Annotated in this window: 80 protein-coding genes and 1 pseudogene; 38 read left to right on the top strand and 43 right to left on the bottom strand. The window is 63.8% G+C overall.

What is annotated here, in order from left to right; translation table 11 throughout:
• Positions 1-246 precede the first annotated feature (246 nt).
• The 6 genes from ASE28_RS18260 to ASE28_RS18280 all read right to left on the bottom strand — a co-directional run bounded on the left by ASE28_RS18260 (position 247) and on the right by ASE28_RS18280 (position 7,661).
• On the bottom strand, positions 247-2,994 hold the full coding sequence (locus tag ASE28_RS18260) for a hypothetical protein (protein WP_082608132.1): 2,748 nt from the start codon (positions 2,992-2,994) through the stop codon (positions 247-249).
• Between the two features lie 108 nt (positions 2,995-3,102).
• The gene (locus ASE28_RS31485; RefSeq protein WP_200963968.1) at positions 3,103-4,398 is read right to left on the bottom strand and encodes a hypothetical protein; all 1,296 of its coding nucleotides are present in this window, start codon (positions 4,396-4,398) and stop codon (positions 3,103-3,105) included.
• A 251-nt stretch (positions 4,399-4,649) separates the two neighbouring features.
• The gene (locus ASE28_RS18265) at positions 4,650-5,837 is read right to left on the bottom strand and encodes a VWA domain-containing protein (protein WP_057267916.1); all 1,188 of its coding nucleotides are present in this window, start codon (positions 5,835-5,837) and stop codon (positions 4,650-4,652) included.
• A 45-nt stretch (positions 5,838-5,882) separates the two neighbouring features.
• Positions 5,883-6,497 (bottom strand): GNAT family N-acetyltransferase, encoded by a 615-nt coding sequence (locus ASE28_RS18270; protein WP_057267917.1) that lies wholly within the window; start codon positions 6,495-6,497, stop codon positions 5,883-5,885.
• Entirely contained in the window at positions 6,494-6,796 is a 303-nt protein-coding gene (locus tag ASE28_RS18275) for a hypothetical protein (RefSeq protein ID WP_235514419.1), read from the bottom strand. The genes ASE28_RS18270 and ASE28_RS18275 overlap by 4 nt, the downstream gene beginning before the upstream one ends.
• Positions 6,797-6,806: 10 nt before the next feature.
• A complete protein-coding gene (locus ASE28_RS18280) occupies positions 6,807-7,661 on the bottom strand; it encodes a MoxR family ATPase (RefSeq protein ID WP_057201805.1) in 855 nt (284 codons plus the stop codon).
• A 109-nt stretch (positions 7,662-7,770) separates the two neighbouring features.
• Between ASE28_RS18280 and ASE28_RS18285 the strand changes: the two genes are divergently transcribed.
• Positions 7,771-8,436: a cytochrome c gene (locus tag ASE28_RS18285; RefSeq protein WP_057267918.1), complete on the top strand. Its 666-nt coding sequence runs from the start codon at positions 7,771-7,773 to the stop codon at positions 8,434-8,436.
• A gap of 145 nt (positions 8,437-8,581) precedes the next feature.
• Here ASE28_RS18285 and ASE28_RS18290 read toward each other — a convergent pair whose 3' ends face one another.
• Positions 8,582-9,016, bottom strand: a complete 435-nt coding sequence (locus ASE28_RS18290) for a DUF1841 family protein (RefSeq protein ID WP_057201807.1) — start codon at positions 9,014-9,016, stop codon at positions 8,582-8,584.
• Between the two features lie 79 nt (positions 9,017-9,095).
• Positions 9,096-9,389: a hypothetical protein gene (locus ASE28_RS18295; protein ID WP_057267919.1), complete on the bottom strand. Its 294-nt coding sequence runs from the start codon at positions 9,387-9,389 to the stop codon at positions 9,096-9,098.
• 278 nt (positions 9,390-9,667) lie between these two features.
• Here ASE28_RS18295 and ASE28_RS18300 point away from each other — a divergent pair, with 278 nt between their 5' ends.
• Entirely contained in the window at positions 9,668-9,898 is a 231-nt protein-coding gene (locus ASE28_RS18300; protein ID WP_057201809.1) for a hypothetical protein, read from the top strand.
• A gap of 12 nt (positions 9,899-9,910) precedes the next feature.
• On the opposite strand, the gene ASE28_RS18305 is transcribed toward ASE28_RS18300, so the two are convergent.
• The 3 genes from ASE28_RS18305 to ASE28_RS18315 form a co-directional block, all read right to left on the bottom strand.
• The gene (locus ASE28_RS18305) at positions 9,911-12,994 is read right to left on the bottom strand and encodes a VIT domain-containing protein (RefSeq protein ID WP_057267920.1); all 3,084 of its coding nucleotides are present in this window, start codon (positions 12,992-12,994) and stop codon (positions 9,911-9,913) included.
• A 124-nt stretch (positions 12,995-13,118) separates the two neighbouring features.
• A complete protein-coding gene (locus tag ASE28_RS18310; RefSeq protein WP_057267921.1) occupies positions 13,119-14,180 on the bottom strand; it encodes a DMT family transporter in 1,062 nt (353 codons plus the stop codon).
• Positions 14,181-14,322: 142 nt separating this feature from the next.
• A complete protein-coding gene (locus ASE28_RS18315) occupies positions 14,323-15,123 on the bottom strand; it encodes an IclR family transcriptional regulator (RefSeq protein WP_057267922.1) in 801 nt (266 codons plus the stop codon).
• A gap of 152 nt (positions 15,124-15,275) precedes the next feature.
• Between ASE28_RS18315 and ASE28_RS18320 the strand changes: the two genes are divergently transcribed.
• The 6 genes from ASE28_RS18320 to ASE28_RS18345 all read left to right on the top strand — a co-directional run bounded on the left by ASE28_RS18320 (position 15,276) and on the right by ASE28_RS18345 (position 20,812).
• Positions 15,276-15,971 (top strand): 3-oxoacid CoA-transferase subunit A, encoded by a 696-nt coding sequence (locus ASE28_RS18320; protein WP_057201812.1) that lies wholly within the window; start codon positions 15,276-15,278, stop codon positions 15,969-15,971.
• A gap of 192 nt (positions 15,972-16,163) precedes the next feature.
• Positions 16,164-16,817: a 3-oxoacid CoA-transferase subunit B gene (locus ASE28_RS18325; RefSeq protein WP_057267923.1), complete on the top strand. Its 654-nt coding sequence runs from the start codon at positions 16,164-16,166 to the stop codon at positions 16,815-16,817.
• A gap of 46 nt (positions 16,818-16,863) precedes the next feature.
• Entirely contained in the window at positions 16,864-18,069 is a 1,206-nt protein-coding gene (gene pcaF, locus ASE28_RS18330) for a 3-oxoadipyl-CoA thiolase (protein WP_057267924.1), read from the top strand.
• 28 nt (positions 18,070-18,097) lie between these two features.
• Complete coding sequence (gene pcaD, locus ASE28_RS18335; protein ID WP_057267925.1) at positions 18,098-18,889, top strand: 3-oxoadipate enol-lactonase; 792 nt, start codon at positions 18,098-18,100, stop codon at positions 18,887-18,889.
• A 105-nt stretch (positions 18,890-18,994) separates the two neighbouring features.
• Positions 18,995-19,723: an SDR family oxidoreductase gene (locus tag ASE28_RS18340; RefSeq protein WP_057267926.1), complete on the top strand. Its 729-nt coding sequence runs from the start codon at positions 18,995-18,997 to the stop codon at positions 19,721-19,723.
• An 87-nt stretch (positions 19,724-19,810) separates the two neighbouring features.
• Positions 19,811-20,812: a tripartite tricarboxylate transporter substrate binding protein gene (locus ASE28_RS18345; protein ID WP_057267927.1), complete on the top strand. Its 1,002-nt coding sequence runs from the start codon at positions 19,811-19,813 to the stop codon at positions 20,810-20,812.
• Positions 20,813-20,880: 68 nt separating this feature from the next.
• On the opposite strand, the gene ASE28_RS18350 is transcribed toward ASE28_RS18345, so the two are convergent.
• Positions 20,881-21,492, bottom strand: a complete 612-nt coding sequence (locus ASE28_RS18350) for a short chain dehydrogenase (RefSeq protein ID WP_057267928.1) — start codon at positions 21,490-21,492, stop codon at positions 20,881-20,883.
• A 123-nt stretch (positions 21,493-21,615) separates the two neighbouring features.
• Here ASE28_RS18350 and ASE28_RS18355 point away from each other — a divergent pair, with 123 nt between their 5' ends.
• Complete coding sequence (locus tag ASE28_RS18355; RefSeq protein ID WP_057267929.1) at positions 21,616-22,509, top strand: LysR family transcriptional regulator; 894 nt, start codon at positions 21,616-21,618, stop codon at positions 22,507-22,509.
• On the opposite strand, the gene ASE28_RS18360 is transcribed toward ASE28_RS18355, so the two are convergent.
• The 8 genes from ASE28_RS18360 to kefC form a co-directional block, all read right to left on the bottom strand.
• Entirely contained in the window at positions 22,506-22,955 is a 450-nt protein-coding gene (locus tag ASE28_RS18360; protein ID WP_057267930.1) for a surface-adhesin E family protein, read from the bottom strand. The genes ASE28_RS18355 and ASE28_RS18360 overlap by 4 nt on opposite strands.
• 389 nt (positions 22,956-23,344) lie before the next feature.
• Entirely contained in the window at positions 23,345-23,965 is a 621-nt protein-coding gene (locus tag ASE28_RS18365) for a Pr6Pr family membrane protein (protein WP_057201821.1), read from the bottom strand.
• A 46-nt stretch (positions 23,966-24,011) separates the two neighbouring features.
• The gene (locus tag ASE28_RS18370) at positions 24,012-24,653 is read right to left on the bottom strand and encodes a trimeric intracellular cation channel family protein (RefSeq protein WP_057267931.1); all 642 of its coding nucleotides are present in this window, start codon (positions 24,651-24,653) and stop codon (positions 24,012-24,014) included.
• Between the two features lie 25 nt (positions 24,654-24,678).
• Positions 24,679-25,041: a hypothetical protein gene (locus ASE28_RS18375; protein WP_235516162.1), complete on the bottom strand. Its 363-nt coding sequence runs from the start codon at positions 25,039-25,041 to the stop codon at positions 24,679-24,681.
• Positions 25,038-25,871 (bottom strand): hypothetical protein, encoded by an 834-nt coding sequence (locus tag ASE28_RS18380; protein WP_057267932.1) that lies wholly within the window; start codon positions 25,869-25,871, stop codon positions 25,038-25,040. Before ASE28_RS18380 ends, ASE28_RS18375 begins: the two co-directional genes overlap by 4 nt.
• Positions 25,868-27,013, bottom strand: a complete 1,146-nt coding sequence (locus ASE28_RS18385) for a PepSY domain-containing protein (protein WP_057267933.1) — start codon at positions 27,011-27,013, stop codon at positions 25,868-25,870. The genes ASE28_RS18380 and ASE28_RS18385 overlap by 4 nt, the downstream gene beginning before the upstream one ends.
• Positions 27,014-27,025: 12 nt before the next feature.
• Positions 27,026-29,212 (bottom strand): TonB-dependent siderophore receptor, encoded by a 2,187-nt coding sequence (locus tag ASE28_RS18390; RefSeq protein WP_082608134.1) that lies wholly within the window; start codon positions 29,210-29,212, stop codon positions 27,026-27,028.
• Between the two features lie 254 nt (positions 29,213-29,466).
• On the bottom strand, positions 29,467-31,341 hold the full coding sequence (gene kefC, locus ASE28_RS18395) for a glutathione-regulated potassium-efflux system protein KefC (RefSeq protein ID WP_057267934.1): 1,875 nt from the start codon (positions 31,339-31,341) through the stop codon (positions 29,467-29,469).
• A 177-nt stretch (positions 31,342-31,518) separates the two neighbouring features.
• Between kefC and ASE28_RS18400 the strand changes: the two genes are divergently transcribed.
• The 4 genes from ASE28_RS18400 to ASE28_RS18415 all read left to right on the top strand — a co-directional run bounded on the left by ASE28_RS18400 (position 31,519) and on the right by ASE28_RS18415 (position 34,432).
• Positions 31,519-32,157 carry a LysE family transporter gene (locus ASE28_RS18400; protein WP_057267935.1) on the top strand — a complete coding sequence of 213 codons (639 nt, stop codon included), beginning with the start codon at positions 31,519-31,521 and terminating at the stop codon, positions 32,155-32,157.
• 113 nt (positions 32,158-32,270) lie between these two features.
• Positions 32,271-32,888 carry a ParA family protein gene (locus ASE28_RS18405; RefSeq protein ID WP_057267936.1) on the top strand — a complete coding sequence of 206 codons (618 nt, stop codon included), beginning with the start codon at positions 32,271-32,273 and terminating at the stop codon, positions 32,886-32,888.
• 75 nt (positions 32,889-32,963) lie between these two features.
• Positions 32,964-33,428: a MaoC family dehydratase gene (locus ASE28_RS18410; RefSeq protein WP_057202490.1), complete on the top strand. Its 465-nt coding sequence runs from the start codon at positions 32,964-32,966 to the stop codon at positions 33,426-33,428.
• Positions 33,429-33,490: 62 nt separating this feature from the next.
• Positions 33,491-34,432, top strand: coding sequence for a LysR family transcriptional regulator (locus tag ASE28_RS18415; protein ID WP_057201830.1), 942 nt, complete (start codon positions 33,491-33,493; stop codon positions 34,430-34,432).
• Here ASE28_RS18415 and ASE28_RS18420 read toward each other — a convergent pair.
• Both ASE28_RS18420 and ASE28_RS18425 read right to left on the bottom strand, forming a co-directional pair.
• Complete coding sequence (locus tag ASE28_RS18420) at positions 34,420-34,938, bottom strand: tRNA (cytidine(34)-2'-O)-methyltransferase (RefSeq protein ID WP_057201831.1); 519 nt, start codon at positions 34,936-34,938, stop codon at positions 34,420-34,422. The two genes, ASE28_RS18415 and ASE28_RS18420, sit on opposite strands and share 13 nt — an antisense overlap.
• 52 nt (positions 34,939-34,990) lie before the next feature.
• Positions 34,991-35,785, bottom strand: a complete 795-nt coding sequence (locus ASE28_RS18425) for a ComF family protein (RefSeq protein WP_057267937.1) — start codon at positions 35,783-35,785, stop codon at positions 34,991-34,993.
• 55 nt (positions 35,786-35,840) lie between these two features.
• On the opposite strand from ASE28_RS18425, the gene ASE28_RS18430 reads away from it, so the two are divergent.
• The 8 genes from ASE28_RS18430 (at position 35,841) to ASE28_RS18460 (ending at position 42,229) form a co-directional block, all read left to right on the top strand.
• A complete protein-coding gene (locus tag ASE28_RS18430; RefSeq protein WP_057268017.1) occupies positions 35,841-36,749 on the top strand; it encodes a hypothetical protein in 909 nt (302 codons plus the stop codon).
• A gap of 89 nt (positions 36,750-36,838) precedes the next feature.
• Positions 36,839-37,375, top strand: a complete 537-nt coding sequence (locus tag ASE28_RS18435) for a DUF2244 domain-containing protein (RefSeq protein WP_235516163.1) — start codon at positions 36,839-36,841, stop codon at positions 37,373-37,375.
• 60 nt (positions 37,376-37,435) lie between these two features.
• The gene (gene coxB, locus ASE28_RS18440; RefSeq protein ID WP_057201834.1) at positions 37,436-38,605 is read left to right on the top strand and encodes a cytochrome c oxidase subunit II; all 1,170 of its coding nucleotides are present in this window, start codon (positions 37,436-37,438) and stop codon (positions 38,603-38,605) included.
• A 30-nt stretch (positions 38,606-38,635) separates the two neighbouring features.
• A complete protein-coding gene (ctaD, locus tag ASE28_RS18445; protein ID WP_057201835.1) occupies positions 38,636-40,270 on the top strand; it encodes a cytochrome c oxidase subunit I in 1,635 nt (544 codons plus the stop codon).
• 11 nt (positions 40,271-40,281) lie between these two features.
• Positions 40,282-40,395: a cytochrome oxidase small assembly protein gene (locus tag ASE28_RS33125; RefSeq protein ID WP_218885856.1), complete on the top strand. Its 114-nt coding sequence runs from the start codon at positions 40,282-40,284 to the stop codon at positions 40,393-40,395.
• 24 nt (positions 40,396-40,419) lie between these two features.
• Entirely contained in the window at positions 40,420-41,049 is a 630-nt protein-coding gene (locus tag ASE28_RS18450) for a cytochrome c oxidase assembly protein (protein ID WP_057201836.1), read from the top strand.
• Positions 41,046-41,285 carry a DUF2970 domain-containing protein gene (locus ASE28_RS18455; RefSeq protein ID WP_057201837.1) on the top strand — a complete coding sequence of 80 codons (240 nt, stop codon included), beginning with the start codon at positions 41,046-41,048 and terminating at the stop codon, positions 41,283-41,285. Before ASE28_RS18450 ends, ASE28_RS18455 begins: the two co-directional genes overlap by 4 nt.
• A gap of 62 nt (positions 41,286-41,347) precedes the next feature.
• A complete protein-coding gene (locus ASE28_RS18460; RefSeq protein WP_057201838.1) occupies positions 41,348-42,229 on the top strand; it encodes a cytochrome c oxidase subunit 3 in 882 nt (293 codons plus the stop codon).
• 88 nt (positions 42,230-42,317) lie between these two features.
• Here ASE28_RS18460 and ASE28_RS18465 read toward each other — a convergent pair whose 3' ends face one another.
• Positions 42,318-42,551, bottom strand: a complete 234-nt coding sequence (locus tag ASE28_RS18465) for a twin transmembrane helix small protein (protein WP_057201839.1) — start codon at positions 42,549-42,551, stop codon at positions 42,318-42,320.
• Positions 42,552-42,566: 15 nt separating this feature from the next.
• On the opposite strand from ASE28_RS18465, the gene ASE28_RS18470 reads away from it, so the two are divergent.
• Genes ASE28_RS18470 through ASE28_RS18490 form a run of 5 tightly spaced genes read left to right on the top strand, consistent with a single transcriptional unit; the run spans position 42,567 to position 46,731 of the window.
• A complete protein-coding gene (locus ASE28_RS18470; RefSeq protein WP_057267939.1) occupies positions 42,567-43,334 on the top strand; it encodes an SURF1 family protein in 768 nt (255 codons plus the stop codon).
• Positions 43,276-44,028 (top strand): hypothetical protein, encoded by a 753-nt coding sequence (locus ASE28_RS18475; RefSeq protein WP_057201841.1) that lies wholly within the window; start codon positions 43,276-43,278, stop codon positions 44,026-44,028. Before ASE28_RS18470 ends, ASE28_RS18475 begins: the two co-directional genes overlap by 59 nt.
• Positions 44,025-45,215: a heme A synthase gene (locus ASE28_RS18480; RefSeq protein ID WP_057267940.1), complete on the top strand. Its 1,191-nt coding sequence runs from the start codon at positions 44,025-44,027 to the stop codon at positions 45,213-45,215. The genes ASE28_RS18475 and ASE28_RS18480 overlap by 4 nt, the downstream gene beginning before the upstream one ends.
• Positions 45,212-46,111 (top strand): heme o synthase, encoded by a 900-nt coding sequence (cyoE, locus tag ASE28_RS18485; protein ID WP_057267941.1) that lies wholly within the window; start codon positions 45,212-45,214, stop codon positions 46,109-46,111. The genes ASE28_RS18480 and cyoE overlap by 4 nt, the downstream gene beginning before the upstream one ends.
• Before the next feature lie 11 nt (positions 46,112-46,122).
• Positions 46,123-46,731 carry an SCO family protein gene (locus ASE28_RS18490; RefSeq protein WP_057201844.1) on the top strand — a complete coding sequence of 203 codons (609 nt, stop codon included), beginning with the start codon at positions 46,123-46,125 and terminating at the stop codon, positions 46,729-46,731.
• A gap of 66 nt (positions 46,732-46,797) precedes the next feature.
• Here the strand turns inward: ASE28_RS18490 and ASE28_RS18495 are convergent, their stop codons facing one another.
• From ASE28_RS18495 to ASE28_RS18515, 7 genes are all read right to left on the bottom strand, one after another.
• On the bottom strand, positions 46,798-47,862 hold the full coding sequence (locus ASE28_RS18495) for a tripartite tricarboxylate transporter substrate binding protein (RefSeq protein ID WP_057267942.1): 1,065 nt from the start codon (positions 47,860-47,862) through the stop codon (positions 46,798-46,800).
• Between the two features lie 129 nt (positions 47,863-47,991).
• Complete coding sequence (rpoH, locus tag ASE28_RS18500) at positions 47,992-48,933, bottom strand: RNA polymerase sigma factor RpoH (RefSeq protein ID WP_057201846.1); 942 nt, start codon at positions 48,931-48,933, stop codon at positions 47,992-47,994.
• A 705-nt stretch (positions 48,934-49,638) separates the two neighbouring features.
• On the bottom strand, positions 49,639-50,127 hold the full coding sequence (locus tag ASE28_RS31490; protein WP_082608135.1) for a Mov34/MPN/PAD-1 family protein: 489 nt from the start codon (positions 50,125-50,127) through the stop codon (positions 49,639-49,641).
• On the bottom strand, positions 50,108-51,427 hold the full coding sequence (locus tag ASE28_RS31495; RefSeq protein WP_082608136.1) for a ThiF family adenylyltransferase: 1,320 nt from the start codon (positions 51,425-51,427) through the stop codon (positions 50,108-50,110). The genes ASE28_RS31490 and ASE28_RS31495 overlap by 20 nt, the downstream gene beginning before the upstream one ends.
• A 424-nt stretch (positions 51,428-51,851) precedes the next feature.
• Entirely contained in the window at positions 51,852-53,075 is a 1,224-nt protein-coding gene (locus ASE28_RS31500; protein WP_082608137.1) for a nucleotidyltransferase, read from the bottom strand.
• 48 nt (positions 53,076-53,123) lie between these two features.
• A complete protein-coding gene (locus ASE28_RS32130; protein WP_157422029.1) occupies positions 53,124-54,827 on the bottom strand; it encodes an SAVED domain-containing protein in 1,704 nt (567 codons plus the stop codon).
• Positions 54,828-54,927: 100 nt separating this feature from the next.
• Positions 54,928-56,094, bottom strand: a complete 1,167-nt coding sequence (locus tag ASE28_RS18515) for a hypothetical protein (RefSeq protein WP_057267945.1) — start codon at positions 56,092-56,094, stop codon at positions 54,928-54,930.
• Positions 56,095-56,323: 229 nt separating this feature from the next.
• On the opposite strand from ASE28_RS18515, the gene ASE28_RS18520 reads away from it, so the two are divergent.
• The 4 genes from ASE28_RS18520 to ASE28_RS18535 all read left to right on the top strand — a co-directional run bounded on the left by ASE28_RS18520 (position 56,324) and on the right by ASE28_RS18535 (position 61,793).
• Positions 56,324-56,596 (top strand): hypothetical protein, encoded by a 273-nt coding sequence (locus ASE28_RS18520; protein ID WP_057268018.1) that lies wholly within the window; start codon positions 56,324-56,326, stop codon positions 56,594-56,596.
• A 46-nt stretch (positions 56,597-56,642) separates the two neighbouring features.
• Complete coding sequence (locus ASE28_RS18525; protein WP_057267946.1) at positions 56,643-57,923, top strand: DNA repair exonuclease; 1,281 nt, start codon at positions 56,643-56,645, stop codon at positions 57,921-57,923.
• A gap of 23 nt (positions 57,924-57,946) precedes the next feature.
• Positions 57,947-61,429 carry a YhaN family protein gene (locus tag ASE28_RS18530; protein ID WP_057267947.1) on the top strand — a complete coding sequence of 1,161 codons (3,483 nt, stop codon included), beginning with the start codon at positions 57,947-57,949 and terminating at the stop codon, positions 61,427-61,429.
• A 70-nt stretch (positions 61,430-61,499) separates the two neighbouring features.
• The gene (locus ASE28_RS18535; RefSeq protein ID WP_057267948.1) at positions 61,500-61,793 is read left to right on the top strand and encodes a hypothetical protein; all 294 of its coding nucleotides are present in this window, start codon (positions 61,500-61,502) and stop codon (positions 61,791-61,793) included.
• A gap of 25 nt (positions 61,794-61,818) precedes the next feature.
• On the opposite strand, the gene ASE28_RS18540 is transcribed toward ASE28_RS18535, so the two are convergent.
• The 5 genes from ASE28_RS18540 to imuA form a co-directional block, all read right to left on the bottom strand.
• Entirely contained in the window at positions 61,819-62,268 is a 450-nt protein-coding gene (locus tag ASE28_RS18540) for a transcriptional regulator (RefSeq protein ID WP_057267949.1), read from the bottom strand.
• 118 nt (positions 62,269-62,386) lie between these two features.
• On the bottom strand, positions 62,387-62,698 hold the full coding sequence (locus ASE28_RS18545) for an HU family DNA-binding protein (RefSeq protein ID WP_057267950.1): 312 nt from the start codon (positions 62,696-62,698) through the stop codon (positions 62,387-62,389).
• A gap of 117 nt (positions 62,699-62,815) precedes the next feature.
• The gene (locus ASE28_RS18550) at positions 62,816-65,914 is read right to left on the bottom strand and encodes an error-prone DNA polymerase (protein WP_057267951.1); all 3,099 of its coding nucleotides are present in this window, start codon (positions 65,912-65,914) and stop codon (positions 62,816-62,818) included.
• A 28-nt stretch (positions 65,915-65,942) separates the two neighbouring features.
• Positions 65,943-67,268 carry a DNA polymerase Y family protein gene (locus ASE28_RS18555; RefSeq protein ID WP_057267952.1) on the bottom strand — a complete coding sequence of 442 codons (1,326 nt, stop codon included), beginning with the start codon at positions 67,266-67,268 and terminating at the stop codon, positions 65,943-65,945.
• The gene (imuA, locus tag ASE28_RS18560; protein WP_057267953.1) at positions 67,204-68,001 is read right to left on the bottom strand and encodes a translesion DNA synthesis-associated protein ImuA; all 798 of its coding nucleotides are present in this window, start codon (positions 67,999-68,001) and stop codon (positions 67,204-67,206) included. The genes ASE28_RS18555 and imuA overlap by 65 nt, the downstream gene beginning before the upstream one ends.
• Before the next feature lie 444 nt (positions 68,002-68,445).
• On the opposite strand from imuA, the gene ASE28_RS18565 reads away from it, so the two are divergent.
• The 5 genes from ASE28_RS18565 to ASE28_RS31505 all read left to right on the top strand — a co-directional run bounded on the left by ASE28_RS18565 (position 68,446) and on the right by ASE28_RS31505 (position 73,934).
• Positions 68,446-69,354, top strand: coding sequence for an alpha/beta fold hydrolase (locus ASE28_RS18565; protein WP_057267954.1), 909 nt, complete (start codon positions 68,446-68,448; stop codon positions 69,352-69,354).
• Positions 69,355-69,865: 511 nt separating this feature from the next.
• Positions 69,866-72,286: a catalase gene (locus ASE28_RS18570; protein ID WP_057267955.1), complete on the top strand. Its 2,421-nt coding sequence runs from the start codon at positions 69,866-69,868 to the stop codon at positions 72,284-72,286.
• Between the two features lie 51 nt (positions 72,287-72,337).
• Entirely contained in the window at positions 72,338-72,838 is a 501-nt protein-coding gene (locus ASE28_RS18575) for a DUF4142 domain-containing protein (protein ID WP_057267956.1), read from the top strand.
• Between the two features lie 48 nt (positions 72,839-72,886).
• On the top strand, positions 72,887-73,210 hold the full coding sequence (locus ASE28_RS18580; RefSeq protein WP_157422030.1) for a hypothetical protein: 324 nt from the start codon (positions 72,887-72,889) through the stop codon (positions 73,208-73,210).
• A 514-nt stretch (positions 73,211-73,724) separates the two neighbouring features.
• Entirely contained in the window at positions 73,725-73,934 is a 210-nt protein-coding gene (locus tag ASE28_RS31505; protein WP_082608138.1) for a DUF3606 domain-containing protein, read from the top strand.
• A 64-nt stretch (positions 73,935-73,998) separates the two neighbouring features.
• Here the strand turns inward: ASE28_RS31505 and ASE28_RS18585 are convergent, their stop codons facing one another.
• Positions 73,999-74,673 (bottom strand): response regulator transcription factor, encoded by a 675-nt coding sequence (locus tag ASE28_RS18585; RefSeq protein WP_057267958.1) that lies wholly within the window; start codon positions 74,671-74,673, stop codon positions 73,999-74,001.
• A gap of 263 nt (positions 74,674-74,936) precedes the next feature.
• Between ASE28_RS18585 and ASE28_RS18590 the strand changes: the two genes are divergently transcribed.
• A complete protein-coding gene (locus ASE28_RS18590) occupies positions 74,937-75,797 on the top strand; it encodes an NAD(P)H-binding protein (RefSeq protein ID WP_057268019.1) in 861 nt (286 codons plus the stop codon).
• A 220-nt stretch (positions 75,798-76,017) separates the two neighbouring features.
• On the opposite strand, the gene ASE28_RS18595 is transcribed toward ASE28_RS18590, so the two are convergent.
• The 7 genes from ASE28_RS18595 to ASE28_RS18625 all read right to left on the bottom strand — a co-directional run bounded on the left by ASE28_RS18595 (position 76,018) and on the right by ASE28_RS18625 (position 86,124).
• The gene (locus ASE28_RS18595) at positions 76,018-76,368 is read right to left on the bottom strand and encodes a hypothetical protein (RefSeq protein ID WP_057267959.1); all 351 of its coding nucleotides are present in this window, start codon (positions 76,366-76,368) and stop codon (positions 76,018-76,020) included.
• Positions 76,369-76,519: 151 nt separating this feature from the next.
• Positions 76,520-77,656 (bottom strand): PAS domain-containing sensor histidine kinase, encoded by a 1,137-nt coding sequence (locus tag ASE28_RS18600; protein WP_057267960.1) that lies wholly within the window; start codon positions 77,654-77,656, stop codon positions 76,520-76,522.
• Complete coding sequence (locus ASE28_RS18605; RefSeq protein ID WP_082608139.1) at positions 77,656-78,459, bottom strand: alpha/beta fold hydrolase; 804 nt, start codon at positions 78,457-78,459, stop codon at positions 77,656-77,658. The genes ASE28_RS18600 and ASE28_RS18605 overlap by 1 nt, the downstream gene beginning before the upstream one ends.
• A 748-nt stretch (positions 78,460-79,207) precedes the next feature.
• Complete coding sequence (locus tag ASE28_RS18610; RefSeq protein ID WP_057267962.1) at positions 79,208-81,862, bottom strand: EAL domain-containing protein; 2,655 nt, start codon at positions 81,860-81,862, stop codon at positions 79,208-79,210.
• Positions 81,862-82,431, bottom strand: coding sequence for a heme NO-binding domain-containing protein (locus ASE28_RS18615; RefSeq protein ID WP_057267963.1), 570 nt, complete (start codon positions 82,429-82,431; stop codon positions 81,862-81,864). The genes ASE28_RS18610 and ASE28_RS18615 overlap by 1 nt, the downstream gene beginning before the upstream one ends.
• Positions 82,432-83,024: 593 nt before the next feature.
• On the bottom strand, positions 83,025-85,202 hold the full coding sequence (locus ASE28_RS18620) for an ATP-binding protein (protein ID WP_157422031.1): 2,178 nt from the start codon (positions 85,200-85,202) through the stop codon (positions 83,025-83,027).
• A 517-nt stretch (positions 85,203-85,719) separates the two neighbouring features.
• Positions 85,720-86,124, bottom strand: coding sequence for a two-component system response regulator (locus ASE28_RS18625; RefSeq protein WP_057267965.1), 405 nt, complete (start codon positions 86,122-86,124; stop codon positions 85,720-85,722).
• A 255-nt stretch (positions 86,125-86,379) separates the two neighbouring features.
• On the opposite strand from ASE28_RS18625, the gene ASE28_RS18630 reads away from it, so the two are divergent.
• Together ASE28_RS18630 and ASE28_RS33130 are read left to right on the top strand one after the other, a co-directional pair.
• A partial coding sequence (locus tag ASE28_RS18630; protein ID WP_369818224.1) for an MCP four helix bundle domain-containing protein occupies positions 86,380-87,178 on the top strand: 799 nt, incomplete at its 3' end.
• A 1-nt stretch (position 87,179) separates the two neighbouring features.
• Positions 87,180-87,456, top strand: a pseudogene (locus ASE28_RS33130) (methyl-accepting chemotaxis protein); the annotation flags it as partial.

Below are 87,456 nucleotides of genomic sequence, written 5' to 3' on the forward strand. Positions count from 1 at the left end.
GAACCCCAAGGTGATCGAGTTGCTGCGCCAGCACGGCGCCGACGACAGCGCCACCAACGTGGCGGGCAGAACGCCGGCCGACCTGTATGCAAGCCGGCGCGAGTAGGCGCCTTCAATCAGTCAATCAATCAGCTTGCATATCGGCTTGGCATATCGGCTTGCACCGGTGCGGTCGCAGACCCCTGCGCCGGCTGCCGGGCCGCGGCGCAAGCCGCTGCACAGTGAGATGGCCCGTGGTGCACGAGATCAATAAACCGGCCATGGCACCCCCAAGTCCGGCCCCAGCTCCAGCACCTCGCGAAAGCGCTGAGCACGCAGCATCTCGTCCACGTCGCTGCCATAGCCGATGAACAGGCGCAGGCCCTCCAGGCCCGGGCCGTCCAGGCGCGGCAGCAGGGTGAGGGGCACGGACTGTGCATCGCTCGTGAGCTGCACGTTGTTGGCCAGGGCCGGCACGGGCCAGCGCAGCGGACCCCAGTGGCCTTGCGCGTCGAGCTGCACCCACGTGCCGCCCTGGCCGGGGGTGCCCATGGTGGCCAGGGCGTACACGTTGGCACCGGCTGGCGTGCCGGCGCTGCCGAACACCTCGCCCTTGAAGGCCAGGCTGCGCGGGTTGCCCACCAGTTCCATGTTCACGCGGAACGGCGGGCGCTGGGGAGTGCCGGCCGTGGTGGGTACATTGGGCGTGGCGGGGTCCAGATCCAGGTCGCCCCGGCCGGCCTCGCCTGCTACGGGCGTGGGCTCGGCCGCGCTGGCGTAGGCGCCCGTGCCCAGTTGCCCGTAGCGGCCCTGACCAAGGGCCCACACCGTGCCGTCGGCCAAGCGCAGGTGCACCGAGCCGCCGCGCTGGTTGAAGATGCTGGTGAGCTGCTTGTCCTCGTCCATGCCCATGGACACCGCCACGATGGGTGCGTGCATGCGCAGGCGCCGCCCCAGGTGGTTGTTGAACAGCTTGCCGTAGCACTGGGCCGTGCCGTCTTGCAGCACCGCGCAGGCGTTGAACTCGCCGCCGTGGATGGACACCGCCTTGCCCGGCATGGGCAGCACGATAGGCTCCATCACCAGCCAGTCGGCCACAGGCAGAGCGCCGCCATCCACCCCGGCAATGCCGCTGTTCATGCGCTGTCCCCAGAACCACACCTGGCCCGCTGCATCCAGCGCATAGGACGCGCCATACGCGTCATCCACCGTGGCCACCTGCACGATGGTGGCGGGCAGGCCCAGCACCTTGCGCGGCGTGCGCAGCCATGCGCTGGCCGCGTACAGGTCGGTGCCCGCCGGCAGGTAGCCCGCGCCGCCGCTGCTGCCAATGCGCCACACCGACCCATCCACCCCCAGGATGAGCCCGAAGCCACTGCCGCCCACCGCCACATCGCGCGCCAGCGGCATGCCCGGCGACGATTCGCCCAGCATCACCGGGCGGTTGTGGGTTGCGGTGGACACGCCCCAGCCGCCCGAACTCCACACCTTGCCATCGGCATCCACCGCCAGCCACTGGCCCAGCGCCGTGGCCAGCTTCTTGACAGGCGCCGCCAGCGCGAGCTGAGTGGGCACCTGCGCGGGAATGCTCGCCACGTAGTTGGCGCTGGGCACATACAGCGCCGCCCCGGTGCCCCAGGCAAAAATGCGCCCGTCCTGCAGCAGCGCATGGCTGCCCTTGCCGCTGGCATGCACGCTGATGGCAGGCGCGGGCAGTGCCACCCGGCGCGGGCTGGCCGACGACTCCAGCTCGCCCGCCGCCGGCATGGCCAGGTGCAGGCCTGAGTTGGAGCCCTGGGCATACAGCTTGCCGTCGCTCGTGATGTACATGACCACCGAGGCCAAGCCCAGCGACTCCGTGCCGGAGCCACTGGCATCCACCACGTTGGTGGCCAGCTTCTCCAGCGAAACCTGCCAGCCCGGTGTTTCGTTCGGGTTCACATAGCGCCAGCGCCACAGGTCGCCCTCGGCCGTCAGGCCCAGGTAGCCATCGCCGCCGCTCACAGTCGTCTTGATCTGCACGCCGTTGCGCACCAGCTCCGGGTGCATCGAGTAGCGGTAGGGGTCGAGCGGGTCGTACCCAGGGGTGGCACTGGCGGCCTGCCGCACGGGCGGGCAATCGGTCTTTTGCGGAGGCGGCAGCGACGTCTGGCTGCGGTACACCGGGTCGGTGCCCCAGGTCCACCGCGTGCCGTCGGCCGCCTTGCCCGTGATGCGCGAGGCGGGCACCTCCCGCGGCACATAGCCGTTGCGGTCCGCCACCGGTGCCGACGCAGCCACCGACAAATCCACCAGCGGCGGCACATCGCGCATCGCCACCGGCTGCGCCGTGTACGCGGCCGATGCGCCGCACGCCACCCCCTCGCCCCACGACCATACCACCCCCTGCTCGTCCAGCGCCACCGTGGTGCGCGCACTGTGCAGAATGCGCACCAGCCGCGCCGGCACCCGCGCAGAAGCCCGCTCGGGCACGGTCGCATCCACCCCCGTGGGCAACGGCCCCCACCACCAGGGCTGGCCGTCCTTGTCGATCAGGAACGAAGGCGCCCACTCCCCACCATTGGCGATGAAGGTCGCCCCGCGAAAAATGATTTGCGGCGTGGGCCGGTCCGCCCGCGTGCCATCGCCCAGCTCGCCCCGCAGGTTGGTGCCCCAGCTCCACACATTTCCTTGCTCATCCAGTACCAAGGCGGTCGTGCGGCTGGTGCGCACCATGGTCGCCTTGGCCGGCAGCGCAATCTCGCGCGCCGTGGCGGCATACACCGTGCGCCCCTGGCCCAGCTGCGCCTGCCGGTTGTCGCCCCAGGCGAGCACGCTGCCATCAGCCTGCAACGCCAAGCCGTGGCGGGCGCCGGTGGCGATGGTCTGGGCGTGGGCGGTGGTAAGGAGGAGCAGGGCGGCTGCGCAAAGCAGGAGGGAGGGGGTGAGCGGGTGTGGCCGCCACGCACATGCCCGGGCGGGGGCGGAAGAGTTCTGATGTGCGGGCGGTACTGATCGCCCTCTGGTCGCTGTCATGGCCTCGCCTCTCGGTCTGTGTTGTTGCGCCTATTGTGGGGGCGCTGGCAGAGGTGAGGCGGTGATAGCCGTCACTTGTGGATCGGCTTTGGCATGCGTGGTCTTTGACTACTGCCCCGTTGCTAACGAGCCCGCGGTCCCGGCTCTTTGAAGCGGGTCACGGTAGCTGGTGTGCCAAAAAGGACTCTCTTCCTTCAAAAAAAAGTTCATTGTGCCGCCCGAATCCGTATTGCCATCGACAGCAGGAAAAAGCGCACTTCTACTACTAAAAACAATACCAATAATGTGGTCCGGTGCTCGATGCAGGAAGTCACTAACTCTAATTTTCAGCGCCGTTGGTTGCTCTCCAGGTGCACTGTCTTGTTCGTGGAGAGACAACAACTGGTCTGCGTCAATGTCTTGCAATGCAACCCAGAACAAGGCGCCTCGCTTGAGTGTGAACTGCCGCGCCGCAGAGTCGCCGAGTGTGGCAAGCACCTGATTTAGCACATCGTCTTCAATAGCACTCTGCATCACGAACACCAGCACCCCACCAGCAGGCGTCCCGTACACCGCTGCTTCACGATTGACGGTACCTGTTGCTAAGTCAATGGCTTTTTTCAGCTCGTAACGGCTAGTGTCCTTGGCCGCTTTGATCATGGCCGGATCGAAGGTGTTGATGCGCACTTCTGCGCCTCCGCCAATTGTCGCGCTGCTACCCGCCAAGATCTGAGTGATGATGCCTTTTCCGAGCGCGCTTCTCTCCCCTGGTTCCCCCGGTAGGCGATTGGGAAGGGTGAGTACAACCGCAAGCCCTGAACTCAGGTTCTTTGAAATGCGAGCCACGTCCTGCCATAGTTCGCCCCAGAACTCTAGCGCATCGCGGCGATGAATACGGCGCCCTTTGTTTTTTGAGATGAACTTGCACTCGACTTCGAGTCCAGTTGGACCAAGATCATCAATCAGCAGATCAAAAGATCCCTCGTTTTTCACTCGGTGCAGAACTACGTGGTGTCCGCGACGAGTGAAATGGGTCGCTGCTTGCAGTTCCAATAGCAGGCCGTGCATCTCAGTGGAATTGCTGAAGGCAGTTCGTACACGTCTGACGAACGATTTAGCTTGCTTTGCCGAACTAAGCTCCAAGACTTTGAGTACTTGCGCAGCGAACGCCAGAGACGGGAGTATTCGTGGTTCGTCGCAGACCTCGTGCGGTACTGTTCCAAACCTTGCTACTAACATTCGCAATTGGTCCAGCTGGTATGCGATGGCGTACTCAGTGCGCAGGTAGTCATCGAGAAAGGGATTCGCCTGAATTGCAACTTGCTGACGCGCTACAGCCCCCTGCCAATGTTCAGCACCAATTGCGGTTGCAAGGCGCCGGTACATGCTAGGCATTTCCGCGGTGGTCATCTGGGTAGCGGGCACGCTGACTTCCTTTTGCTTTTCGGTCGAAAGGCAGGGCTAAAAAACCAAAGAAATGCGGAAGCGCAGTAAGGCGCACGCCGCGTCCTCGGTTACCTTGGACTGATGCTAAAACAGGACTGGCTATCGTCTACTACCGTTCGCAGAGCCTCCAGCCTCGACGGTCTCGATTTGCTTGCCCCGTAGCAAGAAGTCGGGGATGCCAAGCGTATCTGCAGCGCGCCATGCGCGTCGGCTTTGAGCCTCCTCCCCCTTCACTTCGACAACAACCGCATCGTCTCTTCCAGCCCCTTCAGCGACAGCGGAAACATCCGATTCCCGATCAGTTGCTGCACGATGCTGATGCTCTGCCGGTACTGCCATACGCCCTGGGGCTCGGGGTTGATCCACGCGAACTTGGGGAAGGCGTGGGTCAGGCGCTGGATCCACTCGGCGCCGGGTTCTTCGTTGTTGTATTCCACGCTGCCACCGGGCTGCAAAATCTCGTAAGGGCTCATGGTGGCGTCGCCCACGAAGATGAGTTTGTAGTCCTTGTTGTACTTGCGGATGATGTCCCAGGTGGGGAACTTCTCGGCAAAGCGGCGGCGGTTGTTCTTCCACATGAAGTCGTACACGCAGTTGTGGAAGTAATAAAACTCCAGGTGCTTGAACTCGGTCTTCACGGCACTGAACAGTTCTTCCACGCGCTGGATGTGTTCGTCCATGGTGCCGCCCACGTCCATCAGCAGCAGCACCTTCACGTTGTTGTGGCGCTCGGGCACCATCTTGATGTCGAGGTAGCCGGCGTTGGCGGCGGTGCTGCGAATGGTGTCGGGCAGGTCCAGCTCCAGGTCGTTGCCTTCGCGCGCAAACTTGCGCAGGCGGCGCAGGGCGACCTTGATGTTGCGGGTGCCCAGCTCCTGCTGGTCGTCGTAGTCCTTGTAGGCGCGCTGCTCCCACACCTTCACGGCGCTCTTGTTCTTGCCGGCGCCGCCAATGCGCACGCCCTGGGGGTTGTAGCCGCCGTGGCCAAAGGGGCTGGTGCCGCCGGTGCCGATCCACTTGCTGCCGCCCTCGTGGCGCTCTTTCTGCTCTTCGAGGCGCTTTTTAAGCGTCTCCATCAGCTCGTCCCAGCCCATCTTTTCGATGGCGGCCTTTTGCTCGGGCGTCAGTTCGTTCTCGAGGATCTTGCGCAGCCAGTCGGCCGGGATCTCCTTGGTGAAGTCGGCCAGCATCTCCACGCCCTTGAAGTAGGCGCCGAAGGCCCGGTCGAACTTGTCGTAGTGCTTCTCGTCCTTGACCAGGGTCAGGCGCGAGAGGTTGTAAAAATCGTCCAGGCTCCACGAGTCGTCGGAGCGCGGGCCCACCACGCCGGCCTCCAGCGCCTCCAGCAGGGTGAGGTATTCCTTGACCGACACGGGCAGCTTGGCCGCGCGCAGGGTGTAGAAAAAGTCGATGAGCATGGTGGGGTGCCTCCTCGGTCAGGCAGGGGTCTTCGTCATGCGGTGTCAGGCCGCGGTTTCGCGGCGCGCGCGCAGGTAGATGAGCTGGGCGCGGGCCTCGGGCCATTCGCCGGCGCGCATGCTGTACATCACCGTGTCGCGGATGGTTCCGTCGCGGCGCAGCGCGTGGCCGCGCAGCACGCCGTCCTTGTGCGCGCCCAGGCGCTCGATGGCGCGCTGCGATGCGAAGTTGTAGTTGTCGGTGCGCCAGCCCACCACGTTGCAGCCCAGGGTGTCGAAGGCGTGGCCCAGCATCAACAGCTTGCAGGTGGTGTTGACGTGGCTGCGCTGCACGCTCTGGCGGTACCAGGTGTAGCCGATCTCCACGCGCTTCACGGCGGGCAGTATGTCGTGGTAGCTGGTGCTGCCCAGCACGGTGCCGCTGGCCTCGTCGACCACGGCAAACGCAAAGCGGTCGCGCGTGGCCAGGGCCGTCTCGATGTAGGCGCGCGTGTCCTGCGGCTCGGGCACCGAGGTCACGCGCAGCGTCCACAACTGGCCGTCGGCCGCAGCGGCCTGCAGGCCGGCTTCATGGTGCGGGGCCAGGGGCTCCAGGCGCAGGCCCTGGTCGCGCAGGGTGACGGGTTGCACGAATGCGGCGGGCGGGGTGGGGGCGCTCATTTCTTGTTCTTCTTCGTGCTTTTGGCGGGCGCCTGAGGTTGCGGTGCCTGTGCGGTCACTGCTTCCTGCAGTCTTTGGCGCCGCTGCTGCTGCCAGCGCCGTGCGGCATGCAGGCCCAGGCCGCCGCCCAGGCCCACCAGGCCGATGCCGGCCAGCGTGCCCATGCCGTAGCCCGGCGCAAAGATGTCGAAGCCCGCGAGCTGGCCCAGCCAGAAGCCGGCCAGCGCGCCGCCCAGGAAGCCGATGGCGTCGGCAACGCCGTCGAGCAGTGAAGGGGTGGGCGGGGTGGGCTGCGTCATGGCGGTCCGATCAACGGTTGCGTTGATTCATGAACACCAGCTTTTCGAACAGGCTCACGTCCTGCTCGTTCTTGAGCAGCGCGCCCACCAGCGGGGGCACGGCCACCTTGTTGTCGGCGCTTTGCAGGGCGCTCAGCGGGATGTCTTCGGCCACCAGCAGCTTGAGCCAGTCGAGCAGTTCACTGGTGGAGGGCTTCTTTTTCAGGCCGGGCAGGTTGCGCACGTCGTAGAAGGTCTTCATCGCCACGCTGAGCAGGTCGGCCTTGAGCGTGGGGAAGTGCACCGCCACGATCTGGCGCATGGTGTCGGCTTCAGGGAACTTGATGAAGTGAAAGAAGCAGCGGCGCAAAAACGCGTCAGGCAGCTCTTTTTCGTTGTTGGAGGTGATGAACACCAGCGGGCGGTGCTTGGCCTTGATGAGCTCGCGCGTCTCGTAGCAGTAGAACTCCATGCGGTCGATTTCGCGCAGCAGGTCGTTCGGGAACTCGATGTCGGCCTTGTCGATCTCGTCGATCAAGAGCGCCACGGGCCGGTCGGCCGTGAAGGCCTGCCACAGCACGCCCTGGATGATGTAGTTGCGGATGTCCTTCACGCGCTGGCTGCTGTCGCCATCGTTGAGCTGGCTGTCGCGCAGGCGGCTCACGGCGTCGTACTCGTACAGGCCCTGCTGCGCCTTGGTGGTGGACTTGATGTGCCATTGCAGCAGCGGCATGCCCAGCGCCTGGGCCACTTCCTCGGCCAGCATGGTCTTGCCGGTGCCCGGCTCGCCCTTGATGAGCAGCGGGCGTTGCAGGGTGATGGCGGCGTTCACGGCCAGCATCAGGTCTTGGGTCGCAACGTAGTTCTGGGAACCTTGGAATTTCATGGCAGGGAAAACACCGGATCGTTGATGAATGGGCTTGACAGGCGCTGGCTATAATTGCCCGGTTAAGCAGAGCCCTCAGGCTGAACTTCCACGAGATTGTGCGCGCAAAATGAACAAGACGTTGACCACGATATTTGCCCTGGCTGTCGCTTCCGTGACCGCCTTCTCCCACGCTCAGGAAGTCAAGGGCGATGTGAAAGCGGGGGAAAAGAAGATCGCCATGTGCATCGGCTGCCATGGCATTGTGGGCTACCAGGCCAGCTTTCCTGAAATCCACAAGGTGCCCATGATCTCGGGCCAGAGCGGTGCCTATATCTCCTCGGCGCTCGACGCCTACCGCAAGGGCGACCGCAAGCACCCCACCATGCGCGGCATTGCCGACTCGCTGACAGACCAGGACATCGCCGACGTGTCGGCCTACTACGCGCAGCACGGCAAGGCCGGCGCCGCCGAGCTGCCCGCCAAGCCCAAGCGCGAACCCAGCGTGCAGGTGGCCGAGCTGCTCAAGAAGGGCGCCTGCGTCTCTTGCCACGGCGACAACTTTGCCAAGCCCATCGACCCCTCGTACCCGCACATCGCCGGCCAGCACGCCGACTACCTGTTCGTGGCGCTCAAGTCGTACAAGGCCGAGAAGAACCCCAACCTGGGCCGCAGCAACGCCATCATGGCCGGCGTGGCCAGGCAGTTCACCAACTCCGAACTCAAGGCCCTGGCCAATTACCTGGGCAGCCTGGAAGGGGACATGCACACGGTGCCCCAGTCGCGCTTCCGCTGAGAGCGGCTAAAAAAACTCTTCTGGCGTCGTTGCTGCGTCTTGTCGTACTACTCGTACTGCCTGCGACGCAGCGCNGAGTAAGTCACGGATTCCAGAAATGCAAAAGCCCGCAGCTGCGGGCTTTTTCTTTTTGCGCTGGACGGGCTCAGTCCCTGGTCGCGCGCCTCTGCACGGCGGCAATATAGGCGTCGCCATCGGGCGGGCGGCCCGAGCGCTGGCTTTCCCACAGCATCTGGCCCAGGCATTCCATGGTGGCGTGGTGGGCGTCGTGCAGCGAGTCGAGGCGCTTGGCCAGCAGCTCCACCGCCTGGCGGATGCCGCGCGGCTGGTCGATGCTGCACTGCTCGCTGATCGACAGGTGCATCGACAGGTGCAGGAACGGGTTTGTGCGGTCCGGCGTCTCGTCGTAGTTGCGGGCCACCGCGGCATCGGCATCGGCGAAGTCGGCGTGGTATTCGGGGTGCTCGGCGATCCACAGGCTGGCCAGCGTCTCGATAGCCTCCATGGGTGCGCCGGTCTGGGACTTGGCGTGTACGCCGCAGATAAAGCGGCGCACGTCGGCTTGGGACGGGTTGAACATATTGGGGCAGCAGCGTAGCACGCAGCGCGTGCCGGGGTAGGGTGCGGGGGTATGTGCGCGTCGCTGCCAAGGGGGCTGACTACCGCTGCCTGAAGCGGCCCGGCTCGCACCAGAAACGGGTTTTGACGCCCGGCTGGCCTTCGAACAGGTCGGCCGCATGGTCGCAGTTGGCCAGGTTGTAGGCCTTGCCATCGGCCGCATCGAAGGTGGCGACATGCATCCTCAGCGTGCCGTTGACGGCGCTGTTGCGGTACAGGGTGAACACCACACCGGAGTTGTCGTCCGGGGCGGCGGTGGTGGTTGCCGAAATGGCCGCGCAGCACGCGAACAGTACCGCGAGGCCCAGCCAGCGGGAGCCTGGAGGGAGCGTCATGCTTTCAATCTAGCAGCCTGCCGTGACAAGCGGTAGTGCCAAATTACCAGCCCGCTGCGCTCGGGCTTTTGCGCCAGCTTGGTGCCAATGCGGCGGAACGTCTTCAGCGCACCCGGCCAGGTGGCTGGTGGGTGGCTGGCGATTTTGCTGCACAGGGCGGGGCGAATCCGTCCTACGCAATCGCCCCAGGCCCGCCCCTACATTGGAGCCGCGGGGGACACAGCTTGTCACCGCCCGATACAACCCAAGACAAACAACCACCATCCAAGGAAACTGCCATGAACAACAACGCAACGCGCATCATCGGGGCCCTGCTGCTCATCGTCGGCCTGGCCGGCTTCTTCACCGGCGGCTTCAGCTTCACCAAGGAAACCACCCAGGCCAAGCTCGGCCCGCTGGAACTCAAGGTGCAGGAGAAAGAGTCCGTCAACGTGCCCCAGTGGCTGAGCGTGGGCGCCATGGCGCTGGGCGCGGTGGTGCTGGTGCTGGGCTTTCGGCGCCGTAGCTGAGGCGTGTGTGGGTCACGGCCTTGGGCCAATGGTGAAGCGGCCCACGGTGACGGTGTCTCCCTGGCCCGTCAGGCGCAGCACCACGTCCTCGTCCTTCTGCGCGGGCGTGCCGAAGCCGGTGCTCAAGCGCAGCATCAGCGTCGTCGCCGGGGCCACCACCTGCTGGCGGTGGCCGTAGAAGCGGGCGCGCACGGTGTAGGTGCCGGGCTTTGCGTTCTTGAGTGAAAACTCCTCGGGGCCATAGCCGCCCGTGAAGTCGGCCGACATGCGCCCGCCCTGGTAGGTGAGGCGGTTGCCGAAGTAGGCTTCTTCGCCATTGGGGTCCAACACGTACAGGTCGATGTCGGTGTTGTCCGCATCCCATGAGAGCACGGCGCGCAGGTCGAGCGGCAGGTTGCGCAGCATGCGCGGGTCCACGGCGCTGGTGTTCACTGTCTGTCCATTGGCCTGGGCCTGGGCCACGATGGCGTTGAGCTCGGCCAGCGCGATCAGCTCCACGCCGGGGAATCGCCCGGCCCAGGGTTTGGCCACCACCTGCCACAGCTGGTCCGCCGCCGCCTGGGGCTGGCCCGCCTTGGCCAACGCCAGGCCCAGGTCGCGCCATGATTGGGGTTCGTCGGGGCTCAGCGCCAGCACCGTGCGCAGCACGGGCAGGGCCACGGCGGTGTCGCCGGCCTGCAGCAGCCGGTAGGCCAGGATGCGCAGCACATGGCGGTTTTCCAGCTCCATCTCGGCCAGGTTCGACAGCACTCGGCGCGCGAGGGCACCATGGCCACGCTCGTACAGCAGGTCGGCCACGTCGAGGAAGAACGCCGTGCTGTTGGTGTGCGAGGGGCGCTCGTCGAGGTAGATGGCCTCCAGGTCTTGCACCGAGCCTGCCGAGCGCAGGCGGCGCAGGTAGGGCGCGTCGGGCTGCCAAGCGCGCAGCTGGATGGAGGCGGAGGGTGGTGCTGCGGCCCGCCCAGGCGCTGCAGCCATGGCATCGGCACCTGGTGCGAAGGGTGCTTCCCGCGTGAGGCCCCTGGTGCCCGTGGATGCGGTCGAGCGATTGGTGCTGCCGTCCATCTTGGGGAGCACGGCGGGCGATGGCGTAGGCGGTGGCGGCGCTGCCGACATGCCCACCGCACCTCCGCGCGCCTGCTCCTTCAGCCTGGGCGGCGCCTCGTCCTTGGGGAAGTCCTTGTCCCACCAGGCCAGCTTCTCGTCGAACTGGCGCGCGATGCGGTCCAGGTGCTGGGCGCGGGTGGCCGCCTCGCGGCTGGCAGTGTCGGTGCGCAGCTGGGCCCAGCGGGCACGCAGCGCAGGCGGTGGTTCGATTTGGTGGCGTGCATAGTCCTGCACGGTGTCCAGCACGATCAGCGAGGTCTCGCGGCCGGCGATGCGAAACGCCTGCCCCAGGCGGCGCACGGCGGCGCGCTGGCGCTCGCCCTCGGACTCGAGCCGCGCCATGCGCAGTGCGGCCCAGCGGTGGGCGGCCACGCCGGGGGCCGGGACGGTGGTGCTGTCCGCTGCGGGCGCTGCGATGCGCAGCGTGCGGGTTTCGCTCTTGCCGCCGGGCTGCGGCCATTGCAGGGTGACCACCGCCTCGGGCCCGGTGAAGCGCCCGGCCAGCGCGATGCGGCCTTGCTCAGGCAGTGCCGAGGCCAGCTCCACATCCTCGGCCCCCTCGCTGGTGGCCACTTCCCCGCGCGGCGCCTGCTGGGCCAGTGCGTCGAGCGCTTGGGTGGTGGACACGGCCAGCAGGTCCAGGTAGCCGCCGCCACTGGCATCGGCCATGCGGCGCAGCCCGGCTGCGTTGCTGCCGGCGCTAGCGGTCACGGCATACGTCGGCACGGGTTGCGCGGGTAGGGCAGCGGCGTCGGGTCCGCTGCCCCAGTTGCCCAGCCCGTCGCTGAACACCAGCGCCATCTGCACGTCTTCGGGGGCGCGCAGCGCGGCTGCCTGGGTGGCGCCGTCGTAGGCCATGCCCTTGAGTCGGTCGCGTAGGGCCGACCAGTTGCCGCCCTGCACGGCAAAGCGCTCGATGGGCCCGGCCACGTCGCGCACGGGTTGCAGCAGCACCTCCACCGTGCCCAGGCGGCGCAGCCAGCCGTCCAGCAGCGCAAGCTCGCGCGCATGGTCGCGGGCTGCGCCCGAGCCCGAGGCGTCCCACACCAGGCCCACGCGCTCGGGCCGTGCGCGCTCGGCGCTGCGCGCGGCTACCGGCACCTCGGCATAGAAGTAGCTGGCGCCGTCAAAGCGCTGCGTGGCCACCAGGGGCTGGGGCTTGGAGAACCAGGTGGATGCCTGCGCCGGCAGCTCCACGCGCAGCTCCTCGCCCCGGCTGTGCTGCGCGCCCACCAGTGCGATATGCGTGTCGGCTCCCTCGGCGCGGGCCGCCATGCCCAGCGTGCCCAACTGGGCTTTCACGTCACCTGGCGCCACGCCCGCCACGCGCACCGACACATCGAGCCGGGTGGCCGGCGCCTGCAGGCCCAGGGGCAGACGCCACACCGGTGCAGCGGCATTGGGCAGCACCTCGCTCAGCTCCAGCACCACGCGCCGGCTGCCGTTGGCGGGCAGGGGATAGACGCGCAGGCGATGGTGGTTGCCGCCCACCGATTCGAGCAGGGCCGGGTCCACGCGGGCGCGCGTAATGTCCTCGAAGACCTGGCGGCCCTTGGCTTTTTCGACCGGCACGGCCGGGCGCAGCTCGCCGTCGATGTCGAGCGCAAAGCCGGTCACGCTCTGCCCCTCGGCCAGGGGGAACTGCAGCTGCGCCTCCAGTTGGCGCCCATTGGGGTTGAACAGCTCCAGCTCGATGCGCGTGGCCGCCGTGCGCCCGACGATGGTGGCCTGCACGTCGAGGCGGCGTAGCTCGATGGGTGTGGCTGCTGCGGGCACCTGCCAGGTGAGCACGCGCGGGGGCTGCACCGGGCCCTGGGGCGTGGGCATCACGCGCAGGGAGCGCAGCAATGGCGATTCTTGCGGGGCCTGGGCGCCGACCGGTGCCGCCAGGGGCAGCAGGGCCAGGGCGCAGAGCAGGCCGATCAGGGTGCTGCGCGGCCAGGTTCGGCGCGGCTGCTGCAGGGGGGCGGGGGCCAGGGGCTTGGTCATGGTCGTCGCTCGCTCAGGGTGGTGCTGGCGGGACGATACGCGGGGCTGGCGGCGCGCGGTCGGCCGCGCGGCGAGGCGGGCCGCGCTTTCGTGACATAGTGGGCGAAACGCCGCCAGGCCTCGCTCAGTGCCGGTGCCCGTGCCGGTGGTGGGCGTCCGGCACGTGGGCATGGGCATGGCGCAGCGGCGCATGCACATGGGGGTGGCTGTGCGGGCCCTGCGGCATCACCGCGTGGCTGTGGTCGTGGTGCCCGTCGTCGTGGCGATGGGCATGCTCGTGCTCCAGGGCTTCGTGCTGGTGTTCGTGGCTGTGAGACTCCATCAGGTGCAGCAGCACGCCCAGCACCATCAGCACGCCGCCCACCACCATGGCCCAGCTGCCGCTGCGGTCGCCCAGGCCCATGGCCAGGGCCGCGCCGATGAATGGCGCAAACGCGAACACCGAGCCCGTGCGCGCAGCGCCAAAGGCCCGCTGCGCCAGCAGGTAAAAGCGCAGGCTCAGCCCGTAGCCCGTGGCGCCCACGGCCAGCAGCGCCGCCGCCGCGCCCAGGGTGGGCAGCGGGTCGCCGAAGGCCACGGCCAGCAGGGCGGTGGCAGCCGCCCCCAGCAGCGCCTTGCCCAGCACCACCTGGCCCGGGTCGCGCTCGGCCAGTGCGCGCGAGAGCGTGTTGTCCACGCCCCAGGCCGCCGTGGCCAGCAGCACGGCCAGCAGGCCCAGCAGCTGGCTGCCGCCCGCCTGGCCCTGGTCCAGCACCAGCGCGACGCCCCCGGCCAGCAGCAGGAGCATGGCCGCCCACACGCGGCGGTCCATGCTCTCCTGGTACAGCAGGCGCGCGAGCAGGGCGGTGAACAGCGCCTCCAGCGTCAACATCAGCGAGGCGCCGGTGCCGCTGGTGTGCTGCAACCCCCAGGCCATGGCCACGGGGCCGAGCACCGCGCCGAAGGCGGCCATGGACAGCAGCCGCGGCAGGTCGCTGCGCTGCAGGCGCGCCTCGCGTTCGACCCGCTGGCGCGACACCGCGCCCACCGCCGCAGCGCCCGCATACAGCAGAGCCGCGGTGGTGAACGCGCCCAGCCCGGCGCCGAAATGCTGCACCAGTGGCATGCTCACGCCGAACAGCGCAGCCGCCAGCAGCGCCAGCAGGCCGCCGCGCAGCGAAGGCCAGTGCAGGTGGGCGCTTTTCATCGGCAGCCCATTGCGCCGTGGAGCGCGCGGCAGCGGTCGATCGCAGAGGCCACCGGCACGGCGGCAACGGCGACGGTCTGGGCGTGTTGCCGGTGATGGTTCTGTCCATTCACGGGACGGTCCTTGGGTGGGGCCAGGCAGATCAGCCGCGCGGCGAGCCCATCATCCGCGAGATGGTGCGCGCCGCCTTGAGCAGCGCCGGCAGCATCGCCTCCTGCATCACCTCGGCACTGGTGCGGTTGGCCTGGCCGCTGATGTTGAGCGCGGCCACGGTCTGGCCGGTGCGGTTGGTGAGCGGCGCGGCAATCGAGATCAAGCCCTCCTCCAGCTCCTGGTTCACCAGGCACCAGCCCTGCTGGCGCGCCTGGCGGATGCGGGTGAGCAGGGTGGGCACATCGGTGGCGGTGTGCTCGGTCCAGCGCTGCAGGGGGTGGGCTTCGAGGCGCGCCTGCAGTTCGTCGTCGGGCAGGGCGGCCAGCAGCATGCGGCCCATCGATGTCCAGCACGCGGGCAGGCGCGAGCCCACGCCCAGGTTGGTGCGCATGATCTTGTGCGTGGGCACGCGCAGCACGTAGACGATGTCGAGGCCGTCGAGCACGGCGGCCGATGACGACTCGCGCACCTCTTCGACCAGGTCTTCCATCACCGGCTCGGCCAGGTTCCAGATGGGCAGCGATGACAGGTAGGCAAACCCCAGATCGAGGATGCGCGGCGTGAGGCGGAACTGCCGGCCATCGGTCTCCACATAACCCAGTGTCTGCAGCGTGAGCAAGATGCGGCGCGCCCCGGCGCGCGTGAGGCCCGTTTGCGCGGCCACCTCGCTCAGCGTCTGCTGCGGCGCGCTGGCGCTGAACGAGCAAATCACCTCCAGCCCGCGCGCAAAGGATTGCACGTAGCTGTCGCTGGGCTTGGGGTCTTTGGCGGGCGCAATTTGGGTGTTCATGGGCTGTGTGACTATAATTCTTTTGGCGAACATTTGTTCTTTAGGCGAACATATGTCTGTGGATTTTTACGGCGAAGTTGCGGGCACGAGACAACACGGCGACACACAGGCCCCCGCACGCAGCTTGCCTCCATTCTCAGGAAAGCAGATCGATGATCAACAAGATTGCAGAGTCGGTGGCTCAGGCGCTGGCTGGCGTGAAGGACGGCGCCACGGTGCTGATCGGTGGCTTCGGCACGGCCGGCATCCCTGGCGAGCTGATCGATGGGCTCATCGCCCAGGGCGCGCGCGACCTCACCGTGGTCAACAACAACGCCGGCAATGCCGACCACGGCCTGGCGGCGCTGCTCAAGGCCGGCCAGGTACGCAAGATCATCTGCAGCTTTCCGCGCCAGGTGGACAGCTACGTTTTTGACGAGCTGTACCGCAGCGGCAAGCTCGAACTCGAACTGGTGCCCCAGGGCAACCTGGCCGAGCGTCTGCGCGCCGCAGGGGCCGGCATCGGCGCCTTCTTCTGCCCCACGGCCCATGGCACCGAGCTGGCCGCAGGCAAGGAGACGCGCGAGATCAACGGCAAGCACTACGTGCTGGAGTACCCCATCCACGGCGACGTGGCGCTGATCAAGGCCGAGAAGGGCGACCGCTGGGGCAACCTGACCTACCGCATGTCGGCACGCAACTTCGGGCCCGTGATGGCAACGGCGGCCAAGACCACCATCGCCACCGTGCACGAGGTGGTGGAGCTGGGCGCGCTGGACCCCGAGGCCATCGTCACGCCCGGAATCCACGTCACGCACGTGGTGCGCATCGACCGGGTTGCCACGCAAGCCGGCGGTATCAAAAAATGAGAAGCCCCCCTGAGTCGCTTCGCGCCATCCCCCCAGGGGGACGCCCCCAGCGCAAGGGCTGGATATGCCGCCTTCGCGGCGGGGCGGCCCTTGCACGGGGGCGCTGGCATGGAGCGCGCCAGTTTCAACGTGCGGCAGGTGCCGCACACGCCTCGGACAACTGCAACGACAACCGCGGATGAAGTGCCCAATATGACCACCACCAGCTACCAAAAACGAAGCAAGGACGACCTGGCCCGCCGCGTGGCGCAGGACATCCACGACGGCGCCTACGTGAACCTGGGCATCGGCCAGCCGACCCTGGTTGCCAACCACATTCCCGCGGGCCGCGAGGTCATCCTGCAAAGCGAAAACGGCATCCTGGGCATGGGCCCGGCGCCGGCTGCGGGCGCGGAAGACTATGACCTCATCAACGCCGGCAAGCAGCCCGTGACCTTGCTGCCCGGCGGCGCGTATTTTCACCATGCCGACAGCTTTGCCATGATGCGCGGCGGCCACCTCGACATCTGTGTGCTGGGCGCCTTCCAGGTCTCGGCCACGGGCGACCTGGCCAACTGGAGCACGGGCGAGCCCGGCGCCATACCCGCTGTGGGCGGCGCCATGGACCTGGCCATTGGCGCCAAGCAGACCTGGGTGATGATGGACCTGCTGACCAAGCAGGGCGCCAGCAAGGTGGTGGCGCAGTGCAGCTACCCGCTCACCGGTGTCGCCTGCGTCAAGCGCATCTACACCGATCTGTGCACACTGGCCTGCACGCCAGCGGGCCTGCAGGTCATCGACACGGTGGACGGGCTCTCGCACGCCGAGCTCGAACGCCTGGTGGGCCTGCCCTTGCTCGCAGCCTGACCCCTTTTCAATAGACGCTTCACAACCATCCTCAGGAGACAAGACCATGAGCCAGCAAGCCTTCATCTGCGACGCGATTCGCACCCCCTTCGGCCGCTACGGCGGCGCGCTGTCCAGCGTGCGCACCGATGACCTGGGCGCCATCCCCCTCAAGGCGCTGATGGCGCGCAACCCCGGCGTGGACTGGGCGGCGGTGACCGATGTGCTGTACGGCTGCGCCAACCAGGCCGGCGAAGACAACCGCAACGTGGCGCACATGGCGAGCCTGCTGGCGGGCCTGCCCATCGAGGTGCCCGGCGCCACCATCAACCGCCTGTGCGGTTCGGGGCTGGACGCCGTGGGCTCGGCCGCGCGCGCCATCAAGGCCGGCGAGGCGGGCCTGATGATCGCCGGCGGCGTGGAGAGCATGAGCCGCGCCCCTTTCGTGATGCCCAAGGCAGAGACCGCCTTCAGCCGCAACAACGCGGTGTACGACACCACCATCGGCTGGCGCTTCATCAACAAGCTGATGAAGGAAAAGTACGGCGTGGACTCGATGCCCGAGACGGCCGAGAACGTGGCCACCGAGTTCGGTATCGAGCGCGAGGCGCAGGACCGCATGGCCCTGGCCAGCCAGCTCAACGCCGTGGCCGCGCAAAAGGCCGGCCACCTGGCGCGCGAGATCACGCCCGTGACCATTCCCCAGAAAAAGGGCGATGCCATCGTGGTCGACACGGACGAGCACCCGCGCGAAACCAGCCTGGAAGCGCTGGCCAAGCTCAAGGGCGTGGTGCGGCCTGACGGTACCGTGACCGCCGGCAACGCCAGCGGCGTGAACGACGGCGCCTGCGCCCTGCTGCTGGCGGACGCGGCCAGCGCCGGCAAATATGGCCTCAAGCCCCGCGCCCGCGTGGTGGGCATGGCCACGGCCGGCGTGGCGCCGCGCATCATGGGCTTTGGCCCCACACCCGCTACGCTCAAGGTGCTGGCGCAGACCGGCCTGACCATCGACCACATGGACGTGATCGAACTCAACGAAGCCTTTGCCGCACAGGGCCTGGCCGTGCTGCGCGCCCTGGGTTTAAAGGACAACGATGCCCGCGTGAACGCCTGGGGCGGCGCTATTGCCCTGGGCCACCCGCTGGGTGCCAGCGGTGCGCGCCTGGTGACCACCGCCGTCAACCGCCTGCACGAGCACGCCGGCCAGTACGCGCTGTGCACCATGTGCATCGGCGTGGGCCAGGGCATTGCCATCATCCTCGAACGCGTCTGACCCGCAGCTTGTCTACAGGAGCCAGGCCGTGCCCACTACCTTGTTGCAGACCCCCGCCGGGGCCTTTCGCGTCGCCATCGACGGCCCCGAGGGCGCGCCCGTGCTGGTGCTCTCCAACTCCCTGGGCACCACCCTGGAGATGTGGGACGCGCAGGCCGCGCGCCTGGCCACCAGCCACCGCGTGGTGCGGTACGACACGCGCGGCCACGGCGGCAGCGTGGTGCCGCCTGGCCCCTACAGCTTCGAGCAACTGGGCGGTGATGTGCTGGCCCTGCTCGACGCCCTGCAGGTCGAGCGCGCCAGCTTCTGCGGCATCTCCATGGGCGGCTTCACCGGCCTGTGGCTGGGCGTGCACGCCGGCCACCGGCTGAACCACCTGGTGGTGGCCAACAGCGCCGCCAAGATCGGCACCGAAGAGGGCTGGCGCACCCGCGCCGCCCTGGTGCGCGAGAAGGGCGCTGCTGCCATGGCCGAGCTGGCCGCATCGTCGCCCGGCCGCTGGTTCACCGAGGCCTTCGTGGCAGCGCAGCCCGCGCTGGTGCGCCAGGCGCAGGGCTGGATCGCCGGCATCGCCCCCGAAGGCTATGCCGCCTGCTGCGAGGCCCTGGCCCAGGCTGACCTGCGCAGCAGCATCGCGCGCATCGCCGTGCCCACCCTGCTGATCGCCGGCGCGGCCGACCCGGTGACCACGGTGGCCGACGCCCAGGCCATGCAGGCCGTGATCCCCGGCGCGCAATTGGTGCAGTTGCCGGCATCGCACCTGTCCAACCTGGAAGCCCCGGCCGAATTCGACGCCGCGCTGGCCGCCTTCGTGGCCTGAGCACCGGAACACGCCGCCCCCGCCACCGCGCCGAATGGCGCATGTGGCGCCCGCTGGCTGGGCGCAACCCTGGCCGCCCCTTGAATCTGTGAAGGAAGAATCCCCATGACCCACCCCAGCACCCAGCGCGAGCGCGTCCTCATCACCGGCGGTGGTGCCGGCATCGGCGCGGCCACGGCCGAGCGCTGCCGGGCCGACGGCTATGAGCCCGTGGTCATCGACCGCGTGGTCGACCACGTGCCCGGCGGCATACAGGCCGACCTGTCGAACACGGCCGACACGGCGCGCGCGCTGCAGCAGGCGCTGGCCGGCGGCCCCATCACGCGGCTGGTGAACAACGTGGGCGTGGTGGTGCCGGCCGATGCCGAGCACCAGACGCTGGACGAGTTCGATCTGGCCGTGGCGCTGAACCTGCGCTGCAGCCTGCAGTGCATGCAGGCCCTGCTGCCCGGCATGAAAGAGGCGGGCTTCGGGCGCATCGTCAACATGTCCTCGCGCGCCGCGCTGGGCAAGGAGCTGCGCACCGCGTATTCGGCCACCAAGGCCGGCCTGATCGGCATGACGCGCGTGTGGGCGCTGGAGCTGGGGCGCCACGGCGTCACGGCCAACGCCATCGGCCCCGGCCCCATCCGCACCGAGCTGTTCGACCGCGCCAACCCGCCCGACGCACCGCGCACGCGCGCCATCATCGAATCCGTGCCCGTCAAGCGCGTGGGCACGCCGGACGACGTGGCGCATGCCGTGTCCTACCTGCTCGATGCGCGCAGCGGTTTTGTCACGGGCCAGGTGCTCTATGTCTGCGGCGGCATGACGGTTGGCGTCGCCGGCCTCTGACGCCACATCTTCTCCCCCGGGGTCCCTGCAGTGCCAGTGGCCTCGCCTTTCTCGCTTCCCCATTTCTAACCGTGTTCAGGAGATGACATGAACCCCATCCGTTTTCCCTCCACCCGCCGCACCCTGCTGGCTGCATTGGCCACCGCCGCTGTCGGCGCTGCGATCCCTGCCGGCGCGCTGGCACAAGCCGCCTACCCCAGCAAGCCCGTGACCATCGTCGTGCCGTTCGCGGCGGGCGGCACCACCGACATCCTGGCGCGCATCATCGGTCAGGCCCTGACCAGCGAGCTGGGCCAGCCGGTCGTCGTGGACAACCGCGCAGGCGCGGGCGGTAACATCGGCGGCGCGCTGGCTGCCAAGGCCCCGGCCGACGGCTACACCCTGTTCATGGGCACGGTGGGCACGCACGCCATCAACGCCAGCCTGTACAAGAAGATGCCCTTCGACCCGGTCAAGGACTTTGCGCCCCTCACGCGCGTGGCCAACGTGCCCAACCTGCTGGTGGCCAACCCGGCCCAGCCCTACAAGAGCGTGAAGGAGCTGATTGCCTACGCCAAGGCCAACCCCGGCAAGGTCAACTTCGGCTCGTCGGGCAACGGCAGCTCCATCCACCTGTCGGGCGAGCTGTTCAAGTCGCTGGCCAAGGTCGACATGGTGCACGTGCCCTACAAGGGCAGCGCCCCCGCTGTGACCGACCTGCTGGGCAACCAGATCGGCATCATGTTCGACAACATGCCCTCAGCCATCCAGCACGTGCGCTCAGGCAAGCTCGTGCCCATCGCCGTGACCACCGCCAAGCGCTCGCCCGAGCTGCCCAACGTGCCCACCATCGCCGAAGCCGGCGTGCCCGGCTACGAGGCCACCTCGTGGTTCGGAATGTTCGCCCCGGCCGGCACGCCCGCGCCGGTGCTCGCCAAGCTCAACACCGCCCTGGTCAAGGTGCTCAACCAGGCCGAGGTGAAGAAGAAGATCAACGAGCAAGGCGCCGAGACGACCAGCGAAATGCCCGAGCAGTTCGCCGCCTTCATCAAGGCGGAAAGCGTGAAGTGGGGCAAGGTCGTGCAGGAGTCGGGCGCTAGCCTGGACTGAGAGAGAAAAAAGCCCTCGCTGGCAGGCGCCGGCCAGCGGGGCTTTGCACACGCTGCGTGCTCAGCCTCTCACTGCACGCGGTACACCCGCCCGGTCTGCCCGCCTTCCACGCTGCGCTGGTAGGCCAGTGCAGCACGCGCGGCGGGCACGGTTTCGAAGCCTGGGAAGAAGGGGCCGTAGCTGCCCACCGATTCGGTCAGGATGGTGGGGCTCACGGCGTTGATGCGCAGGCCGCGCGGCAGCTCGATGGCGGCAGCCGCCACGAAGCCGTCGATGGCGGCGTTCACCGCCGTGGCGTTGGCCCCGTTGCGGATGGGCTCGATGCCCACGATGCCGCTGGTCAGCGTGATCGACCCTCCATCGTTCAGATAGTGCTGGCCCAGCAGCGCCAGCTGCACCTGGCCCAGCAGCTTGTCCTGCAGGCCCAGGTTGAACTGCTCGGCCGTCATCTCGGCCAGCGGGCCGAAGTGCAGGTTGCCAGCGGTGCTGACGATGGCATCCACCTTGCCGACCGCCTTGAACAAGGCCGCCACCGATCCTGGTTGCGAGAAGTCCGCACGGTGCGTGCCGCTGGTGCGGCCCACGGTGATGACCTCGTGGCGTGCCGAAAGATTGGCCAGAACGGCCTGGCCGATGGTGCCGCTGGCGCCGATGAGAAGAATCTTGCTGGTGGTGGACATGGCTTGTTCCTTTTTGCGGGTGTTGCCCGAAAGCGTTGAAGAAGCCTGGATTGTTTTGTGAATCAATCGGCGCATAAAGTACAGTGAAGTTATTCTTGAACTAATCTGGGGTTCGTAATCGCCATGGACAAGCTGCGCAACATGGAGGTCATGGTGGCGGTGGTCGAGGCCGGCAGCTTTGCCGCTGCGGCGCGCCAGCAGGACATTTCGGCCGTGATGGTGGGCAAGCACATCCGCCAGCTGGAGGAGCACCTGGGTGCGCGCCTGTTTCAGCGCAGCACGCGCCAGAACAGCCTGACCGAGGTGGGCGCGGCCTTTTACGAGGACTGCCGGCGCGTGCTCGAACAGGTGCGCTGGGCAGAATCAGCCGTGGAGCGCAACCGCGCCGTGCCCCAGGGCCTGCTGCGCGTGAGCGCACCCTTCACGCTGGGCAACCAGGTGATCGCGCCGCTGGTGGCTGATTTTCTGCTCGCCCACCCGCAGGTGCGTGTGGAGCTGCAACTGACCGACAGCGTGGTCGACATGGCGGGCGAGGGCTTCGACGCCGCCGTGCGCATCGGCGCCATTGCCGACGAGGGCCTGGTGGCCCGGCCACTCAAGCCCTACCGCATGGTGATCGCCGCCACGCCCGGTTATCTGGCGCGCCACGGCCACCCCGAGCGCGTGGCCGACCTGGCGCAGCACCAGTGCCTGAGCCATTCGGTCTGGCAGCGGCGCGTGGAGTGGACGCTGTACGACGATGGCGGCAAGGCCTTCCAGTGGCCGGAACTGGCGCGCTTCACCTGCAACCAGGGCGACGGCCTGCGCCAGGCCGCGCTGCGCGGCCTGGGCCTCATCATGCAGCCCGAGGTGCTGCTGGCCGAAGAGATCCGCGAGGGGCGGCTGGTGCCCGTGCTCACCCGCTGCGTGCCGGCAGCGCGCCCGGTGCATCTCGTCTATGCGCCAGACCGGCGCCAGTTACCCAAGCTGGCGCGCTTCATCGAGTTCATGGTGCGGGCGATGGGGGAGCCTGGCTAGAGATTGCGCACCTTGCACGCCGCCGAAATCATGCGCCGCGACCATTCGCCCGACATGTCCTTGAACAGCACCGGCGCCTCGCCTTCCTTGTACTCCTCGCGGCCGACTATGGCACCGGCCCACTCGGGCTGCGCGTAGTACGAGAGCCACAGGTACCAGGCCTTGCGCGAGGGGCAGTCGACCACGACCTTGGCGTAGTAGGAGCGGTATTTCTGGCCCCGGAACGAGGTGCGCTGCTGGTCGCGCGATACGCGCAGGTCAAGCACCACGCGCTGGTCCACCCCGATGGGCTCGGGCAGGATCTCGATCAGGTTCTTGCCCGCCTCGGCGCGGTCACCGCTCAGCGTGAACCAGCCATCCGATGAAACGGGCCGTTGCTGCGGTTGCGCTGGTGGTTGCTGGCCCCCAACCAGGGCTGCGATACATAGAACAACGGCGCAGAGCATGGGAGGCTTGGGGGTGTCCAGGGACGGGTGGTGGCAATCGGAAAATCATTATCACTGAGGCTGGTGCTCAGTTTCTACCTGTTACAACAGGGCGCGCGCCGGGCCGTGGCGGGCCCACCCGTTCAGGTGATGCGCCAATCCGATGTTTCTGCCAACAGCCAATCAACTGTAGTTGTTGGGCACGTCCGAGGCAAAGGGTTTGATCAAACGCCCTACCGTAATGTCCGCCGAGACCACCATCCGGCTGCAGGGGCTGGCGTTCGGGGCGTGCATCCTGGTGGTGCCGGGGATGATGGCAGTGTCGTGACGAGCCATTGCGGATTTTGATCGCTGTCGGGCACTCAACTTCGCAGAGATGGGGTTTTGGACAGGATTCGACCTGTCCCACACTACGTTTGTACTCTTTCACGCCGGCGTGCCCAGGCCAGCAGCGCCCACCCTGCGACCACGACGACGACCGCGATTCCCACTGCATACACCGCCACGCCGCCGTACCCGCCCACCTTTGCTGGATTCAGGAAGGGGTAGGGATACCACCCAACGGCAGCGCCGCGCACCATTGAATACGCGAGATACAGGCCCGCAAACGCCACCACCCAGCGCAGCGGCCGTACGCCCACGGCCGGGCGCGGCGGCCACAGCAGCCAGTCAAGCAGCACCACGACGGGCATCACATGGTGCAGCACCGAGTTCACCCAAGGCCTCAGCGCGCCCAGATCCACGTCGCGCAGCAGCAGCGCGAACACCACGCCGACCACCAGCATGCAGGTTGCGGCCACGGCGCGCAGCGATTCGAAAGCCGCCGAGGGCCGCGCGTGTGTCCATTGGCGGCATGCACCAGCGATCAAGACGCCAGCGGCCAACAGGTTCGACAGGTTGGTGAAGTAGCTGAAGAAGTTGAGCGCGCTGTAGCCCAGTCCCACATGCAGCCAAAGTTGCCAGCCGATGGCGGCGAGTGCGAGCAGGGCGAAGGCCAGGCGGAGGACGGCAGTGAGGGGCGTTGGGGTCATGGTGGATCGTCGTTGATGGCGATGAAGCTGCTGCGTGGCCGGAGCATCACACCCGCCACGCCGGCAACTCCCAGTTGCGCCACAGCGCCAGCCCGCGCAGCCCGGCCGTGGCCACCACGCAGGCCAGCAGCGGCGCCCAGCCCGGCGCATCCAGCTGGCGCAGGGCCACGTCGATCCAGCCGCCGGCAAACGCGCACAGGGCGTACGGACGGTGGTCGCTGAAGGCCTGGGGCACCTCGTTGCACAGCACGTCGCGCAGCACACCGCCGAAGACGCCGGTGGTCACGCCCATCATCACGGCGATGATGGGCGGCATGCCGATGGCCTTGGCGATGTCCACCCCCACGGCGGCGAACAGGCCCAGGCCGATGGCGTCGGGCAGCAGCATGGCGCGCTCGGTGGGCTGAAAATGCCGCTGGCGCATGAACAGCATGGCGCACACGCACAGCGCGATGAGCCCCCAGATGAAGCCGGTGTGGCGCACCCAGAAGAAGGGCCGCTGGTCCAGCAGCAGGTCGCGCAGCGTGCCGCCGCCAAACGCTGCCACGAAGGCCACCACGCACACGCCCACCACGTCCATGCGCTTGCGCGCCGCGGCGATGATGCCCGATAGCGCGAAGGCGATGGTGGCCGCGACTTCGAGAAAAAAGCGCAGCGTCTGAATCCAGGGGGCGTCGAGCAGGTCCATGGCGGCGATTGTGCCGCGCGACCTGTCACCAGGCCAGTGCGTGAATAAGCAGGCCCAGTACGCAGCCAGCCCAGCCCACCGCGCCAATGCGGCGCGCCCAGCGCAGGCTGCCCTTTGGCCACTGGTTCATGGCCAGCACCAGGCCCCAGCCCAGCACCATCCACGATGCGAGCGCGATGGCGATGCCCGCAGCCGGGCCGGCGGCCATCGTGGCGGCACTGGCCTGCAGCGCCAGCGTGGCCAGCGCCAGGCCCCAGGCCTTGCGCTGCGTTGGCGGGCCGGCGAGGACATCGCCCCAGGCGCGCGTAGCAGTGGCCTGGGCCCAGTGCACCAGGGCCAGCAGGCAGGCGGCGGCCGTGCAGGCCAGGGCGAGCGTGTCGCCCATCATGCGGCAGACTCCGCGCGCTGCCCAGGCCGTGTGGCGTGCACGGAGGAGGCTGCGCGGTGCTTCCATTGGCGGTGCAGCACCGCGATGCCCATGGCCAGGCACAGGGCCGCAGCCCCGCCCCACACTGCCATGCCCGATCGCCAGGCCAGCCCCGCCAGGGCCGCTGCGGCCAGCGCTGCCAGCACGGCGGCGGCGCGTGGCCACCAGGCCTGCAGCATGGCGGCCGGCAGCACCAGGAAGAAGGCCACCAGCAGACCCAGCATGCCGGCCGAGCGCGCCGGCTCGGCCGCCACGATGTGCGCGATGCGAAACGACTCGATGGCCAGCAGGCCCGCCAGCCAGAAAGAAAGGGCCTGCGTGGAGGGCATGGCGGGCCAGTGCCATCCCCCGCGCGCGGCGCGGCGCGGTGGGTGGCTGCCGTTGTCGCGGCGGCGGTTCGCCTGCACCCGCGCCGGGCCAATGAAGGCGGCCAGGCCCGACAGCACGGCGCCCAGTGCCACCAGGCTGGCCAACATGGGCCACTGCAGCGGCGCGCCCAGCACCATGCCCGCCGCGCCGGCCAGCCCCAGCAGCCCGCCGGCCGCGCAGAGCGACACGCGCCACAGCGCCAGGTGGCGTAGCGCCCAGGCCGCGAGCAGCGAGGTGATGAGCCAGGTGGCAATCAGCGTCCACACGGCCCACACCGGCCGCTGCGCCAGCGGCGGCAGGCCGGCGGGTGGCCACAGGTGCATGAGCACGGCCACCAGCACGGCGGCGGGCACGGTGGCGTGCAGCGCGAGGAAGCAGCGCACCACGAAGGAGGCGCAAGGGGCTGCGGCCTGTTTCGTCATGCCTGCAGCCCTGGCGGCCCGCTGGCCTGCTGCCCTGCCGGTTGCGATTCACGCCGCCGCTGCTGGCGCGAGTCCAGCCAGATCAGCGTGCCCGAGATGGACAAAAACGCCGGCGTCATGCCCAGGATGAAGTAGAGCCACTTCAATGCCAGCCCACCGAAGTCGCCGAAGTGCAGCGGCTCCATGAGCCCGTTGACCAGCGACCAGAAGCCCGCCGTGCGCGGGTCCAACGTCTTCTTTGGCGCACCTGTGGCGGCGTTCATGTCCACCCGCGCCGTGCTGGCCAGGTGGCCGGCCAGGGCGCCGGTGAAGCTGGCCTCGGCCGCGCTGGTACCCCAGCGGCGCAGCGACACATAGCGTGCCTCCAGCCCCGGCACGGCCTGCTGCGCGCTGCGGTACAGGGCGTCGAGGGACTGCATTGCCGCGGGCTCGGCGGCCGGTGGTGGCTTGCGCGCGGCGCTGGCGGCTGGCGCGCCCGCCATCACGTATTTGTATCCCTGCTCGAACAGCGGCGCCAACCCCAGCCAGGCCCCCGTGGCCGCGATCAGGACGTGAAAGCCCAGCCCCCAGATGCCGGCGGACTTGTGCAGGTCCGACATCACCACGCGAAAGCTGCGGCCCCAGCGCTGGGTGAACAGCTCAGCCAATATCTTGCGGTGGATCACGATGCCCGTGCCGATCAGCACCAGCATGGCCGCGCCGAGAAAGCCCACGATCCAGCGCGGCCCGAAGAACAAGAACACGTGCAGCATGCGCAGGTACTGGCCGAGCTGGCTGTCCACCGGGCCCATCACGGCGCCCGTGTCCGAGCGCAGGGCCACCTTGGTGCGCTGGCTGGCGGGGGCGCCGCGCTCGCGCACATGGGCGAAGTAGCTGGGGTTGGTGGCGTCGGGCAACGCGATGGTCTCCACCGTGGCGCCCGGGTAGTGCGCCTGCAACTGCGCCAGCACGGTGGCCAGCGGCGCGGGCGGCTCGGTGCGCGGCAACCCCGCCAGCGACGGGTTGGCCCACAGGTCGATCTCGTTCTTGAACACCACCACCGCGCCCGAGAAGCAGACGATGAACATCAACAGCCCCGTGACGATGCCCGCCCACGAGTGCAGGACGAACAGGCGGTTCAGCGTGCGCTGGCTGGTGGGCATGGTGGCGCCGGGTCAGAAGAAGTACGTCAGCCCCAGGCTGAAGTTGCGCGGCAGCGCGGGCGAGACCACGTTGGCGTTGATTGCGCCGTCGTAATACGCCTTGTTGAACAGGTTCTTCACCCCGGCCGTCAGGCGGTAGTTCTCGCCCGCGTAGCTGATGGAGGCATCGGCCACCACGTACGAGGGCAGCGTGAACGGGTACGAGCCGATCTGCTCGCTCACATAGCGCCCGCCCAGGCCCAGCGTGACGCGCTGGTACTGCGGCAGCTTGTAGGTGGCCCAGGCCGTGAGCGTGTGGCGCGGCGTGAGGTTGAGCGGCAGGCCCACGATGGCGGCGTTGTTGTCGCGCGTGACCTTGGTCTGCGTGTAGGTGTAGGCGCTGGTAAGCTTCCAGCCGTTCTTCATATCGGCCCCCAGCTCCACCTCCAGGCCGCGCGCACGCTGCTGGCCGGTCTGCACGCTGAAGCCGGTATTCACCGGGTCGGCCGTGGTCACGTTCTCGCGCACCAGGTCAAAGAGGGCCAGCGCACCCGTGAGCTGGCCGCCCGGGGCCTCGTACTTCAAGCCGGCTTCCCACTGCTTGCCGGTCTCGGGCACAAAGGGCGTGCCGTTGAACGCCAGGCCCGAGGTCGGCAAAAAGGACTCGCCGTAGCTCCCATAGGCGGCCCAGCCGGGCTTGAACTCGTACACCAGGCCGGCCGACAGCGTGGTGGCACTGTCCTTTTGCTGCGTCTGCACGCGCGTGACGCGGTTGTCGATGTCGTTGGTGGACCAGTCGCGGCGCAGGCCCACCAGGGCCGTCCAGCCCTGGCCGAACTTGATCTGGTCCTGCGCATACAGGCCCGCCACCGTGAGCTTGCCGGGCGCGTCGCTGGTCCGCGCCGCAGGGCAGTTGGCCTGCACGCCGTAGGCCGGCGCGAACAGGTCCAGCGCGGCAATGGAGCAGGTGCGGCTGGCCAGCAGGCTGTGGCCGCTGCGCACATCCAGGCCCGTGACCAGTTGGTGCTTTGCGCCCAGCGCCTCGAAGCGCGTGAGCAGCGAGGTGTCGGTGGCCAGCAGGTCGTAGTCCATGGTCTGGCGCGAGGCGCTGCGGTTCTGCAGCCGCTGGTTGGCCTGCAGCGCCTGGTTGGAGACAAAATTGCCCGTGCCCTTCTCGGTCTCGTAGCGCACGTTCTGGCGGAAAGTCATCGCAGGCGAGACCTGGTGCTCCAGCGCGTAGCCCAGCGTGGTGCTCTCCACGTCGTACACACCAAACGCGGGATCACCGGTGAACAGCGTGCGGGACAGCGTGCCGTTGCGGTTGGGCAGCAGCGTGCCATAGGGCGTGATGCCCTGCTGGCGCATCCACTCGCTGCGGCTGTAGGTGGCGAACAGCACCAGATCGGTCTGCGCCCCCAGGTCGATGGAGAGGGACGGCGCGAACCAGCGGTCCTTGCGGTAGACGAACTGCGTCGGGTCGTCGGCATCCGTCACCTGCGCATTGATGCGCAGCGCTGTCTTGCCCGATTCGGACAGCGGCCGGTTCACGTCGGCCTGCAGCGTGCGCTGGCCGAAGCTGCCCACCTCCACCCCCACCTCGCTCAAAGGCTCCTTGCGCGGGCGCTTGCTCACCGCGTTGACGATGCCGCCCGGCTGCACTTGGCCATACAGCACCGAGGCCGAGCCCTTGAGCACCTCGAAGCGCTCATACCCATAAGGCTGCAGCTTGGCCCACATGCCCGGGCTCTGCACCAGGCCATCGACAAGGATGGATTCGGTGGCGCGAAAGCCCCGGATGTTGAGGTCGTCAAAGCCCCGGCGCCCGAAGTTGACAGGGCTCACCCCCGCCACCGTCTGCAGCGCCTGCTGCACATTGGTGATCTGGCGCGACTCCATCTGCTCGCGCGTCACCACGCTGACGGACTGCGGGGTTTCCAACCGCCGCATGGGCGCCTTGCCGGCCGTCTGGGCCTCCACAGGCGCAAAGCCCATGTCCTTTTCGGTGCTGGCGTTGATGCGCACTTCCTGCAGCTGGGGCGCAGTGGTGGCCGGGGCATCGGCGGCAGCTTGTGCAAAGGCGGACTGCGCCAGGCACAGGGCCAGCGGGGTCAGGGCGAACAGGCCGGCGGCACGCGATGGAGAGCGGGTGGGCGAAAGGGCAGGGCGGTGCGTGGCGGTTGCACGCAGGCGCAGCGCTGCGCGTTGGGGCAGGGTGTGCATGGAAAGGGTCCGGGACAGGAGGAGCGGCGGGAGCTGGCGGGCATCCTGACGGGACACTTGGCTTGCTTGAAGATAAGAATTGTAATGCGAATGAATCGCGTTTGCGAAGAATTGTAAAGAGGGGTGGAATCGTCCTCTCGCGTACCACCTTCCGTGGGTCGGTCAGGGCCGCCCGGATTTCATCGGCACTTCAGGCGGGGCCCATTCCATCCCTGCAAGTGCCGATCCATCGCGATGTCTTTGGCCGGCTTGTCTCAGCGCTCTTCACCGCCGACAGGAGGATTGCTGTCTGGCCCTGCATACCCAGGATAGCCGCCGTCGCCGCCCGCCGCCGCAGCCTCCTGCCGCTCCCTGGCCATCTGCTCCGCCAGTTGGCTGCGCCCCTCGCGCGCTACGGCGATCATCTTGGCGCGGTCGCGGTGGTGCGGGTACATGCGGTCGGACAGGGCGATGTTGTGCTCGCGAAAGCGCCGGGTCATCTCACTGGCCTCTTCAGGCGGCAGGCCCATGAGCTCGAGCACCGTGCGGGCGCTGTGCATGCTCGACTCGAACAGCTCGCGCTGCACCAGTGTCACGCCGGCGTCGCGCAGATTGTTCCAGTGCGTGAGGTCGCGCGCGCGGGCCACCACCTGCAGGTGCGGGAAGTGCTTGCGCGCCAGCACGGCGATCTTGACGGACTGCTCGGGGTCGTCCACGGCGATCACCAGGATGCGCGCCTGCCCGGCACCCGCGATGCGCAGCAGGTCGAGCCGGGTGGCGTCGCCGTAGTGCACCCGGTAGCCGAAGGTGCGCGCCACCTCCAGCATTTCCACGCTGTGGTCGAGCACGGTGGTGCGTATGCCCTGCATCAGCATCACGCGCGCCACGATCTGGCCGTAGCGGCCGAAGCCTGCGATCACGATGGGCGCCTCCTGCGGCTCCGAGATCTCGTCGGCCTCGGGCGCCTTGACGTGCGCATAGCGGCGCAGCAGCACGCGGTCCAGCACCACCAGCAGCAAGGGGCTCAGCAGCATCGACAGCGCCACCGCACCGATGAGCAGCGAGGCGGTTTCGGCGGGGAACACCTGGGCGCCGGCGGCGGCCTGGAACACCACGAAGGCGAACTCGCCGCCCTGTGCCAGCAGCAACGTGAACACGGGGCGCTCCTGGTAGGGGATGTTCACCGCGCGCGCCAGCGCATAGATCACCACCGCCTTGCAGGCCAGAAAGCCGAAGAGGATGCCCGCCATGAGCCAGGGTGAGCGCATGAGCACGCCGAAGTCGATGCTCATGCCCACGGCAATGAAGAACAGGCCCAGCAGCAGGCCCTTGAAGGGCTCGATGTCGGCCTCCAGCTCGCGCCGGTACTCGCTGTCGGCCAGCAGCACGCCGGCCAGAAAGGCGCCGAGCGCCATCGACAGCCCGACCATCACCATCAGCATGGCGATGCCCACCACCAGCAGCAGCGCGGCGGCGGTGAAGACCTCGGGCGTCTTGCTCTTGGCGATCCAGCGCAGCACGGGCCGCAGCAGCAGGCGCCCGCCGAGGATGATGGCGGCGATCACGCCGACGATCTTGGCCACCTCCAGCGCCACCTCGCCCGGCGAGTGGCTGGTGCCCGCGCCGGCTGCGGCGCCCAGCAGCGGCAGCAGCGCCAGAATGGGGATGGCCGCCACGTCCTGGAACAGCAAAATCGAAAAGCCTGCCTGCCCGCTGCTGGTGCGCATCAGGTTGCGCTCGGCCAGGCTTTGCAGGGCGATGGCCGTGGACGACAGTGCCAGCCCCAGCGCCCCGACCAGGCCCACGCGCCAGGGCAGGCCCACCAGGCTGGCCAGCACGAAGAGCACCGCCGCGCAGCCCAGCACCTGGGCGCTGCCCATGCCGAAGATGGGGCGGCGCAGCGCCCACAGCCGGCTGGGCTGCAACTCCAGCCCGACGAGAAAGAGCATCAGCACCACGCCGAACTCGGCGAAATGCAATATGTCCTGCACATTGCTCACCAAGGCCAGGCCCCAGGGCCCGATGGCGATGCCGGCCGCCAGGTAGCCGATGATGGCGCCCAGGCCCAGGGCCTTGGCGATGGGCACGGCCAATACGGCGGCCGTGAGGTACAGAAAGCCGTAGGTGAGCCAGGTGGGTGCGTGTTCCATGGGGGCAGGTCGGGCCGGGGGTGGTCTGTTGTGTTGGGGATGTGTGTTCCCTCGGCGTGTACATTTTGGCATCGCTGCGCTTTGCTCTGTTTTTGGTAGCGCAATAGGCCGACATGCTGTGCGGGCCGACCATGGTTGATAAGATACGCGCCCTTGCTTTTGTGTGGTGGTTGCTCCATGGATTTCCAGACTTGGTTGGCTTTTTTCGCGGCCTCGTGCCTGATTGCGGTGTCCCCCGGTTCGGGCGCGGTGCTGTCGATGAGCCATGGCCTGTCGTTCGGCGTGCGCAAGACGGGCGCCACCATCCTCGGGCTGCAACTGGGCCTGCTGCTGATCCTGCTGGTGGCGGGGGCGGGCGTGGGCTCGCTGCTGCTTGCGTCCGAGCTGGCCTTCAGCGTGGTCAAGGTGCTGGGCGCCGGCTACCTGATCTATGTGGGCTTTTGCCAGTGGCGCTCGGGCGATGCCTCGCCGCTGCAAGGCGACGAAGAGGTGCCCGCAGGCACTTGGCAAAAGCGCTGCCTCACCGGCTTTCTGACCAATGCCACCAACCCCAAGGGCATCATTTTCATGGTGGCCGTGCTGCCGCAGTTCATGACCGATAGCCGCCCGCTGTGGACGCAGCTGCTGGTGATGGCTGCCACCACGGTGGCCGTGGACGTGACCGTGATGCACGGCTACGCCGCCGGCGCCAGCGCCATGCGCCGCCTGATGCGCAGCGCCCGGGCCCTGCGTGTGCAGAATCGGGTCTTCGGCGGGCTGTTGATGGCCGTGGGCGCCGGGCTCTTCTTCGTCAAGCGCGGCGGCCAGCACGCATGACGGGCTTGGGTCTTGCTATCGATTGGGTAGCATGACCGGGCGAGTCGGAGTCAGCGCCTGCCTTTGTCTTTCCAGCCGATTTCATTGCCAGACCCAACGCAAGGAGTTTCGTGATGCCAGTGATCGTCGTTGCCAACCCGAAGGGGGGCGTGGGCAAGTCCACGCTGTCGACCAATGTGGCGGGCTACTACGCCAGCCACGGCCACCCCGTGCTGTTGGGCGACACCGACCGCCAGCAATCTGCGCGCCTGTGGCTGGGCCTGCGCCCGCCCGCAGCGCGGCCCATCGGCGTGTGGGACGTCAACTCCGACGTGATCAGCAAGCCGCCCAAGGGCACGACGCATGCGGTGCTCGACACCTCGGCCGGCCTGCACGGCTGGCGCCTGAACGACGTGCTCAAGGTGGCCGACAAGATCATCGTGCCGCTGCAGCCCAGCGTGTTCGACATCTTCGCCACGCGCGAATTTCTGGACCAGTTGGCCGAGCACAAGCGCTCCGCCGGGGTACAGGTGGGCATTGTGGGCATGCGCGTGGATGCGCGCACGCGTGCTGCCGACCAACTGCACCAGTTCGTGGACAACCTCGGGTTTCCGGTGCTGGGCTACCTGCGCGACACGCAGAACTACATTCACCTGGCGGCGCACGGGCTCACGCTGTTCGACGTGGCACCGGGCCGCGTGGCGCGCGACCTGGAGCAGTGGCAGGGCATCTGCGAGTGGCTCGACGCATGAGCGCTGCTCGCCTGAGGGTTATTACCTGTCACCCGGCCGACAAGGCGGGCTGTGGCGCAGCGCTACATTGGTGCCATGAAAATCTTCCGCTCCTACTCCGAAGTCAGCGCCTGCGTGGGCCAGGAGGTCGCCGTGACCGACTGGATCACCATCACGCAGGAACAGGTCAACCTGTTTGCCGAAGCCACGGGCGACCACCAGTGGATCCATGTGGATCCCGAGCGTGCCAAGGCTGGGCCCTTCGGCGCGCCGATTGCGCATGGCTTTCTCACGCTGTCGCTGATTCCGCGCTTCTTCGAGTCGGGCATTGCCATCGAGGGCGCGCGCATGGGCGTCAACTATGGCCTGAACAAGGTGCGCTTCACCTCGCCGGTGCCGGTGGGCAGCCGCGTGCGGGCACGCCTGACCCTGCAGGCCGCAGAGCCGCTGGCGCCGGACGGCATGCAGATGACCTGGCTGGTGACCGTGGAGCGCGAGGGTGGCGACAAGCCCGTGTGCGTGGCCGAGTCGCTGGCCCGCAACTACGGCGCCAAGCCTTGAGGGCAGGGCGCCCGGCGCCCTTTCACCCGGCGCTCTTTCACATTTGGCAGGAGGGCTGAACGATGGACCGCCTGCAAGCCATGAAAGTCTTCGACCGCGTGGTCGACGAGGGCGGCTTTGCCGCCGCCGCCCGCGCGCTCGACATGTCGCCCCCCGTGGTCACGCGCATGGTGGCCGAGCTGGAGCAGCACCTGGGCACGCGGCTGCTGCAGCGCACCACGCGCAAGGTGGCGCTCACCGATGCCGGCGAGGTCTACCTGCAGCGGGTGCGCAGCATCCTCAACGAGATCGACGATGCCGAAGCCGAGGCCGTGGCCAGCACGCGCGACCTGCGCGGCACCATCCGCATCGTGGCGCCGCCGGTGCTCACCACCAACTTCCTCGCGCCGCTGACGGCGCTGTGGCATGCGCGCTACCCCAAGCTGATGCTGGACATCAGCGTGGATTCGCTGGCCCTGCGCCGCATCGACGAGTTCGACGTGACCATCATGGTGGCGGGCGAGGACTTCGACGCCAACATCGTGGCCCGCGCCCTCCTGCATGGCGAGGCCATCGTCGTGGCGTCGCCCGAGTACCTGGCGCGCAAGGGCGTGCCCCAGGTGCCGATGGACCTGCTGCAGCACGAGTACCTGCGCGATACGGGCGCACCCGCACGCTCGGAAATGGGCGGCGGGCGCAAGCTGCGCCTGTACCCGGCCACGGGCGATGCGCCCTCGCAGGAGGTGGATGCGCCGCCGGTGCTGCAGTCGGACAGCAATGGCGTGCTGCTGCGCGCGGCCATCGATGGCGCGGGCGTGGCGGTCACCGCGCGCCTGTTGATCGAGGAGCAATTGGCCAGCGGCGAGCTGGTGCATGTGCTGCCCGAGTGGATCGTTTCGCGCTACACGGTGTATGCCGCGCTGCCCTCGGGTCGCATGCTGCCCGCGCGCACCAAGGTGTTCCTGGACTTCATGTCCGAGCAAGGGCCCCAGGCCATTGCGGACCAAAGGTATCACCCCGGCTGAAGCTGCGCCAGTTCGCTTGGAGAGGGGGCGGCTACAGCGCCAGCGGCGCCGAAGCTGTTCTGGCGCCAGGCCTCGAATACCGACACCGCCACCGCGTTCGACAGGTTCAGGCTGCGCTGCCCGGCGATCATGGGCAGGCGCAGCCGCTGGGCGGGAGGGAAGGTCTCGCGCAGTTCGGGCGGCAGGCCGCGCGTCTCGGCGCCGAACACCAGCCAGTCGCCTGGCAGAAAGCAGTTGTCGAACAGGTCCTGCGATCCATGCGTGGTCATGGCGAACATGCGCGCCGGGTCGGGCTGCGCATCGCGCAGGAAGGCCGTCCAGCCCGCATGGCGCAGCACGGCCGTGTACTCGTGGTAGTCCAGCCCGGCGCGGCGCATCAGCCGGTCTTCCATGGAAAAGCCCAGCGGCTCGATGAGGTGCAGGGTGCACCCCGTGTTGGCCGCCAGCCGGATCACATTGCCGGTGTTGGGCGGAATCTCGGGCTCGACCAGGACGATATGGAACATGGGCGGTATTTTGCTGCGAACCTGGTCCTTTGCGGCCGGGCTTTGTAACAAATCATGGGAGGCTTGCGGTGTGGTCCCGGTGCGGTTCCGTGCGGGCCAACACCAGGGCGCTGATGGATGCCACGCCCGCCTCGCGCAACGTGGTGGCGGCGGCATGCAAGGTGGCGCCGGTGGTCATCACATCGTCGATGAGCACGATGCGCTGGCCCCGCAGGCCGGCGGCCCGGGCGGGCTCCACGGCAAAGGCGCCGCGCAGGTTGCGCAGCCGCTCGGCGCGCGTCAGTTGCGCCTGGTGTACCTTGGTATCGCCCGCCTGCAGCCGCAGCAGCATGGCGGGGTGTGCCTTGTGGGGTGACAACTGCCGGGCCAGCAGCAGGGCCTGGTTGAAGCCCCGCTCCCGCAACCGCTCGGGCGACAAGGGAATGGGCAGCACCAGGTCGGCCGCGTCGAGTGCCTGCGCCAGCCCAGGGCTGCCGCGCATCAGCGCTGCCAGTGTGGCGGCCCAGCCGGGGTCGGCGCGGAACTTGAAATCGGCCAGCACGCCGGACCAGGGGTAGGCGTAGTCCACGGCGGCGAGGCAGCGCTCGAAGACCGGTGGCGCGCGCAGGCAGGCGCCGCACACCGTGACACCCTCGGGCACACGCAGGGCACAGTGGGTGCAGCGCGACACCGGCTGGGCGAAGCGGGCCGTACAGGCCTTGCACACGCGCGTGGCGGGCCAGGCATGACAGACGGCGCACTGGCTGGGCAGGGCGCCGGCCAGCGCAAACCGGTTGGGCAGGGCGCCGGCCAGCGCCCTGAGCCTGCGCCCCACCCCCGATAGCCCTGTGAACGCCTTGAACTGCATGAGTCAATATACTCGTTGGGCCCCCGGTTCCTGCGTGGGGCCCGGTTCCTACGACATGCCCACAGAGCGCCCCCCCACGATCGATCCCCTTGCTGCTGCCCGCTGGCATGCCGCCGCGCCTGCCATGGCCCCCTGGCTCCACGAAGAGGTGGCCCGCCGCATGGAGGACCGCCTGCAGTGGATACGCCAGGCCCCCGCGTCCTGGTGCCACTGGGATCCTGTGCGCGGCGGCCTGCAGGGCCATGCGCTGGTGAGTGCCCGCTATCCCAAGGCCGCCTGCCAGGTGGCCGAGACCGCCGCTCACTGCGTGCCGGTGGCCGAGCAGGCGCTGGCCCGGCCCTGGTGGAGCCCGGCACGCTGGAGCGGCCCGGCGCCGCAGTTCGGCCTGCCGCCCGATGCCAGCGTGCAGATGCTCTGGGCCAACATGGCGCTGCACACGGCGGCCGACCCGCAGGCCCTCATCGGCCAGTGGCACCGCGCGCTGGCGACCGACGGATACCTGATGTTCTCCTGCCTGGGGCCCGACACCGCGCGCGAGCTGCACGGCGTGTATGCCGCGATGGGCTGGCCGCCGGCCGGCCATGCCTTCACCGACATGCACGACTGGGGCGACATGCTGGTGCACGCCGGCTTTGCCGAGCCGGTGATGGACATGGAGCGCATCACGCTCACCTTCGCCACGCCCGAGCGCCTGCTGCAGGAGCTGCGTGAGCTCGGCTGCAACCTGCACCCCGGCCGCTTTGGCGCCTTGCGCGGGCGCGGCTGGCGCAAGCGCATGCACGCGGCCCTGGTGGAGCACCTGGCCGACCCTGCGCAAGACGGGCAGTTGGCACTGACTTTCGAGATCATCTACGGCCATGCCTTCAAGCCTGCGCCGCGCCTGAAAATGAGCGCCAGCAGTGCGGTTTCGCTGCAGGACATGCGGGCCATGCTGGCCACCGGTACAGGTAGAAGTACCGGGTAGGCTCGTGTCAATGACATGGAACAAGGCACGCTACAATTCAGGGTTATTGGGATTTCGGGCATCTTCCCGCGCAACGTAGCGGGCTGCGCATGCCGCGCCAGTGGCTTTTCTGGTGTGGTCTGCAGCCGGCAGTCTTGTGGGCACCTCCGGTGACAGGCTTGGTTTTTCGTTTTGCCACTGTCTCGGGTCAGCGCATCGATTGGCGCCTGGCCCGCAACTGCTCGGTCACCCCCGCGCAGATGGGCTGGATGTACCTGTCGCTGTGTTCGGTTTCGCTGGGCATTGCAACGTTCTTCTGGATGCTCGGAGCCCGTCTGGTCATGCCCTTCGCGTGGCTGGAGATGGTGGTTGTTGGATTGGCATTCGCCATGTACGGACGTCATGCGGCCGATGGCGAGAGGATTTCACTGCAGGGCTCGCGCCTGGTGGTGGAGTTGGAGACAGCAGGCAAGCTCGAGCGTGCCGAATTCGACCGGAACTGGGTTCGCGTGGAACCCAAGACCGGCGACCGGTCGCTGATCACCTTGTCTGCACAGGGCCGATCGGTGGAAGTGGGGCGCTACGTGCGCCCCGAACTTCGGCCGGCCCTGGCATCGGAGATACGCATGGCCTTGCGCGCAGCCTGACCCCACGCAGGCGCGCCAGCAGGGATTGGTTAATTTGAGGCTTAGAAGTAAATGAGAACTATGAAGAGCATTTCCAACAAGCTGGCTTCTCTGCTCCTGATCGCCGGTGCATGGGTGGGCGGCGTGGCCCATGCCGTTCAAGACCTGCCTGGCGGTCCCGCAGTCAACCAGCTCAATCTGCACCCCCCTGTCACCAGGATTGCAGAGGAGCAGCATTTCCTGCACTGGATGATGCTGGTCATCTGCACGGTGATCTTCGTAGCCGTCTTCGCCGTGATGTTCTATTCCATCTGGAAGCATCGCAAGTCCAAAGGCGCCAAGGCGGCCAATTTCCATGAGTCCGTGACCGTGGAAGTGGTCTGGACCATCATCCCCTTCATCATCGTGATCCTCATGGCCCTGCCCGCCACCAAGGTGCTGGTGGCCCAGAAGGACACGACCAATGCCGACCTGACCATCAAGACCACGGGCTACCAGTGGAAGTGGGGCTACGACTACATCACCGGCGAGGGTGAGGGCCTGGCCTTCATCTCCACGCTGGACAGCAGCCACCGCGTGATGTCCGACAGCGGCAACGTCAAGGACGCGCCCGCCGACTACCTGCTCAAGGTGGACAACCCGATGGTGGTGCCAGTCAACAAGAAGATCCGCATCATCACCACCGCCAACGATGTGATCCACGCCTTCATGGTGCCCGCCTTCGGCATCAAGCAGGATGCGATCCCCGGCTTCGTGCGTGACACCTGGTTCCGCGCCGAGAAGATCGGCGACTACTACGGCCAGTGCGCCGAGCTGTGCGGCAAGGAGCACGCCTACATGCCCATCCATGTGAAGGTCGTGTCCGCCGAGGACTACACCACCTGGGTGGCTGCCCAGAAGAAGAAGGCCGCCGCCAAGCTTGACGACCCGACCAAGGTCTGGACGCTGGAAGATATCACCAAGCGTGGCGAGAAGGTCTACGCGGCCAACTGCGCCGCCTGCCACCAGGCCAACGGCAAGGGTGCCGGCCCGATCAAGCCCCTGGACGGCTCGGCCATCGTGCTCGACACCGACCATGCCAAGCAGATCCAGATCCTGCTCAAGGGCGCGGCCAACGGCGCCATGCCTTCGTGGGCGCAACTGAGCGACACGGACATCGCCGCCGTGGTCAGCTACACCAAGAACAACTGGTCCAACAAGACCGGTCAGCTGGTGCAGCCTGCTGAAGTCCTGGCCCAGCGTGGCAAGTAATCACCGCCCCATCGCATTGAGGAATACAAAATGAGCGCAGTTCTCGACGACAAGCATGGGCACGCAGGCGACCACGCACACGACGACCATGGCCACCACGGCCCCACCGGCTGGCGCCGCTGGGTGTACGCCACCAACCACAAGGACATCGGTACCCTGTACCTGCTGTTCGCCTTCACCATGCTCATGGTCGGCGGCGTCCTGGCCCTCTTGATCCGCGCCGAGCTGTTCCAGCCCGGCCTGCAGCTGGTGAACCCCGAGCTGTTCAACCAGCTGACCACCATGCACGGCCTGATCATGGTGTTCGGCGCCATCATGCCGGCCTTCGTGGGCTTCGCGAACTGGATGATCCCGCTGCAGATCGGCGCATCCGACATGGCCTTCGCGCGCATGAACAACTTCAGCTTCTGGCTGATGATCCCGGCAGCGCTGATGCTGGTGAGTTCGTTCTTCATGCCCGGCGGCGCCCCTGCTGCCGGCTGGACGCTGTACGCACCGCTGACCCTGCAGATGGGCCCCTCCATGGATGCCGGCATCTTCGCCATGCACATCCTGGGCGCCTCGTCCATCATGGGCTCGATCAACATCATCGTCACCATCCTGAACATGCGCGCCCCCGGCATGACGCTGATGAAGATGCCCATGTTCGCCTGGACCTGGCTGATCACCGCCTACCTGCTGATCGCCGTGATGCCCGTGCTGGCCGGCGCCATCACCATGACGCTGACGGACCGCCACTTCGGCACCAGCTTCTTCAACCCCGCCGGCGGCGGCGACCCGGTGATGTACCAGCACATCTTCTGGTTCTTCGGCCACCCCGAGGTGTACATCATGATCTTGCCGGCCTTCGGCATCGTCAGCCAGATCGTGCCCGCCTTCGCGCGCAAGAAGCTGTTCGGCTACGCCTCCATGGTGTATGCCACCTCGTCCATCGCCATCCTGTCGTTCATCGTGTGGGCCCACCACATGTTCACGACCGGCATGCCCGTGACCGGCCAGTTGTTCTTCATGTACGCCACCATGCTGATCTCGGTGCCCACGGCCGTGAAGATCTTCAACTGGATCGCCACCATGTGGCGCGGCTCCATGACGTTCGAGACCCCCATGCTGTTCGCCGTGGGTTTCATCTTCGTGTTCACCATGGGTGGTTTCACCGGCCTGATCCTGGCCATGGCGCCCATCGACATCCAGCTGCAGGACACCTACTACGTGGTGGCCCACTTCCACTACGTGCTGGTGGCCGGCTCGCTGTTCTCGATGTTCGCAGGCGTGTACTACTGGCTGCCCAAGTGGACCGGCCACATGTACTCCGAAACGCGCGGCCAGATCCACTTCTGGGGCTCGCTGATCACCTTCAACGTGACCTTCTTCCCGATGCACTTCCTGGGCCTGGCCGGTATGCCCCGCCGCTATGCCGACTACCCCATGCAGTTTGCCGACTTCAACGCCATCGCTTCGGTGGGCGCCTTCGGCTTCGGGCTGATGCAGGTGTACTTCTTCCTGGCCGTGGTGCTGCCTGCCATGATGGGCAAGGGCCCTGCTGCCCCCGCCAAGCCATGGGACGGCGCCGAGGGCCTGGAATGGGAAGTGCCATCGCCCGCACCGTTCCACACCTTCGAGACCCCACCCAAGCTGGACGCCACGGCAACCCGCGTGATCGGCTGAACACCATGCCCATGACCCCCGAACAAAAGAAGAGCAACCTGCGCCTGGGCCTGATCCTGGCCTCCGTGGCTGCGGTGTTCTTCATCGGGTTCATGGTCAAGATGGTCCTCCTGTCCTCGCGCTGAAGAGAAGACACAGGGCTCCATGCCATGAACCTGCGCCACGAAAACGCCAAGATGGTGGGCAAGCTGCTGGTGATTGCGGCCGGCATGTTCGCCTTTGGCTACGTGCTGATCCCCATCTACAAGCACATCTGCGAGATGACGGGGATCAACATCCTGTCGCTGTCCGAGCGCCAGGTGCCCGGCAACGGCGTGGCCGGCAAGGATGTGAAGGTGCCCGCCAACACGCAAGTGGACAAGAGCCGCACCATCACCGTCGAGTTCGACGCCAATTCGCGCGGGCCGTGGGACTTCAAGCCCGCGCAGCGCTCGGTGCAGGTGCACCCCGGCGAGCTGACGACGGTGATGTACGAGTTCCAGAACGTGCAGAACCGCCGCATGGCCGCCCAGGCCATCCCCAGCTACGCACCGCGCCAGGCGGCAGCGCACTTCAACAAGCTGGAGTGCTTCTGCTTCAACCAGTATGTGCTGGAGCCCGGCGAGAAGAAGGAATGGCCCGTCGCCTTCGTGATCGACCCGCGCCTGTCCAAGGACGTCACGACGATCACGCTGTCCTACACCTTCTTCGAGGTGGGTGGCAAGACGCCTGCGGCGCCCGAATCCACGGCTGCAGCGCCCGCGCTGCAGCACCCTGCCGTCGAAGGAGCCGGATCATGACCGACAAGCCTCTACCGCACCCCGCTGAGCCCGTGGCACCCTCGCCGGTGCAGCGCAAGGGTTCGCTGCTGCGCACCATCCGTGCGGTGGCCTGGTCGTTCATCGGGCTGCGCAAGGGCAGCGAATATGCGCAGGACGTCGAGAAGCTCAACCCGGTGCACATCATCGTGGTCGGGCTGGTGGCGGTGTTCCTGCTGGTGATTTCATTGATCACGCTGGTGAACGTCATTGTCTGACGCTGCCAGCCAAGTGTTCCCGCGATTACGATAACAAAAGATTTTGAGATTCAGGAGCTGAAATGAGTGCATCGACCCACGGAACGACCCCGTACTACTACGTGCCCGCCGAGTCGCGCCACCCGGTGATGGCGGCCATCGGCCTGTTCTTCGTGATCTTGGGCGCTGGCCAGTGGATCAACGGCCACGACTGGGGCAAGTACTCCCTGCTGCTGGGCATGGTCTGGTGGCTGTTCGTGCTGTACCAGTGGTTCGGCGACGCCATCCGCGAAAGCCAGGGCGGCCTGTACGGCCACAAGATCGACCTGTCGTACCGCTGGAGCATGAGCTGGTTCATCTTCTCCGAAGTGATGTTCTTCGGCGCCTTCTTCTCGGCCCTGTGGTGGGCGCGCGCGCACTCGGTGCCGGCCCTGGGCAGCCTGGACAACGCGCTGCTGTGGCCCGACTTCAAGGCCGTGTGGCCCAGCCTTGCCGCCGGCGTCACGGCATCGCCCGCCGGCATCGTCGAGCCCTTCCAGACCGTGGGCCCCTTCTGGCTACCCACCATCAACACCGCGCTGCTGCTGACCTCGGGCGTGACGCTGACCATCGCCCACCACGCCCTGCGTGAGAACCACCGCGGCAAGACCATCGCCTTCATGTGGGCCACCGTGCTGCTGGGCTTCGTCTTCCTGTGCGTGCAGGGCTATGAGTATTACCACCTGTACACCGACCTGAACCTCAAGCTCAGCTCCGGCGTGTTCGGCTCCACCTTCTTCATGCTGACCGGGTTCCACGGCTTCCACGTGTTCCTGGGCATGCTGATGCTGCTGTTCATCACCCTGCGCCTGCAAAAGGGCCATTTCACCCCCGAAAAGCACTTCGGCTTCGAAGGCGCCGCCTGGTACTGGCACTTCGTGGACGTGGTCTGGCTCGGCCTGTACGTTCTGGTCTACTGGATGTAATCCGGCGCGGCCTCCAAAGAAAAAAGCGCCGCGAGGCGCTTTTTTTGTGCCGGCCGAAGCCCGCGAAGGCGTTCCGTTCCGTCGGCCTTCAGCGCGAGGCGGCAGGCAGCCCGGTGGGCTGGATGTAGCCCAGCTGCCATGCGACGAGAATACACAGGAACAGCGCGATGGACAACCCCACCCTTATGGCCAGCGCCCACGCCATGCGGTGGCCCTTGGCCTTGTCGGCGCCGGCATCCTTGCCGCCACGCATCATGAAGAACAGGGCCGAGGCCAGGCTGGCCAGAATGGCGATGAAGGCCAGCACAACGAGGTATTTCATGGAGCACATTATCCTGTGACAAGCACGCGACGCGCCCTGGGCCCGCTTTTCTGGCTGATTCTGATCGCGGCCCTGGCCTCCGTGCTGGCCACGGCCTCGCTCGGGCGCTGGCAACTGGCGCGCGCCGCCGAGAAGGAGGCGCTGCAGGCCCGCATTGACGAGCGCACGCGCCAGCCGGCCATCGACGGCCGCTCGCTGCTGGCCCCGGCCGGGCCCGAGGCGCAGCAAGCGCTGGTACACCGCTCCGTCGCGCTGCAAGGCCGCTGGCTGCCCCAGCACACGGTGTACCTGGACAACCGGCAGATGCAGGGCCGCCCCGGCTTCTTCGTGCTCACCCCCTTGCAACTGGTCGATTCCAATGCGGTGGTGCTGGTGCAGCGCGGCTGGGCGCCACGCAATTTCCAGGACCGCATGCAGCTGCCGCCAGTGCAGACACCGGATGGCACGGTGCAGGTCGCGGGCCGCGTAGCGCTGCCGCCTTCGCGCCTGTACGAGTTCGAGGGCGGCGATAGCGCCAAGGGGTCTTCCCGCATCCGGCAAAATCTCGACCTGGCTGCCTTTCGGGCAGAGACGGGCCTGGCGCTGGCGCCCCTCACGGTCTTGCAGACCGGGGATGCTGCGGAAGGGCTGTCGCGCGACTGGCCCGTCATCGGCGCGGGCGTCGACAAACACTACGGTTACGCATTTCAATGGTTCGGGCTCTGCGGCCTGATTGCACTTCTCTATGTCTGGTTCCAAATCGTCCGACGCTTCATTCGCCCACGCAGCCAGCCAGGCACCTGAGCAGCACAGCAACGGCGGGGCCCACCCGCTGGGCCTTACCGTGCACAGCTTGCCCGAGGCGCGCGATGCCGTGGCCGGCACGCAGCGCACCCGCCATGGCCGGCTGAAGATGCTGGGCGTGCTGCTGATCTGCGCGGCGCCCGTGGTCGCCTCGTACTTCACCTACTACGTCATCCGCCCCGAGGGCCGCCGCGTCTACGGCGAACTGGTCAACCCCCAGCGCCCCATGCCCGAGCTGGTGGGCACCGCGCTGGACGGCAAGCCCGCGCTCCTGGCCTCGCTCAAGGGCCAGTGGCTGCTGGTGAGCGTGGCCGGCGGCGACTGCAACGACGCCTGCCAGAAGCACCTGTACCTGCAGCGCCAGCTGCGCGAAACCCTGGGCAAGGAAAAGGACCGCGTGGAATGGGTCTGGCTCGTCAACGATGCCGCCCTGCCGCCCCCGCTGCTGGCCCCGGCCCTGCAGCAGGCCACCGTGCTGCGCCTGCCCCCCGAGGGCGTAGCCGCCTGGCTGGCCCCCGCTGAAGGCCATGCGCTGCAGGACCACCTCTACGTGGTCGACCCCATGGGCAACTGGATGATGCGCTTTCCCGCTGCGATGGACAGCAGCGGCGCGGCCAAGGCCAAGCGCGACCTGGATCGCCTGCTGCGCGCTTCTTCGTCGTGGGATGAGGCCGGCCGGCCCGCCAAGCCATGACCGACGCACAGCCCCTGTACGACCTGGCGCCGCTGGCCCGGCTCATGCTGCTGGGCGTGCTCATCGCGCTCGGCCCGCTGGTCTGGGTCTGGCTGCGCAACCGCAACAGCACGCCGCTCAAGCGCCTGCAGGCGCTCACCGTGCTCACGCTGTTCCTCACCTTCGACCTGGTGCTGTTCGGCGCCTTCACCCGGCTCACCGATTCGGGCCTGGGCTGCCCCGACTGGCCGGGCTGCTACGGCAACGCCAGCCCGGTGGGCGCGCACGCCGACATCGCGGCCGCGCAGGACGCCATGCCCACGGGCCCGGTCACCCACGGCAAGGCCTGGGTGGAGATGGTGCACCGCTACCTGGCCACGGGCGTGGGCGTGCTCATCATCGTGATCACCGTGTCGTCCTGGGTGCAGCGCCGCCAGGCAAGGCGGCAAGGTGTTGCCGAGCCACCCATCAGCCCCTGGTGGCCCACCTTCACGCTGTTCTGGGTGTGCCTGCAGGGCGCCTTTGGCGCGCTCACGGTCACCATGAAGCTCTTCCCCGCCATCGTCACCCTGCACCTCATCGGTGGCCTGGTGCTGCTGGCGCTGCTGTGCGTGCAGGCCGTGCGCCATGCCCACTGGGCGCAGGGCAGGGTGGCCGAGCGCATCGCGCCCGCGCTGCGCCAGGGCCTGGTGTGGGCCACCGTGCTGGTCACCGTGCAGATCGTGCTGGGCGGCTGGGTGAGCACCAACTACGCCGTGCTGGCATGCACCAGCTTCCCTACCTGCCAGGAGAGCTGGTGGCCGGCCATGGACTTTGCCCAGGGCTTCCAGGTCTGGCGCAAATTGGGCCTGCTGCAGGACGGCAGCCACATCAGCTTTGCCGGCCTCACGGCCATCCATTACGTGCACCGGCTGATGGCCTATGTGGTGCTGGCCGCGCTGCTGGCGTTGGTCTGGCGCCTCTACAAGGCAGCCGTGCTACCGGTGCAGGCGCGCTGGCTGCTGGTGCTGGCGCTGGCACAGCTGGCCACCGGCTTGTCGAACGTGGTGCTCGGCTGGCCGCTGCTGGCCGCCGTGCTGCACACCGGCGGTGCGGCCGCCATGGTGGTGGTGCTGACCTGGGCGCTGGCAGCCAGCCGCGCGGCCACCGCACCACAACGAGACGAAACCCCAGCGCCTTCGCGCGCATCGAGAAGAGTGTCCGCATGAGTGTCGCCCCCGCCCTTTCCTCTCCGCCCTCGCGCGTGGCCCAGTTCTATGCCCTCACCAAGCCGCGCGTGGTGCAGCTCATCGTGTTCTGCGCGCTCATCGGCATGGTGCTGGCCGTGCCCGGCATGCCCACCGCGCCGCAGTTCGGCCTGATGGTGATCGCCTGCGTGGGCGTGTGGCTGGTGGCCGGTGCCGCTGCCGCGTTCAACTGCATCGTCGAGCAAGGCATCGACGCCAAGATGAAGCGCACGGCCTGGCGCCCCACCGCCAAGGGCGAGCTGTCTAACTCGCAGACCCTGCTGTTCTCGGCCGTGCTGTGCGGCGCCGGCTCGGCCTTGCTGTACTTTGCCGTCAACCCGCTGACCATGTGGCTCACCTTCGCCACCTTCGTCGGCTACGCCGTGGTCTACACCGTCATCCTCAAACCGCTCACGCCGCAGAACATCGTGATCGGCGGGGCCTCGGGCGCCATGCCGCCGGTGCTGGGCTGGTCGTCGATGACGGGCGACGTGGGCCCCGAGGCGCTGATCCTGTTTCTCATCATCTTTTTGTGGACGCCGCCGCACTTCTGGGCCCTGGCGCTGTACCGGGTCGAGGATTACCGCAAGTCCGGCCTGCCCATGCTGCCCGTGACGCACGGCAACGAGTTCACGCGGCTGCAGGTCTTCCTGTACACGCTGATCCTCTTCGCCGGCTGCCTGATGCCTTTTGTCTACGGCATGAGCTCGTGGATCTATTTGATCGCTGCCGTGCTGCTCTCTGCAGGCTTCTGCGGCTATGGCTTCGCGCTGTGGCGCAACTACTCGGACGCGCTCGCGCGCAAGACCTTCCGCTTTTCCCTCATCCACCTGAGCGTGCTTTTCGCCGCGTTGCTGGTGGACCACTACGTGCTTTGAACGGCCACACCATGCACAAACGACATGCTCTCCGAATGATCGCCATGGGCGCAACCGCGCTCGCCGGCAGTGCGCTGCTGGGTGCCTGCTCCGAAAAGAAGCTGGAGTTCCGTGGCGTGGACGTCACCGGCGCCGACTACGCCCGCGACCTGCCGCTGACCGACCACAACGGCCAGGCGCGCAGCCTCAAGGACTTTGCGGGCAAGGTGGTGGTGGTGTTCTTCGGTTTCACCCAGTGCCCCGACGTCTGTCCGACCTCCATGCAAGAGCTGGCCGAGGTCAAGAAAGCCCTGGGCAAGGACGGCGAGCGCCTGCAGGGCATTTTCGTCACCGTGGACCCGGACCGCGACACCCCCGAGGTGCTCAAGGCCTACATGGCCAACTTCGACCCCACCTTCCTCGCGCTGCGCGGCACGCCCGAACAACTGGCCGCCGTGGCCAAGGACTTCAAGATCTACTACAAGAAGGTCGAGGGCAAGACCCCCACCAGCTACAGCATGGACCATTCGGCCGGCAGTTACATCTACGACCCGGCCGGGCGCCTGCGCATCTACAGCCGCTATGGCAGCGGCGCCCAGGCCCTGACCGAGGATGTGCGCGCGCTGCTGAGCGCCGCCTGAACGCACCCACAAAAAAGCCCTCCGTCGCCGTTGCAGGCGTGGGGAGGGCCGTTGGGGCCGGTGGGCTTATTCCGCCTTGATCCCGCGCATGGCGATCACGCCGCCCAGCAGGTTGGTGTCCGCCTTGATGCGGTTGGCCAGGCCCTCGGGTGAAGTGCCCACCACCTGCCAGCCCTGCTGGAACAGCTTGCTGCGCACGTCGGGGCTGCGCGCGATCTCGCTGATCAGTGCCGCCACCTTGGCCTGGATGGGCTTGGGCATGGTGGCGGGAGCCGCGAAGGCGTTCCAGATCTCCAGGTTGTAGTTGGTGATGCCGGCCTCTGCCAGGCTCGGCACGTCGGGCACCAGCGGGCTGCGGCCGGCGGAGGTGACGCCAATGGCGCGCAGCTTGCCCGCCTTGATCTGGGCCTGGGCCAGGGCCGGCGGCAGCAGCGCCATCTGCAGCTGGCCACCCAGCATGGCCGTGGCCACCTGGGGGTAGCCAGGGTAGGGCACGTGCACGGGGTTGATGTTGCTGCGCGACTTGAGCAGTTCGGTGCCGATGTGGCCCACGGTGCCCACGCCGGGGGTGCCATAGCTCCACTTGTCGCCGCCGTTGCGCGCGGCCACGAAGAACTCGCGCGCATCGGCCGTGGCCGATACGCCTGGCTGGCTCACGGGCGCGGTCAGCACCAGGGGCGAGGTGCCGATCAGGCTCAACGGTGCCAGGTCCTTGATGGGGTCGTAGGGGACGGCGGGGTTGAGCATCTTGGCGATGGTCATGTTGCCGTTGATCATCAGGCCGATGGTGTGGTCGTCACGCGCCTTGGCCACGGCGTCGGCGCCGATGTTGCCACCCGCACCCACCTTGTTCTCGACGATCACCGGTTGGCCCAGCGCCTTGGACAGGGGCTCGGCGATGGTGCGCGCCGTGAGGTCGGGCGACGAGCCGGCCGGGAAGCCGACGATGATGCGCACCGGCTTGGTCGGCCAGGCCAGGGGGGCTGCCGCTGCTGCTGGCGCGGCGCCGACAGGTTTGGCTGCCGGGGCTTTTTGCGGGGTCTGTTGGGCAATGGCCCAGGGCGACGACAGGGCAGCGAGCGCGAGCGCAAGCGCGGCACGGCGGGGAACAACAGGGCGTGACAAGAGCATCTCCTTGGAATTTATCGTCCGGAGGCGGAAGGGCAAAAGAAAAGGGCCCCGACGGGGCCCTTTCTCGAAGGTACTTCAGCCGCGAAGCAGCGATGTTAACGCGGCCTCTGTGCCAAAGCGTGGCGCTGCTTATGCGTATTCGGCCAGCGTCTTCTTCATCTTCTTCATCGCGGCGACCTCGATCTGGCGGATGCGCTCGGCGCTTACGCCGTACACGGCTGCCAGTTCGTGCAGCGTCATGCCGCCCGAACCATCGTCGTTCACCTTGAGCCAGCGCTCTTCCACGATGCGGCGGCTGCGCTCGTCCAGGCTGGACAGGGCGGTGGCGATGCCATCGGTGGCCAGGGAATCGCGCTGGCGCGACTCGATCATGGCCGTGGGTTCGTGCGCGGCATCGGCCAGGTAGGCGATGGGGCCGAAGGCCTGCTCGCCGTCATCCGAAGGGGCCGGGTCGAGCAGCACGTCGCCGCCCGACATGCGGGTTTCCATCTCGATGACTTCCTCGCGCTTGACGTTCAGCTGCTGCGCCACCGAGTCGATTTCGCTCTCGGAGAGGGTGTCGCGGTGCGTCGCAGCGTCGGCGGCTGCCGCGTCGGCCTTGAAACCCTGCTTCATGGACCGCAGATTGAAGAACAGCTTGCGCTGGGCCTTGGTGGTCGCCACCTTGACCATGCGCCAGTTCTTGAGGATGTACTCGTGAATCTCGGCCTTGATCCAGTGCATGGCGTAGCTCACCAGCCGCACGCCCTGGTCGGGATCGAAGCGCTTGACGGCTTTCATCAGGCCCACGTTGCCTTCCTGGATCAGGTCGCCGTGCGGCAGGCCATAGCCCAGATACTGGCGCGAGATGGAAACCACCAGGCGCAGGTGCGACATCACCAGCCGGCCGGCGGCGTCCAGATCGTTGTTGTCCTTGAGCGCGCGTGCATAGGACTGCTCTTCCTCGTGGGTGAGCAGGGGCAGGCGGTTGACGGCCGAAATATAGGCGTCCAGGTTGCCCAGCGGGGGCACCAGCGCCCACGGGTTTGCGGGCGCCAAAGTCGTCGTAGCGGTTCCAGATTGAATGTTCATTCCGGGAATCCTTTCCTCTAAGGCATGATATTAGCACTCTCTTGGAGTGAGTGCTAAGGCCGAAGTTCCCCCTGCTTTTTCTGGGTGCTTTGGCAGGGATTTCGATTGTCGATTCCTGTCGATTCCCGGTGAGTTTTGTACTTTTCTCACTGAGTTTTGTACCGTTTTCCCTCTGTAGGTCACTTCGGCTGCTTAAAAAATAGTCTAAACAGCGTACTTTTTGTCGAATGTAGGAGCCACGCTTGGCTTGCTGTCATGCAATGCGACTGTTGCTTAAATTTGAGGCGCATGGGCGCACTTCTGTGTGGTCACCTGCCGGTACGGACGTCGAACGGAGGCTTGCGCAAGCGCTTGGGGACCGCAGGTCCCGCATGGAAGCTCTTGGAGGTCTGAGGAGAACGTGGACAACATCCGCAATCTGGCTATGAGTGATAGCGATAGCGGTGCCTTGCGAAACTGAGTACTGTGACTACAACAAATAAAGTCCGTCGGATGAAATCAAGGTTCGTCGGGCGTTTCCTGCATTGTGGAATTTAAATGCATGGCTGATTCAGTCAGTGCGTAGGCACTACGCTTGCGTCAGCGGGGCTTCGAATTGGCTCCGCAGATGGGCTAGTGGACTTTCGTCATGCTGAGTGAAGCGACTTAGGCTACGCAGCGGTGAGGGTTAAGCGGTTTGGGTTCGCCAGCCACTCTCTCGCAGATTTAGCATTCCCATATGGCTGGCAAAAACTGGGAGCCATCGTGAAACCACACAGACAGCCCTTCGGGGACTGGACGCGTGCCCACTATAGCGAACAGTAGAGCTTTCAAATGGGTGGAAGCCGCACGCGCATAGTCCGCAGCGAGAAGCGCATCAGTGGGGGACGGACGCGGGCTGGGTTCAGGATGAGAGTGCCAAAGACCTACGCAATGCAAACCCCGCTCGAACAACTGTGTGCGCTCTTTGGCTGCAACGTCGGGGTTGAAATCAACGCTCGTGAACCCGGCTCGTGATTTTGGAAGGACTGTTGCATGCTCGATGACGATGTTGGTCAATGTCAAGTCTCTGCAGTACAACTGACCTACCGACTCTTTGCTCGAGTGATGCGTTTGAGCATGAGAGCCGATCAATTGCAGTGATGCTTCACTAAACGTGAGCACCCACCCGGCCCCGGCAAGGCGACAGCTTGCGTCAAGCTTGGGGCTGACCACCAATCAACTCCGAATATATACGTTCGACTGAGACGCTCTCGAATTTGTTCTTTGTGGGAGGCACTAGTGGGCCTGGCTGAGCAGCCACATGCAGTGAATCGAAATACGCAGTACCCCGCATCCAACTCCACACTGTTGACACATCGATCTCACCGTCAAGATGCGCAAGTAGCCGTTCGGCACAGAATCCTGCTGCCTGCCAAACGTCGGACATGCCGTACGGATGGAAGCCGGCGCCGCATGCGGGGAGCCGTACGCGCACGTCGTCTGGCCAATGAGCGACATTCACTAGCGTGTCTGCAGGATCGTCGGCCGGCCATTGATCGCCAGTCATCAAATAGACCAAGTGCGCGGCCGCACAGAAGGGCTCCATCCAAGCGTGAGCGATATCTACGCCAGCCAATTGCTGGCGAACTAGAAGCGAAAGCAAACAGCGCACTGCACTCTCGCCAGTGCAATCAATGATCAGGTCAAAATCCTGGGGGCGGAAGCGGTGTGCAAGCCATGACGATGCCAATGCGTGATGCCCTTTGACGTCGATATTTGGAAGTTCTTGCCGAAGGCGATTGGCCAACTCGATCGCTTTGCTGCTGTTTACCGATGAGTATCCCAAGATATGCCTTGCGGCATTCTCAGGCTCAAAGTTTTCCATATCCACAAGCGAAAGGTGGCCCACGCCTGCCCTGGCAAGGAGTTCCGCAATGGGCGCTCCGAGCGAGCCGCAACCCAAGAGTAAGGCGCGTTGTTCGCGACGTGAATGAAGAATTGAAAGCTCGTGGTCGCGAGCCAATGCCCAGTTCGCGTCAACCCGCTCGATGATGACTGGAACTAAACCCAGTGCTGTAAGGCCTGGGACGATTGGAGGTGCCAAACAGAAACCAAAGGCTACGGTTGATTGAACCAGAATGACGAGGAATGGCTGCGGCTTGTCTTTTCTTCTGCTCTCGATCCAAGACGAGACAGAAAGCGTGTTGTCCGTCCATTCAGTCACCTGTTGATCTAGACTGTCGAAGGTCGTTGGCCAATCGGCCGGGGTCCATTTCGCGGCCTCTGGCATCTCAACGAATAGAACCTGGCCTAACTGCAAGCTGCCTTTTGCCCAACGGTGCCGGTGCGCCAGTTTGTTCCCGTCAACGCCATCCATCGTCGCGAGCCAAAGCAAGCTGCGTTCACTTTTTTTACCCTGCGTATAGCCTGCAAGACTACCTTCAGCATAGCTGCTGAAAGGCTGCAAGTCGGCTTGAACTACCTTCGGCACCGGGAAGCTTCGCCTGCGCTTGTGTGCTTCGCAGTAACGCATCCAGTACGAGAGCCTTTCGCGTTGGAACTCTTCACTGATCCACGAACCGTCAGAGCATCTAGTGAGAAAGGCGTCAAAGTCTCGGATAGTATCCGCTACTGCATGTGCGGGACTCTCATAGTCTCCGGGCTTTGATGGTGACCCAAGACAAACCTTTCCGTTCTCTTCAACGTGCGGTAGGACTAGACAGAGTTCTCTGTGCACGTAGACCTCCGCCGGTCGAGCCGGGAAATCTAATGGCAAGACAAGTTTCGCAGGCGACCCACCTAGTTGAGCAGCAGTGCTCAAGAGTTCCCACGCATACGGCTTCCGGCCAGACTCCGGCGCTCTCAGGCGTTGGACGTAGGCCGATCCGTGCCCGTCAAGCCATTCAGCGACGGCCTGCGCTGGGCTGGCGAACGGACCTCGTTGATTTCCTGGAGGCTCAGGCAAGCTGATTCCTCGAGCCAGTAGGTACTGGGTTTTGTGGATTGGAGCGAGGCTCGGCCGGGAGAGTATTCAGCAAGCCCTCCATCAGGCCACCCGCTGCGAGTCCATCCTTCCAAGCTTGCACTCCGTGTTCACCGAAGATGCGTTTCACGCGACCTTCGTCCTTCTTCGTGTGCTGGTCAGCAAACAGCGCTTCCAGATCTGTCACAAGCTGGGCGTGCCAAGTCGAAAATTCGTGGCTCCGAACCCCTCCATCCCCATTCCAGCGGTCAGCGAAATTTTCCCCCACAGGACCTGACAAAGCCGGGTTCATAACCTGTACTTTTGAGCGAGAGCGATCAATATATTTCGGCAACCGATCAACTATTTCTACGGCAACCTCAATCGCGCTGCCAAAGGAGGTGGCTTCACGAGCCAGCATGTCGCGGAATGCAGAAGACGCCAGAGTTACAAGGATGACCGAAATCGGCATCCCATCGCGCCGATGCTCCGAAAGACCGCGATAGTAATTGTCACGGTGCAATTTGACGAGCTGAACAGTGCGGCGAAGTATGTCGTCGATTCCCACCCGACCTGTAGGTACTGGATCGACTTGCGTTCGCGCATCGGCTGCCTTTATGACCTGTTGCCGCTGGAATGGGAATCGACCTTCAGCAATCTTGCAGAACCAGGAAGCAAACTCTTCCGGATTTGAGGGGCTCCATATCGTCTTTGGATCGCGCACTCGGAGGTCAGTTCCGACAATGCCTGCACTGAGCGGAATCGCTGGTGTCACGTCAAAGTAGAAGGGCTCGCCGGGATACTGAAGCCTCCAGCACCGATTTTTCGCTACCGGTTCGCCAGCTTCCGGAACGCCCCTGAGAGCAAGTCCAAACTCCTGAAAGAATCCCTCTGATTCTTTCAGGCCCGAGAACCTGGAGGACGACAGCTTCACCACGATATCCAAGTCAAACTTGGTGTTTCCCCACATTGCAGTAGTGGTCTGTGTCCGCATTGAACCCTGTACAACCACGTGCACGTCCACATCGCTGACGCTTAGCTTTCTTGCGATGTGACGAGCTAGTTCGTCGTAGCGCTTCACAGCCTTTGCGCGCTCCGAGGGAGACAACTCGAGTTTCTGCAACATTGAGACAATGAAGGACTCCCACTGTGCCCCTTCTTTGCGAGCTGCGAGAGCATCAGAAATTCTCTTCGAAAGAACCGGCGGATTTGTTGTCATGAAACTTCCCTCATTGGTTGTGACTGTGACGTCAAAAGGTAGGCTTACTCATGCTTGCAATTCAACGGATTGACCGTTGCCGGATACAAGCTCGCGAACATGGGTTGAGGTTAATTCAATTGTGGGGGCATATGCCGAATTTGGGCCACCGACCGCCTCATAGCAGACATATTCCGCGTGATGTCGTGCCTGCATCTTCTGCCCCATTAGGAGCGTCGCTGTAGTAGGAGCACTCACAAACAAGTGGACTCGCTTGATATGCCACTCATCCTGCAGTCGCCGCACCGCCGAATCTATCGAGACAGCCAGATGCTCCAAGTCTGATGGATGTTGGATGCAGTCTTTTCCCAACTCAGGACCGATCTGCAACGTTGGCAGTGTAAAAGCACCTCCGCTTGAGAAGCTATCCGGCATCCTCGATGAAGGAATCGATGAGGTTAGTGAGAGGATCAAGCAAGCCTCTTCAGCGCCTAGTGCGTACGGATGCAACTCGTTGAGTGTGAACTTTGCCGCCCTCGCCGGACGGGGTGAAGTGTTCAGTGCTGCAGGTACCATCGGCTGTGCGTCATCCGGCCAAGCCCAACGGTTTCTCCGACCTTGCACGTCACGATGAGGTTGAAATAAGTGAGTTCCGGCCATGTCGCCCAGCACCCGACCGGCAAGAATCAATACGGAAGTGCAGTGCAGTGGGAAGACCGCCAATCGAGGCCGAGGTGCGCCGCCCTCGCTGGTGCCATTGAGAAAGGCCTGTAGCCGAGGCAGATCCAGCTTCAAGGTACGAAACAGTGATGGCCAGTAATCCGGCTGATGTGGACTATGGTGCTGACCGCCTGGGTAGAAAAACCATCTTGCGCTATTGCTCTGAGAGCGAAGTTTTTGACCCCACAGGGCTTCATGCGCATCTTGAATACCGAATTGGGGTGGCTGTCCGGCGATGTTTCCCACGATGGCAATCACCTCGGCTGACTGATGTTTCAGGGCTCCTAGCAGCCGATCTACCTCAGCGATGCTTTCTTCGCGCATGCGTCGTAGCACAGGTGCGGTGTAGATGGCTGGCGCGACTTTGTCGATTAGTCGATGACATTCGTCGCACAACAGCAAGTAGTTGGAGGGTTTGTCGGCCAGCAATCTAGACTCGACCGCGTTTCCTCTTGGACCAGTGGGTGAGGCCGCAACGATGTGCGCGAAGTAACTGGACCGCATCCTTACTTTGGCCGTTCCATGAGTCTTCAGGTCCTTGCCGCAGCCAGAGAACTGGCATCGCCAAGCGGACATCGACGTTACCTCCTCATACAGGGAGTCCGAGACGCTGCTGCTTTCCCTTCCAGTCTCTTTATCAGCTGCTTTCAGCCAGCGTGTAATAAGCGCTTTGGTTGCCTTCTCAGGTTGGAGATTGCCCGTCTTCAGCGACCACGGCGCTTTGTCCACGCTGGCCCACCACAGTCGCTTTGGCGCAAAGGGTTTCAACGCCGCCCCCGTCTCATCCCCAAGTTCACCAATGCACAGTGGCGACCAATCATCGGAGGTGGCGGCACGTACATACAGCGCTACGGTAAAAGTATTTGCCACGACTAGTAGTTCGGCTCTTGCTCCTTGGGACTGAACAATCGCTGCGATTTCCGAATCCTTGTGAGCGGGAAGACTGTCTGGCGGCGGCACGAGCGAGCCATGATTTGAGTTGTCTGCCTCACCCGCAATATCCGGATCGGATGGTGCGGATCTGTTATCTCTTGGCGGTACGGTAGTTGGCATTTTTTGCTATGGAGAAATTTGAGAATTCAGCGCCGAGGGCCCACTCCTAGACCCTGGTACCTAGGTTCTGCATAGCACCCATTTTTTCGCTGCTGGGGAACTACTGGCGACTCGGATCAAGTGACCCGGCAGCTTTTGGCGTTGTGTGGTACGGTCCCGAATCCGCTTCTGCTGTGCGATCCCTTGGCTCAAAAATGCAGTCAAAAAACACACTGGCTTCAGCCCAGCTCTTCCTGTCTTTCCACATCGAGAGGAACGACCGGCTCACATCCACTGCACTCGGGCTGATCTGCGTGGTGTGAAGCCCCAGGGCCTTCGGCGTATCTGCCTCGTCGTGCGATGTGCTGGACTGGTTAGCGTAGCTGTGAAATTTCTGGATCTGACCAGGCTTGGCAAATCCGGTTGTGCCGCACATAGCACCGGTGTCCACACCACGCTCGGCATGCGCGTTGGAAAAGCTGTCCTGCACCATGTGCAGCAGGGCACCGATGGCCACCTTGTCCAGGTCCTTGCGCACTTCCACGATTCCGGTGGCAAACAGATTCGTCGCCGTGATGTCTCCGGGGAAGTAGGTTGCCAACTGGCTGTTCCCCAGATCTCGGATGAAGGTGCCCGTCGACGTAGTTCCAGCGGCCACGCCCCAAAGGAACTCCGCCCACATCTTCATGCGGTCCACGGTCTCACCGGCCGTCTCACCGTCGTACGCGCCCATGGAATGCACGAACTGCAGATCGCCGTAGTGGGAGCGGTACAGCATGTAGTCGCCAGGGCCGAAGGCCGGTGCCTTGACGTGGGACTTCTTCTTCGCCTGGGCTCCCGCATCCGAAAACATGCCCCACCAGCACAGAGGTTGCGAGGTGGAGCGCAGGGTCACGCTGACATCGCAGCCTTTGATGCGCGGAGGAGACTTGCTGTTGAGCTGAAACGGCGGGTCATCAGGCCACCGCACGCCGTAGAGAACTACCCGGTGCTCCCTGACCGCTTCGATGGTGACGCAATCGCTCTCGGAGCCCAGGCTGGCATTGCACCCGATCGCAGCAAGCGTGATGGACTCGTGCACAGGCGACTTCATGATGGGAATGGTGGAGCCCACAAACCATTGCCCCAGATAGTCCAGCACCGGATTTCGGCCGAAGGTCGAGATCTTGCGATCCACGTCGCTGACCTTGGGCAAAACCTGAAACGCCGCTGCGCCAGATGCAGTGAACAGTGCCGCTAAAAACATGGCTCCCGCGCGAGCACGCGCCCTGACGTTGGTCTGCTGCATGTCTCTCCCTCCAATTGTTTTCTTGTAGCGGCCCGTAGGGCCTGCGCAGAAACTATTGCGGCATTTGCAAGAAATTGCAACATTGTTTTGGCATGCCGGATCCGCGCTTGATCGAGGTCAAGTTTTCGTTCGTGTATAGGGAAAACACCCCACACGAACCCAGCAAATCTCGTTCAAGGAACGCAGAATTCCAGTGCTGTAATTCCATCCAGTCATGCACAATCACCGCATGGAACTGGACCAGATCGCCATCGCCCTGTTCGGCGCCCTCGCAGCCTGGCTGTCCCAGGCCCGCAGCGAGAAGCTGCGGCGCTGGGCCTGCATCTTCGGCATGCTGGGCCAGCCCGCCTGGTTCTATGCCGCGTGGAAGGCGGACCAGTGGGGTATCTTTCTCGTTAGCGTGATCTACCTGGGCGCCTGGATGCGTGGTGTTTGGGTCCACTGGATCGCTCCACCGCCCGCGTCTGGTGTGGGCACCATCCAGATCGTCCCCCGCAAATGACGTTGCCGCGAAGTCCGGCCGTGGGCAATCAACAGGAAACAGCCGCGTGAAATTCATCCACACCGCAGACCTGCACCTGGACAGCCCCCTGCGAGGCCTCTCCTCTTACCCCGATGCCCCCGCGGAGCGCCTGCGCACCGCCACTCGAGATGCCTTCGAGCGCCTGGTCACGGTGGCCATCGACGAGAAGGTGGACTTCATGGTCATCGCCGGCGATGTCTATGACGGCGACTGGAAGGACTTCAACACCGGGCTCTTCTTCGTGCGCCAGATGGGTCGCCTGCGCCAGGCAGGCATCCCGGTGTACCTTCTCTACGGCAACCACGATGCCGACAGCGAGATGACCAAAGGCCTGGAGCTCCCGGACAACGTCCACGCCTTCGCATCGCGCAAGGCCGAAACCTTCCGCATCGAACCGCTCAAGGTTGCCCTGCATGGGCGCAGCTTTAAGGTGGCAGCCACCACCGAGAACCTGCTACCTGGCTACCCCATGCCTGTTGCCGGCTGGCTCAACATCGGCGTGCTGCACACCGCGCTCGAAGGCAACCACGAACACGCCAAGTACGCCCCGTGCTCCGTGGCCGAGCTCCAGGCCAAGGGTTACCAGTACTGGGCCCTGGGCCACGTGCATGAGCACTGGATCGAGCGCGGGGACACCACCATCGCGTACCCAGGTAACCTGCAGGGCCGCCACATCCGCGAGACCGGCCCACGCGGAGCGCTGCTGGTTAGCGCTGAAGAAGGCGAGATCACCGAGGTAGAGCGGATCGAAGTCGACGTGCTGCGCTGGCATGCGCTGGCTGTCGATGTCAGTGCCTGCGATGACCTGCGCATCGCCGTCCGGTTGGCGGGCCAGGCCATGGAGGACCTGCTCACCAACTCACCCGCGGGCCTGCCCTTGGCGGTCCGCGTGAGCTTCACGGGCCAATCCGGGGCCCACGCGGCGCTGGCCAGCGACGAGGGGCAACTGCGCCAAGAGATGATCGCACAGGCCGTGGCGCTGGATCCGGACCGCATCTGGATCGAGAAGGTGCGCGTCGCCACTACGGCGCCAGCGACGCAAGCCGCCGGCCTGGAGGGCGAAGCCCAGGACGCGCTCAACGCATTGCAGGAACTGGCCGCGTCTGCCCATGCCGACCCGGAGTTCCTGCAGTCGCTCCAAGCCGACTGGCAGGCCATGCTGGAAAAGCTCCCGCACGACGTGCTGCAGGCATCTCTCGAACTCGCAGAGCTTCGCCAGGCGGAGCCAGCGCTCATTGCCGATAGGGTCCGCCAGGCCACCCCCGTACTCATGGCACGGGTAGCTGGCGCCAGTGCCGCTGCCTGACGCACCTACCCAGCTCGACACCCATGCGCATCCGCGAACTCAAGCTGATCCGGTACGGCAAATTCACCGACCGTCACCTGTCGCTGCCCCAGCAGCCCAGAGACATCCATCTGATCGTGGGCCCCAACGAAGCCGGCAAGTCCACCGTCCGCTCGGCCATCGGAGACTGGTTGTTCGGCATTCCTGTCCGAACGTCGTTAGGGTTCCTGCACCCGATGTCCGAGCTGCGGATCGGCGGCGTGCTGGAACGCATGGCAACGGGCACGGCAGTGCAACAGCAACTGGCCTACGACCGCACCAAGGGCAACAAGAACACCGTGCGCTCGCCCGACGACGCGGCACTGTCGGAGGCGGTGCTGCAGCCCTGGCTGGGAGGGATGCAGCTCAACGCCTTCCAGCGTATGTATGCGCTGGACCACTCCACGCTCGTCGAAGGCGGTGCTGGCATCCTGTCGGCATCGGATGACGTCGGGCGGCTGCTGTTTCAGTCGGCCGCTGGCATTGAAGGACTCGCCAATGTCCTGCAGAAGCTAGAAGCGGAAGCGGATGCCTTGTGGGGACCGAAGAAAGCCGGCTCTCGGCTCTACTACCAAGCACTCCAGAGCCACGAAGCTGCGAGCGCAGAGCTGAAGCAGGCCGTTCTCAAAACCAAGGATTGGAAAACCCAGCACGACGCCTTGCTAGCAATCGAGCAGGCCCTCGCCGACACCCGCCAGCGCGACAGGGACACCCGCCAGCAGCTGAACCAACTGGAACGCATTCGCCGCGTGCGGCCCATGCTGCAAGCGCTGGATGCTGCCCAGGCCCAAAGGGAAGCACTGGGCCTCACTGACGACGTTCCGCTACTGCCAGAGAGCGCATCCTCCACCATTCGAGATGCGGCCCAGGCGATGGCCCTGGCGCACGTAGAGATCCAGCGCCTCGCACAGGAGAGCTCTGCGCTGCGCACCCAACTCGAGGGCATCCAAGTTGACCAGGCTCTGCTGACTCTGGCCGCGGATATCACCGACCTCAACGAACGCAGGCTGCAGTACCGCAGCCACCGAACGGACATCGTCAAGCGCACCGAAGAGATCCAGACCCACTGGACTCGGGTGAAAGAGCTCGCCGGCGGTTTGGGTTGGACGACCGACACCGAAGACGCGGTGCGCAGGCGCCTGCCGGCGGTGACCACGCGCAGCCGACTGGTGAGCCTGCTCAAAGAGCGAGGCACATTGAACCAGCAACTGCGCAGCGCCCAATCCGCGCTGACCGATCGCGAGCAGCAGATGGAGCAGGCGCAGCAAGCGCTGGAGCGCCTGGTTGCGCGCGAGGTACATCCAGGGCTGGCAGGCTCTGTCGAGAAGGCGCTGAAACTCGGCGACCATGCCGGAGCAGTCTCCCAGCTGGCTCAGAAGGCGAATGCACAGAGGGCATCCCTTGCGACTGCCCTGGCCGGCCTTGGCAAGTGGCGAGCCGAACCGGACGCTCTCGCAGGTATGCTCGTGCCCGACGACGCCGTGGTGCAGGGCCTGCTGGATGAGAGCCGCACTGGAGTCGCCGAGGCCCAGGCGCTGCAGGACGCGGCAGCGACGAAAGCACAGGAGTTGCAACGGCTGGAGTTGGAGCTGCAGCAGTTCGTCCAGGACTTTCAGCCGGTGACCCGAGAACAGGTCGACGAGGCCCGCCGGTCACGAGACCAGGAGTGGCGGGCGATCAAGGCCGCGCCAAGCGAACTGACCGCCAAGGCCAATGCCTATGAGCAATGGGTGGGCAAGGCCGATGGGCTCGCTGACACCAGGCTTGATCGCGTCCAACATGAAGCGACCCACCGGTCCAGGGCCGAACGCATCGAGCATGTGCGTCTGGAGCTGCAGGGACAGCAGACACGGCTGCAGGCCGCAAATGACCGGATCGAGGCCCGAACGCGCCAATGGCAAACCTTGGCGGAGGCGAGTGGACTGCCACAGTTGCCGCTTGAGATGGCGCCGGTGTGGCTGCGCCAACGCAGGACAATTCTGGAGATTGGTGCCGACCTGGGCCAACTCGACCAGCAGCACAAGGATCTGCTGACCGCCGGTGTCGAACTCGCAACTGCCCTCTGGTCGATGCTGAGCGGTGCCGCGGAAGAGACTGAGATGCCCACCCTCCACGACGGCCTGCAGCGAGCACGCAAGCTGCTGGCTGCAGTCGACCAGGCGCAAGGCCAGCGCAGCGCGCTGGAGCAGCAGGTGGCCGACGCCCAGAACAGCGTTCCCAGACTGCAGAGCTTGGTGCAGCAAGCGCAGTCAGCGTGGAGCGAGTGGGAGACCGCTTGGCAGGCTGCCGTGAAAGCCGCAGGCTACGAGAGTGCGGCGACGGCTGGCCAGATCGAAGCGGAGTTCGAAGCAATCCAAGAGGTTGAACGGTTGCTGACCCTGATCCGCAGTATCCGCAGTGAGCGCATTGAACCCATGCAGATGGATCTCTCCGACCTGAAAGCGTCCGCAGAGGCCCTTGCTCAGCGTGTCGCCCTGGACTTGGTCGAGCAAGATGCCGACGTAATCGCCCAGGAACTCTTCGCGCGCCTCACGACCGCCAAGCAGTCCGAGAAGACGCAACGCGAACTGCGGACCAGGCAAGCCCAGGTCGAGGCCGAGCTCGCCGAGGTCCAGCAGCGCCAAGCAACTCAGAACGCGCGCTTGGCGCCATTGATGGCCACGGCAGGTGTGGACGATATCAACGCGCTCGCCGCGGCAGCCGAGCAGTCCGAACAGCGCCGAGCCTTTGAAGCCAAAGTAGATGCAGCCCAGTCCGACCTGGTGCACGGCGGGGATGGACTGGGCCTGGAGCAACTCCGCCAAGAGGCGCAAGGCGTCGCTCCCGACGAGCTGATGGCAGAGATCGAGCGACTGGGCGCACAGTCCGCGCAACTGGTCGAAGAGATCGCCCAGCTAAGCAGCCAGCACGGAACCCAGCGCAAAGCTTTCGAGGCTTTGGACGGCACAGACGCCGCGGCGAGGGCCGATGCACGCCGCCAGGAGGCGGTCGCTTCAATGGCGGATGCGGCCGAGCGTTACCTCAAGCTGCACACGGCAGCGCGCCTGCTGAAATGGTCGATGGAGAAATTCCGCGAGACGAGACAGGGTCCGATGCTTGCCAAGGCCTCGGCAACGTTCAACACCCTGACCCTGGGTTCGTTCGAGCGCCTGCTCGTTGACTCCGCTGACGAGAAACCCAAGCTCTTCGGGATTCGTCCCAATGGTGCACAGGTTGAGGTATCGGGGATGAGCGAAGGGTCCCGGGACCAGCTGTATCTGGCACTGCGTCTCTCGGCCCTGGAGCTGCAGATCGAGCAAGGCCTGAACATGCCGCTGATCGCGGATGACCTGTTTATCAACTTCGATGACCGGCGCACTGCGGCTGGGCTTCAAGTTCTGGGTGAGCTGTCGAGGAAGATGCAGGTGATCTTCCTGACCCACCATGATCACTTGGTTCCCCTGGCCAAAGAGGTACTTGGTGAAGAGCTCAATGTGGTGACGCTCTGACGGAACAAGCTGAGTTGCAAAGTCTGCCTGCTATGCTTTCTTCATCAGAATTTTGAAGCGGAGTGAAAGAATGGATGCCAATGAACGCCTGGTGGCTTTGAGCCGCATGCAGGAAACGTCGGATGCGTTCTATCGCAGTGCGGTGTCGATCGGCAACCATCCATTTATCGAGTTTGCAGGGCTCATGAATGAGTACATCTCGGCCTGCCGCGCCGCGCACGCCAAGGGCATTGATTTCACGCAGTGCAATGTCCATAACGGGCAGGTCCTGCCCCTTCATCCCGTGATGTCGGACTACATCAATGAGAAGCTGGAGTGCATCTTCTCTGGGGCGAAGGTGCTTGAGGCCAGCGAGACGGCCTGAGGCCGCTGAAGCCGCGCAAAAACTGCTACTGGGCCTCGGCCAGCAAGGCCAGAGCCTTGCGCTTTCCCAGGTCGAGAACCTCGCGGATCCGCAGCAGTTGCGCTGCGCGAGGATATGCCTTGCCGGTCTCCCAACGGTAAACCGATAGGTGGCCTGCCTGAAGCAACTTGCCCATTTCCTTGGCCGTGAGGCCCAACTCGGTGCGCTTGGCTGCCAACCCCTCTGGTTTGAAAACCCATTTGCGGCCGCTTTTGCGCGCGGGTGCCTCTTCTTCCACGGCTGCCTTCGCAGGAGCCTTGACCTGTCGCTGTGCGGCTTTGAGCTGCGACGTCAGCGCCTTCACATCACGCTTCAGCGCGGCTATCTCGGAGCGATGGGATGTGATTGCCTTGCGCATGCCCTGGATCTCTGGCTTGAGTTCCTTGCGGGCCATGCGCACAACTTCTGCGCGGAATGCATTCGAGAAAGTATTCATGGACGCATTGTGTATGAATCTGCTGCGACACTTGAAAGTAGCACTTGTAATGAAAAACCGCCAAAGGCCTTAAGCCTTGGCGGTCTCTTGAATTATTTGGCTTTGGGAGCCAGAGAGATTACTTGCCGGCCTTGTCTGCCTTGCGCTTCGCAGCCTTGGGATCGACTACAGCCTTGAACTTTGCACCAGCCACGAATTTCGGCACGGTCGATGCCGGAATCTTCAATGCAGCTCCGGTGGACGGGTTCTTGCCCGTGCGTGCCGCACGCTTTGCCGACTTGAAACTACCGAAGCCGACCAGCTGGACGGTATCGCCCTTCTTGACGGCGGTCTGGATGGTGTCGATCAGGGTTTCGAGGATGGCACCAGCGGCGCCCTTGGACAGGTCGTGTTTGGCGGCCAGGACTTCAACGAGATCAGCGCGGTTCATAGGCTTTTAAGAATGAGTTGGAAGGCAGTTTATAGCGCATTTGCCACGCTCGAAGGGTGGTTGCTGACATGGGTAGCGTCAGCCCGCGCGTGTCGAAAGTGATGGCGAAATTTCAGGCTATTTGAAATCGCGGCTCTCCAACCGCCCCAGCCTCCCCAACCATGGCGTCAGATCGACCAACCGATCCGCGATCAGATTGGTCACCTGCCCCCGCCGCTGCCACACCCCTTTGACTGCGAGCAGCCGAGACTCCAGCAGCACCTGCCGCTGTTCATCTCGCACCGACGACCAGACGATCACCTGCACAGTCCCAAACTCATCTTCCAAAGATACGAAGATGGTGCCTTTGGCCGTGGACGGCTGCTGTCGCAAGGTCACGATGCCTGCCGTGCGGATCACCCGCCCATCTGGGATATGGCGCAAGTCACGCGATGTCAGCAGTTTCTTCGCGGCCATCCGTGGCCTCAGCAGCGCCAACGGATGCCGGCGCAAGGTCAGCCCGGTGGATGCGTAGTCCCATACGATTTCCTCGCCCTCCGGGGCCTCCTGCAGCTCCAGATACTCCTCGTTGATCGGTGCGTCCTGCAGCAGCTCCGGCGTCGAGTGCAGGCCTGCCGCGTCCCACACTTGCTGGCGGCGGTGGCCCGACAGGCTGAGCAGCGCATCTGCTGCTGCCAACAGCTTCATCTCGTGCTGTTCCAGTCGCGCGCGCATGGCCAAGTCTTCCGCACTGTCAAATGGGCCGTTTTCACGGGCCTCGACAATGCGCGCGGCCGAAGTGGCGTGCAGGCCTGCAACCATGTGCAATCCAAGCCGCACGGCAGGGATTGTGGGCAAGTCCTCCAGCGTCGATTCGACTGCGCTGTGCATCACGTCAATCCTCCGCACTTCCACGCGGTGTCGTTTAGCGTCCTGCACAAGCTGGCTTGGCGTGTAAAAGCCCATCGGCTGAGAGTTGAGCAGTGCCGTTAGAAAGGCTGCTGGCTCGTGCCGCTTGAGCCAGCAGCTGGCATAGACCAGTAACGCAAAGCTGGCCGCATGACTTTCCGGAAACCCGTACCCACTGAAGCCCTTGATCTGTTGGTAGATCGACTGGGCAAAGGGCTCGTCATATCCCCGCGCCCTCATGCCCTCGATGAGCTTGGTCTGGTACTTCTCCAGTCCTCCGCGCTTCTTCCAAGCCGCCATGGCCCGCCGAAGGTCGTCGGCCTCGCCTGCTGTAAAGCCGGCAGCGACCATCGCCACCTGCATGACCTGTTCCTGGAACAGCGTTACGCCCAGGGTGCGGCTGAGCACCTGCTTCAAATCCTCACTTGGATAGATCACAGGTTCTAGGCCCTGTCGGCGGTTGAGGTATGGATGCACCATACCGCCCTGGATCGGGCCGGGGCGCACGATGGACACGGAGATCACGAGGTCGTAGAAGCACCGTGGCTTAAGCTTTGGCAGCATCGACATCTGCGCACGACTCTCCACCTGGAAAACGCCCACCGTGTCCGCACGAGAAATCATCTTGTACGTTTCGCGGTCCTCCACTGGAATGTCCTGCATTCCAAAGTCGTACCCCTTGCGCCTGCCCACCAGGTTCAGGGCCTTGCGGATGGCAGTGAGCATGCCCAGGGCCAGAACATCGACCTTGAGCAAACCCACTGCATCCAGGTCGTCCTTGTCCCATTCGATGACCGTGCGGTCTTCCATGCTCGCGTTCTGGATCGGAACCATGCGGCTGAGCAGACCGCGTGTGAGCACGAAGCCACCGGGGTGCTGTGACAGATGTCGAGGAAACCCGATGAGCTGGCTCGTCAGCAAGATGAGCTGCTTCACCGCCAAGTCGTTCTCGGACAACCCCAGCTCCTCGAAGCGCTCCAGCCGTACACCCTCGCCATCCCACCACTGGTGTCCCTTGGCCAGTGCATCTACCGTCTCCAGGCTGAAGCCCAGGGCCTTGCCCACATCGCGGATAGCTGACTTGGGTCCGTAGGTAACCGCAATCGCGGCCAGTGCAGCGCGGTCACGTCCGTATTTGGTGTACAGGTACTGGATCACCTCTTCGCGCCGCTGGTGCTCAAAGTCAATGTCAATGTCCGGCGGCTCGTTGCGCTCCCTGCTGATGAAGCGTTCAAACAGCGTCGACATGCGATCAGGGTCCACCTCGGTCACGCCCAAGCAGTAGCAGACCACGCTATTCGCAGCGGACCCACGGCCTTGGCAAAGGATGTGCTGCGAGCGCGCGAAGCTGACGATGTCGAATACGGTGAGGAAGTAGTGCTCGTAGTGCAGGTCGCAGATCAACTCGAGCTCGTGCTCTATCTGCGCTTGCACCTTGGCGGTGATGCCGTGTGGCCAGCGGCGGCCTGCGCCTTCGTAGGTGGCCTGGCGCAGGTAGCTGGCAGGGGTGTGGCCCTCGGGAACGACTTCGTCCGGGTACTGGTACCTCAGCTCGTCGAGACTGAAGGTGCATCGCTCGGCCACGCGAATCGTTTCAGCCAGCAATTCATCGGGGTAGGTCTGTGCCAATCGGAGGCGGCTTCGCAGATGGCGCTCGGCGCTGCGCTGCAGTTCGTAGCCGCACTCGGTTAGAGGCAGTCCTACCCTCGTGGCGGTCATCACGTCCTGTAGTGGTTTGCGGCTGCGCCGGTGCATGTGCACGTCACCCATAGCCACCAGCGGTATGGCAGTCAGCGCAGACAGCTCCCGCATGCGGTGCAGCCACAGCTCGTCATCGATGCGGCGGTTCAGGTCCACGCCAATCCAGGTTCGCCCGATGAAGTGCGTCAAGGCCCAGCGCCCCAGCTCTTCCAGCTGCTCGTCGGTCCCTGTCCGGTCGGGTGTCACCATCACCAGGCAGTCGGCCAGCGCGTCGCCTTCGATGGTGGAGCGTTCGAGAAGGTATGTGCCTTTCTCCGCGGTGCGTCGCAACCGTGTGATGAACTGGCATAGGTTGCCGTAACCATCGAGGTTCTGCGCAAGGACCACCATCGTGAAGGGCAGGGCTGCTTCAACCCTGAACTGCGAGCCCACCAGCAACTGCAGCCCCTCCTTCTTGGCGGCAACATGCGCGCGCACGACACCGGCCAGGGTGCATTCGTCGGTGATGGCGATGGCGCTGTAGCCCAGTTCCTTGGCGCGCTCGACCAGTTCGTCAGGCCAACTGGCCCCGACAAGGAACGTGAAATTGGAAACGCAGCGCAGCTCTGCGTAGAAGGGTAGCGCCATGACAGTTGCCTGAAGGTCGATGCATCGTTCAGGCGTACAGGCCGTGAAGGAACCAGCCTGTCTCGTCCTCGGCCAGGCGGCGTTGGAAGATCCACAGCACGCCGGCGTGCCGGCTCAAGGCGATCCAGTAGTCGCGCTGCACGTTGAGCTGGCCGGCAGTTGCGCTGGTAGCCACCGAAGGCTCTCGGTGCCACCAGCCGCCTTCCACGCGGTCCGGGCCCAGCAGCAACTGCAGTTGGCCTTGGTATATCGGGCGGTGCTCCCGCTCGGCCAGACGCAGCGGTTCGGGCAGCACCCATGCGGGCAGCGGCAGCTCGTGGCAGGGGAGCGAAGCGCGGGGGCGCGCCATCTCCGCACCCTGCCAACACTGCATCCATTCGGGGCGGTGGTCGGCATTCAGGACGGGGCGTACCACGCGATCCTTGCCCAGGCGGGCCTGCACGCGCTCCAGCACCAGGGACGTGGCTTCACCCTGGCGGATGGTCTCAGGCAGGAGCGACTTGCTCTCCTGCTTGATGGGGATGGTCTCGGAAGCAAGCAGCTCAATGTCACCGGCGGGTGCCAGCAGCTCGACCTTGGACAGGTGCTCGCTGAGCAAGCGGCCCAGGTGGTCCACGTTCTGCGTGGGCTCTGCCGTGCGCACGGTGATCTCGCCGCCAGTGCCTGCGGTCTTGGCGCGCATCGCGTCATGGGCCCAGCGAAGCGTGAACGAGGTGACGCCCATGTGCCTGGCCGCTAGCCAGCCGGACATCTGGAGTAACAAGCGGCGGGCGCCGAACATCAGTGCCATCGCGTTTTCGACACGGAACATGAACTCCAGGCGGGCACTGAAGGTTTCGGGAAGTTGCTGCCACTCGCAGACCTCGGGACGCAGTCCGTAGGCCTGGTCCAGGCTGTGAAGCAGGTCCTTGTCGAAGCGCCGACCCAGGCCACCCCGGGGCAGCTTGCGCACATCACCCAGCGTGCGTGATCCGAGGCGGTGCAGCGTGCCTTGATGGCGCGCCACGGCGGTGATCATCTCCAGCGGTAGTTTGTCGAGGATGGATGGCAGCGGGCCGGCAAAGCCATCCACCACGCGCGAGCGCACCAGAGCCAGCGCGGCGGTGCCCGTCGGGGCCCAAGCGAAGGCTTCAACGCCCAACTCACTGGCTTCCGATTCGATGCGCCCTCGCAAGTGCGACAGGCCGCCAAACAGGCGTGCGCTGGCCCCGACCTCAACCAGGACCACTTCTTCGCGCACTGCCACCCTTGGAGAGAACTGCAGCGCCCAAACAGCCAGGGAAGGCAGGTCAATGGCGGTGCAGGACTCGGTGCTGGTCTTGTGCGGTAGCAGTGCGGCCCAGATGCCGATCATCGGTGGCCTCCTCTCTGCGCAGGGGGATGGCGAAATCGGTGTCCAGGCGGCGCAGTCGCGGCGGCAGCACCTGGCTCAGGCGGCCGGGGATGGCCTGCAGTTCCAGCACGTCATGGCAGGGCGTACCACGGCGCTTGAGGATGCGCACGTCGATGTTCCAGCCTGTGCCGAGCGACACCAGGGTGCGCAGTGGCGCCGGCGAGGCCTCTCGCTGCGCGTTCAAAGGCCGAAAGAGAAAGACAGGCGACTGGCAGGACTGGGCATGCACCTGCAGGCGCCTGATCTGGTCCGAGCGGACTTGGGGGAGCCAGGAAAGCACCGCGCCGCGGGGATTGGACTTCACCAATTGCTCCGTCACCCACAAGCGCTCGGCTGGCGTCTTGGCCTGAATCCAGACGATCTGGTCGGCGGGAACTCCGAGCTGAGCCAGGCCACCGGCATGGGGCTGCTGGGGTGGGGCAACGAGCAGTATCTGGCCGCCGTTCTGGACCAGGCTGGGCAAGCTTCTGCCCAGCAGGCGCCATTCGCACAGCGGTGCTTGGGCCGTGAGGACCTCGGTCAGGGCGCGTGTGGGCCAGCCACCCCCGGGCAGGGAGGCGTCCAACAGGTCAAAACCCGTGGAGATTGTCGGGTGGCCGTCGTGCACCAGGTCGTCGCCCAGCCATACAGATTCCCGTACCGAAATGGGCAGGCTCTGGGTGTCGAAGGACTGGGAAGCGTGGGCGGCAGGCATGGCAAAATACTGTAATTAAATACAGTATATGGACAGACTTACTGACATGGAAAGAGGGTTCCGACGGCGGTTGAAGGCCATTGCATGCGGCTCGCACTGAAATCGATAGCGGCGAAATCAGCGCCTGCGCGGGAGGATCAAGTGATCGAGTACGGTGGAAAATATTTGCGATGACCAGGCGGGCCATGCCGACGAAACCCTGGTGCAAGGTCAGGATGCCGCTATGCCTGAAATGACTTAAAGGCACATTTCTGTATAAGAGCTCAACGATGGAAACCGATCAGACTGCCCCCATGAATCGCTGTGGCTACTGTGGATTTACCAACTACCGCAGGGTGGTCGAGCGCGATGCCCAGGGAGCGATGCGCTACGGCGATCGCTTGTTGTGGGACGATGACTTCCCCTTCTAGCTGTGACCGGCGACCGATGCGCGAGGAAATACGAATGAAACGCATGGAACCACTTCGCCACGTTCGGGCCGGCGTGCTCGACATCGCATACTTCGAGCAAGGCCCTACCGCCGGGCCGCCTGTGGTAGTGATGCATGGCTTTCCGTACGACATCCACAGTTACCAAGAAGTAGCTCCTTTGCTGGCGGATGCAGGCTGCCGCGTGCTGGTGCCTTACCTGCGCGGGTATGGCGGCACGCGGTTTGTGAACGCGTCAAACTTGCGATCCGGCGAGCAGGCCGCGCTTGGGGCCGATTTGCTCGCGTTCCTGGACAGCCTTGGCATTGAGCGGGCGGTGCTTGCGGGCTACGACTGGGGTGGCCGGGCCGCGTGTGTGGTCGCCGCGCTGTGGCCCCAGCGTTGCGCGGGTCTGGTCTCGGTGAACAGCTACAACATCCAGAACATCGCCAGGGCCATGGAGCCGGAAGCACCTGAAAAAGAGCTGCGGCTCTGGTATCAATACTACCTCCATGGCGAGCGCGGTCGAGCTGGGCTTGAGCAAAACCGCAGGGCATTTTCCAAGCTACTGTGGCAACTGTGGTCACCGACCTGGCGCTTCGACGATGCGACTTTCGAGCAGAGCGCTGCCGCCTTCGACAACCCGGATTTCGTCGAAGTGGTAATCCACTCGTACCGGCACCGCTACGCCTTGGTGCCTGGTGATCCGGCCTATGCAAACATCGAAGCGAAGCTTGCCCAGCAACCCGTCATCACCGTTCCATCTATCACCTTGGATGGCGCCAACGACGGGGTGCGTCCGCCTGCGGATGCGTCGGTACATGCAGCACGCTTCAGCGCTCTGCGCGACCATCGAATCCTGGACGACGTCGGCCACAACCTACCGCAAGAAGCACCTCAGGAATTCGCCATGGCGGTGCTGGAACTAGTCAGAGACAAAGGCTGACCGCGCTGGCGCATCACTTCCGAAATCCAGGCCCAGCCGTTGACGTGGCTATTTGGAAGACTGGCTGCGCCTGCCCTTGATGATTCCAAGTTTGGCCTGCCAGCACTCGGCGCATATCCAGACGGACGGTCGAATTTCGCATCCGCCTTGGATACTGCGTTGGTCCTTGTGCACAGCACATTCACGCGTTGTGTCCGAGACCCGGCTGTTCGGAAGTTTGAAGAGTGGCTGAGTCATAACAACATCCTTGATGTAGAGCGAGACTGCAGCTTTTGGGTTCAGGCCCTCGTAGGACAACGCCAGTTGCCCACCCTTCAATATGCGCAGTTTGCCAGCCGCAACAAAACGGGTGACGCTGACAAGTCGCTCGGGCTGACCATCATTTAGTTGCAACTTGCCTGCTCCGCCGGGCTATTTCTTTGTGCTGATCGGTTGAGCCAAAGTCCTACAAACCGTCACGGCGAGGACCTTAACCTGTGCCTTCCCCACAACCCAGTGACGAAGGTACACAATGCCCAAAGATCCTACGCGTGCTGCCAAGGGCGCTGCCGCGCCTGTTCCATCAACTGCTGCAGCACCTGCCAGAAATACGGACAGCGCGCCTTCCGCTCTCGGGCCAGCTGCTGACGTTCTCTCCGCGAAGGCGGGAGAAACCAACGACCTCGCCTCCGCGAAACCATACAACGCCAATAAAGCGGGAGAGCATGGTTTCACCAACGGGGTGAGCCCTGCGCCAGGTGCTACTGTGGAGCCGGCCTCGCGGCTGCCATCAGGTAGCACCGTGTCGGAAGCAAACAGCAGTGCCAAGACTGGGACGGTTGCCCCTGAAGGCGTCAATGCGACCATCGCACCGCTCGACCGCGTGCGCGTCGATTCCGCCGGCCAGGTGCTCACCACCAACCAGGGTGTGCCAATCGCCGACAACCAAAATTCTCTCAAGTACGGCGAGCGCGGCCCGGTGCTGCTCGAAGACTTCATCCTGCGCGAGAAGATCACGCATTTCGACCATGAGCGCATCCCCGAGCGCATCGTGCACGCGCGCGGATCTGGTGCGCACGGTTTCTTCGAATGCTACGAACCCCTGACGGACCTCACGCGCGCCGCGCCGTTCAATGAGGCCGGCAAGATCACCCCCGTGTTCGTGCGCTTTTCTACCGTGCAGGGTGAGCGAGGCTCCAAGGACACGGCGCGCGATGTGCGCGGCTTTGCTGTCAAGTTCTACACCGACGAAGGCAACTGGGACCTAGTGGGCAACAACATGCCGGTGTTCTTCATCCAGGACGCGATGAAGTTCCCGGACCTGGTGCATGCTGTCAAGCCTGAGCCACACCATGCGATGCCACAGGCCGCGAGCGCGCACGACACCTTTTGGGACTTCGTTTCGCTGATGCCCGAGTCCACGCACATGCTGATGTGGGCCATGTCGGACCGCGGTATTCCACGCAGCTACGCCACTATGCAGGGCTTTGGCGTTCACAGCTTTCGCTTCGTGAATGCCGCGGGCGAGTCGGTCTTCGTCAAGTTCCACTGGAACCCGAAGGCAGGCACCCATTCGCTGGTGTGGGACGAAGCGGTCAAGATCTCCGGCGCCGATCCAGACTTTCACCGCCGTGATCTGTGGGAGCGTATCGAGGCGGGCGCCTATCCCGAATACGAGCTAGGCGTGCAGGTATTCACGGAAGAGCAAGCGGACAAGTTCAGCTTCGACATTTTGGACGCGACCAAGATCATTCCGGAAGAGCTGATCCCCGTACGCCCCATCGGCCGCATGGTGCTCAACCGCAACCCCGACAACTTCTTTGCCGAGACCGAGCAGGTGGCCTTCTGCACCGCGCACGTGGTGCCGGGCATCGATTTTTCCAACGACCCTTTGCTTGCGGGGCGCATCCACTCATATGTGGACACTCAGATCTCGCGCCTGGGCGGCCCCAACTTTCACGAGCTGCCCATCAACTCACCCATCGCCCCGGTGCACAACAACCAGCGTGACGGCATGCACCGCCAGGCCATCCATCGCGGCAAGGTCGCGTATGAGCCTAACTCGCTGGGCGGCGGCTGTCCGTTCCAAGCCGGTGCAGCTCAAGGCTTTGTCTCCGTCCCCGCCAGGATTCAGGCCAAGGAGTCCCAAGGCAAGGTACGCGCAAAACCTGAAAAGTTCGCGGACCATTACACCCAGGCAACTCTGTTCTTCAACAGCCAGACTCCTGTGGAGCAAGCCCACATTGCGGCCGCATTCCGCTTTGAATTGAGCAAGGTGACGGTGCCAGCGATTCGTGAGCGCATGGTTGCCTCCCTGCGCAATGTGTCCGATGACCTCGCGCAGCAGGTGGCAACGGGTCTTGGCATGGCAGCGTTGCCTGAAGCGATGCCCCGGGCGCTGGCTAAAGCTCCGAAGCCTGAGGTGTCCAAATCGCCGGCCTTGTCTCTTCTCGCTCGACCAGGCGACGGAAGCATCAAGGGACGCAAAGTTGCCATTCTTGTTGCCGATGGCATTGTTGGCAAAAGCGCGGTGGCGCTGCACGAAGCCCTTTTCACCCAAGGCGCCGTACCGCGCTTCGTTGCGCCACGCATTGGCCCGGTCAAGACCAGCGACGGTGTGGCGATTAACGCCGACGCTTCACTGGAGAACGAGCCCGGGTTCCTCTTCGATGCACTGGCTTTGCCCGATGGTGAAGCAGGTGTGCAGGCCTTGGCGAGGGATGGTCACACTGCGGAATTCATCAAGGATCAGCATCGCCACTGCAAGACCATCTTGGTGATGCCGGCCTCGGCAGCTCTGATGCTCAAGGCGCAGATTCCAGCAACTCTGCCGTCAGGCGACCCGGATCCTGGAATGTTCCTTGGAGCATCGGCCACCGACTTCAACTCGTTCATCCAAGGGATAGCGCGACATCGGCACCCAGAGCGGGAAACTGACCCGCCAATGGTTTAACGGACGGGCCCACTCGGGCCCTTCCTTCCGTCCTTTCACCGGAGATAACTGATGAATACAGCTCAAGTCGCAGCGGCCCTATGCGTGGCCATTTTGTCCTTTGGCGCTCATGCGGAGGTTAGCAAGAAAGATCAAGAATTCTTTACCAAGGCTGGTGGTGGAGGCCTGTACGAGGTGGAGGCCGGAAAGCTTGCACAGCAAAAGGGCGGATCTGAAGCAGTGAAGTCCTACGGCGCAATGTTGGTTAAAGACCATGGTGCCGCAAATGAAGAGCTGAAGGCACTGGCGAAGGCGAAGGGGGCCGTGCTGCCTGAGGCGGTCCCCGCCGACAAGCAAAAAAGACTGGAGAAGATCGCGACCGCTAAAGACTTCGACAAGGAATTTGTGAAAGAGGTGGGCATTGATGACCACAAGATGGATATTGCCCTGTTCGAAAACACCAGTAAGCGTGCGGATGACGCAGAGGTCAGGGCATTTGCCTCAAAGACACTGCCCACATTGAAGGCGCACAAGGAACACGCTGAAGGTCTCAAGAAAGCGCACAAGCATTGATGCCGGGAGCGTAAGGCGATTTCGGTGAGTGGAGTTGACCGAGGACCTATGGAACAACATCCAAGTGAAGCGCATTCGCCGCCGGCGTCCATCCAAGATTTGGAGGCGGCCATTGAGCGCCAATCCCAAATGCTTGCCGGCTTGGCAGCAGAGGCGGAACGCAATCACTCGACAATTGCTGCCTTGATTGCGCTGGGTCAGGCCCTAGTCGAATCTCACCCCACACCTTCTGCCGTGGCAAAAAGCTTTCTCGACCAGATCGACCTCGTCGGTAGTGTTGTGTCGAGTGAGCAGGCGGAACGGTATCGTGATGACATTCAGAAGATCAACATGTTCATACTGGATGTGGTCAACCGCCGGAGTCATCCTTGATCGCACTGCGCCTGTTCCTCACTGATTGACGCAAAAGTGAAGCCCACAAACCCGGCCGACTCGACCGCTGGCCGCGGGGCAATGCCATTTCAGAGCGTGCGTACACCGGCGAAGGTGAAAGTCGCGCAGCCGTCGCCTCCGTCGTATTTTGCTTACTTATAGGCTTCGGGCAAAGAGTGGCCAGAGGTGGGGTGCGGCATCCAGGCCTGTTGGGGGGAAACAAGGCACAAGCACTTCTGGCTCCTGCGTCTACAGGGCGCCAGATAACAAACGGCCGCGCCGATTTTCTTCGCGCAAATTTGATGCTGGAGACAGGGCGTCCATCGAATTTCGAACGGCGTGAGCAATCATCCTTCGGAGTTTCAAGGTGGGACTCCAACCCGCAACGAGGGCCGGTGCCTCAATCCGGTAGTTCATCCGTTGCAGCAGGCAGATGGTGCTGTTCGCCTACAGTGCAGACCGGCTCACATGGCTAGCATTTGGAACGACAGACCAACCACAAAGGACATATCTGATGACGCAATCAAACCCTCAACCAGATCGCATTGACGTCGATGACGCCGCATCACTGGCTCGTTGGACGCGTGAGCTTGACACGACTGAAGAACAACTGAAGGACGCAGTTGCCCAGGTCGGCGACAAGGCGGCCGATATTGAGATGCACCTTAAGGGAGCGCGAAGTACAACAAATGCTGATAGGGTTCAACAGTCGGGCTCTAAATAGCGGACTCGGCGGCAGGTGTTGCGTCGCCCTTGCGAATACGCACAGCCCTCAATGGATGCCGTTGTCAATCGATGAGGCCTTGCTTTAGCGCGTAGTAGGTCACCTCACTGTTGCTTTCAAGCCCGAGCTTTTTCAAGGTTCGGGTGCGGTAGGTGCTTACTGTCTTGGTGCTTAAATTGAGCATTCTGCCGATTGCACCAACATCCTCCCCTTGAGCCAGTTTCAAGAAGACCTGAAACTCCCGCCCCTTCAGCGACTCATGGGGAAGGCCTGGCGTTGGTTTGAAAACCTCCTGGGCGAGCAACTCAGCCACCTCGTTTGTGAGGTATCGGCGACCTTCGCCGACGACTCGAATAGCGCGCACCACTTCTTCAGGATCGCAGTCCTTATTGAGGTAGGCAGCTACCCCTTGTTGCAGGAGGGTGATGGCGTATTGCGAAACTGGCATGCCCGAGAAAATGAGAATACCCGTATCTGGCGAGCGGGCCTTCAAGCTGGCCAATGCATCCAAGCCACTGAATTGGGGCATCGTCAGATCAAGCACCAGAACGTCAATGGCGTGGTCGCGCACCAAGTTCATCGCTTCACGACCGTTGCCTGCTTCGGCAACGATGTGAATGTCGTCATGGCTTTCGAGGTATTCGCGCAACCCTCTGCGCACGATCGCATGGTCGTCCACCAGTGCAACTCTGAAGTTCTTTTGCGTGAGCTTAGATTTTTTAAAGTCTGCTTGCAGCATTGATCCCTCACAAACTTTTTATTGGTTGGAAACCGCAATCACTCTATCAATCGGAACTGCCATAGCACTTCCAGCCTTTCTGATTTCGATGTAGGAAAACTCCGAAGGCAGCTCAGCATTGGCGGCTCAAGGACGTGCTCAGTGGTTGGTCGCGCTGCCCTCGTTAGGAATCGCCCTGTTACCAATTTGCCTGACCTGCTGACAGGATCTGTCGGTAGGAGGTCAAAAAATGGATACCTGAATTTCGTATGGAGGATCTGCATATGTACGTAGTCATGGGAGGCACCGGTCACGTGGGCTCTGGTGTGGTCTCAACTCTTTTGGCGCGAGGTGAGCCTGTTGGCATCGTCACTCATCACGCCGAGTACGCGAACGAATGGAGACAACGCGGAGCGGAGATTCTGGTGGCGGATATCTGGAAGCCTGCTTCTCTCAGGGCCGCGTTCAAGCAAGGACGCCGCGCTTTCGTGCTCAATCCGCCCGCAGACACATCGCTGGATACGGATATCGTGGAACGGCAGACTGTCGCCAATATCCTGGAAGCGTTGGAAGAATCGGGGCTGGAGAAGGTGGTTGCGGCTTCAACCGGCGGGGCCCAGGCCGGAGATCGCATCGGGGATCTCAACGTGCTTTGGGAACTAGAGCAAGGCCTGGGGAGGTTATCCACTCCCGCCGCTGTGCAGCGCGGTGCTTACTACATGACCAATTGGTTCGCTCAGATCGACGCCGTGCGCCAAACAGGCCAGTTGCATTCAATGATCCCCGCTGACATGGCGATTCCGATGGTGGCGCCAAGCGACTTGGGCAAGTACGCAGCTGAACGATTGCTTTCCTCGGTGGGCGACGTGGCCCTTCGCCATGTCGAAGGGCCTAGGCGATACAGTCCAAGGGACGTGGCACAAAGCCTTTCTCAAGTGTTGGGCAGACCCGTGGAGGTGGTTGTCACGCCGCGCGCCCAACTGGAAGAGGCGTTCCGGGCGCTGGGATTCTCGGCAGCGGCGGCTGAGTCATACGCCAGGATGACACGCCTCAGCATAGACAATGGTTTTGCGATGCCGGACGACTCTGTGCGGGGGGATACCAGCTTTGACGAATATCTGCATAGTGCATTTGCAAGAGCTTGATCGGTCCCGGCGGCCCTCCACGGCGAGATCGCGGAGAGGTACGGGTTCCACGTGAGTCGCAAGCCTAGTGCTGTTGGCCTTCATCAGTCCGATGGAGTTTCCCGGAACTGAAAACTTGGTGCCAGCCGCACTACAGGGGGGCTTCTTGGTGGAGCAGGCCATCGGGCGCCTTGCCAGTGTCCTGATGTGTAGGAGGGTAGCGCTAGGAGGCGGTATTTGGCTATTTGGGGGCGGCCGTTTCCTCTTCAACAATGCCCAGCATGTGCAGCTGGCCGCGGATCACGGAGACGTCACCTAGTGCGAACACGATCTGATCTTCTTCGCTGAAGCTCATAGGTTGGAGTCGCGATAGTTGCCTGCATGCGTCATCCAGTTTGGTCAGGCGCTCAAGCACATAACTGTCGGCTTCACTCACCCCCGCGAGTTCTGAGCGGAGGCTGGGAAGTTGCGACATCATGAGCCTTCGCCCTTCGCGTGTACTGGCCTTGAAGTTACCCCAAAAGGTCTCAAGGTCGCTCATAGCCTTTTCGCCGCGCATGAGGGTCTCGGCATTCCATCGCTTTTTGTCCATCTTTTTTCTCCTGGGTGTTGCGGCCATCCTGCCGTGGATCGAAACCAGGCTTTCCACGCACGCTGGGTTCGTCTATCGGCGCGGTTGCGTCCTCAATGGCCTTGACTCTGAGACTTCCTGGCAGACAGTGCAAAGGGTGAGACGCTCGAACTCAAGCATCCCTGGGCATGTCGTTGAAAGCCAGCCGGAACGCAGTCCCCAGTGCTGCGGTGGATGTCACCTCGATCACTCCTCCATGGGCTTTCGCAATCTCGTTGACGATGAACAGTCCTAAGCCCACGTTTCTGTTTCCGCTGTCTTCCGTCACGCCTCGCACCATGGGCATGAACAACATCTCCATTGCAGCGCCAGCGATGGGATGACCCCAGTTGTGCACTTCAACGTACCATCCTTTCGGAGTCATTGCCGAAGTCACCGTAATGTCGGTAGCGATCTGCCCATAGGCGACCGCGTTGCTGACCAGATTTGCAAGTGCCTGGGCGATCCGGTTGGCATCAAGCTCGCAGCTCCCCGTTCCCTCGCGAAGATGAGCAATCCGCCGGTCAGGAAAAGCCAGTGTCAGCTCTTCCACGGTATCGGCAACCACATCATGCAGATTTGAGGATTTGAGGTTTACAGCAATTCCAGAGCCTATACGTGCCGAGGTGAAATCGAGGAGGTCTTTGATCAATTGGTGGGCTCGATCAACTGCTCTATTTACGCGACCAAGCGTTTCTCGCTGTTGAGGCGTTACCCCTTGCCTGTCCAATAGCTGCATTCCGAGACGGATAGCAGAAAGTGGATTGCGCAGATCATGGCTAACGATGCCGATCATCTGCTCCGCGAAAAGCGCGCGATCCTCAGACTGCTTCTTGAGGCGGGTTGCTTCGGCTGCAGCGCCTTCAAGTGTCTTCCGTGAAAGAAGAAGCTCACGCTCATACTTGTCCCGATCGCGGGCGATGAACGCGGCAACCTTCAGTAGCCATTCGCCGTCGCGCAGGAGGCGCTTGGCGTTGATGACGATGGGGATGTGGCTCCTGTCTTTGTGGAGTACATCAAGTTTCACCTCTGAGATGGAACCCTGCATGACCAATAACGGCGCCAAGTGGGTCTGGTAGAAAAGCCGGCCCCCCATGGTCAGAAAGTCCTGAAGGCGGCGCACGCCGATTACTTCATCGCATCCATATCCAGCCCACTCGCAAAACGTGGAATTCGCCTGAAGAATCAGGCCTTTAGAGTCGGTGGTCAGCACTCCGCAGGGGAGGCTTTCCAGCGAATCAGAATCGGGACTGGAGCCGGCTGCTTCCATCAAAGACTATGTTCCGCCAGGAACTGATCGATAGCGTCTGCGCTCACACTGGGCTGGCTCAAATGCGGACAGTGACCCACGTTCTCGATGATTTTGAGCGTGCTGTTTGGCAGCATCCTGTGCATGTACTCACCTACCGCGACAGGCGCAATCATGTCTTCGTCGCATTGAAGAATCAGGGAGGGGGTCGTCAGCTGCGGCAGCTGAGCCCGGTGGTCCGAGAGGAAGGTGACCCGAGCAAAGTGCTTAGCGATTTCAGGATCGGTACGGCAAAAGCTGTTGCTCAGTTCCTGGCCAAGCTCAGGCCGCTCTGGATTGCCCATGATCGCGGGCGCCATTGTGCTGGACCAGCCGAGGTAGTTGCTTTCCAGCGTGTCCAAAAGAGACTCAATGTCTTCGCGTGAAAACCCACCGATGTAGTCGCCGTCGTTGATGTAGCAGGGAGAGGGGCCCACCATGACGTGGGCCGCAAATTTTCCTGGTGCTGCAAGGTCAGCCAAGATGCCTACCATCGCACTGACGGAGTGACCGACGAGAATGGCTGGGCCATCACTGAACTCTTCGACGATCTCAACCAAGTCGTCAGCGTAGCCTTGAAGGGTGCTGTACTTGGCAGGATCGAACGCTGTAAGGTCTGAGCTTCCGCTTCCTACCAGATCAAACAAGACTGTCTTGTAGCGGTCTGCGTATGCCGGGGCGAGGAGGCGCCACATGTTCTGGTCGCAGCCAAACCCATGGGCGAAGAAGAGCGTCGCAGGCCCCGAGCCTGAAACACGGACATTGTTTCTAACCGCTGTTGACATGACACCTTCTGGTAGAAAGCCTTAAATTGGACCGGGTTCCGTCTGGGAATCAGATGAGCACACATTCGGCGTAAAGCTCTCGCGCCGTCCTCGGCAGTGCTTGCCTGATCAACAGACGGCCAGCTTCGTGAGCATTTCTCGGGTGTGTGGGTAGCTGTCAACCACCATGAGTTGGGGTTGAAGCAGACAGGCTTATGTCTGCATCGTATGCGGCGTTGGAAAGCCATGTCTCAACAGACAGAAACCATCTCCTAACTATCATTTCTTGTGGACCAAGAAGGATAGTCCATAGGTGCTGCGAACGTCACGACTGCTGAATGACCCTTTAGTCACGCGAAGTTGTCCTACAGTAGCGGCGCTTGGCGTGCCTCGTGAAGTGGACTGAGGTGCCCCGCGGAGAGCGGTCAGGAATTTGCAACGTCTGTCGGAGGTCCGGTCTCGACGTTCGTCTAGGCATCCCCACACGAGAAAATCTTTGGCGCGTGGACTGGTTGAGGTTTGCGCGTGTGGACACCAGCAAGCGGGCGGTCTTAAGCCAGTGGACAAGTTGCCAAGCCAGCGGTCACCAAGCCTCGACGCGATGACGCATGGCCGCTACTGCCCGGTCCAAGGCCTACCTTGTGCGTCGTTCACTATATCGGCCGCATCCAAGTTCTGACTAATTAGCACGCGCACTACGACTTATTGCCCTTCGTCCTGCAGAAGGATGATTGCGACCAGTCTGTTTGTCACCGGCCCTAACTTGGGTCTATGCCGTCGCGCCCGAAGTCACGAAATTGCTCAGATCCCGCTTGAGAAATCGACTCATTTCATCTGCGGTGATCGGTTTACTGAGGGAGAAGCCTTGGATTTCATCACAGCCATTCGCTCGCAGAAAGCCTAACTGCTCCATGTTCTCGACGCCCTCGGCCACCACCTTTAAACGCAGGCTGCGCGCCAACGCGAGAATGCCCGCAGTCAGGGCTGAAGCATCCTCGTCAAGCGGCAGATCCTTGACAAAAGATCGATCGATTTTCAAGGTGCTCAAGGGGAAGTTGCGTAGATAAGACAACGAGGAGTACCCGGTGCCGAAATCGTCGATCGCCAGGGACACACCGAGATGGCGAAGCTCGCGCAGCCGCACTGCCGCCTGGGCGGGGTTGCGCATGACGCCGCTTTCGGTTATCTCGAGTTCGAGTTGGGCGGGTTGGAGTCCGGCCCTTGCCAAGACCTGCGCCACCTCCTCAGCCAGAAGGTGGCGGTTGAGCTGCCGCGCCGACAAGTTGACGCTCACCTGAATGGGGTGGCCCTGGTCACTCCACGTTCTCGCATCCCGGCAGGCGACTTCCAACGCCCAGTGCCCCATGCTGTCAATCAGGCCGATGTCCTCCGCGATGGGGATGAATTGCAGAGGCGAGACAAGGCCCATCGTAGGGTGGCGCCATCGCATGAGCGCTTCTACTCCCGTTACAAGCCCGGTAGTCAGATCGAGCTTGGGCTGGTACACGAGGAACAGTTCGTCTCTCTCCAGAGCGCGAGGAAGACTACTCTCCAGCGCTAGTTGCTGCTTGCCCTGCGCGCTCATTTGCGACGAATAGAAGTGATGGTTTCCTGGACCCATTCCCTTGGCTCGATACATCGCCGCGTCAGCGTTCATCAACAGGGTCTCGACATCCTGCCCGTCGTCCGGAAACAGACTGATGCCTATGCTTGCGGTGGTTGGCAGCTCGCCCCCCTTGACTTCGAAGGGGAGGTTGAACAAGCTCACAACTTTCGCCAGCGGTGCGATCACGTCCTGCGCGTTCTCCAGGCCCTCGAACACCAATACGAATTCGTCACCACCGAATCGAGCCACGGTGTCGCTTAGCCGCACGTTCTCCCGCAGTCGATTCGCGCAGGCCCGAAGCAACACGTCTCCGGCACTGTGGCCCAGGCTGTCATTGATGGATTTGAAACGGTCGAGGTCCATGAACAGCACCGCGACCTTGGTCTTCTGCCGTGCAGCGCGCTGCAGGGCCTGCGCCAACTGATCCTGCAGCAAGGAGCGGCTGGCCAGGCCGGTCAACTCGTCATGGTGCGCAGCATGCCGCAGCGCCGCCTCGGCTTGCTTGCGGCGCAAGTACTGCGCCAACTGACTCCCAATCGAGCTCATGAAACCCTCGATCTCGCGGTCGATGGCGATCGGGGCGTGGCTGAAAAATTCGAGCGCCATGAGCTGCGCACCTGCAACGACCGGGATGACCACTGCTGCATTCAGGCCGCATCGGGCGGCGAGCTGATCCCGAACTTGTGATGCGTCGGCCAAGTCGATCACGCGCCACAGGGGTTTGCCGGCGGACCAGGCGGCGTCGAGGTTTCCGTCCGGGCGCAGTCCACTGAAGACGCGCATGGCCGCGCTGAACTCGTGCGATGCCGCATCGTCCGACGCCGCCCAGGCACTCAGGCAGCGCACCCGAGAGTCGGCTTCCATGCCCCAACACACCCCGGCCGCCCAATCCATCTGCGCGCCAATCGACGACAGGATGAACGCCATCGCGCTCTCGGGCTCGACGTCTGCGGCCAGTTTCTGGGCGACGTGGTGGGCCAACGCCAATCGCAAGGCGGACTTTTTGTTGGTGGTCTCGTCGCGCACTGCGGCACGGACGATGATGACGTCGTTTTGCACGGATCCTTGCAAAGTGACATGGATCCACCTTTCGGCCCTGTCAGGTGCGTTCACGCGGTGCTCGAACTCAAGAGGGGCCTCGCTCTGCGCTGCCTGCTGGATCGCCTCGTTGAGTCCAACCCGCTCAATCGCTGGCACGAGCGCCATCAGGCGAACCAATGTGGGATTCTCGGTTGTCAAATCGAACCCATAGATGCGGCGAGCCTCGTCGGAGAAGTCGATCTGGCCGGTCTCCGGATCGAGCACCCAACTGCCCAGCTTCGCCAGCTCCTGCGCTTCGGCAAGCCGTTGTTGGCTGGTCCGAAGGCGTTGCGCCAGCACTTTCCCGTCGTCCAAAGACTTGTTCTTGGTTTGCAGCAGGAATAGGAGGTCGACGACGGGATCGTGCACAGCGAAATCGCTGAGCGCCAGCCCAAGCCGGCTTATGTCAGCCATTTCGGCCACCCAGGGCGATCCCAGGAAGACCAGTCGCCGGTCCTGCACGACGAACTGACCTCGCAGGCGCAAAGGTCCCGCGCGGTGCTGCAATACGAAGAGCGATTTCTCGTGCAGATGGATTGCGTCGTAATCCAGACGCTTTAGGACGGGACGCTGAACCGTGAAGTGCTCGTCGAACCCGGCGCCCTCCACCAACGCCGGGCAAAGGCGGTGCAGCACCGCCCCAGTCTGCAGCACTCGGAGTTGCTCGTCGAACGCGACATGAAAAGGGAACGCAGCGGCGAACTGTTCAGGTGACAGGTTGAACTTGGGCGCTTCCATCACTGGGCGGGCGATGGGTCGGCATCGACGTACTCGATGCGGAAGACGTCATGGTCGTCCACCCCACGAAAAGCCGTCTGTTGGACATTGATTTTTTGTGAAAAGCGCTCGCCCAGGCCCTTCAGCAGTCCGACCACCATCGGGGCCAATCCCGCGCGCTCGCTTCGATAGTGCAACAGCAACCCCGCGCTGCCCTCGACCTCTTCTACCGTGAACGAGGGCGGCCTCAATGCGGGGAAACTCATACCTACATGGCTGTGAAGATTGTCCAAGTTGTTGAGAAACGACCGAAGATCCGAACCGAACATGTTGAGCATCTCGCCATAGCCAGACTCCGCGGTATAGAGCACCCAGTGGTTGCCGAAGCCTTCCAGTACCTGCGCGGCATCAAGGCCCAATACCTGGGTGGCTGCAGTGACGAGCTTGAAAGTCGTTTGGTCCGGGTAGCCATCCATCGCGATGAACATGTCATCGTTGATGCCCGCACCCTGACGAATCCTTTCCCACGCAGAATTGCCGAACCCCTGTATGACGAAATCCTCAAGCGCCTGATTGACCAGTCCATACATAGCATCACTCCCTAGTCATGACCTCAAGTCCGCGATGCGCAGTTATTGCAGCAACCCATGTTAACGCGGAACGGCGACTCCCATGAATCTGCCTTTGACTGGTGATAGTTGACATGTCCGATTCGGGGCGGACTTCTGCCTACCATCTGATTGGTGCCCAGGGCTTTCAACACATATCTGAAGCCCGGAAAATCGGCCAATTGATCCGCGCTGACTCCTTGATGTCGACTTCGATGTCATTGCTCCCTGGCCATACGTGATGCCTCTGGCCCCAGGCAAATTCGGAGCCTTCAAGAATTTTTATAGAACACTTCACCATATGCGCCATAGCGAGACCGGCGAAAACTTCCATTCAATCCGTGCTTCTCAACCGTCGCCTGCTCGAGCCCATTGGCTACATCCCGCCCACCGAAGCTGAGCCAACAGGTACTGGCAACTCGCCGGCTAGTCTGCCACGGCGGCTGGATACTTTTTACCGCCGAACTCCATGAAAGCCGGGGGCGATTCGAAGCACTGTGCGCAGTGCATTTCAAGTGGCAGGCAAGTTAGCGAAGGAATCATTGTGGAGCGAGCGCGAGACACGTTTTGCCGCTTCAGGCCTTTGCATCGCGGGAAAGTACTACAGATACCGCCGCAAGCACCTCGGCCGGCTCGATAGGTTTGGACAGGTGCATATCAAACCCGCTGGCCAGAGAGCGGGTGCGATCTTGCTGCCTGGCGAATGCAGTCATCGCTATGACGGGGGTTCTTCCTCCCTGCACGTCCGAGCGCTGGCGCAGCCATTTGATAAATTCATACCCGTCGATGCTAGGCATGCCTATGTCGCAGCAAATTATTTCTGGCCTTTTGCTCGCTACCTGAGCCATTGCTGCGTGGGCGTCCGAGACGGCAATCACATGTGCACCACTGTCCTGAAGTATTGTTCTCAGCAACTCCAGGATGTCTTCTTCATCGTCGACCACCAGAATCCGTTTGCCGGACAAGTCGATTTCTATCGCATCTGCTGCTTCAACATCTGGAGCCTGGGCTTCTCCCCTGTAGGCTGGCAAAGCCACGGTAAACGAAGAACCTAAACAATCGCCCTCACTACGGGCTGTTACCGTACCACCGTGCAGCTCCACCAGGTGCTGAACAATCGAGAGGCCGAGACCGAGCCCACCATATTTGCGGGTGATCGTCCCGTCCGCCTGGCGGAAGCGCTCAAACATGTGCGGCAAAAAGTCTTTGGGAATCCCGATGCCAGTGTCAGAGACCGTGATGACGACTTCCGCGCCATTGTTGTTGACGCTCACGGTAACCTTGCCACCTCTTGGCGTGAATTTGAGGGCATTGACGAGCAAATTCCAGACGACTTGTTGCAGTCTGCTCGCGTCGCCCAAAACCGCATGCACGGCCTCGATGTGTGTCGAGAGATGCACGCCAGCGATTTGAGCTTGGGTCATCATCATCTCGCAAGCGGACCGAACCGAAACAGCCGGGTCAAGCGGCTGCAAGTCCAGATTGAGCTTGCCCGAGCCGATCTTGCTCATGTCTAGCAAGTCGTCGATGAGGCGAATCTGCGCTTTCGTGCATCGCTCAATCACGTCCACACCTTTGTGAAGCTCGACCTGGTCGGAGCTGAGCTTTTTTCTGAGGATATGTACCCATCCCGTTATGGCGGTCAGTGGAGTGCGCAACTCATGCGAGAGGGTGGCAAGAAAATTGTCCTTGACCGAATTGGCGCGCTCGGCCTCTTGACGCGCAGCACGTTCGCTATTGAGCAACTGCAAACGAGCCTCCTCAGCGCGGATCCGCTCAAGCGATTCCCAACACCGATCGACCGCCGTTTGCACCAGATCGATCTCGTTACGAGTCCAAGCTCTAGGCGTGGCTTGGTGTACCGCCATCGCCGCGACGAACCTTCCGTTCTTATGGAGAGGCAGGCAGATAACCGCTTGGATGGCCGTCATGCGATAGGCCGAAAGGTCCGTGCCTTTTGTCAGAGCATGCGTTTCGACATTGTCATTGACGTAGGGCTGGTTGGCCTTCATCAAATTGCTCACTGGCACACCGAAGTCAGTGAACTTGTATCTGCCCACGATGCTTTGGACCCCGTCGTTATAGTCTCCAATGAGATCGAATGTGTTCTCGTCATCGAGCACATGCGCATACGCGCAGCGGTTTACCCCGAGGTACTCACCAAGCATGCGTGAGGTCGTGTTCATCACATCTTGTGGAGCATTGATGTGACGCGTCGCCTGAGCGAGATCATCCAGGAACTTGTATCTGCGTTCTCCCAAGACCTTGCTGGTGGTTTCCGCGAAGGTCACAAAAACGCCAGCGACATGACCGTCGTCATCGCGTACGGGACTATAGGAAAAGTTGAAGTAACAATCCTCTGGGTATCCGTACCTCTCGATGGTGAGCTTGTAGTCGTCGAATCCTATCGATTTACCGTTCAGAACTTCGTCCCACATGGGCCCGATGGTGGGCCAGATCTCTCTCCAGGTATCGCGTGCCGAACGACCCAATGCCTCGGTATGCTTGTCACCCAAGATCGGCCGGTATGCGTCGTTGTAGAACTGTGTGAGTTCCGGTCCCCATGCCAAGTACATTGGAAGTTTGCACTCAAGCAAGAGCATCACCGCATTTCTGAGGCTCGGCGGCCAAGCTATGGGCTCGCCTAGCGTGTGCGCTTGCCACGGGAATGCTGCAATGGCGTGAGCCATTTCCCCATCCAATGCAGGCTTGGCACCCAATGTTGGCAGAGAGGCGTTTGTATTGGTCTGCATGATCAAATTATTGGGTAGTCTCAGCGAAACGCGATGCGACCCGAGCCTCTCGGTGGTGAGTGCTAAGTACTCTACGGTAAGCGAACACTAAGGTTGGGTCTGTGTCTTATGCGCCAATTGCTATCAACGTCCGTAGCAGTTCTAGTGGGCCTAAACCCTGGGGCGCTAGGCATAGCTCAATACAGAGGTGATACCCTGCGATACCTTCCGTTATCGTCGGCCATGTTAGGGCTAGCTATCAGATCTCGCTAGAAATTAGCACCCTTATCCATCGATCTGGACAGGTGCTTACCATTCGCCCAAGTTCCCCGGGCTACTAGCGTTCTCGCCCAGCTCAAAGCGATCGCATTCGCTTCAGCCTCTGAATCGAAACAACGCAGCGCGGCGAGCGCCTCGACAGTTGGACCCGCACCGCTCTCTAGATGCATGATCACATGCGCTCGCCACTGCCCCGGACCAATTTCATAAGACTGCGGCGTCAACCTCACCGCTTTAAATATGTGCCCCATGTGCCTCGCTACTGAAGTAAACGCCTGCTTGAGATCGGCAAAAATCTGGCATCACAGCAGTCTGCAATCAAAGCATCGAAAACATCAAAATTGAGCGGTTTGAGAATGAGGTGATCGGTCCCGGACCAACCTGCAACTTCATCGTGCACCATATCCCCACGGACTGCGATGGTGATGCATTTGGTGTGCCACGCGACTTCGGCAGCCTCTTTGAGATGAGTTGAAAGATCGACGCCCGTGAAATCGGGGAGGTCGTCGTCGATCACTACAACAGGTGCAAGTTGATGGAACATTTGAGCAAGAGCAGCTGCGCCTGTCATCGCCTGCCGTACGCTGTAGCCCGATTGCTCGAGAAGCTCGACCATGAGTTCTAGCGCCTCTGGAAAACTGGCGACCACGAGGATGTCCTTCACAGCAGCCTCAATAAAAGAAGGGATTGTGCGCTTTTTTACTACTTTTTCGCGAGCCCATTCCGTGCAGTTTTGGGTTACAAAATGTGCGGCCTCAGGGACTGGACGACAGGTTGATGCAGTGTTTCGAGCCGGTGTGGCCGGAGGATGGACATGTGCTCATTCATCAGCCATAGTGATTGTGGAGACTATAAAACCAATGGAGACGCAATGAGCAAGTTCAAGATTTCCGTGCGATTAACGCTTGCGTTTGCTGCGATGGTGCTGCTTCTGATTGCACTGGGCGCCACCAGCCTATTTCGGTCTGCGGCCCAGCGGTCCAAGCTCGACGACGTCATCAACACGCGCGTGCCGATCACCAGAGCCCTCGGGGTGCTGGCCAACAGCATTAACACGCAGTCAATTCAGTTTCGCAACCTCCTGATCTTCAGTGCAGAACCCGTCACCAAGTCAGCCCTCGAGCAGATAAGCTCTCAGCGAGCCATCACTGCGGATCAATACAAGCTGCTGGACACACTGGTTTCCTCACCCAAAGGAAAGGAGTTGCTTGCCAGTATGCTCAAGTCGCGTTCCGAGTTCTTCGCGCGAGGCGACGAGTTTCTGGCACTGGTGCAAAAAGGCCAGAAAGACGAGGCGACCAAACTGCTGGAAGAAAAACTGCGCCCCATCCAGCTCGACTACCAGAAGACACTGCGCGATCAGGTGGATTTCCAGGCGCAGCTCACCGACGAAGCCGGCAAGGAGGCCGAAGAAGCGGCTGCGGCCCTGCAGCGCGACGTGCTGATCGCCGGCGCACTGGCCATCGCCCTGGCGATCTTCCTGGCCATCACCATCATCCGCTCCATCACCCGCCCCCTGGCCCAGGCCGTGCAGGCCGCCGACCGCGTTGCCGCCGGCGACCTCAGCGGCGACATCGTCGTGCAGTCCCGCGATGAGACCGGCCACCTGCTCAGCGCCCTGCAGCGCATGCAGCAAAGCCTGGTGAATACCGTGACCACGGTGCGCGGCAACGCCGAAAGCGTGGCCTCGGCCAGCGCCCAGATTGCCTCGGGCAACANGCTTGGCTCCACCGTGCGCCAGAACGCCGACAACGCACGCCAGGCCAACCAGCTGGCGCTGAGTGCCTCCACCGTGGCCGTACAGGGCGGCGACGTGGTGGCCGAAGTGGTCGAGACCATGAAAGGCATCAACGCCAGCAGCAGCAAGATCGCCGACATCATCAGCGTCATCGACGGCATCGCCTTCCAGACCAACATCCTGGCCCTCAATGCAGCGGTGGAAGCCGCCCGGGCGGGCGAACAAGGCCGGGGCTTTGCCGTGGTGGCCAGCGAAGTG

It is taken from the genome of Acidovorax sp. Root219 (assembly GCF_001428665.1).
Classification (GTDB): Bacteria; Pseudomonadota; Gammaproteobacteria; order Burkholderiales; family Burkholderiaceae_C; genus Acidovorax.

Bases quoted from the DNA above. Each gene is read 5' to 3' on its own strand.
- ASE28_RS18260 (WP_082608132.1), bottom strand. From the start codon at position 2,994: ATGACAGCGACCAGAGGGCGATCAGTACCGCCCGCACATCAGAACTCT.
- ASE28_RS18265 (WP_057267916.1), bottom strand. From the start codon at position 5,837: ATGCTCATCGACTTTTTCTACACCCTGCGCGCGGCCAAGCTGCCCGTG.
- ASE28_RS18270 (WP_057267917.1), bottom strand. From the start codon at position 6,497: ATGAGCGCCCCCACCCCGCCCGCCGCATTCGTGCAACCCGTCACCCTG.
- ASE28_RS18275 (WP_235514419.1), bottom strand. From the start codon at position 6,796: ATGACGCAGCCCACCCCGCCCACCCCTTCACTGCTCGACGGCGTTGCC.
- ASE28_RS18280 (WP_057201805.1), bottom strand. From the start codon at position 7,661: ATGAAATTCCAAGGTTCCCAGAACTACGTTGCGACCCAAGACCTGATG.
- ASE28_RS18285 (WP_057267918.1), top strand. From the start codon at position 7,771: ATGAACAAGACGTTGACCACGATATTTGCCCTGGCTGTCGCTTCCGTG.
- ASE28_RS18290 (WP_057201807.1), bottom strand. From the start codon at position 9,016: ATGTTCAACCCGTCCCAAGCCGACGTGCGCCGCTTTATCTGCGGCGTA.
- ASE28_RS18295 (WP_057267919.1), bottom strand. From the start codon at position 9,389: ATGACGCTCCCTCCAGGCTCCCGCTGGCTGGGCCTCGCGGTACTGTTC.
- ASE28_RS18300 (WP_057201809.1), top strand. From the start codon at position 9,668: ATGAACAACAACGCAACGCGCATCATCGGGGCCCTGCTGCTCATCGTC.
- ASE28_RS18305 (WP_057267920.1), bottom strand. From the start codon at position 12,994: ATGACCAAGCCCCTGGCCCCCGCCCCCCTGCAGCAGCCGCGCCGAACC.
- ASE28_RS18310 (WP_057267921.1), bottom strand. From the start codon at position 14,180: ATGAAAAGCGCCCACCTGCACTGGCCTTCGCTGCGCGGCGGCCTGCTG.
- ASE28_RS18315 (WP_057267922.1), bottom strand. From the start codon at position 15,123: ATGAACACCCAAATTGCGCCCGCCAAAGACCCCAAGCCCAGCGACAGC.
- ASE28_RS18320 (WP_057201812.1), top strand. From the start codon at position 15,276: ATGATCAACAAGATTGCAGAGTCGGTGGCTCAGGCGCTGGCTGGCGTG.
- ASE28_RS18325 (WP_057267923.1), top strand. From the start codon at position 16,164: ATGACCACCACCAGCTACCAAAAACGAAGCAAGGACGACCTGGCCCGC.
- pcaF (WP_057267924.1), top strand. From the start codon at position 16,864: ATGAGCCAGCAAGCCTTCATCTGCGACGCGATTCGCACCCCCTTCGGC.
- ASE28_RS18340 (WP_057267926.1), top strand. From the start codon at position 18,995: ATGACCCACCCCAGCACCCAGCGCGAGCGCGTCCTCATCACCGGCGGT.
- ASE28_RS18345 (WP_057267927.1), top strand. From the start codon at position 19,811: ATGAACCCCATCCGTTTTCCCTCCACCCGCCGCACCCTGCTGGCTGCA.
- ASE28_RS18350 (WP_057267928.1), bottom strand. From the start codon at position 21,492: ATGTCCACCACCAGCAAGATTCTTCTCATCGGCGCCAGCGGCACCATC.
- ASE28_RS18355 (WP_057267929.1), top strand. From the start codon at position 21,616: ATGGACAAGCTGCGCAACATGGAGGTCATGGTGGCGGTGGTCGAGGCC.
- ASE28_RS18360 (WP_057267930.1), bottom strand. From the start codon at position 22,955: ATGCTCTGCGCCGTTGTTCTATGTATCGCAGCCCTGGTTGGGGGCCAG.
- ASE28_RS18365 (WP_057201821.1), bottom strand. From the start codon at position 23,965: ATGACCCCAACGCCCCTCACTGCCGTCCTCCGCCTGGCCTTCGCCCTG.
- ASE28_RS18370 (WP_057267931.1), bottom strand. From the start codon at position 24,653: ATGGACCTGCTCGACGCCCCCTGGATTCAGACGCTGCGCTTTTTTCTC.
- ASE28_RS18375 (WP_235516162.1), bottom strand. From the start codon at position 25,041: ATGATGGGCGACACGCTCGCCCTGGCCTGCACGGCCGCCGCCTGCCTG.
- ASE28_RS18380 (WP_057267932.1), bottom strand. From the start codon at position 25,871: ATGACGAAACAGGCCGCAGCCCCTTGCGCCTCCTTCGTGGTGCGCTGC.
- ASE28_RS18385 (WP_057267933.1), bottom strand. From the start codon at position 27,013: ATGCCCACCAGCCAGCGCACGCTGAACCGCCTGTTCGTCCTGCACTCG.
- ASE28_RS18390 (WP_082608134.1), bottom strand. From the start codon at position 29,212: ATGCACACCCTGCCCCAACGCGCAGCGCTGCGCCTGCGTGCAACCGCC.
- kefC (WP_057267934.1), bottom strand. From the start codon at position 31,341: ATGGAACACGCACCCACCTGGCTCACCTACGGCTTTCTGTACCTCACG.
- ASE28_RS18400 (WP_057267935.1), top strand. From the start codon at position 31,519: ATGGATTTCCAGACTTGGTTGGCTTTTTTCGCGGCCTCGTGCCTGATT.
- ASE28_RS18405 (WP_057267936.1), top strand. From the start codon at position 32,271: ATGCCAGTGATCGTCGTTGCCAACCCGAAGGGGGGCGTGGGCAAGTCC.
- ASE28_RS18410 (WP_057202490.1), top strand. From the start codon at position 32,964: ATGAAAATCTTCCGCTCCTACTCCGAAGTCAGCGCCTGCGTGGGCCAG.
- ASE28_RS18415 (WP_057201830.1), top strand. From the start codon at position 33,491: ATGGACCGCCTGCAAGCCATGAAAGTCTTCGACCGCGTGGTCGACGAG.
- ASE28_RS18420 (WP_057201831.1), bottom strand. From the start codon at position 34,938: ATGTTCCATATCGTCCTGGTCGAGCCCGAGATTCCGCCCAACACCGGC.
- ASE28_RS18425 (WP_057267937.1), bottom strand. From the start codon at position 35,785: ATGCAGTTCAAGGCGTTCACAGGGCTATCGGGGGTGGGGCGCAGGCTC.
- ASE28_RS18430 (WP_057268017.1), top strand. From the start codon at position 35,841: ATGCCCACAGAGCGCCCCCCCACGATCGATCCCCTTGCTGCTGCCCGC.
- ASE28_RS18435 (WP_235516163.1), top strand. From the start codon at position 36,839: ATGCCGCGCCAGTGGCTTTTCTGGTGTGGTCTGCAGCCGGCAGTCTTG.
- coxB (WP_057201834.1), top strand. From the start codon at position 37,436: ATGAAGAGCATTTCCAACAAGCTGGCTTCTCTGCTCCTGATCGCCGGT.
- ctaD (WP_057201835.1), top strand. From the start codon at position 38,636: ATGAGCGCAGTTCTCGACGACAAGCATGGGCACGCAGGCGACCACGCA.
- ASE28_RS33125 (WP_218885856.1), top strand. From the start codon at position 40,282: ATGACCCCCGAACAAAAGAAGAGCAACCTGCGCCTGGGCCTGATCCTG.
- ASE28_RS18450 (WP_057201836.1), top strand. From the start codon at position 40,420: ATGAACCTGCGCCACGAAAACGCCAAGATGGTGGGCAAGCTGCTGGTG.
- ASE28_RS18455 (WP_057201837.1), top strand. From the start codon at position 41,046: ATGACCGACAAGCCTCTACCGCACCCCGCTGAGCCCGTGGCACCCTCG.
- ASE28_RS18460 (WP_057201838.1), top strand. From the start codon at position 41,348: ATGAGTGCATCGACCCACGGAACGACCCCGTACTACTACGTGCCCGCC.
- ASE28_RS18465 (WP_057201839.1), bottom strand. From the start codon at position 42,551: ATGAAATACCTCGTTGTGCTGGCCTTCATCGCCATTCTGGCCAGCCTG.
- ASE28_RS18475 (WP_057201841.1), top strand. From the start codon at position 43,276: ATGTCTGGTTCCAAATCGTCCGACGCTTCATTCGCCCACGCAGCCAGC.
- ASE28_RS18480 (WP_057267940.1), top strand. From the start codon at position 44,025: ATGACCGACGCACAGCCCCTGTACGACCTGGCGCCGCTGGCCCGGCTC.
- cyoE (WP_057267941.1), top strand. From the start codon at position 45,212: ATGAGTGTCGCCCCCGCCCTTTCCTCTCCGCCCTCGCGCGTGGCCCAG.
- ASE28_RS18490 (WP_057201844.1), top strand. From the start codon at position 46,123: ATGCACAAACGACATGCTCTCCGAATGATCGCCATGGGCGCAACCGCG.
- ASE28_RS18495 (WP_057267942.1), bottom strand. From the start codon at position 47,862: ATGCTCTTGTCACGCCCTGTTGTTCCCCGCCGTGCCGCGCTTGCGCTC.
- rpoH (WP_057201846.1), bottom strand. From the start codon at position 48,933: ATGAACATTCAATCTGGAACCGCTACGACGACTTTGGCGCCCGCAAAC.
- ASE28_RS31495 (WP_082608136.1), bottom strand. From the start codon at position 51,427: ATGCGTTACTGCGAAGCACACAAGCGCAGGCGAAGCTTCCCGGTGCCG.
- ASE28_RS31500 (WP_082608137.1), bottom strand. From the start codon at position 53,075: ATGACAACAAATCCGCCGGTTCTTTCGAAGAGAATTTCTGATGCTCTC.
- ASE28_RS32130 (WP_157422029.1), bottom strand. From the start codon at position 54,827: ATGCCAACTACCGTACCGCCAAGAGATAACAGATCCGCACCATCCGAT.
- ASE28_RS18515 (WP_057267945.1), bottom strand. From the start codon at position 56,094: ATGCAGCAGACCAACGTCAGGGCGCGTGCTCGCGCGGGAGCCATGTTT.
- ASE28_RS18520 (WP_057268018.1), top strand. From the start codon at position 56,324: ATGGAACTGGACCAGATCGCCATCGCCCTGTTCGGCGCCCTCGCAGCC.
- ASE28_RS18530 (WP_057267947.1), top strand. From the start codon at position 57,947: ATGCGCATCCGCGAACTCAAGCTGATCCGGTACGGCAAATTCACCGAC.
- ASE28_RS18535 (WP_057267948.1), top strand. From the start codon at position 61,500: ATGGATGCCAATGAACGCCTGGTGGCTTTGAGCCGCATGCAGGAAACG.
- ASE28_RS18540 (WP_057267949.1), bottom strand. From the start codon at position 62,268: ATGAATACTTTCTCGAATGCATTCCGCGCAGAAGTTGTGCGCATGGCC.
- ASE28_RS18545 (WP_057267950.1), bottom strand. From the start codon at position 62,698: ATGAACCGCGCTGATCTCGTTGAAGTCCTGGCCGCCAAACACGACCTG.
- ASE28_RS18550 (WP_057267951.1), bottom strand. From the start codon at position 65,914: ATGGCGCTACCCTTCTACGCAGAGCTGCGCTGCGTTTCCAATTTCACG.
- ASE28_RS18555 (WP_057267952.1), bottom strand. From the start codon at position 67,268: ATGATCGGCATCTGGGCCGCACTGCTACCGCACAAGACCAGCACCGAG.
- imuA (WP_057267953.1), bottom strand. From the start codon at position 68,001: ATGCCTGCCGCCCACGCTTCCCAGTCCTTCGACACCCAGAGCCTGCCC.
- ASE28_RS18565 (WP_057267954.1), top strand. From the start codon at position 68,446: ATGAAACGCATGGAACCACTTCGCCACGTTCGGGCCGGCGTGCTCGAC.
- ASE28_RS18570 (WP_057267955.1), top strand. From the start codon at position 69,866: ATGCCCAAAGATCCTACGCGTGCTGCCAAGGGCGCTGCCGCGCCTGTT.
- ASE28_RS18575 (WP_057267956.1), top strand. From the start codon at position 72,338: ATGAATACAGCTCAAGTCGCAGCGGCCCTATGCGTGGCCATTTTGTCC.
- ASE28_RS18580 (WP_157422030.1), top strand. From the start codon at position 72,887: ATGGAACAACATCCAAGTGAAGCGCATTCGCCGCCGGCGTCCATCCAA.
- ASE28_RS31505 (WP_082608138.1), top strand. From the start codon at position 73,725: ATGACGCAATCAAACCCTCAACCAGATCGCATTGACGTCGATGACGCC.
- ASE28_RS18585 (WP_057267958.1), bottom strand. From the start codon at position 74,673: ATGCTGCAAGCAGACTTTAAAAAATCTAAGCTCACGCAAAAGAACTTC.
- ASE28_RS18590 (WP_057268019.1), top strand. From the start codon at position 74,937: ATGTACGTAGTCATGGGAGGCACCGGTCACGTGGGCTCTGGTGTGGTC.
- ASE28_RS18595 (WP_057267959.1), bottom strand. From the start codon at position 76,368: ATGGACAAAAAGCGATGGAATGCCGAGACCCTCATGCGCGGCGAAAAG.
- ASE28_RS18600 (WP_057267960.1), bottom strand. From the start codon at position 77,656: ATGGAAGCAGCCGGCTCCAGTCCCGATTCTGATTCGCTGGAAAGCCTC.
- ASE28_RS18605 (WP_082608139.1), bottom strand. From the start codon at position 78,459: ATGTCAACAGCGGTTAGAAACAATGTCCGTGTTTCAGGCTCGGGGCCT.
- ASE28_RS18610 (WP_057267962.1), bottom strand. From the start codon at position 81,862: ATGGAAGCGCCCAAGTTCAACCTGTCACCTGAACAGTTCGCCGCTGCG.
- ASE28_RS18615 (WP_057267963.1), bottom strand. From the start codon at position 82,431: ATGTATGGACTGGTCAATCAGGCGCTTGAGGATTTCGTCATACAGGGG.
- ASE28_RS18620 (WP_157422031.1), bottom strand. From the start codon at position 85,202: ATGCAGACCAATACAAACGCCTCTCTGCCAACATTGGGTGCCAAGCCT.